Annotated in this window: 104 protein-coding genes, 2 tRNA genes and 1 pseudogene (2 of these 107 running past the window's edge); 37 read left to right on the top strand and 70 right to left on the bottom strand. The window is 68.1% G+C overall.

Annotation, left to right across the window (positions count from 1 at the left end):
- Both B7P44_RS07560 and B7P44_RS07555 read left to right on the top strand, forming a co-directional pair.
- Positions 1-957, top strand: the 3' portion of a protein-coding gene (locus B7P44_RS07560) for an HlyD family secretion protein (protein WP_084902422.1). Its footprint begins 267 nt before the window's first position; the window shows 957 of its 1,224 coding nt (coding positions 268-1,224); the start codon falls outside the window, past its left edge; its stop codon occupies positions 955-957.
- 27 nt (positions 958-984) lie between these two features.
- Positions 985-2,544 (top strand): DHA2 family efflux MFS transporter permease subunit, encoded by a 1,560-nt coding sequence (locus B7P44_RS07555; protein ID WP_084902420.1) that lies wholly within the window; start codon positions 985-987, stop codon positions 2,542-2,544.
- A gap of 93 nt (positions 2,545-2,637) precedes the next feature.
- On the opposite strand, the gene truB is transcribed toward B7P44_RS07555, so the two are convergent.
- The 9 genes from truB to B7P44_RS07510 all read right to left on the bottom strand — a co-directional run bounded on the left by truB (position 2,638) and on the right by B7P44_RS07510 (position 13,538).
- Entirely contained in the window at positions 2,638-3,570 is a 933-nt protein-coding gene (gene truB, locus B7P44_RS07550) for a tRNA pseudouridine(55) synthase TruB (protein ID WP_084902418.1), read from the bottom strand.
- 13 nt (positions 3,571-3,583) lie between these two features.
- The gene (gene rbfA, locus B7P44_RS07545; protein ID WP_084902416.1) at positions 3,584-3,985 is read right to left on the bottom strand and encodes a 30S ribosome-binding factor RbfA; all 402 of its coding nucleotides are present in this window, start codon (positions 3,983-3,985) and stop codon (positions 3,584-3,586) included.
- A gap of 114 nt (positions 3,986-4,099) precedes the next feature.
- Positions 4,100-7,009, bottom strand: coding sequence for a translation initiation factor IF-2 (gene infB / locus B7P44_RS07540; protein ID WP_084902412.1), 2,910 nt, complete (start codon positions 7,007-7,009; stop codon positions 4,100-4,102).
- A 91-nt stretch (positions 7,010-7,100) separates the two neighbouring features.
- Entirely contained in the window at positions 7,101-8,576 is a 1,476-nt protein-coding gene (gene nusA, locus B7P44_RS07535; RefSeq protein ID WP_084902410.1) for a transcription termination factor NusA, read from the bottom strand.
- Positions 8,576-9,034, bottom strand: coding sequence for a ribosome maturation factor RimP (gene rimP, locus B7P44_RS07530; RefSeq protein WP_011884583.1), 459 nt, complete (start codon positions 9,032-9,034; stop codon positions 8,576-8,578). The genes nusA and rimP overlap by 1 nt, the downstream gene beginning before the upstream one ends.
- A gap of 291 nt (positions 9,035-9,325) precedes the next feature.
- Positions 9,326-11,023 carry a 23S rRNA pseudouridine(2605) synthase RluB gene (gene rluB / locus B7P44_RS07525; RefSeq protein ID WP_084902407.1) on the bottom strand — a complete coding sequence of 566 codons (1,698 nt, stop codon included), beginning with the start codon at positions 11,021-11,023 and terminating at the stop codon, positions 9,326-9,328.
- A gap of 60 nt (positions 11,024-11,083) precedes the next feature.
- On the bottom strand, positions 11,084-12,109 hold the full coding sequence (scpB, locus tag B7P44_RS07520; protein WP_084902405.1) for an SMC-Scp complex subunit ScpB: 1,026 nt from the start codon (positions 12,107-12,109) through the stop codon (positions 11,084-11,086).
- A 195-nt stretch (positions 12,110-12,304) separates the two neighbouring features.
- Complete coding sequence (locus tag B7P44_RS07515) at positions 12,305-12,553, bottom strand: hypothetical protein (protein WP_193834359.1); 249 nt, start codon at positions 12,551-12,553, stop codon at positions 12,305-12,307.
- Between the two features lie 82 nt (positions 12,554-12,635).
- Complete coding sequence (locus tag B7P44_RS07510) at positions 12,636-13,538, bottom strand: LysR family transcriptional regulator (RefSeq protein ID WP_084902402.1); 903 nt, start codon at positions 13,536-13,538, stop codon at positions 12,636-12,638.
- A 410-nt stretch (positions 13,539-13,948) separates the two neighbouring features.
- Here B7P44_RS07510 and B7P44_RS07505 point away from each other — a divergent pair.
- Positions 13,949-14,344 (top strand): annotated as a pseudogene (locus tag B7P44_RS07505) (transposase); the annotation flags it as partial.
- 201 nt (positions 14,345-14,545) lie between these two features.
- Entirely contained in the window at positions 14,546-14,794 is a 249-nt protein-coding gene (locus tag B7P44_RS07500; RefSeq protein WP_084902400.1) for a hypothetical protein, read from the top strand.
- A gap of 177 nt (positions 14,795-14,971) precedes the next feature.
- Here the strand turns inward: B7P44_RS07500 and B7P44_RS07495 are convergent, their stop codons facing one another.
- Entirely contained in the window at positions 14,972-15,289 is a 318-nt protein-coding gene (locus tag B7P44_RS07495) for a hypothetical protein (RefSeq protein ID WP_084902397.1), read from the bottom strand.
- Positions 15,290-15,447: 158 nt separating this feature from the next.
- Here B7P44_RS07495 and B7P44_RS07490 point away from each other — a divergent pair, with 158 nt between their 5' ends.
- The 3 genes from B7P44_RS07490 to B7P44_RS07480 all read left to right on the top strand — a co-directional run bounded on the left by B7P44_RS07490 (position 15,448) and on the right by B7P44_RS07480 (position 17,044).
- Positions 15,448-16,164, top strand: a complete 717-nt coding sequence (locus tag B7P44_RS07490; RefSeq protein ID WP_084902395.1) for a YdcF family protein — start codon at positions 15,448-15,450, stop codon at positions 16,162-16,164.
- 214 nt (positions 16,165-16,378) lie between these two features.
- On the top strand, positions 16,379-16,648 hold the full coding sequence (locus B7P44_RS07485; RefSeq protein ID WP_084902392.1) for a hypothetical protein: 270 nt from the start codon (positions 16,379-16,381) through the stop codon (positions 16,646-16,648).
- Between the two features lie 138 nt (positions 16,649-16,786).
- Complete coding sequence (locus B7P44_RS07480) at positions 16,787-17,044, top strand: hypothetical protein (protein ID WP_059608571.1); 258 nt, start codon at positions 16,787-16,789, stop codon at positions 17,042-17,044.
- 42 nt (positions 17,045-17,086) lie between these two features.
- Here B7P44_RS07480 and B7P44_RS07475 read toward each other — a convergent pair whose 3' ends face one another.
- The 3 genes from B7P44_RS07475 to B7P44_RS07465 all read right to left on the bottom strand — a co-directional run bounded on the left by B7P44_RS07475 (position 17,087) and on the right by B7P44_RS07465 (position 19,554).
- The gene (locus B7P44_RS07475; protein ID WP_084902390.1) at positions 17,087-17,377 is read right to left on the bottom strand and encodes a putative quinol monooxygenase; all 291 of its coding nucleotides are present in this window, start codon (positions 17,375-17,377) and stop codon (positions 17,087-17,089) included.
- Between the two features lie 545 nt (positions 17,378-17,922).
- On the bottom strand, positions 17,923-19,134 hold the full coding sequence (bamC, locus tag B7P44_RS07470; RefSeq protein ID WP_084902387.1) for an NlpB/DapX family lipoprotein: 1,212 nt from the start codon (positions 19,132-19,134) through the stop codon (positions 17,923-17,925).
- Between the two features lie 343 nt (positions 19,135-19,477).
- Positions 19,478-19,554: transfer RNA gene (locus B7P44_RS07465), tRNA-Pro, on the bottom strand.
- Between the two features lie 312 nt (positions 19,555-19,866).
- On the opposite strand from B7P44_RS07465, the gene B7P44_RS07460 reads away from it, so the two are divergent.
- On the top strand, positions 19,867-22,023 hold the full coding sequence (locus B7P44_RS07460; RefSeq protein WP_084902385.1) for a hypothetical protein: 2,157 nt from the start codon (positions 19,867-19,869) through the stop codon (positions 22,021-22,023).
- An 87-nt stretch (positions 22,024-22,110) separates the two neighbouring features.
- On the opposite strand, the gene B7P44_RS07455 is transcribed toward B7P44_RS07460, so the two are convergent.
- From B7P44_RS07455 to B7P44_RS07390, 13 genes are all read right to left on the bottom strand, one after another.
- Positions 22,111-22,533: a MerR family transcriptional regulator gene (locus B7P44_RS07455; protein WP_084902382.1), complete on the bottom strand. Its 423-nt coding sequence runs from the start codon at positions 22,531-22,533 to the stop codon at positions 22,111-22,113.
- Positions 22,534-22,580: 47 nt separating this feature from the next.
- The gene (locus tag B7P44_RS07450; protein ID WP_010092556.1) at positions 22,581-22,982 is read right to left on the bottom strand and encodes an integration host factor subunit alpha; all 402 of its coding nucleotides are present in this window, start codon (positions 22,980-22,982) and stop codon (positions 22,581-22,583) included.
- 84 nt (positions 22,983-23,066) lie between these two features.
- Positions 23,067-25,496 carry a phenylalanine--tRNA ligase subunit beta gene (pheT, locus tag B7P44_RS07445; RefSeq protein WP_084902379.1) on the bottom strand — a complete coding sequence of 810 codons (2,430 nt, stop codon included), beginning with the start codon at positions 25,494-25,496 and terminating at the stop codon, positions 23,067-23,069.
- Between the two features lie 84 nt (positions 25,497-25,580).
- Positions 25,581-26,594, bottom strand: a complete 1,014-nt coding sequence (pheS, locus tag B7P44_RS07440; protein ID WP_084902377.1) for a phenylalanine--tRNA ligase subunit alpha — start codon at positions 26,592-26,594, stop codon at positions 25,581-25,583.
- A 149-nt stretch (positions 26,595-26,743) separates the two neighbouring features.
- Positions 26,744-27,103, bottom strand: coding sequence for a 50S ribosomal protein L20 (rplT, locus tag B7P44_RS07435; RefSeq protein ID WP_004192938.1), 360 nt, complete (start codon positions 27,101-27,103; stop codon positions 26,744-26,746).
- Between the two features lie 30 nt (positions 27,104-27,133).
- A complete protein-coding gene (rpmI, locus tag B7P44_RS07430) occupies positions 27,134-27,331 on the bottom strand; it encodes a 50S ribosomal protein L35 (RefSeq protein WP_004191477.1) in 198 nt (65 codons plus the stop codon).
- Positions 27,332-27,521: 190 nt separating this feature from the next.
- Positions 27,522-28,046 (bottom strand): translation initiation factor IF-3, encoded by a 525-nt coding sequence (gene infC / locus B7P44_RS07425; RefSeq protein ID WP_071734130.1) that lies wholly within the window; start codon positions 28,044-28,046, stop codon positions 27,522-27,524.
- Between the two features lie 49 nt (positions 28,047-28,095).
- A complete protein-coding gene (gene thrS, locus B7P44_RS07420) occupies positions 28,096-30,003 on the bottom strand; it encodes a threonine--tRNA ligase (RefSeq protein ID WP_084902375.1) in 1,908 nt (635 codons plus the stop codon).
- 267 nt (positions 30,004-30,270) lie between these two features.
- A tRNA-Val gene (locus tag B7P44_RS07410) sits at positions 30,271-30,347 on the bottom strand.
- 88 nt (positions 30,348-30,435) lie between these two features.
- Complete coding sequence (locus B7P44_RS07405) at positions 30,436-32,673, bottom strand: RelA/SpoT family protein (protein WP_084906500.1); 2,238 nt, start codon at positions 32,671-32,673, stop codon at positions 30,436-30,438.
- A 43-nt stretch (positions 32,674-32,716) separates the two neighbouring features.
- Complete coding sequence (locus B7P44_RS07400; RefSeq protein ID WP_042583797.1) at positions 32,717-33,070, bottom strand: RidA family protein; 354 nt, start codon at positions 33,068-33,070, stop codon at positions 32,717-32,719.
- A 66-nt stretch (positions 33,071-33,136) separates the two neighbouring features.
- Entirely contained in the window at positions 33,137-34,042 is a 906-nt protein-coding gene (locus tag B7P44_RS07395) for an alpha/beta fold hydrolase (RefSeq protein ID WP_084902372.1), read from the bottom strand.
- A 160-nt stretch (positions 34,043-34,202) separates the two neighbouring features.
- Entirely contained in the window at positions 34,203-35,111 is a 909-nt protein-coding gene (locus tag B7P44_RS07390) for a LysR family transcriptional regulator (protein WP_088511475.1), read from the bottom strand.
- Positions 35,112-35,248: 137 nt separating this feature from the next.
- Between B7P44_RS07390 and B7P44_RS07385 the strand changes: the two genes are divergently transcribed.
- Genes B7P44_RS07385 through B7P44_RS07375 form a run of 3 tightly spaced genes read left to right on the top strand, consistent with a single transcriptional unit; the run spans position 35,249 to position 37,581 of the window.
- On the top strand, positions 35,249-35,806 hold the full coding sequence (locus B7P44_RS07385) for an ester cyclase (RefSeq protein ID WP_084902367.1): 558 nt from the start codon (positions 35,249-35,251) through the stop codon (positions 35,804-35,806).
- Entirely contained in the window at positions 35,790-36,830 is a 1,041-nt protein-coding gene (locus B7P44_RS07380; protein WP_407924008.1) for a polysaccharide deacetylase family protein, read from the top strand. The genes B7P44_RS07385 and B7P44_RS07380 overlap by 17 nt, the downstream gene beginning before the upstream one ends.
- A 34-nt stretch (positions 36,831-36,864) precedes the next feature.
- Positions 36,865-37,581 (top strand): SDR family oxidoreductase, encoded by a 717-nt coding sequence (locus B7P44_RS07375; protein WP_084902362.1) that lies wholly within the window; start codon positions 36,865-36,867, stop codon positions 37,579-37,581.
- Between the two features lie 96 nt (positions 37,582-37,677).
- On the opposite strand, the gene B7P44_RS07370 is transcribed toward B7P44_RS07375, so the two are convergent.
- Positions 37,678-38,319: a CoA transferase subunit B gene (locus tag B7P44_RS07370; protein ID WP_084902359.1), complete on the bottom strand. Its 642-nt coding sequence runs from the start codon at positions 38,317-38,319 to the stop codon at positions 37,678-37,680.
- Between the two features lies 1 nt (position 38,320).
- Entirely contained in the window at positions 38,321-39,025 is a 705-nt protein-coding gene (locus B7P44_RS07365) for a CoA transferase subunit A (RefSeq protein ID WP_084902356.1), read from the bottom strand.
- A 227-nt stretch (positions 39,026-39,252) separates the two neighbouring features.
- On the opposite strand from B7P44_RS07365, the gene B7P44_RS07360 reads away from it, so the two are divergent.
- Positions 39,253-39,798: a PAS and helix-turn-helix domain-containing protein gene (locus tag B7P44_RS07360; protein ID WP_084902353.1), complete on the top strand. Its 546-nt coding sequence runs from the start codon at positions 39,253-39,255 to the stop codon at positions 39,796-39,798.
- A 33-nt stretch (positions 39,799-39,831) separates the two neighbouring features.
- Here the strand turns inward: B7P44_RS07360 and B7P44_RS07355 are convergent, their stop codons facing one another.
- Positions 39,832-40,263 (bottom strand): acyl-CoA thioesterase, encoded by a 432-nt coding sequence (locus B7P44_RS07355; RefSeq protein ID WP_084902351.1) that lies wholly within the window; start codon positions 40,261-40,263, stop codon positions 39,832-39,834.
- Positions 40,264-40,304: 41 nt separating this feature from the next.
- Positions 40,305-41,081, bottom strand: coding sequence for an SDR family oxidoreductase (locus B7P44_RS07350; RefSeq protein WP_084902348.1), 777 nt, complete (start codon positions 41,079-41,081; stop codon positions 40,305-40,307).
- Positions 41,082-41,257: 176 nt separating this feature from the next.
- Here B7P44_RS07350 and B7P44_RS07345 point away from each other — a divergent pair, with 176 nt between their 5' ends.
- The gene (locus B7P44_RS07345) at positions 41,258-42,931 is read left to right on the top strand and encodes an electron transfer flavoprotein-ubiquinone oxidoreductase (RefSeq protein WP_084902346.1); all 1,674 of its coding nucleotides are present in this window, start codon (positions 41,258-41,260) and stop codon (positions 42,929-42,931) included.
- A gap of 130 nt (positions 42,932-43,061) precedes the next feature.
- On the opposite strand, the gene aroC is transcribed toward B7P44_RS07345, so the two are convergent.
- The 3 genes from aroC to B7P44_RS07330 all read right to left on the bottom strand — a co-directional run bounded on the left by aroC (position 43,062) and on the right by B7P44_RS07330 (position 46,861).
- Positions 43,062-44,162, bottom strand: a complete 1,101-nt coding sequence (gene aroC, locus B7P44_RS07340) for a chorismate synthase (RefSeq protein WP_084902343.1) — start codon at positions 44,160-44,162, stop codon at positions 43,062-43,064.
- 156 nt (positions 44,163-44,318) lie between these two features.
- Entirely contained in the window at positions 44,319-46,253 is a 1,935-nt protein-coding gene (locus B7P44_RS07335; RefSeq protein WP_084902341.1) for an MFS transporter, read from the bottom strand.
- 143 nt (positions 46,254-46,396) lie between these two features.
- The gene (locus tag B7P44_RS07330) at positions 46,397-46,861 is read right to left on the bottom strand and encodes a CBS domain-containing protein (protein ID WP_084902338.1); all 465 of its coding nucleotides are present in this window, start codon (positions 46,859-46,861) and stop codon (positions 46,397-46,399) included.
- Positions 46,862-47,083: 222 nt separating this feature from the next.
- Between B7P44_RS07330 and B7P44_RS07325 the strand changes: the two genes are divergently transcribed.
- Positions 47,084-47,401, top strand: coding sequence for an Mpo1-like protein (locus B7P44_RS07325; protein ID WP_084902335.1), 318 nt, complete (start codon positions 47,084-47,086; stop codon positions 47,399-47,401).
- 7 nt (positions 47,402-47,408) lie between these two features.
- Here B7P44_RS07325 and B7P44_RS07320 read toward each other — a convergent pair whose 3' ends face one another.
- Entirely contained in the window at positions 47,409-48,737 is a 1,329-nt protein-coding gene (locus tag B7P44_RS07320) for a YihY family inner membrane protein (protein WP_084902333.1), read from the bottom strand.
- 149 nt (positions 48,738-48,886) lie between these two features.
- Between B7P44_RS07320 and wrbA the strand changes: the two genes are divergently transcribed.
- The 4 genes from wrbA to B7P44_RS07300 are packed head-to-tail and all read left to right on the top strand — an operon-like array spanning position 48,887 to position 52,236.
- Positions 48,887-49,501, top strand: a complete 615-nt coding sequence (wrbA, locus tag B7P44_RS07315; protein WP_084902330.1) for an NAD(P)H:quinone oxidoreductase — start codon at positions 48,887-48,889, stop codon at positions 49,499-49,501.
- Entirely contained in the window at positions 49,498-49,896 is a 399-nt protein-coding gene (locus B7P44_RS07310) for a DUF2069 domain-containing protein (protein WP_084902327.1), read from the top strand. Before wrbA ends, B7P44_RS07310 begins: the two co-directional genes overlap by 4 nt.
- 20 nt (positions 49,897-49,916) lie before the next feature.
- Entirely contained in the window at positions 49,917-51,338 is a 1,422-nt protein-coding gene (locus tag B7P44_RS07305) for an FAD-binding oxidoreductase (RefSeq protein ID WP_084902325.1), read from the top strand.
- Between the two features lie 25 nt (positions 51,339-51,363).
- Positions 51,364-52,236, top strand: coding sequence for a metallophosphoesterase (locus B7P44_RS07300; RefSeq protein WP_084902322.1), 873 nt, complete (start codon positions 51,364-51,366; stop codon positions 52,234-52,236).
- Positions 52,237-52,258: 22 nt separating this feature from the next.
- Here B7P44_RS07300 and B7P44_RS37100 read toward each other — a convergent pair whose 3' ends face one another.
- Together B7P44_RS37100 and B7P44_RS07295 are read right to left on the bottom strand one after the other, a co-directional pair.
- Positions 52,259-52,414 (bottom strand): hypothetical protein, encoded by a 156-nt coding sequence (locus B7P44_RS37100; protein ID WP_010092586.1) that lies wholly within the window; start codon positions 52,412-52,414, stop codon positions 52,259-52,261.
- A 119-nt stretch (positions 52,415-52,533) separates the two neighbouring features.
- Positions 52,534-53,475 carry a LysR family transcriptional regulator gene (locus tag B7P44_RS07295; RefSeq protein WP_084902319.1) on the bottom strand — a complete coding sequence of 314 codons (942 nt, stop codon included), beginning with the start codon at positions 53,473-53,475 and terminating at the stop codon, positions 52,534-52,536.
- Positions 53,476-53,632: 157 nt separating this feature from the next.
- Between B7P44_RS07295 and B7P44_RS07290 the strand changes: the two genes are divergently transcribed.
- The 4 genes from B7P44_RS07290 to B7P44_RS07275 are packed head-to-tail and all read left to right on the top strand — an operon-like array spanning position 53,633 to position 58,526.
- A complete protein-coding gene (locus B7P44_RS07290; RefSeq protein WP_084902317.1) occupies positions 53,633-55,219 on the top strand; it encodes an efflux transporter outer membrane subunit in 1,587 nt (528 codons plus the stop codon).
- A 15-nt stretch (positions 55,220-55,234) separates the two neighbouring features.
- A complete protein-coding gene (locus tag B7P44_RS07285; protein WP_084902314.1) occupies positions 55,235-57,436 on the top strand; it encodes an FUSC family protein in 2,202 nt (733 codons plus the stop codon).
- Positions 57,433-57,636, top strand: coding sequence for a DUF1656 domain-containing protein (locus tag B7P44_RS07280; protein ID WP_010092591.1), 204 nt, complete (start codon positions 57,433-57,435; stop codon positions 57,634-57,636). The genes B7P44_RS07285 and B7P44_RS07280 overlap by 4 nt, the downstream gene beginning before the upstream one ends.
- Positions 57,637-57,647: 11 nt before the next feature.
- A complete protein-coding gene (locus tag B7P44_RS07275; RefSeq protein WP_059483608.1) occupies positions 57,648-58,526 on the top strand; it encodes an efflux RND transporter periplasmic adaptor subunit in 879 nt (292 codons plus the stop codon).
- A gap of 54 nt (positions 58,527-58,580) precedes the next feature.
- Here the strand turns inward: B7P44_RS07275 and B7P44_RS07270 are convergent, their stop codons facing one another.
- Positions 58,581-60,248, bottom strand: a complete 1,668-nt coding sequence (locus B7P44_RS07270) for a methyl-accepting chemotaxis protein (RefSeq protein WP_084902310.1) — start codon at positions 60,246-60,248, stop codon at positions 58,581-58,583.
- Between the two features lie 400 nt (positions 60,249-60,648).
- Between B7P44_RS07270 and B7P44_RS07265 the strand changes: the two genes are divergently transcribed.
- Complete coding sequence (locus tag B7P44_RS07265; protein WP_084902307.1) at positions 60,649-61,899, top strand: MFS transporter; 1,251 nt, start codon at positions 60,649-60,651, stop codon at positions 61,897-61,899.
- A 72-nt stretch (positions 61,900-61,971) separates the two neighbouring features.
- Here the strand turns inward: B7P44_RS07265 and B7P44_RS07260 are convergent, their stop codons facing one another.
- The 4 genes from B7P44_RS07260 to B7P44_RS07245 form a co-directional block, all read right to left on the bottom strand.
- The gene (locus B7P44_RS07260; RefSeq protein ID WP_088511422.1) at positions 61,972-62,760 is read right to left on the bottom strand and encodes a 5'-methylthioadenosine/adenosylhomocysteine nucleosidase; all 789 of its coding nucleotides are present in this window, start codon (positions 62,758-62,760) and stop codon (positions 61,972-61,974) included.
- A gap of 2 nt (positions 62,761-62,762) precedes the next feature.
- The gene (locus B7P44_RS07255; RefSeq protein ID WP_084902303.1) at positions 62,763-65,126 is read right to left on the bottom strand and encodes a UvrD-helicase domain-containing protein; all 2,364 of its coding nucleotides are present in this window, start codon (positions 65,124-65,126) and stop codon (positions 62,763-62,765) included.
- Positions 65,127-65,296: 170 nt separating this feature from the next.
- Positions 65,297-65,740, bottom strand: a complete 444-nt coding sequence (locus B7P44_RS07250; RefSeq protein WP_231716666.1) for a type VI secretion system amidase immunity protein Tai4 — start codon at positions 65,738-65,740, stop codon at positions 65,297-65,299.
- Positions 65,719-66,057: a T6SS effector amidase Tae4 family protein gene (locus B7P44_RS07245; protein ID WP_231716665.1), complete on the bottom strand. Its 339-nt coding sequence runs from the start codon at positions 66,055-66,057 to the stop codon at positions 65,719-65,721. Before B7P44_RS07245 ends, B7P44_RS07250 begins: the two co-directional genes overlap by 22 nt.
- A 462-nt stretch (positions 66,058-66,519) precedes the next feature.
- On the opposite strand from B7P44_RS07245, the gene B7P44_RS07240 reads away from it, so the two are divergent.
- Together B7P44_RS07240 and galU are read left to right on the top strand one after the other, a co-directional pair.
- Complete coding sequence (locus B7P44_RS07240; RefSeq protein WP_084902295.1) at positions 66,520-69,387, top strand: valine--tRNA ligase; 2,868 nt, start codon at positions 66,520-66,522, stop codon at positions 69,385-69,387.
- Positions 69,388-69,470: 83 nt separating this feature from the next.
- Positions 69,471-70,352 carry a UTP--glucose-1-phosphate uridylyltransferase GalU gene (gene galU / locus B7P44_RS07235; RefSeq protein WP_084902293.1) on the top strand — a complete coding sequence of 294 codons (882 nt, stop codon included), beginning with the start codon at positions 69,471-69,473 and terminating at the stop codon, positions 70,350-70,352.
- Positions 70,353-70,395: 43 nt separating this feature from the next.
- Here galU and B7P44_RS07230 read toward each other — a convergent pair whose 3' ends face one another.
- The 9 genes from B7P44_RS07230 to B7P44_RS07190 all read right to left on the bottom strand — a co-directional run bounded on the left by B7P44_RS07230 (position 70,396) and on the right by B7P44_RS07190 (position 79,699).
- Complete coding sequence (locus B7P44_RS07230; RefSeq protein WP_084906499.1) at positions 70,396-71,016, bottom strand: DUF4136 domain-containing protein; 621 nt, start codon at positions 71,014-71,016, stop codon at positions 70,396-70,398.
- Between the two features lie 36 nt (positions 71,017-71,052).
- Positions 71,053-73,440, bottom strand: coding sequence for a CHASE2 domain-containing protein (locus B7P44_RS07225; RefSeq protein WP_084902291.1), 2,388 nt, complete (start codon positions 73,438-73,440; stop codon positions 71,053-71,055).
- Between the two features lie 10 nt (positions 73,441-73,450).
- Entirely contained in the window at positions 73,451-74,833 is a 1,383-nt protein-coding gene (locus tag B7P44_RS07220) for a FecR domain-containing protein (RefSeq protein ID WP_084902288.1), read from the bottom strand.
- Positions 74,834-74,835: 2 nt separating this feature from the next.
- Positions 74,836-75,540, bottom strand: coding sequence for a response regulator transcription factor (locus B7P44_RS07215; protein ID WP_084902263.1), 705 nt, complete (start codon positions 75,538-75,540; stop codon positions 74,836-74,838).
- A 265-nt stretch (positions 75,541-75,805) separates the two neighbouring features.
- On the bottom strand, positions 75,806-76,234 hold the full coding sequence (locus B7P44_RS07210) for a hypothetical protein (RefSeq protein WP_084902260.1): 429 nt from the start codon (positions 76,232-76,234) through the stop codon (positions 75,806-75,808).
- Between the two features lie 178 nt (positions 76,235-76,412).
- Positions 76,413-76,640 carry a sulfurtransferase TusA family protein gene (locus B7P44_RS07205; RefSeq protein WP_006402122.1) on the bottom strand — a complete coding sequence of 76 codons (228 nt, stop codon included), beginning with the start codon at positions 76,638-76,640 and terminating at the stop codon, positions 76,413-76,415.
- A 103-nt stretch (positions 76,641-76,743) separates the two neighbouring features.
- On the bottom strand, positions 76,744-77,781 hold the full coding sequence (locus B7P44_RS07200; protein WP_084902257.1) for a Gfo/Idh/MocA family oxidoreductase: 1,038 nt from the start codon (positions 77,779-77,781) through the stop codon (positions 76,744-76,746).
- Positions 77,782-77,799: 18 nt separating this feature from the next.
- A complete protein-coding gene (iolG, locus tag B7P44_RS07195) occupies positions 77,800-78,816 on the bottom strand; it encodes an inositol 2-dehydrogenase (RefSeq protein WP_084902255.1) in 1,017 nt (338 codons plus the stop codon).
- On the bottom strand, positions 78,809-79,699 hold the full coding sequence (locus tag B7P44_RS07190; protein ID WP_084902252.1) for a MurR/RpiR family transcriptional regulator: 891 nt from the start codon (positions 79,697-79,699) through the stop codon (positions 78,809-78,811). The genes iolG and B7P44_RS07190 overlap by 8 nt, the downstream gene beginning before the upstream one ends.
- Before the next feature lie 235 nt (positions 79,700-79,934).
- Between B7P44_RS07190 and B7P44_RS07185 the strand changes: the two genes are divergently transcribed.
- The 7 genes from B7P44_RS07185 (at position 79,935) to iolB (ending at position 88,713) form a co-directional block, all read left to right on the top strand.
- Positions 79,935-80,990: a sugar ABC transporter substrate-binding protein gene (locus tag B7P44_RS07185; RefSeq protein WP_084902250.1), complete on the top strand. Its 1,056-nt coding sequence runs from the start codon at positions 79,935-79,937 to the stop codon at positions 80,988-80,990.
- 99 nt (positions 80,991-81,089) lie between these two features.
- Positions 81,090-82,226 carry an ABC transporter permease gene (locus B7P44_RS07180; protein ID WP_084902247.1) on the top strand — a complete coding sequence of 379 codons (1,137 nt, stop codon included), beginning with the start codon at positions 81,090-81,092 and terminating at the stop codon, positions 82,224-82,226.
- 13 nt (positions 82,227-82,239) lie between these two features.
- A complete protein-coding gene (locus tag B7P44_RS07175) occupies positions 82,240-83,043 on the top strand; it encodes an ATP-binding cassette domain-containing protein (protein ID WP_084902245.1) in 804 nt (267 codons plus the stop codon).
- A 17-nt stretch (positions 83,044-83,060) separates the two neighbouring features.
- Positions 83,061-85,037 (top strand): bifunctional 5-dehydro-2-deoxygluconokinase/5-dehydro-2-deoxyphosphogluconate aldolase, encoded by a 1,977-nt coding sequence (locus tag B7P44_RS07170; RefSeq protein WP_084902243.1) that lies wholly within the window; start codon positions 83,061-83,063, stop codon positions 85,035-85,037.
- Positions 85,038-85,046: 9 nt separating this feature from the next.
- The gene (gene iolD / locus B7P44_RS07165) at positions 85,047-87,005 is read left to right on the top strand and encodes a 3D-(3,5/4)-trihydroxycyclohexane-1,2-dione acylhydrolase (decyclizing) (RefSeq protein WP_084902241.1); all 1,959 of its coding nucleotides are present in this window, start codon (positions 85,047-85,049) and stop codon (positions 87,003-87,005) included.
- Positions 87,002-87,916, top strand: coding sequence for a myo-inosose-2 dehydratase (iolE, locus tag B7P44_RS07160; protein ID WP_084902237.1), 915 nt, complete (start codon positions 87,002-87,004; stop codon positions 87,914-87,916). Before iolD ends, iolE begins: the two co-directional genes overlap by 4 nt.
- Positions 87,913-88,713, top strand: a complete 801-nt coding sequence (gene iolB, locus B7P44_RS07155) for a 5-deoxy-glucuronate isomerase (protein WP_084902234.1) — start codon at positions 87,913-87,915, stop codon at positions 88,711-88,713. Before iolE ends, iolB begins: the two co-directional genes overlap by 4 nt.
- Positions 88,714-88,786: 73 nt before the next feature.
- Here the strand turns inward: iolB and B7P44_RS07150 are convergent, their stop codons facing one another.
- The 8 genes from B7P44_RS07150 to B7P44_RS07115 form a co-directional block, all read right to left on the bottom strand.
- Positions 88,787-89,533 (bottom strand): glucose 1-dehydrogenase, encoded by a 747-nt coding sequence (locus B7P44_RS07150; protein ID WP_084902232.1) that lies wholly within the window; start codon positions 89,531-89,533, stop codon positions 88,787-88,789.
- Positions 89,534-89,724: 191 nt separating this feature from the next.
- Positions 89,725-90,429: an ABC transporter ATP-binding protein gene (locus B7P44_RS07145; RefSeq protein WP_084902229.1), complete on the bottom strand. Its 705-nt coding sequence runs from the start codon at positions 90,427-90,429 to the stop codon at positions 89,725-89,727.
- Complete coding sequence (locus B7P44_RS07140; protein WP_084902228.1) at positions 90,426-91,178, bottom strand: ABC transporter ATP-binding protein; 753 nt, start codon at positions 91,176-91,178, stop codon at positions 90,426-90,428. Before B7P44_RS07140 ends, B7P44_RS07145 begins: the two co-directional genes overlap by 4 nt.
- Positions 91,175-92,401, bottom strand: a complete 1,227-nt coding sequence (locus B7P44_RS07135; protein ID WP_084902225.1) for a branched-chain amino acid ABC transporter permease — start codon at positions 92,399-92,401, stop codon at positions 91,175-91,177. Before B7P44_RS07135 ends, B7P44_RS07140 begins: the two co-directional genes overlap by 4 nt.
- Positions 92,394-93,329, bottom strand: a complete 936-nt coding sequence (locus B7P44_RS07130; RefSeq protein WP_084902223.1) for a branched-chain amino acid ABC transporter permease — start codon at positions 93,327-93,329, stop codon at positions 92,394-92,396. Before B7P44_RS07130 ends, B7P44_RS07135 begins: the two co-directional genes overlap by 8 nt.
- A 9-nt stretch (positions 93,330-93,338) precedes the next feature.
- On the bottom strand, positions 93,339-93,776 hold the full coding sequence (locus B7P44_RS07125) for an acyl-CoA thioesterase (protein ID WP_084906497.1): 438 nt from the start codon (positions 93,774-93,776) through the stop codon (positions 93,339-93,341).
- 94 nt (positions 93,777-93,870) lie between these two features.
- Entirely contained in the window at positions 93,871-94,407 is a 537-nt protein-coding gene (locus B7P44_RS07120) for an NUDIX domain-containing protein (protein ID WP_084902221.1), read from the bottom strand.
- Between the two features lie 122 nt (positions 94,408-94,529).
- Positions 94,530-95,837 (bottom strand): YbfB/YjiJ family MFS transporter, encoded by a 1,308-nt coding sequence (locus tag B7P44_RS07115; RefSeq protein ID WP_084902219.1) that lies wholly within the window; start codon positions 95,835-95,837, stop codon positions 94,530-94,532.
- Between the two features lie 126 nt (positions 95,838-95,963).
- On the opposite strand from B7P44_RS07115, the gene B7P44_RS07110 reads away from it, so the two are divergent.
- Positions 95,964-96,878, top strand: a complete 915-nt coding sequence (locus tag B7P44_RS07110) for a LysR family transcriptional regulator (RefSeq protein ID WP_084902216.1) — start codon at positions 95,964-95,966, stop codon at positions 96,876-96,878.
- 140 nt (positions 96,879-97,018) lie between these two features.
- Here the strand turns inward: B7P44_RS07110 and alaS are convergent, their stop codons facing one another.
- Positions 97,019-99,643 carry an alanine--tRNA ligase gene (gene alaS, locus B7P44_RS07105; protein WP_084902214.1) on the bottom strand — a complete coding sequence of 875 codons (2,625 nt, stop codon included), beginning with the start codon at positions 99,641-99,643 and terminating at the stop codon, positions 97,019-97,021.
- A 300-nt stretch (positions 99,644-99,943) separates the two neighbouring features.
- On the opposite strand from alaS, the gene B7P44_RS07100 reads away from it, so the two are divergent.
- Positions 99,944-101,164 carry a CaiB/BaiF CoA transferase family protein gene (locus tag B7P44_RS07100; RefSeq protein ID WP_084902212.1) on the top strand — a complete coding sequence of 407 codons (1,221 nt, stop codon included), beginning with the start codon at positions 99,944-99,946 and terminating at the stop codon, positions 101,162-101,164.
- Between the two features lie 42 nt (positions 101,165-101,206).
- On the opposite strand, the gene B7P44_RS07095 is transcribed toward B7P44_RS07100, so the two are convergent.
- The 3 genes from B7P44_RS07095 to B7P44_RS07085 form a co-directional block, all read right to left on the bottom strand.
- Positions 101,207-101,788 (bottom strand): hypothetical protein, encoded by a 582-nt coding sequence (locus B7P44_RS07095; RefSeq protein WP_231716664.1) that lies wholly within the window; start codon positions 101,786-101,788, stop codon positions 101,207-101,209.
- Complete coding sequence (locus B7P44_RS37450) at positions 101,785-102,123, bottom strand: L,D-transpeptidase (protein WP_231716663.1); 339 nt, start codon at positions 102,121-102,123, stop codon at positions 101,785-101,787. The genes B7P44_RS07095 and B7P44_RS37450 overlap by 4 nt, the downstream gene beginning before the upstream one ends.
- A 282-nt stretch (positions 102,124-102,405) precedes the next feature.
- Positions 102,406-102,960 carry an RBBP9/YdeN family alpha/beta hydrolase gene (locus B7P44_RS07085; RefSeq protein WP_084902203.1) on the bottom strand — a complete coding sequence of 185 codons (555 nt, stop codon included), beginning with the start codon at positions 102,958-102,960 and terminating at the stop codon, positions 102,406-102,408.
- A gap of 189 nt (positions 102,961-103,149) precedes the next feature.
- Between B7P44_RS07085 and B7P44_RS07080 the strand changes: the two genes are divergently transcribed.
- The gene (locus tag B7P44_RS07080) at positions 103,150-103,962 is read left to right on the top strand and encodes a hypothetical protein (RefSeq protein ID WP_084902200.1); all 813 of its coding nucleotides are present in this window, start codon (positions 103,150-103,152) and stop codon (positions 103,960-103,962) included.
- Between the two features lie 191 nt (positions 103,963-104,153).
- On the opposite strand, the gene B7P44_RS07075 is transcribed toward B7P44_RS07080, so the two are convergent.
- A complete protein-coding gene (locus tag B7P44_RS07075; RefSeq protein ID WP_084902198.1) occupies positions 104,154-104,363 on the bottom strand; it encodes an ornithine acetyltransferase in 210 nt (69 codons plus the stop codon).
- 262 nt (positions 104,364-104,625) lie between these two features.
- On the opposite strand from B7P44_RS07075, the gene B7P44_RS07070 reads away from it, so the two are divergent.
- On the top strand, positions 104,626-106,335 hold the full coding sequence (locus B7P44_RS07070) for a glutamine--tRNA ligase/YqeY domain fusion protein (protein WP_084902196.1): 1,710 nt from the start codon (positions 104,626-104,628) through the stop codon (positions 106,333-106,335).
- 99 nt (positions 106,336-106,434) lie between these two features.
- On the opposite strand, the gene B7P44_RS07065 is transcribed toward B7P44_RS07070, so the two are convergent.
- From B7P44_RS07065 to B7P44_RS07055, 3 genes are all read right to left on the bottom strand, one after another.
- Positions 106,435-106,905 (bottom strand): NUDIX hydrolase, encoded by a 471-nt coding sequence (locus tag B7P44_RS07065; RefSeq protein WP_084902194.1) that lies wholly within the window; start codon positions 106,903-106,905, stop codon positions 106,435-106,437.
- Positions 106,906-106,916: 11 nt separating this feature from the next.
- Positions 106,917-107,303 carry an RT0821/Lpp0805 family surface protein gene (locus B7P44_RS07060; protein ID WP_084902190.1) on the bottom strand — a complete coding sequence of 129 codons (387 nt, stop codon included), beginning with the start codon at positions 107,301-107,303 and terminating at the stop codon, positions 106,917-106,919.
- Positions 107,304-107,404: 101 nt separating this feature from the next.
- Positions 107,405-108,754 (bottom strand): cytochrome-c peroxidase, encoded by a 1,350-nt coding sequence (locus B7P44_RS07055; RefSeq protein WP_084902187.1) that lies wholly within the window; start codon positions 108,752-108,754, stop codon positions 107,405-107,407.
- Between the two features lie 217 nt (positions 108,755-108,971).
- Between B7P44_RS07055 and B7P44_RS07050 the strand changes: the two genes are divergently transcribed.
- Positions 108,972-110,558, top strand: a complete 1,587-nt coding sequence (locus B7P44_RS07050; RefSeq protein WP_084902184.1) for an acid phosphatase — start codon at positions 108,972-108,974, stop codon at positions 110,556-110,558.
- Positions 110,559-110,647: 89 nt separating this feature from the next.
- Here the strand turns inward: B7P44_RS07050 and B7P44_RS07045 are convergent, their stop codons facing one another.
- The 4 genes in view from B7P44_RS07045 to bcsA are tightly spaced (at most 25 nt apart) and all read right to left on the bottom strand, a layout consistent with a single transcriptional unit that may run on beyond the window.
- Positions 110,648-111,004 carry a hypothetical protein gene (locus B7P44_RS07045; protein ID WP_133118104.1) on the bottom strand — a complete coding sequence of 119 codons (357 nt, stop codon included), beginning with the start codon at positions 111,002-111,004 and terminating at the stop codon, positions 110,648-110,650.
- Positions 110,965-111,159, bottom strand: coding sequence for a hypothetical protein (locus B7P44_RS07040; protein WP_084902178.1), 195 nt, complete (start codon positions 111,157-111,159; stop codon positions 110,965-110,967). Before B7P44_RS07040 ends, B7P44_RS07045 begins: the two co-directional genes overlap by 40 nt.
- On the bottom strand, positions 111,141-112,703 hold the full coding sequence (bcsG, locus tag B7P44_RS07035) for a cellulose biosynthesis protein BcsG (RefSeq protein WP_084902176.1): 1,563 nt from the start codon (positions 112,701-112,703) through the stop codon (positions 111,141-111,143). Before bcsG ends, B7P44_RS07040 begins: the two co-directional genes overlap by 19 nt.
- Positions 112,704-112,728: 25 nt before the next feature.
- Positions 112,729-113,612, bottom strand: the final stretch of a protein-coding gene (gene bcsA / locus B7P44_RS07030; protein WP_084906495.1) for a UDP-forming cellulose synthase catalytic subunit. It continues 1,672 nt past the right edge of the window; 884 of the gene's 2,556 nt are visible here — the last part of the coding sequence; its start codon lies beyond the right edge, outside the window; it ends in the stop codon at positions 112,729-112,731.

The raw sequence follows: 113,612 nt of genomic DNA, 5'->3' as shown, positions 1-113,612 counted from the left end.
GTGCTCGATCCGGCCGATTCGCAGGTCGCGCTGCAGCAGGCCGAGGCGAACCTCGCGCAGACGGTGCGCCAGGTGCGCGGCCTGTTCGTCAACGACGACCAGTACCGTGCGCAGGTTGCGCTGCGCCAGTCGGACCTGTCGCGCGCCGAAGACGACCTGCGCCGCCGCCTCGCGGTCGCGCAGACCGGCGCCGTGTCGCAGGAAGAAATCTCGCACGCGCGTGACGCGGTAAAGGGCGCGCAGGCGTCGCTCGACACCGCGCAGCAGCAGCTCGCGTCAAACCGTGCGCTGACCGCGAACACGACGATCGCATCGCACCCGAACGTGCTCGCCGCGGCCGCGAAAGTCCGCGACGCGTATCTCGCCAACGCGCGCAACACGCTGCCCGCGCCTGTCACCGGCTACGTCGCGAAGCGCTCGGTGCAGGTCGGCCAGCGCGTGTCGCCGGGTACGCCGCTGATGTCGGTCGTGCCGCTGAACGCGGTGTGGGTCGACGCGAACTTCAAGGAAGTCCAGCTCAACCACATGCGCATCGGCCAGCCGGTCGAGCTGACCGCCGACATCTACGGCTCGTCGGTCGTCTATCACGGCAAGGTCATCGGCTTCTCGGCCGGCACCGGCTCCGCGTTCTCGCTGCTGCCCGCGCAGAACGCGACCGGCAACTGGATCAAGGTCGTGCAGCGCCTGCCGGTGCGGATCGAACTCGATCCGAAGGATCTCGAAAAGCATCCGCTGCGCATCGGCCTGTCGATGCAGGTCGACGTCAACATCAAGGACGAAAGCGGCAACCAGCTCGGCAACGTGCAGAACACGGTCTACCAGACCGACGTGTTCGCGAAGTACGGCGACGAAGCCAACGCCGAAATCGCGCGCATCGTCGCGGAGAACGCGGGCGGCAACGCGTCGGCTCCGGCGCCGGCCGCGGCGAAGCAAGGCAGCATCGCGAAGATGATGTAATCGTTCCGTTCCCGGAAAACCACCGACATGGCACAGCCTCCTGTCTCTCACCCGCCCTTGCAAGGCGGGCAACTCTTGATCGGGACGATCGCGGTGTCGCTCGCCGTGTTCATGAACGTGCTCGACACGTCGATCGCGAACGTCGCGATCCCGACGATCTCGGGCGATCTCGGCGTGTCGGCCGACCAGGGCACATGGGTCATCACGTCGTTCGCGGTGGCGAACGCGATCTCCGTGCCGCTGACGGGCTGGCTCACCGATCGCTTCGGACAGGTTCGCCTGTTCCTCACGTCGATCATCCTGTTCGTCATTTCATCGTGGATGTGCGGGCTCTCGCCGACGCTGCCGTTCCTGCTCGTGTCGCGCGTGATCCAGGGCGCCGTCGCGGGCCCGATGATTCCGCTATCGCAGGCGCTGCTGCTCGCGAGCTACCCGCGCGCGAAGGCGCCGATGGCGCTCGCGCTCTGGGCAATGACGACGCTGATCGCCCCCGTCGCCGGCCCGATTCTCGGCGGATGGATTTCGGACAACTACTCGTGGCCCTGGATCTTCTACGTCAACATCCCGGTCGGCATCGCCGCCGCGATCGCGACGTGGATGATCTACCGCCAGCGCGAGTCGGTCGTGCGCCGCGCGCCGATCGACGGCGTGGGCCTCGCGCTGCTGGTCGTCTGGGTCGGCTCGCTGCAGATCATGCTCGACAAGGGCAAGGATCTCGACTGGTTCGCGTCGACGACCATCATCGTGCTCGCGCTGACCGCCGTCATCGCGTTCGCGTTCTTCGTCATCTGGGAACTCACCGCCGAGCATCCGGTGGTCGACCTGTCGCTGTTCCGCATGCGGAACTTCACCGGCGGCACGGTCGCGCTGTCGATCGGGTACGGCCTGTACTTCGGCAACCTCGTGCTGTTGCCGCTGTGGCTGCAGACGCAGATCGGCTACACCGCGACCGACGCCGGTCTTGTGATGGCGCCTGTCGGATTGTTCGCGATCCTGCTGTCGCCGCTCACCGGCAAGTATCTGCCGCGCACGGATCCACGCTATATCTCGACGGCGTCGTTCCTGACCTTTGCGCTGTGCTTCTGGATGCGTTCCCGCTACACGACCGGCGTCGACGAATGGTCGCTGACGCTGCCGACGCTCGTGCAGGGCATCGCGATGGCAGGCTTCTTCATCCCGCTCGTGTCGATCACGCTGTCCGGCCTGCCCGGCCACCGCATTCCCGCGGCCTCGGGCCTGTCGAACTTCGTGCGGATCATGTGCGGCGGCATCGGCACGTCGATCTTCCAGACCGCGTGGGATCACCGGAACAATTTCCATCACGCGCAACTGGTGGAGCAAACGAACGTCTACAACCCGACGTTCAACCAGGCCGTCACGCAGATGGGCAATCTCGGCCTGACCCAGCAGCAGGCGCATGGCCTCATCAACAACATGGCCACGCAGCAGGCGGCGCAGCTCGGCGTGAACGACCTGTTCTACATCTCGGCCGCGATCTTCGTGCTGCTGGTCGCGCTGATCTGGATCACGAAACCCGAACGCGCGGGTGGCGGCGATGCCGGCGCGGCGGCGTCGGCGGCGCACTGAGCGCGGCGCCTGACGGTGCACAAGACAAAAGGCCCGGTCGCAACGACCGGGCCTTTTGTCATGCCGCCGGCAATGCCGGCGCGCCACGCGACTTCACGCCGCCGTCACGACGAGCCGCTCGGGCGCCAGCACGCCGTTCGCCGCGCGGGCCACGCCGAGCAACCGCGTCGCGTCGTAGACCCGCACCCGCTCGCCTTCGCTCGCGTCGATACGCGCGAGCTCCGACAGCTTCAGCCGCTGGCCGTGCAGGAAGCGCTTCGCGCACGCGTCGTCGAGCGTCACCATCGGAAACGTCGACAGCAGCGCGTCGACCGGCTGAAGCCACGCATCGCGCGCGGCATCGTCGGCGTCGGACAGCGTATCGAGCGTCACCGCGTGGTCGAGCGTCAGCGCACCGACGCCGGTGCGGCGCAGCATCGTCAGGTGCGCGCCGCAGCCGAGCGCCTCGCCGATATCTTCCGCCAGCGTGCGCACGTACGTGCCCTTGCTGCAGGTCACGCGGAACGTCACGTCGGGCAGGTCGCACGCGAGCAGTTCGAGCCGGTGGATCGTGACGTTGCGCCCTTCGCGCTCGACCGTCTGGCCGGCGCGCGCATATTCGTAGAGCGGCTTGCCGTCGCGCTTGAGCGCGGAGTACATCGGCGGCACCTGCACGATCTCGCCGGTGAAGCGCACAAGCGCCCCTTCCACGGCCGCCCGGTCGCATTCGACCGGCCGCGTGTCGAGCACCTCGCCTTCCGCGTCGCCCGTCGTGGTGCGCACGCCGAGACGCATCGTCGCCTCGTAGGTCTTGTCGGCTTCGAGCAGGTCTTGCGAGAACTTCGTCGCTTCGCCGAAGCACAGCGGCAACAGCCCCGAGGCCAGCGGATCGAGCGTGCCGGTGTGGCCGGCCTTCTTCGCGAGGTAGAGGCGCTTCGCGCGAATCAGGGCATCGTTGCTCGACAGGCCGACCGGCTTGTCGAGCAGAAGGACGCCGTCCAGCGCGCGCCTCGGCACGCGCGGACGTTGGGATGCTGCATTCGTCATAGGCCGGGGGAACTCAATCGTCCTTCGCGGGCGTCGCGTCGGCTTCGTCGTCGTCCTTCGCGCGCGTCGAGTTGGCCTCTTTGATCAGGAGCGACATCGCCACGGCCTTCTCGATCGTCTGGTCGTAATGGAAATGCAGCGTCGGCACCGTGTGAATGTGCAGGCGCTTGAACAGCAGGTTGTGCAGGTGACCCGACGCATGGTTCAGCGCCTCCTGCGTGGCGGTCGGATCGCCGGTGAGCGTCGTGAAATACACCTTCGCGTGCGCGTAGTCCGGCGTGAGCTCCACGCTCTGGATGGTCACGATGCCGATGCGCGGGTCCTTGACCTCGCGCATGATGAGTTCGGACAGGTCGCGCTGAATCTGGTCGGCGATCTGCACGTTGCGATTGGGAGAAGTACGTTTCCTGGACATGATCGATCCCTGATGTGTTTATCAGGACAAAGCGGCGGCCCTTGGCGCGCCGCCATGAAAATGGGCGGGACAGGCCCACGCCTGCCCCGCCCACGAGCCGATGCGCGATGCTTATTACAGCGTACGCGCGACTTCGGTTACTTCGAAGACTTCGAACTGGTCGCCTTCGATGACGTCGTTGAAGTTCTTCACCGACATACCGCACTCGAAGCCTTGCTTGACTTCCTTCACGTCGTCCTTGAAGCGCTTCAGCGACTCGAGTTCGCCGGTGAAGATCACGACGTTGTTGCGCAGCACGCGCACCGACGACGAGCGCTTGACGATACCGTCCGTGACCATACAGCCTGCGACCGTACCGACCTTCGGTACCTTGAACACCTGGCGCACGTCGACCATGCCGGTCACGACTTCGCGCTTCTCCGGTGCCAGCATGCCCGACATCGCCGCCTTCACCTCATCCACTGCGTCGTAGATGATGTTGTAGTAGCGGATATCGACGCCATTGGCTTCCGCGAGCTTGCGCGCCTGCGCATCCGCACGCGTGTTGAAGCCGATGATGACCGCCTTCGATGCCGTCGCGAGGTTGACGTCGCTTTCGCTGATGCCGCCCACCGCGCTGTGCACGATCTGCACGCGCACTTCGCTGGTCGACAGCTTGAGCAGCGACTGCACGAGCGCTTCCTGCGAACCCTGCACGTCGGCCTTGATGATGAGCGGCAGGTTCTGCACTTCGCCTTCGCCCATCTGCTCGAGCATGCTTTCCAGCTTCGCCGCCTGCTGCTTCGCCAGCTTGACGTCGCGGAACTTGCCCTGACGGAACAGCGCGATTTCTCGCGCCTTGCGCTCGTCCGGCAGCACGATCACTTCCTCGCCTGCGCCCGGCACTTCCGACAGACCCTGAATCTCGACCGGGATCGACGGGCCGGCTTCCTTCGTCGGCTTGCCGTTCTCGTCGAGCATCGCACGCACGCGGCCGTAGGCGGTGCCCGCGAGCACGATGTCGCCGCGATTCAGCGTACCGGACTGCACCAGCATCGTCGCGACCGGGCCCTTGCCCTTGTCGAGCTTCGCTTCGATCACGATACCCTTGGCCGGCGCCTCGACCGGTGCCTTCAGTTCCAGCACTTCGGCCTGCAGCAGCACGTTCTCGAGCAGGTCGTCGATGCCCACGCCCGTTTTCGCCGACACCGGCACGAACGGCGAATCGCCACCGTATTCTTCCGGCACGACGCCTTCGGCGACCAGTTCCTGCTTCACGCGGTCCGGGTTCGCTTCCGGCTTGTCGATCTTGTTGATCGCGACGACGATCGGCACCCCGCCCGCCTTCGCGTGCGAGATCGCTTCCTTCGTCTGCGGCATCACGCCGTCGTCGGCCGCCACCACCAGAACGACGATGTCGGTCGCCTTCGCACCGCGCGCACGCATTGCCGTGAACGCCTCGTGACCCGGGGTATCCAGGAACGTGACGACACCGCGCGGCGTTTCGACGTGATACGCGCCGATGTGCTGCGTAATGCCACCCGCTTCGCCCGCTGCAACCTTCGCGCGGCGAATGTAGTCGAGCAGCGAGGTCTTGCCGTGGTCGACGTGACCCATTACGGTGACGACCGGCGGACGCGGCAGCTGCTCTGCATCGGTACCGGTCTCGCCTTCGACGAGCAGCGCTTCCGGATCGTCCAGCTTCGCCGCAACCGCGCGGTGGCCCAGTTCCTCGACGACGATCATCGCGGTTTCCTGGTCCAGCACCTGGTTGATCGTGACCATCTGGCCCATCTTCATCATCACCTTGATGACTTCGGAGGCCTTGATTGCCATCTTGTGCGCAAGGTCGGCCACCGAGATGGTTTCCGGCACATGCACTTCACGGACGATCGGCTCGGTCGGCGCCTGGAACGACGATGCGCTGTCCTGGTGACGGCCGCGCCCCTTCGGGCCGCCGCGCCAGCCGCGGTCGACGCCGCCGCTCGAGTCGCCGCGCGTCTTGATGCCGCGGCGCTTCGCGGCGTCGTCCTGCCAGCCGCCCTTGCCGGCGCCCGGCTTCTTGTTGCGGTCGCCCGCGCCAGCCGGCGCCTGCGTCGTCGCCGGTGCTGCGCCGGCCGGCTTCTTCGCCGCCGGACGCGCCTGCGCGCCTTCCGGCTTCGCCGGCTTGTGCAGCGTGCCCTTCGCTTCGGCCGGCTTGGCCGGTTCCACCGGCTTCGGCGGCTCGACAGCCTTGACCACGGCCTTGCGCGGCGTGTTCATCATCTCGCGAATCGCACGCGCTTCCGCCTCCGCGGCCGCGCGGCGCTTGCTGATCTCTTCCTGCTCGGCGCGCGCCTTGTCCGCCGCTTCGCGAGCAGCGTCCTCGGCCTTCTTCGCCGCTTCGCGCTGCGCCGCACGTTCGGCGGCCGCACGCTCTTCGTCCTGCGAAGACTGCGAGCGCGCTTCCTGTTCGGCTGCTGCCGCCTGCTGGGCGGCAGCAGCCTGCTTCGCCGCCGCTTCGGCCGCGGCGCGCTTCGCTGCTTCGTCCTCGGCGCGGCGACGCTCCGCTTCGGCCGCTTCCTCGCGGGCGCGGCGTTCCGCTTCCTCGCGCTCGAGGCGCTCCTGGCGCTCGCGCAGCTCCTGAGCCTGCTTCTCGAGCAGCTCCGCTTCGCGGCGCGCCTCTTCCTCGCGGCGCTTCAGTTCCGCGTCGTCATCCGCTTCGGCGGCCTGTGCCTGACCCTGATCCGCGACATCGCTCACGTCGTCGCGCTTGACGAACGTGCGCTTCTTGCGGACCTCGACCTGAATGGTGCGAGCCTTGCCCGTCGCGTCGGACTGCTTGATCTCCGACGTATGCTTGCGGGTCAGCGTGATCTTGCGCTTGTCGCCGTCGGTCGCGCCGTGCGACTTGCGCAAATGATCGAGCAGACGCGCCTTGTCCGCCTCGGACAGCGCATCGTCTTCACTCGCTTTCTGGACGCCCGCTGCCTGCAGCTGTTCGAGCAGCACACCAGCAGGCATTTTCAGTTCCGCGGCAAATTGGGCTACGTTGTTACTCGCCATTCATTCCTCTTAGTGCAAGGACCAATTCCTTGCGGTTAGCATCGGGTCAGGCCATACGGCCGCCATCAAATCAGTGCGCCATGGTCATTTCTCACTGGAACCAATGTTCACGTGCTTTCATGATCAACGCCTTAGCGGCATCCTCTTCCACCCCGGTCATGTCGACCAGTTCATCCACTGCCAGCTCGGCGAGATCGTCGCGCGTGGCCACACCGTGTTCAGCCAGCTTCGAGAGCAGCTCCGGCGTGATGCCGTCGAGGCTCTTCAGATCCAGCGCTGCGTTTTCGACCTTTTCTTCATTCGCGATCGCCATCGTCAGCAGCGCGTCGCGTGCGCGGTTGCGCAGCTCGTGCACGGTATCCTCGTCGAACGCCTCGATCTCGAGCATTTCGTTGAGCGGCACGTAAGCGATCTCTTCGAGGCTCGTGAAGCCTTCGTCGATCAGGATGTCGGCAACTTCTTCGTCGACGTCGAGACGCGCCATGAACAGGGCACGCAGCCGGTCGCGCTCTTCGCCCTGCTTCTGGGCGGACTCGTCCGGCGTCATGATGTTGATCTGCCAGCCAGTCAGCTCGCCGGCAAGGCGAACGTTCTGACCGCTGCGGCCGATCGCGACGGCCAGTTCGTTCTCGTCGACGACGACGTCCATCGAGTGCTTTTCTTCATCGACGACGATCGACTGGACGGCTGCCGGCGCGAGCGCGCCGATCACGAATTGGGCGGGATCCTCCGACCATAGCACGATGTCGATGTTTTCGCCACCGAGCTCGTTGCGCACCGCCTGCACGCGCGAACCGCGAATGCCGACGCAGGTGCCGATCGGATCGATCCGCTTGTCGTACGCGATGACGCCGATCTTCGCGCGCACGCCCGGGTCGCGGGCAGCCGCCTTGATCTCGAGCAGGCCCTGCTCGATCTCCGGCACTTCCATCTCGAACAGCTTCATCAGGAATTCCGGCGCGGTGCGCGACAGCTCGATCTGCGGGCCGCGCGCGGTGCGGTCGACCTTCGCGATGTAAGCGCGCACGCGGTCGCCCACGCGCAGGTTTTCCTTCGGGATCAGTTGGTCGCGACGCAGCAGCGCTTCGACGCGGCCCGATTCGACGATGAAGTTGCCCTTGTCGAGGCGCTTCACCGTGCCGGTCATGATCTTTTCGCCGCGCTCGAGGTAGTCGTTCAGGATCTGCTCGCGCTCCGCGTCGCGCACCTTCTGCAGGATCACCTGCTTGGCGGCCTGCGCGCCGATGCGGCCGAACTCGATCGACGGCACCGACTCCTCGATGTAGTCGCCGACTTCGACGTCGCCCTTCTGCTCACGCGCCTCGAACAGCAGGATCTCGCGATCCGGCTCCTGCAGGCCCGCCTCGTCGGGCACGACGAGCCAGCGACGGAAGGTTTCGTGCTCGCCGCTTTCGCGATCGATATGGACGCGGATCTCGGCGCCTTCGTCGAACAGCTTCTTGGAAGCCGATGCGAGTGCCGCCTCGAGGGCGCCCAGCACGACATCCTTGTCGACGTTTTTCTCGCGCGCCAGCGCATCCACCAGCATCAACACTTCGCGACTCATTATTTGCGGCTCCTAAAGTCAACTTGCGGAATCAGGCGGGCTTTGTCGATATCGGCCAGCGTGAAATCCAGCATGGCTGCCTCGCCCTTGTTCCTCTCAAATTCCAAACCGATCGTTTCGCCATTCGGCGCGTGCAGAATGCCCCGGTACGTCTTGCGCCCGTCCAGCGGCTTTTTCAAGGTCACGGAGACTTCGCTGCCGGCGAAACGCTCGAAGTCGGCCAGCTTCTTCAACGGGCGGTCGAGCCCCGGGGACGAGACTTCGAGCCGTTCGTAATCGATGTTTTCGACCGTCAGGACGTGCTGGAGCTGACGCGTGACCTTTTCGCAGTCGTCGAGCGAAATGCCGGCAGGCTGGTCGATATAGATGCAAAGCATGCCGCGCCCGGTGCGCTCGAGATCCACCAGCTCGTAGCCGAGTCCGGTGACCGTGGTTTCTATCAGTTCCGTCAGTTGCACAGTGCCCTCTCAGGTGTTCGCGCCCGCCGCTCGCGATTCACCCGCGGGCGCGCGCCTTAGCCGGCGCAGGAAGCGCTACCCGAGATGCCTAACCGTTTCAGCAAAAAAAAATGGGCGGAACGCCCATCTTCTTACCGGTGGTCGCACCTGAGCCGCACATCGAATCCGTACGCCCAGCGACTTTGCGATTATAGCGATTTCCGGCGCAAACGCCAAGCGCTCGCCGGCAAAACCGGCACTTCAAACCGATTTCGCCAGCGAGACGCGGCAGGTTGCGCCGCGATCCGCAGTTCAGCGGCCGCGCGAGCGATTCCGCTGCGGACGCTGACCGCTGCGCGCGCCACCGCCGTTGCCGGCGCCTTCCGCGCGATTGCCGTTCGGGTTGCGATTGCCGCCGCCCTTACCGGCGCCGCCGCCACGTTTGCTGCCGCCCGAGCCATACGACGCGCGGTTGCCGTCGACGTCGCGCCCGCCGCCGGCACGCTGGCCGCCGTAGCCGCCCGACATGCCCGGCATGCCGCCGCCGAAGCCGCTCGGACCGGCGAAGCCGCCCGGCGCACCGCGCCGCGGGCCGCGTCGCGGCTGCTCGAGGTTGCCGTGCGTCGTCAGCACCGGCTCGCGGCCGATGAAGCCCATCGACGTCTGCATCGGGTCGGGCTGGCGGCGCTCGGCCGGGCCACCGCTACCGCGCTTGCCCTTCTCTTCCGACGGCGCCTTCAGGCCGACCGTCGCCATCAGCTTGCGCACCTGCGCTTCGTCGAGCTCTTCCCAGCGGCCGCGCTTCAAGCCGCGCGGCAGCGGGATCGGACCATGGCGCGTGCGGATCAGGCGACTCACCATCAGACCGGCCGCCTCGAACATCCGGCGCACTTCGCGATTGCGGCCTTCGGCCAGCGCAACGTGATACCAGTGATTCGTACCTTCGCCGCCGCCATCGCGGATGCGCAGGAAGTTGGCCGGGCCGTCGTCGAGCTCGACGCCATGCAGCAGTTTCTGCCGGTTGCCTTCGGAAAGCTCGCCGACCACCCGCACCGCGTACTCGCGCTCGACGCTGTAGCGCGGATGCATGAAGCGGTTCGCGAGGTCGCCCGACGTCGTCAGCATCAGCAGGCCTTCGGTATTGAAGTCGAGCCGGCCGACCGCGAGCCATTTGGCCGTCTTCATCGGCGGCAGGCGGTCGAACACCGACGGACGGCCTTCCGGATCCGCATGGCTGACGATCTCGCCCGTCGGCTTGTGATACAGCAGCACGCGCGGCGGCTTGTTCGGCAGCTTGCGCTTGACAGGCTTGCCGTTGATCCGCACCTGGTCGGTCGGCATGATGCGCTGGCCGATGTGCGCCGGCTCGCCGTTCACCGACACGCGGCCGGCGACGATCAGCTCTTCCATTTCCCGGCGCGAGCCCATGCCGGCTTCCGCCAGCACCTTGTGGAGCTTCGGCGCGTCGTCGTCCGGCGACAGCACGCGCTTGTTGGCCGGCTGGGCGCGGCCACGCCGCAGCATCGGCGCACGCACGCCGCTGCCCGCCGCGGAATTGTCCGCGTCGAACGCAGGCGACGTAACGTACGCGAACAGGTCGTCCTGGGCCGCTTCGCCAACCGCGCCAGCCGCGCCGGCAGCACTGGCCGCCGCGCCACCGCGCTTGCCCTGGCCGCCCTGGCCGCCCTGGCGCGCCGCGCCTTCGCGCTTGGCCGCCGGCTTGCGCCCGCCCTTCGGCGCGCCTTCCTTGCGCGGCGCCCGCGCCGGCGGCTGCGCTTCCGCTGCCGCGGCAGGCGCTTCCGCGCCTTCCTCGCCCTGCGGCGCACCCTCGGCGCCCTTCGACTTCGCTGCCGCGCGACGGCGCGCAATCAGGCTGCGCGGGCCGCGCCGCAGGCCGCGGCGGGGACGCTCGTCACCGCCCTCGGCCGAGCCGCCCTGCTCGGGCGCATCGTCGGCGCGCGCCGCCTGCACGGCAGGCGCGGACGATTCAATATCGTGGATATCAGTCAAAACAACCTCAAAATGTCAGGTCTCGCGCCCGACGAGGGCGCGGCATGGAATCGGCCGCGATCAGGCGCGACGCTGTTCAGGTTCTGCTTCGTCGTCCGGCAGCTCGTCCACCCCGATGGGTGCGCTGGCGCTGCGTACGGCATCCGCGAGACTGTCGGACGTGTCGTCCGTCATCTCGTCGTCCGCAGGACGGGAACGGGGTGCGTCGGCATGGCCGGCCACGCCGGACATGTCGTCGACCGCTTCCGCTCCGTCGCCGGCAGCCGCTTCGGCGGCCGGCTTGCGATCTTCCTCGTTCAACTCCGCGTACAGCGGCACGGGCTGCACGCCGGCCGGCGCTGCTTCGTCGCCGGCTTCTTCTGTTCCTGCATGCTCAACCGCGAGCGTATCGCGGTCGGGCGATTCGTGCGCCGAAGCGCCGCCGGCCTCGACGTCGACAGGCTGCGCAAGCGCCCGCACCGATCCGGACGCATCCGCCGTCGCGTCGTTCGCGGCTGCCGCATCCTCCGCGACCGGCGCGCCGTCCTCGAAATCCATCGCATGCTGCGCGAGCAGCGCGGCCTCGATGTTCGCCGCCGGCTCCTCGAGCGCGGGCAAGTCGTCCAGCGCTTTCAGGCCGAGATCGTCGAGGAACTGCTTGGTCGTCGCATACAGCGCCGGACGCCCCGGCACGTCGCGATGCCCGATCACCTCGATCCAGCCACGATCCTCGAGCTGCTTGACCACCTGCGTGTTGACCGTGACACCGCGGATTTCCTCGATGTCCCCACGCGTGACCGGCTGCCGGTACGCAATGATCGCCAGCGTCTCGAGCACCGCGCGCGAATACTTCGGCGGCTTCTCCGGATGCAGTCGGTCGAGAAAGCTGCGCATCGCCGGCTTGCTCTGAAAGCGCCAGCCGCTCGCCAGCGCCACCAGCTCGACACCACGACCGGACCATTCCTGTTTCAGATCTTCGAGCAACGTGCGGACCGTGTCAGCCGACACGCTGTCGGCAAATAGCTTGCGCAGATCGCCGAGCTTCAGCGGCTCCTGCGCACAGATCAAAGCAGTCTCGAGGACGATCTTCGCCTCTTGGGTATTCATGCAGCTAGGCCAGACCCTGTGGTCAAACGAACCGGATCAACAAACAGACGAAAGGAACGGAAGACGCGCTCGCCCGATTCTGATCGGTCATATTGATGGGAGCACGAACCGGGGGCGGCGAAACAACTTCAGGCCAGGCCCTAACCGGACGGAACAGCACGATTCAACGAGGGAACCGCGTGACTGAGCGCCATCTTACGCAAAATTGCCGAGTGCGTAAAGATGAGTCGGGCCGGCCCGCTCTCGTCCCGCCGGAACGGTCCAGCCCCGCTTCTGTGCGACTTCGCCCGCGGCCTGGACGAAGCTCGGCGCGTACGACGCGCTGTCTTCGCCGAGCTTCGCGAGTTCGCCCATGACCGACGCCGGCGCAGCCCGCCAGCCGGTCATCGCCCGCGCCTTCGAGGACGCGCTCACGACGACGACCCGCTCGTCGCCGGACGGCAACCAGAGGAAGTCGTCATCGGATCTCGCTGCAAAGGAACATGATCCGCAGCATAACGGCGCACGCAGGCCGGCGGGCGCACCGTCAGTCGAGATCCTCGGCCCGGGCGGGCATCTGGTGCACGAGCTCCCAGATCGCCTGCGCGGCGGGCGACAGCGAGCGGTCGCGGCGGCGCACCAGTTCGACAGTGCGCTCCGTGCGCGGCGTGAGCGGGCGCGCGACGAGCGTCGAGCCGGCCGGCAGCGGCAGCGACAGCCACGGCTGCACGCTCACGCCGACGCCGGCTTCGACGAGCCCGAACACCGTCGCCGAATGCCCGAGCTCCTGCATGACCGTCGCACTCACCCGATGCGCGGCCAGCGCTGCGTCGATCAGGGGCCGGCTGCCCGACGCGTGGTCGAGCAGCACGAGGCGCTCGCCGTTCAGCGCCGACCACGGCACCTCCGCCCGCGACGCGAGCGGATGATCCGCGCGCGCCACGAGGCAGAACGAATCGGTCATCAGCGCTTCGCTCACGAGGTCGGCGACGCTGAGCGGCCCGATCACGACGCCGAAATCCACTTCGCCCGACTTCACCTTGCGCAGCACGTCGCTCTGCACGTCGTCGCGCAGGCCGAGCGTGACGAACGGGAACTGCCGCTCGCAGGCCGCCACGACGCGCGGCATCAGCCGGCACGCGATCGTCGGGCTGGCGGCGACGATCACGCGCCCGCGGCGCTGTTCGCCGATTTCGCGAATCTCGCGCAGCGTGTCGTCGAGATCGCCGATCAGGCGCGACACGCTCGCGACCAGGTTCCCGCCGACGTCGGTCAACTGCACGTCGCGCGTGGTGCGATCGATCAGCTTCAGCCCCAGCTCCGCCTCCAGCTCCCGCACGCAGCGGCTCACCGCGGACTGAGTGAGCCCGATCTCGTCGCCGGCGCGGCTGAAGCTCTTGAGCCGCGCGACCTCGATGAATACGCGAAGCTGGCGCAGCGTGATGTTCATGTCCTGTCCTCATCAATCTCTGGCATCGATGCGCGATTCTAGTGCGCGAATCCGGCACCTGTCGCACATGTTTCGCTGCGGTGCAATATGCGCGCAAACGCACGCGGTGCGGGCGAATTGCACAAGATTGGTGATTGTCCCGATTTGCTGGCGGGTTATTTTGGCGTCTTATACGCCCCTAGCTGACGCAGCCGTCAGCTCGCTGCCAAGCGGCTTTCGAGGGATATGCCTCCCACGTGGCACGCTTCGTGCTTTTACCTGACGCACAGGGCGCGGTTTCGTCCGATGGAATGCCTGAAGTCCATCGCTGGCGGACCGGACGCCCCCACCCGGCACTCGGTGACCGAGTGCTTGAAGAGTGCGCGGCGCAGGCAGCGCACCGGAGTTAGCTTCGCTGAGGTGAGGACATGATGCTGTTCGACGATTTGAGAGATAACGAGTGGGCGCTGGTCGAGGGTCTGTTTTGTTCGGAACCCGCACGGAGTGAGCGCCGCGGCCGTCCCCGCGTGGAAGCCCGTTCGGTGGTGAATGCCGTGCTGTGGGTACTGTCGACCGGCGAAGGCTGGTCGAAGCTGCCGGGGCGCTATCCGTCACCGCCAACCTGCCGCCGCCGCTTCGACGAGTGGCAAGCCGACGGTACGCTCGCCGAAATCGTCAAGCGACTCGGCACGAGCGGCCGGCAGATTTCGCTGCGCGGCCGAATCGGCGCGAGCGCGGCCAAGCCGCCCGCACCGCCGAGCCGCGACCGCCTGCGCGGCGCCTTCTGGACCAATCCGGAATCCTGGCGCGCACCGGTCAAGATGGCGTAAAGGACAGGACACCGAACCGGGCGGCTACGGCCGCCCGGTCTCGTTTCGGCAACGGTTGCGCGGAACGGGCCGCGCCGCCGGGTACCGCTGTCGCGCGGCGATACATCTATTTACCAATATTTACAGCAAGCCTGCACTCCCACGCTTACCTTAGCGTCATATCAGCGAGCCGCATCGACGGCTTGAAGGGAGCCCGCCATGAAACCAATGTCACTGCTCGCGGCATGCGGCATTGTCGTTTCACTGGCGCTTGCATTGCCGGCGCGCGCGGACGACCACGCCAGGCAGCCGCACCGTCAGCAGGAACACAAGGGCAATCTGCATGCGCCGCCCGGCGCAGAACAGTCCAACCAGACGGTACCGCGGGGCGACCTGCGCGGCGACATCGCCAGCAACGCACGCGCACGTGTCGGCATGCCGCCACAGGATTCGCGCCGCCATCCGTAACCCGGCGCATCGCTCGTCTTCCTCAAAGAATTTGCCTGCGCCCGGGAACTGCGCGATGCGCGACGAGTCAACATCGTTGCCATGAGCACTGCGTGGCAGCAGCAAAAAGTATCCGGTACGCCCGTATCCTCGCGATACGGGCTTTTTTTTCGCCGAGTTGCCGGCGGGCCTGACGCGCTACAGCCGACTTTCGAGGATCGCGACGGCGCTCGCTTCGCTCAGCGCGTAATCCTCGATCCTGCGATCGGTCCAGGCGGACAGTTTCTCGTCGCGTTCGAGGCGCGCGAATTCGGCACGACCGCTGTCGGTCAGCACGGCGATGTCGACCGGCGCGTGAAATCCCGGTGCGGGCGCAACGGTCTTCTGCCTGACCGTATCCATCAGCCCAAGCGACCGCAGATACTCGAATACGCCCGGGCGACGCGCCCACGGCACCTGGCGATACTGCACCCGCCTCAGCGCGTCGAGCACCGCTTCGTTGGAATACGTGGCCATCTCGATTCTTTCTTAAAGTGCAGCGACAATGCCAGGCAGCGCGCCGGGCGGGGTCTCCGCCCGCCGGCGCCGCCACCGGTTCAGGAGGCTGGACGCTCGGCGTCGAGTCGGGGCCAGATCATCAGCCATCCATAAAAAGACACCATACCCCAATCAAATTGATTCTGTTCGATTCATTTGCACTTCTCTTTGTCGCTTTCATGCTGTGCCGCAAGTGGCGGCGCACGATCGCGGCCGTCGCCTTCGCGCTGTTCTGGCTGCTTGCGACGGGCTGGCTCGCGGCGCCGCTGATCGCATGGTCGCAGGCGGGCGTGACACCCGTAGAACACCCAGACATGCACGGGCAGACCGTGCTGATCCTGCTCGGCACGGGAACGCGACGCATCGACGGACGGCTCGAGCCGCGCACGGACGGCTTCCCCCGCATTCGCAAGACCGCTGCGCTGTACCGCGATTGCCGACAGCGCGCCGAACGTTGCACGGTCATCATGTCCGGCGGCGATCCCGAGCGGCACGGCGCGACCGAAGCCGCGACCTATGCGCCATATCTCGTCGCCCAAGGCGTCGACCCGCGCGACCTCGTGCTCGAAGCAAACAGCCGCACGACCTACGAAAACGCGAAGTTCACGACGCCTATACTACGCTCACGGCATATCGATGCGACGATCCTCGTCACATCGTCGTATCAGATGCGGCGCGCGCTGCTCGACTTCCGGCATTTCGGCATCGACGCGCAGCCGGTCTACGCCAATCGCCGCGACGCGCGAACGGGCTGGCTGCCGCGCCGGCAGAACCTGGTCAACGCCGAGCATGCACTGCACGAATTGATCGGCATCGCGCAATTTCACGTGTACAGCCGGCTCGGGTGGTTCTGAGGACACCTTCGGACATGCCCGCGGCAACGCAGCGCCGAATGGCACGCGCGTGACGATGCGTGGCAAGTGTTGCGCGACTTCAACGCGGCCACGCGCCGCGCTGCGTTCAAATGCATTGATCCGTCACTTTTGTTACACTCGACACGCACTCGATTGCGGTCGCCAGACTGAACGGCAACACTCGGGTTCATCACCACTTAGCGGAGGTAAAGCAATGAAGAAGACGTCCCTGGCTATCCTGGTTGCGATGTCGGCGCTGGCTGGCGCAGCGTATGCGCAAGAGAGCACGGAAATCAAGACCATCACCGATCCGGCCAAGATCTCCGAGATCGAGCAGCGCGCGCAGGCCCTGCAGCAGCAGCAAGCTGCCCAGGCAGCCGAGCCGGCAATGCACGAAGAACACCACGGCAAGAAGGCAGCTCACCACAAGGCGGCGAAGAAGGCCGTCAAGAAGGCTGCTCCGGCTGACGCTGCAAGCCAGTAACTTCTGCGGCACCGTATAAGCAAAAAAGCCGAATCCGGGCAACCGGGTTCGGCTTTTTTGGTTGCGGCGCCGGTACGCTGTGCTACAGTCGCGCACCGAACTTTTCCACCCCGTACGCACCTTGGTGCGGAGGACAGCATGAGCAACATTCAACTCGACATCGAGTGGACGGAAGCCGCCACTCGCAAGATCAAGCAACTGATGCCGCGCGGCTCGGAAGACGCCTTTCTCGCGCTCCCGCCGATCGAGTGCCTGCCGATGGAGGGCGACGTGCTCTTTCTCGGCCCGCAAGGCAAGCAGCAGCCGTTCATCGTCGCCGAACGCCAGTACCATCATGACGGCGACGCGGACTGGACGATCATCCTGATCCTCGACGTGCCCGACACATCGCACTGACGCCCGCCGGACGGGCGGTTCGGTCGCTCGACTGCCCGCCCGTCAGACGAGCTTCGACAACACGCGGATCTCCGAGCTCGCGATCCAGTCCGCGGCCGCCTCGCGGTAGGCGAGAATGTGCGCGGAGCCCGCATGTGCGGCCAACGCCGCCTCGCTCGCCCAGCGCTCGACGAACACGAACCGGGCAGGCTCCTTCAGATCGCGATGCAGGTCGTATTGCAGCGCGCCCGGCTCGTTGCGGGTCGGCTCGACAATCCCCTCGAGCGCGACACGCAGCTTTTCCTCCGCACCCGGTTTCGCCACGATCAGCGCGACAACTGCGATTTCCGTCATTCCAGCCCCCTCAGTCTCGAAAGAGACCGAGCATACGCGAATCCCGCGGCAGCCGTACCGGCACCCCGACGCATGACCGACGCCCCAAAAAATTGCCCGCGCTTCACGGGAAGCGCGGGCGAAACCGTCGCCCTACGAGGATAGGCGACGGGGCCATCGAGATCCGCGCACGCGCACGGATCGTCATCGATTGCGCCAGCGCGGATTGCGCCGGCATGTGAAGCGTCGATACCGTTTGTCACGCGCTCTCAGCGCGTGTCCGGCATCTGGCGCCCTCCTCCCTGTCTTGACGATCAGACTATAAAGAGCAGGTTCCATGCCAGAGACATAAAAATCGCCATCACATTGATTTAAAAGGAAAACCTGCGACGTTACGCGGCGCGAAACGTGCCCTGTCGCCCGTAACACGCGGATGTTACGTAACGTCACGTCGGGGGGAGCGATCTTGAAACGACACATAAGCGACAGCACGCAGCGAGTGCCGGAACGAAAAAAAGCCCGCCGGATGGCGGGCTTTCTCGAATGCAGCAGAGCGGGCGTTGCGATCAGCGCAGCTGGTTCCCCAGCAACGCCATGATCTGACGTGCCGCCTGCGACGAATCGATCGCGCCCGACTCGTCGACGACCGCGACGCGCGTCTGATCCGGCGTGAGCGCCTTCACGTTGACCCGGTACTGCTTCGCCTGCTTTTCCTTCTTGCCGTGGAACAACTGGCTCCAGAAGCCCTGCTCGGCAGCACTCAGATCCTTCGGATCGACGTATCGCACGAAATACAGGCCCTTCTGTCGATCGCGATCGTCGACCGTGAAGTTGGCGCGATCGAGCGCAAGGCCGACGCGCAGCCACGAGCGGTCATACGGCTCGCCGAGCGTGACTTCGGACGGCACCGCATCGCTCGCATCGGCAGTTCCCTGCGACGACGCACGCGCGACGTTCTCCGTCGCAATGGCCGCTGCCGCAGCCTTCGACGATGCGTCCGCCGCGCCCTTCTTGTCCTTCGCGGGCGGGGTGTCGCTGATATTGGCGATCGGCGGCTCGCCGTTCTTCGCGCGCAGGTCGTTCTGCGCGAGGACGGCCATCAGCCGCTTCAGGTATTCCGTCTCGAGCGCCGGATCGTTCGGCTTCGGCTCCCACTTGCTCGAATCGTTGTTCGGGCCGGTCAGCGCCTCGCGCATCCCCTTCTGGCTGATGAACACGTAGGTGCCGCCGCTCGGCGCTACGTCGAGACGCGTGCGGTACTTGTTGCGCTCGGCGGTCACGTACGAATTGCCCATCGCCTTCGAGATCACGCTGCGGATCAGGCCGTCGTTGATCTGTGGGTGGGTTTCGTTCCAGTCGGTTTCCATCACGCCCTTGTCGCGCTGGTCGACGACGAGCAGAAAGCCCTGTTCCTGCCAGAAGCGGCGCACCTGCGGCCAGATGTCGGCCGGCTTCTTGCCGTCGATGACGAGCCAGCTCTCCGTGCCGTCACGCTGGATATGTATGCCGGTCACGGGCGGCACGACGGCATCGGTCTGCGGCGCGGCCTGCTGGACCTGCTGGAGCGCCGACAGGGAAGTTGCGCCGCCCTGCGGCGGCAACGAACGCTGATCGGCCGTCTCCTCGAGCATGTTGGGCGGAACTGCGAGCGAAACCTCCTTCGATTTCGAATCGCTCTTGTAGTCCACTTTCGTGGGCGACGGCGAACTACAACCGGCAACGAGCGCGCCGGTGGCGAGCACTGCAGCGAACCGCTTGGTAAGACGAAGATCAGTCATGTTCTGGGAATCCTCTTCCGCTAAATCACGGCGCTTTCCGTGGATCAACCTTGTATTTTACCGGTGTGGCGGCTGGCTGTGCAAAAAGCGGTCATGTGCTGTGCCAACCGGGAATCGCCCGACGAGCGGCAAGCGCCGTCAGCAACAGGAAAAACCGGCGACATCCCTTCCTGATGCGGGTTCTTGCTGGGGCGGGAGGATTCGAACGTCGTGGCACCGGCACGCCATGCAGGAGAATGGTTGTCCGGAGCGCCCCGGTATGAGGACGAGAAATGACCACGGGCCGATACGCGGCCGGAAAATGAAAAACCCGCGACAGCTTTCGCTATCGCGGGTTTTGATCTGGTCGGGGCGAGAGGATTTGAACCTCCGACCACCTGCACCCCATGCAGGTACGCTACCAGGCTGCGCTACGCCCCGAAAGAGGGAAAGTATAACAGACACTTTCCCGGTTTAGAACGGGTCGCATGCATTTTCTGAATACGAATCTTGCCCGCGCCCATTCGCCCGCATCCGGACGACTCGCAAACGGCGTTCATACGGTCGTTTGATCCTGCCGGCGCGCCGCCTCGCATCCTTTGCCTCATCGCCTCTCCACCCCGCTCGTCCCCGCCCTTGCTGTTTGGTGACGCCGCTCTAGCGAGCTATGCCACACTGCCCCGCATCGACGCAGGATGCCGCGCCCGGCGCGCGCATGCGGCGGACGATCACGACAAGATACGGAGACAGACGATGCGGAATGCGGTCCGGCGCGGCCATCGCACGCCTTTGGCAACACCCCGATTGATTTCCGGCGTGCTCGCGCTCGGCCTGCTCGGCGCGGGCTGCGCAGAGCAGGCCGCGCAGCGCGACGACAACGCGAGCGCCGCACCGACGACGATCGAGCGCGCGAAAACCGACCGCCTCGCCCGCGAACAGCAGATCGCGCGCACGGTGCCGTCGCTCGCATCGATCCGGCTCGCGCAGCCGCGCCCGTTCACGCTGCGCGACTCCGGCCAGAACGGCGCAATGACCTTCCTGCGCGATGTCGACTTCCGCATCGTCAACAATCTCGGCTTCTTCATTCACCAGCTGTCGGCGACGCTCGTGCCGACGCAGGCCGGCGCGCCGATCGTGTTCGACGACCCGACGAGTTTCGAGATCGACGTGCATCAGGGCGCCGTCACGCTCGACAGCGCGAAACTGACGGCGCTCTTCAATACCTACATCTTCGGTTATCGCAACGCGCCGCTGCGCAAGCTGGTCGTATCGACCGGCGACGACGTGATCCATCTGCAGGGCGAGATGCTGCGCGACGGCTGGGTGCCGTTCTCGCTGACCGGCACGCTCGCGATCCGCGACGGCAGCCAGCTCGTGTTCCATCCGACCGGCGTGCGCGTTTCGGGCCTCGACGCGCAACCGGTGATGCGCGCCGCCAACGTGAAGATGGCCGACCTGCTCAAGGTCGACACGCCGGTCGCGCGGCTTTCCGGCGACGACCTCGTGATGTCGGTCGACAGGCTGATGCCGCCGCCGCGCCTGAAGATCACGATCACGGCGCTGCGCGTGACGCCCGCGGGGCTCGACCTGACGCTCGACGACGGCACGCGCGCGGGCTTCGCGATGCCGGCGAACGCGCCGCAGCAGGCGATGTACATTCGCGGCGGCGACGTGAAGTTCATGCGCTCGATGCCGATGAATGCCGACATCCTGATCAGCCCGGTCGAACCCGCCAAGACCGGCCGGAATTTCGTCTTCGACCTGTACCACTACCGCGAGCAGGTCTCGGCGGGCTATTTCAATTTCGACGAGCGCGGCGCGATGGCAATCCGGATGCCGTCGTACGCGGGCCCCGCAAGCGGCGCTGCGCTCGGCAATCCCGCTGCGCGCCTGAACGACAGCTTCCTTGCCGCACAGCAGAGCACGCTGCGCGACGTGCGCCAGCATTGGGAAGCCAATGCGCTCGTGGCCGACGACGCGGCGCGGCCGGGCATGCAGAAGGTCGCGATGCGCCGCAGCGCGAACGTGCCGTTCGACGAGCGGCACGTGTCGAACCGCAGTCCGACGATCCACCTGCGCAACGTCGATTTCAACCTGTCCGGCGACATCGGCTTTCATGTCGAGGCGCTCGACGTGCAGCTCGTCGCGAAGCGCCACGGCGAGCCCGTCGACCTCGACGACCCGAACCAGTACGACATCCGCATTCTCGGCGGCACGGTCGTGGAATCGTGGAAGGCGATGTCGGCACTCTTCAACGACTATCTGCTCGACTACTCGCCGCGCTCGCTCGACCACCTGCAATTGAGCGCCGACGGCCGAAACCTGCGCGTGCAAGGCGGCATCAAGCTGTGGAACCACGTGCCGGGCGTCTGGCTGCCGACCGACATGAAGGGCTCGCTCGCGGTGCTCGACGACCGCCATCTGGCATTCTCGCCGACCGAGGTGTCGGTGCTCGGCATCCCCCAGGCGAAACTGCTGCACTCGCTCGGCGTCGAGCTCGCGTCGCTGACGCCGCTGCGGCGGCGCGGCGCGGAACTGCGCGGCGACTCGCTCGTGCTCGACCAGTACACCGTGTTCCCGCCGCCGGTGCTGAACGGCAAGCTCGCTACGGCCACGGTCGAGCGCGACGGCCTGCGCCTCACGTTCCGGCGCGTAGCGGACGCGCCCGCGCCGAAGCGCCCGCCGATCTCCGCGCCCAGCTACATGTGGATGGAAGGCGGCGACATGAAGATGTTCAACGTGCTTGAACTGAACGTGCGCGCGCTGATCCAGAATTCGGCCGACGCCGGCCCGATGCGTTTCGACCTGTACGGCTACCGCAGCCAGGTCGCGCAAGGCTCGGTGCGGATGCTGCCGGACGGCACGCTGGTCGTCGACATCGGACGGCCGAACCCGCTCGCCGCGCGCTGAATCGCCCCGAATCGTCCAGGCAAGCGCCGATAAAAAAGCCCGGAAGGCTGGACGCCTTCCGGGCTTCGTCGTAACCGCAAGCGGCCCTCAGCCGCGCTTCAATCCGTCGATGACATCGAGCAGCGCCTGCCGCAGCGCGGCGACGTCGACCGTCGCGCTCGGCCGGCTCGACGCCGCCGTACGCACTTCCGCACCCGGCGCGTCGGGCTCGAGCTCCGGCGCCGGGCCGCGCTCGCCGCCCCCCGGCGAATCGAGCCGGTTGCGCGCACCGTTGATCGTAAAACCCTGCTCGTACAGCAATTCGCGGATCCGCCGGATCAGCAGCACCTCGTGATGCTGGTAATACCGCCGGTTGCCGCGCCGCTTCACCGGCCGCAACTGCGTGAATTCCTGTTCCCAGTAGCGCAGCACATGCGGCTTCACGCCGCACAGTTCGCTGACTTCACCGATCGTGAAGTAGCGCTTCGCGGGAATCGGAGGCAAGACGACTTTCTCAACCGTCGTGGTCATCGTCAGTCAACCATCGGTAAAGGTGCGCGGCGGCCGCGCGGGAGACGTCAGCGCGCGGGGCTTGGCTCCGCGCCGTTTTCGACCAGCGCCTTCAGCTTCTGGCTCGCGTGGAACGTGACCACTCGACGCGCGGCGATCGGAATCGCCTCGCCCGTCTTCGGGTTGCGGCCGGGACGCTGCGGCTTGTCGCGCAGCTGGAAGTTGCCGAACCCCGACAGCTTGACGCTTTCGCCGTTCTCGAGCGCATCGCGGATCACTTCGAAGAACGCCTCGACCATGTCCTTCGCTTCACGCTTGTTCAGCCCGACGCTGTCGAACAGCAGCTCCGCCAGCTCCGCCTTCGTCAGGGTCGGCGTCTCCGTGGACGCCGGCGCCGAAACGTCGCGGTTCATGGCGCTGCGTTGCGCCGTCAGGAGGGCTTCGAATTCACTCGAGGTCATGTCGTTCATATCTGCCATACAGCGCGTTAAACCAAAACTCACGATGGGGAACCGGCCGCCCGGGCGGCATCGCACCCGGGCAACACCGGCTCCTTAGCCGCGCAAGCGCGCGCCCACACGAGCCATCCGCTCGACAAGCGTCTGGATCGCCTGATCGACGACCTCGTCCTGTAGCGTGCCGGCCGCGTCCTGCAGCGTCACGCGGAAGGCAAGGCTCTTCTCGTGCGCGGCAAGTCCACCGGAAGTATTTGATTTTGCACGAAATTCGTCGAAGAGTACAACCTTCTGAACGAATCGGCAGGCGTCGTCGGCCAGCGCCTTCTTCATCTCGTCGAACAGTGCCTGGACTTCGACCGACTGATCGACCACGACCGCGATGTCGCGGCGCACCGGCGGGAATTTCGACACGTCGGTCGGCGCCGGCAGCGCGCGCGCAATCAGCGCGTCGGCGTCGATCTCGAACAGCACCGGTGCGTGCGGCAGCTCGTACTTCTGCATCAGGCGCGGGTGCAGCTCGCCGATCCAGCCGACCGCGCGGCCGTCGACTTCGATACTCGCGCTGCGGCCCGGATGGAGCGCCGGATGCTCGGCCTTCACGAAACGGGCGGACGCCGGCGCGAGCAGCGCCTCGAGGTCGCCCTTCACGTCGAAGAAATCGACCGCGCGGGTCGCCGCGCCCCACTGCTCGTCGAGCGCCGGGCCGTAGGCCAGCGCACCGACGCGCTTCGGCTGCGCGTAGCCCGCGACCGCCAGTTCGCCCGCCGTGACCGACGAGTCGGACAGGAACACGCGGCCCGTCTCGAACACGCGCACGCGGTCCGCGCGGCGGTTCAGGTTGTGACGCAGCACGGCGATCAGGCTGCCGAACAACGTCGTGCGCATCACCGACAGCTGGCTCGCGATCGGATTCAGCAAACGGATCGGGTTGTCGTTGCCCGCGAAATCGCGCTCCCACTCCGCGTCGACGAAGCTGAAGTTGACCGTTTCCGCGTAGTCGCGCGCGGCAAGCGCGTGACGAATCGTGTGGATCGAGCGCTGCGTCTCGTTGGTCGCGCGCATTTCGCTCGTCGCGACCGGTGGACGCGCCGGAATCTTCTCGAAACCGTAGATGCGCGCCACTTCCTCGATCAGGTCTTCCTCGATCTCGATGTCAAAGCGGTGCGAAGGCGGCGCGACCGAGAACACGTCTTCATCGCGCTCGAACGGCAGGCCGAGTCGCGTGAAGATGCTCGCGATCTCGTCGGCGTCGATCTTCACGCCGATGATGCGGTTCGCGCGCGACACGCGCATCAACACCCGCGCGCGCTGCGGCAGGTTGACGGCCTGGTCGTCGACCGGGCCGGCCTTGCCGCCGCAGATCTCGAGAATCAGCTGCGTGATGCGCTCGACGTGCTCGACCGTCGTCGCGTAGTCGACGCCGCGCTCGAAGCGATGCGCCGCATCGGTCGAGAAGTTGTACTTGCGCGCACGGCCGCGAATGCTGTCCGGCCACCAGAACGCCGCTTCGAGATAGATGTTGGTCGTGTCGAGCGTGACGGCCGTGCTGTCGCCGCCCATGATGCCCGCGAGGCTCTCGACCTGGGCGTCGTCGGCGATCACGCCGACCGTCTCGTCGAGCTCGACCGTATTTCCGTTCAGGAGCTTCAGCGACTCGCCGCGCTTGCCCCAGCGCACCTCGATGCCGCCGTGGATCTTGTCCAGGTCGAACACGTGCGACGGGCGGCCAAGCTCGAACATCACGTAGTTCGAGATGTCGACGAGCGCCGACACGCTGCGCTGGCCGGCGCGCTCGAGGCGCTCGACCATCCATTGCGGCGTCTTCGCACGTGCGTTCACGCCACGGATCACGCGGCCCGAGAAGCGGCCGCACAGGTCCGGCGCGGCGATCCGGACGGGCAGCGTCTCGTCGAGTTCGACGTGCACCGGGCGGATGTCGACCGGCGTGAGCGGCGCGCCGGTAATCGCGGCCGTCTCGCGCGCGATGCCGAACACCGACAGGCAGTCGGCCTTGTTCGGCGTCAGCTTGATTTCGAAGATCGTATCGTCGAGGTTCAGCGTGTCTCGGATGTCCTGCCCGACCGGCGTGTCTTCCGGCAGGATCAGGAGGCCGCTGTGGTCCTCGGACAGCTTCAGCTCGCGCGCCGAACACAGCATCCCCTGGCTCTCGACGCCGCGCAGCTTCGACAGCTTGATCGCGAACGGCTTGCCGCCTTCCTCGGCGGGCGGCAGCTCCGCGCCGACCAGCGCGACCGGCACCTTGATGCCCGGCGCCACGTTCGGTGCGCCGCAGACGATGTTCAGCGTCGCGCCCGTGCCGGCGTCGACCTGGCAGACATTGAGCTTGTCCGCATCCGGATGCTTGGCGACTTCGAGCACCCGCCCGACGACGATCTTCGACGTCGGCGGCGCGGCCTTGCTCAGCGACTCGACTTCGAGCCCCGCCATCGTCAATGCGTGCGACAGCTCGTCGGTCGTCAGCTGCGGATCGACAAAGGTTCTCAACCAGGATTCAGGGAATTGCATGGGTGTCTACGTTCGAAACGGGTTGGATCGACGCCCGGCTCGCTGCGAAGCGCGCACGGGCACAAGTCGGCGCTGCGGCTCGCGTTACGCGAACTGGCGCAGGAAACGCAGGTCGTTCTCGAAGAACAGACGCAGGTCCTGCACGCCGTAGCGCAGCATCGTCAGGCGCTCGAGGCCGCTGCCGAATGCGAAGCCGATGTAGCGCTCGGGATCGAGGCCCATGTTGCGGATCACGGTCGGATGCACCTGCCCCGAGCCGGAGATCTCGAGCCACTTGCCGGCGTTCTTGCCGTGCTCGAACATCATGTCGATCTCGGCCGACGGTTCCGTGAACGGGAAGTACGACGGACGGAAGCGCACGAGGATGTCGTCGCGCTCGAAGAATTTCTTCAGGAAATCGGTATAGACGCCCTTGAGGTCGGCGAAGCTGATGTTTTCGTCGATCCAGAGCCCCTCGACCTGATTGAACATCGGCGAGTGGGTCGCATCGCTGTCGACGCGATACGTGCGGCCCGGTGCGATCACCTTGATCGGCGGGCGGTTCATGCGTGCGTAACGCACCTGCATCGGGCTCGTGTGCGTGCGCAGCAGCAGCGGACGGCCGTCGGCATCCTTGCCGTCGACGTAGAAGGTGTCCTGCATCGAACGCGCCGGATGGTTCTCCGGGCTGTTCAGCGACGTGAAGTTGAACCAGTCGGTCTCGATTTCGGGACCGTCGGCCACGTCGAAGCCGATCGTGCGGAAAATCTGTTCGACACGCTCCCACGTGCGCATCACGGGGTGCAGGCTGCCTGCACCGGCGCCGCGGCCCGGCAGCGTGACGTCGATCGCCTCGGCGGCGAGGCGCTGGTTCAGCAGCGCGTCGGCCAGTGCCTGGCGGCGCGCGGTCAGCGCGGCTTCGACCTGCTGCTTCGCGACGTTGATGCGTGCGCCTTCGGTCTTGCGTGCTTCGGGATCGAGCTTGCCGAGGCCCTTCAGCAACTCGGTCAGCGCACCCGACTTGCCGAGGAAGCGGGCTTTCTCGTTTTCGAGCGTGGTGATGTCGGCAGCCTGTTCGAAGGACTGCTGCGCGTCGGCGACAATCTGGTCCAGATCCATAGATCCCATCATTTCCAACGTCATTCGGTCTTGGCGAGCGAAATCGCCCGGCCAAACAAAAAAGGGGCTCGGAAGAGCCCCGTTTTCGCTGCAGCGGCCGAAACTACCGGAACATCGCTGCAACTAACCACGCAGTGCTAATTTCGCAATTAGGCTGCAACGGCGGCTTTCACCTGCTTGACGATCGCAGCAAAAGCAGCCTTGTCGAACACCGCCATGTCGGCCAGCACCTTACGGTCGAGTTCGATCGACGCCTTCTTCAGGCCGTTGATGAACACGCTGTAGGTCATGTCGTGCTGGCGGACTGCCGCGTTGATACGCGTGATCCACAGTGCGCGGAACACACGCTTCTTGTTGCGGCGATCGCGGTACGCGTACTGACCAGCGCGCATCACCGCCTGCTTGGCGATGCGATAGACGTTATTGCGGCGACCGCGATAACCCTTGGCCAGGTTGATGATCTTCTTGTGACGGGCCCGTGCGGTTACCCCACGTTTGACTCGAGGCATGTTTCTCTCCTTTGAGTATCGATTGAGGGGTTACGCGAACGGCAGCATCGCGCGGACGGAGTTCAGATCGGAATCATGAACTGCCGTTGCGCCGCGCAGGTGACGCTTGTTCTTCGTGGTTTTCTTGGTCAGGATGTGGCGCTTGAAGGCTTGACCGCGCTTGACGGTACCGCCCGGACGCACCACGAAGCGCTTTGCAGCGCTCTTCTTGGTCTTCATCTTAGGCATGACGAACAACTCCAGTTTATTAGATGGCGATGGGTGTGCGGTTGGCTTGCGCCCTTGACCCGCCCTTCGAAACCCAGTCCACTTGTGTACGGCGAACCGCTTGCGCAGCCGCCGTCATTGTTGGCGCGCCGCCCTGACCGGGCAACGCGCCGAACCACTTTCGAACCTGCGCGAGACGCGCGCGGGCCCGTTACTTCTTTTTCTTCGGCGAGAGCACCATGATCATCTGGCGCCCTTCCATCTTCGGCATCTGCTCGACCTGGCCGACTTCCTCGAGATCCGTGCGCAGACGCTCGAGCATCCGCATGCCGATCTCCTGGTGAGCCATTTCGCGGCCGCGGAAACGCAACGTGATCTTCGTCTTGTCGCCCTCTTCGAGGAAGCGCACGAGATTGCGGAGCTTGACGTTGTAATCCCCGTCATCGGTACCCGGGCGGAACTTGACTTCCTTGACCTGGATGACCTTCTGCTTCAGCTTCGCTTCGTGCTGCTTCTTCGATTCCTGGTACTTGAACTTGCCGTAATCCATCAGACGGCAAACCGGGGGAACCGCTTGCGGCGCGATTTCCACCAGGTCAACATCCAGTTCTTCCGATTTACGGAAAGCATCAGCGAGTTTTACGATACCGAGCGGTTCGTTCTCGATCCCGACCAGACGCACTTCCGGCGCAGTGATTTCACCGTTGATGCGATGCGACGACTTATCAGTAGCGATGTTACGTTTCCTCTAAAAATTAAAAAAACGAGCCGCGCTGCCAGGGCGGTTACTTGAACGAACGCAGGTCTTCCTGCAGACGCTCAACGAAGGCTTCGACCGGCATCACGCCAAGATCGACGCCGCCACGGGCACGCACGGCTACCGTTTGTGCATCACGCTCCTTGTCGCCCACGACGAGCAGATAAGGCACCTTTTCCAGCGTGTGCTCGCGTATTTTATAGCTAATCTTCTCGTTGCGCAAATCCGCCGTCACTCTAACCCCTTGTTTTTGCAACGTTTGGGCCAGAGATTGCGCATATTCGGCCTGACTTTCGGCGATATTGAGCACAACTGCCTGGAACGGCGCGAGCCAGACCGGCATTGCACCAGCGTGGTGCTCGATCAAAATGCCGAGGAAACGCTCCATCGAACCGACGATTGCCCGGTGCAGCATCACCGGCCGGCGGCGGCTGTTGTCTTCCGCGACGTACTCGGCGCCGAGGCGCTCCGGCAGCACCATGTCGAGCTGCAGCGTGCCGCACTGCCACGAACGGCCGAGCGCATCCTTGATGTGGTACTCGATCTTCGGACCGTAGAACGCACCTTCGCCCGGCAGTTCTTCCCACGTGAGTCCGCAGGCCGTCAGCGCGTCGCGCAGGCCCTGCTCGGCGCGATCCCACGTCTCGTCCGTGCCCGCCCGCTGGTCGGGGCGCAGCGACAGCTTGATGTCGATGTGATCGAAGCCGAAATCCTTGTACACGCTCATCGCGAGCGTGTTGAACGCGATCGATTCCGAGATGAACTGATCTTCCGTGCAGAAGATGTGCGCATCGTCCTGCACGAAGCCGCGCACGCGCATCAGGCCGTGCAGCGCGCCCGACGCCTCGTTGCGGTGGCACGAGCCGAATTCGGCGTAGCGCAGCGGCAGGTCGCGGTACGAGCGCAGGCCGTGCTTGAACACCTGGACGTGCCCCGGACAGTTCATCGGCTTGATCGCGTAATCGCGCTTCTCCGACTCCGTCGTGAACATGTTCTCGCGATAGTTCTGCCAGTGGCCGGACGCCTCCCACAGCGAGCGGTCCATGATCATCGGCGTCTTGATCTCGAGGTAGCCGGCGTCGTTCACGCGGCGGCGCATGTACTGCTCGACCTGCTGCCACAGCGCCCAGCCCTTCGGGTGCCAGAACACCATGCCCGGCGACTCTTCCTGCATGTGGAACAGGTCGAGCTGCTTGCCAAGCTTGCGGTGGTCGCGCTTTTCCGCTTCCTCGAGCATGTGCAGGTACTGGTCCTGGTCTTCCTTCTTCGTCCAGGCCGTGCCGTAGATGCGCTGCAGCTGCTCGTTCTTCGAGTCGCCGCGCCAGTACGCGCCCGCGACCTTCATCAGCTTGAAGACCTTCAACTTGCCCGTCGACGGCACGTGCGGGCCGCGACACAGGTCCGTGAAGCCGCCGTGCGAGTACAGCTTGATCTCGTCGCTTTGCGGAATCGACTCGATGATCTCGGCCTTGTACTTCTCGCCGATGCTGCGGAAGTACAAGGCCGCCTCGTCGCGCGACACGACGCGGCGCGTCACGGGCTCATCCTTCTTCGCGATCTCCTGCATGCGCCTTTCGATCTTTTCCAGATCTTCCGGCGTAAACGGACGGTGGTACGAGAAGTCGTAGTAGAAGCCGTTGTCGATCACCGGCCCGATCGTCACCTGCGCGTCCGGATACAGTTCCTTGACCGCGTACGCGAGCAAGTGCGCCGTCGAGTGGCGGATGATGTCGAGACCGTCGGCGTCCTTGTCCGTGACGATCGCGAGCGACGCGTCGCGGTCGATCACCGCGGACGTATCCACGAGTTCGCCGTCGAGCTTGCCGCCGAGCGCAGCCTTTGCGAGACCGGGACCAATCGAGGCCGCCACTTCGGCGACCGTCACCGGATGCTCGTATTGTCGAACTGAGCCGTCAGGCAAGCGTATCGAAACCATAGCAATCTCCGTGATGCCGCCAGTGGGCGGCAGACCAAGCACGCGATGAAAGTCACGCGCGAAATATTCGCGACAAAAAAAATGCGGCCCCGCTTTCGAGGGGCCGCATTCGATACTTCACTCAAACCGCAAGGGCGAAAACGTTCCTCGACTAGCGTCGCTCCGAAGTGGTTTCGGTCAACGTTCGCGGTGCCATAACCGTATTCGCCTTATACGCGTTGAGTTTTTACTGCTTCGAACACCCGGAAACCGGATGCTCCTGTTCGTTGGTAGGCTCGATTGGACTCGAACCAACGACCCCCACCATGTCAAGGTGGTGCTCTAACCAGCTGAGCTACGAGCCTGAAGAAGCTGAAATTATATGGAGCTGTAATTCACTTGGCAAGTGTTTTATGCAGTCGCAGCAAAATAATGTCGATCCGGCCCCTGGCGTCACGCCTTCCGGCCGGCCCGGACGACGCCCTGCACCTCGCCGAGCAGCGTGCAGGCGCGCTGCACCTGCGCCGAATTCGAGATCTCCACCGTGAACTGCATGAATGCCGCATTGCGGCGGCTCTGCGTCTTCACGCCGACGACGTTGAGCTTCTCGCGCGCGAAGACTTCCGAAATATCGCGCAGCAGCCCCTGCCGGTCGGTCGCCTCGATCATCAGGTCGACCGGATAGACCGACGCGCCGCGGCCGCCCAGCACATCGGCGGACCAGGTGGTCTGCAGCACGCGCTCGGGCGCGCGCTCCGCCATCCGGCGGAACGTCGCGCAATCGCTGCGATGGATCGACATCCCCTTGCCGCGCGTGACGAAGCCGCTGATCGGATCGGGCGGCGCGGGCCGGCAGCAGCGTGCGAGCTGCGTCAGCAGCGCATCGACGCCGACCACCAGCACGCCGGTCGACGCGCCGTGCGCGACGCTCGCGCCGCTGCTGCGCTTCTCGAAATCGGCGGGCGCCTCGGGCGCGGGTTCGGGCGGCGGCGCATCGGACAGCGCGTGCTCGACGTTGCGCAGGCTGAACTCTTCCTTGCCGACCACCGAGAACAGCTCTTCGGGCGTCTTGAAGCCGAGCTTCGCCGCCAGGTTGTCGAGATTGACCGACGTCCTGCCTTCGCGCTGCAGCGTCTTTTCGACGAGCGCGCGGCCGTGCGCGATGTTCTCTTCGTGCTCGATCGCGTTGAACCACGCGCGCACCTTCTGCCGCGCGCGCGGGCTCTTCATGTAGCCGAGCTGCGAATTCAGCCAGTCGCGCGACGGCCCGCCCTCCTTCACCGCGACGATCTCGACCGTCTGGCCGTTCGCGAGCGGCGTGTTGAGCGGCACCATCGCGCCGTCGACGCGCGCGCCGCGGCAGCGGTGGCCCAGTTCGCTGTGCAGGTGATACGCGAAATCCACCGGCGTCGCGCCCTGCGGCAGCGCGATCACGCGCGCCTGAGGCGTCAGCACGTAGATGTGGTCGTCGTCGAGCGTCGTCTCGCGCAGCTGCGCCCATGCCTTGCCGCCGGCCGCGCCCCCGCCGTCCTCGACGTCGTCCTTCCACGCGAGCAGTTGGCGCAGCCAGGCGATCTTCTCGTCGTATTTGTCGCTCGCGGAGAACTGGCCGCCATAGCCGCGCGCGCCGGCCTCCTTGTAGCGCCAGTGCGCGGCGACGCCGTATTCCGCGAAGTTGTGCATCTCGTGCGTGCGGATCTGCACTTCGAACGCGCGTCCGTCATCGCCGATCACGACCGTGTGCAGCGACTTGTAGCCGTTCGGCTTCGGACGCGAGATGTAGTCGTCGAACTCCTTCGGCACCGGCTGCCACAGGTGATGCACGATGCCGAGCACCGTGTAGCAATCCTTGATGTCCGGCACGATCACGCGGAATGCGCGCACGTCGTACAGCTCGGAGAAGTCGAGCTCCTTGCCGCGCATCTTGCGCCAGATGCTGTAGATGTGCTTCGGCCGGCCGCTCACCTCCGCCTGGATGTGCGCGGCCGCCAGCTCGCGCTGCAGGCTCTCGATCGCCTCCGAGACATACGCCTCGCGCTCGACGCGCTTCTCGTCGAGCAGCTTCGCGATCCGCTTGTACGTGACCGGATCCTCGAAGCGGAACGCCAGGTCCTCCAGCTCCCATTTCAGTTGCCAGATGCCGAGGCGGTTCGCGAGCGGCGCATAGATCTCGAGCGTTTCGCGCGCGACGTCCGGCGGCGGCGCGACCTTCGCCGCCGCGTAGTAGCGCAGCGACTGCAGCCGCGACGCGAGCCGGATCAGCACCACGCGGATGTCCTGCGCAAACGCGAGCAGCATCTTGCGCAGCGCCTCGATCTGCGCGCGGCGCTCGGCCGCGGCGTCGCGCCCGGCTTCCGGCGCCGCGTTCTGCGCGACGCGCAGGCTGACCGTGCCCAGCCGCAGCAGCTTGCGCACGTCGGACACCAGGCGCGCGACTTCGTCGCCGAACCGCGCGGCAAGCTCGCGCTCGGGATCGTTCAGGTGCGGCGTCAGCGCAAACAGCGCCGCCGCCTGCACCGCGGGCGGATCGACATTCAGCGTGCGCATGATCGACGCGGTGCCGGCCGCGTGGTCGGCGAGCAGTTCGCCCGACGACAGGCGCGCGTCGCCCGCATGCTCGCGCACGAACGCGAGCACGTCGTCGAACGACGGCGACGCGGTGGAGGAAGCGGAAACGGTATCGGCAGTCATCATGCAGCCCGGTGAAGCACGGTCGTCAGGTGCGACGCTCGGTTCAGCTCCGTTGCGCGGCGACGACGACGATTTCGACGAGCAGCGCGGGATCCGCGAGCTTCGCCTCGACGGTGGCGCGCGGCGGCGTGTTGCCCGGTGCGACCCATGCGTCCCATTCTTCGTTCATGCCCGCGAAGTTCGCCAGATCGGAAATATAGATCTGCACCGACAGCAGGTGCGCCTTGTCGCTGTTCGCCTCCGCGAGCAGGCGATCGATGTGGCCGAGCACTTCGCGCGTCTGGCCCTTGATGTCCTGGGTCGTGTCTTCGGCGATCTGGCCGGCGAGGTACACGGTGCCGTTGTGGATCGCGATTTCGGAAAGACGGGCGCCGACGTGGTGACGAGTAACTGCCATGGAATGTTCCGCTTGAATGAATGGATGAATCGCTCGGCGGCGCGGCCCGCGCCGCCTAACCGCATATTATGACGCGGATGCGCCGTCTCCGAGGAAAAACCCGCGCGCGAGCGCGATCTGATCCGCGCTCATGAACGTCGGCGCGTGGCCGACGCCGGCGATTTCCGCCTGCGACACATTGCGCCCGCGCCGCGTCATTTCGGTGACCGTCTCCCGCGACAGCAGGTCGGACGCCGCGCCGCGCACGACGAGCAGCGTCGCGTCCGTCGTTTCGATCGCGCGCCACAGCGCAGCCTCGCCGAGCGCGGCCAGCTCGGGCGTCGTCGCCTTGAACGGCTCGGCGATCCGCGGATCGTAGCGGATCGTCCAGCCGCCTTCGGGCAGCTCGCGCAGCAGCGGCGCGTTGATCTCGCGCCAGTCGTCGCCGGTGAGCGCACCGAACGGCAGCGACAGCGACGTCAGGTAATCGATGCCTTCCTGCTCGGTCGCGAAGCGCGGCTGCACGCCGAGGTATTCGCCGATGCGCGCGAGCGAATCCGGCTCGATCCGCGGGCCGACGTCGTTGACGATCATCCGCCGCACCGGCGAGCCCGGCAGCCCCGCGAGCGCGAGACCAATCAGGCCGCCCATCGACGTGCCGAACCAGTCGACCGATTCGACGTCGAGGCGCGCGATCAGCGTGACCATGTCGGCCACGTATTGCGGAATCGCATAGAGACGTGGATCCGCGAGCCAGTCGGAGCGGCCGCGCCCGACGATATCCGGGCACACGACGCGATACGTATCGGCAAGCGCCGCGGCGAGCCGGTCGAAATCGCGTCCCGAGCGGGTCAGCCCGTGCACGCACACCAGCACGCGCGGATTGGCGGGATCGCCCCATTCGGTATATGCGACGTGGTGAAGGCCGGCAGCACTCGCGCACTGCACGCGCCGCTGGCGCGGTACCAGAGGGTTCGCTGAGATCGTTGGCATCGTTGGCATCCTGTCGAACGGGCGCTGCGCGGCGGCGCAAACCGCGCGCCGCACGATGCGATCGATTGTAAACCGCTTCCGCTCACGGGGCCGTCCCGACGCCGTGCCGGGGGGCTGCGCGGCGCGCGTGGACGTGAGTCACGTGCGCCCGGACAACGCATCAGCCTTCGCCCCAGCACCACTCGGCCTGTAACCGCTCCCGCACGAAATCGACGAACGCGCGCACGCGCAACGCAAGATGCCGCCCGCCCGGATACACGGCGTGCAACGGCGCGGCCGGCGCCGCGTACGCAGGCAGTATCCGGACGAGCCGGCCCGCCTCGAGATCGGGACCGACGTCCCAGATCGACTTCAGCGCGATGCCGGCCCCCGCCAGTGCCAGCGTGCGCGCCGCGCCGCCGTCGTTCGTCAGCAGCGCCGCCGTCACCTCGACCCCGACCGCGCCGCCGTCGCCATTGAACCGCCACTCGGCGCGCGCCTGCTCGCCCATCACGATGCAGCGATGCCGGCACAGTTCGCCCGGATGCGCCGGCTCACCGTGCTCGGCAATGTACGCAGGCGCTGCGCACAGCACGCGGCGGTTCGGCGCGAGCTCGCGCGCGATCATCGACGAATCAGCCAGGCTGCCGATCCGCACGGCGACGTCGATCTCATGCGCGAGCAGGTCGATGACCGAATCGGTCAGCATCAGCTGCACCGTCACCTGCGGATGCTGCCGTTGAAATTCGGCGACGAGCGGCGCAAGCCGCAGGCGGCCGAGCTCGCCCGGCGCCGTCACGCGCAGCAGGCCGCTCACCGTGCCGCGCCGATCCCGCATCAGCGCTTCGGCCTGGTCGATTTCGGCCAGGATGCGCAGCACCTGCACATGGAACTGCGCGCCTTCGTCGGTCAGCGTCTGCTGCCGCGTCGTCCGGTGCAGCAGTCGCACGCCGAGCCGCGACTCGAGGTGCGCGAGCCGCTTGCTGACCACCGACAGCGACAGGTCGAGTTCCCGCGCGGCAGCCGACAGGCTGCCCGCCGACACGATGCGCGCGAAGGTTTCGAGCGCCGGCAGGTCGTCGATCAGCACCACGGCCCCCGCGCGGCACTCGCCTTTCCAATTTTCGAATAATCCATTCGCGATCAGCCCGTATTTCCATCCAAAACGGAAACCTACCATGCATATCACGCGTTGACCCGACGCCTCTTCACGAACAGGAGAATCCGATGTCCGCCCATTTCCGCCCGGCCGCCCGCCTGACCACCCGCCTGCTCGCCGCCGCGCTGGTCGCGGCCGCGCTGCCGCCCACGGCTGCGCAAGCCGACGATCTCGTCACGCCGCGCGACCTGACGGTCGCCGCCGGCCTGCCCGACGCGCAGGCACGGGCGCAGGTCCTCGCCGCGCGCCGCTACGGCACGTTCTGGGACACCGGCGACGCGGCGCTCGCCCGCGCGGCGCTCGCGCCCAATTTCACCGACCGCACGCTGCCCGCCGGACGCGCCCAGGGGCTGCCGGGCCCGCTCGCCGCCTCCCGCACGATGCGCGCGGCGGTGCCGGACCTGCGCTGCGAGATCGAGCAGATGATCGTGGCCGGCGATCGCGTCGTCGTTCACCTGCGCTTCCGCGGGCACTTCACGGGGACCTTCAACGGCACCGCCGGGCGCGGCCAGCCGGTCGACTTCATCGCGACCGACATCTACCGGATCGCGGACGGCCGTATCGCCGACAACTGGCACATCGAGGACAACCTGACGCTGATGCGCCAGCTTGGCCTCGCCAACTGAGGATGCCGCGATGACGCCCATCGACCCTTCCACGCGCCCCGGGCGCCGTACATTTCTCGCCCAGGCGGGCGCCGGCGCCGGACTGGCCGCCGGCCTCGCGCTCGGCGCGGCCGCCACGCCGGCCGGCGCTGCGACCGCCGGCGCCGCCCGTGCCGCGCCGCACGGCGCGGGACCGTTCTGGCCCGACGGCATCCGCCTCGTGATCTCGATCTCGATGCAGTTCGAAGCGGGCGGCCAGCCGCCCAAGGGCGCGGACAGCCCGTTTCCGCCCGTCGCGTTCCCGCCGTCCGTGCCCGCCGATCTCGCGTCGGGCACCTGGTTCGCGTATGGCTACCGCGAAGGCATCCCGCGCCTGCTCGACCTGTGGGAGCGGCACGACGTCAAGGTCACGTCGCACATGATCGGCGAAGCGGTCCGGCATCGGCCCGAACTGGCGCGCGAGATCGTCGCGCGCGGCCACGAGGCAGCGGCGCACGGACCGAGCTGGCGCTCGCAATTCGCGATGAGCCGCGACGACGAGCGGCGCTTCCTGCTCGACGCCCGCGACATGGTGGAAGCCGCGACCGGCCAACGGCCGATCGGCTACAACTGCAACTGGCTGCGACGCGGCCCGAATACGCTGTCGCTGCTGCAGGAACTGGGCTACGTCTATCACATCGACGACGTCAGCCGCGACGAGCCGTTCATCGAGGCGGTCAACGGACGCGATTTCATGGTCGTGCCTTACACGCTGCGCAACAACGACATCCTGCTGATCGAGGGCCGCAATTATTCGCCGTCGATGTTTCTCGAACAGATCAAGCTCGATTTCGACCAGCTCTACGCGGAAGCCGGGCAACGGCGCAGGCTGATGTCGATCAGCGCGCACGACCGGATCAGCGGCACGCCGCAGATGGTGCGCGCGTGGGACGCGTTCCTGCGTTACGCCCGATCGCATCCCGGCGTGGCCTTCATGCGCAAGGACGACATCGCACGCTACGCGCTGAGCAGCCCGTCGACGCTGCGCGAAACCGAGACGATCTGAACGAACGCACCCACGCTCATCCGAACCGACCATCATGAACGATTCACTCAATGGCAGGAAAGTCCTTGTCGTCGGCGGCAGCTCCGGCATCGGCGCCGCCGCCGCGCAGGCCTTCGCGCAACGCTGCGCGACCGTGACGATCGCGTCGCGCGACCCGCACAAGGCGGCGGCCGCCACAGCTTCACCCGACAGCCCGGTGCGTCGCGAAACGCTGGACGTCACCGATACCGCGGCCGTCGACGCGTTCTGCGCGCGGGCCGGCCAGTTCGACCATGTCGTGATCTCCGCCGCCCGGACGGCCGCCGGCCCGGTCCGCTCGCTGCCGTTCGACGACGCGCAGGCCGCGATGAACAGCAAGTTCTGGGGCGCGTATCGCATCGCACGCGCGATCGATATCGCGCCGGGCGGCTCGCTGACGTTCGTGTCGGGTTTTCTCAGCGCGAGGCCGAGCGCGTCGTCCGTGCTGCAGGGCGCGATCAACGCGGCGCTCGAGGCGCTCGCCCGGGGCCTCGCGCTCGAGCTGGCGCCGGTGCGCGTGAATACCGTGTCGCCGGGCCTGATCGCGACGCCGATGTGGGACAAGCTCGCCCCCGACGCGCGCGACGCGCTGTATGCGAATGCCGCGCAACGGCTGCCCGCCCGCCGCGTCGGCCAGCCCGAGGACGTCGCGAACGCGATCGTCTATCTGGCGACGACGCCCTACGCGACCGGCTCGACCGTGCTGGTCGACGGCGGCGGCACGATCGCGTGACGCGTGCGGCGACCGCGGTAGTTCTTCGGTACACCCGAATGACAAACGCCCCGCATTCCGTCGGGAATGCGGGGCGCCGAATGGTGCGCGACGCGCTTACGCGACCGCGCTCACGTCGAGCGGTGCACCGGTCTTCGCCTGGATCTCGTCAACGCTGACGCCGTCGGCAAGTTCGATCACCTTGAGGCCAGCCGGCGTCACTTCGATCACGCCGAGATCGGTGACGATCAGGTCGACCACGCCGACGCCGGTCAGCGGCAGGTTGCATTCCTCGAGGATCTTGTGCTGGTCGCCCTTCGCGACGTGCTCCATCAGCACGACGACGCGCTTCACGCCGGCGACGAGATCCATCGCGCCGCCCATTCCCTTGATCATCTTGCCCGGGATCATCCAGTTCGCGAGGTCGCCCTGCTTGCTGACCTGCATCGCGCCGAGGATCGCGAGGTTGATGTGGCCGCCGCGAATCATCGCGAACGAATCGGCGGACGAGAAGATCGACGAGCCCGGCAGCGTCGTGACGGTCTGCTTGCCCGCGTTGATCAGGTCGGCGTCGACTTCGTCCTCGGTCGGCGACGGGCCGATGCCGAGCAGGCCGTTCTCCGACTGCAGCCACACTTCGACGCCTTCCGGCACGTGGTTCGCGACGAGCGTCGGCAAGCCGATGCCGAGGTTCACATAGAAGCCGTCCTGCAATTCCTTCGCCGCGCGCGCGGCCATCTGGTCACGATTCCAAGCCATGTCAGTCTCCTTTCGCGCGCACGACGCGTTGTTCGATGCGTTTCTCGGGCGTCGCGTTCAGCACCAGCCGCTGCACGAAAATCCCCGGCGTGTGGACCTGGTCCGGATCGAGCTCGCCGTTCTCGACGATCTCCTCGACCTCGGCGACCGTGATCCGGCCCGCCATCGCGCACATCGGATTAAAGTTGCGCGCCGTGCGGCGAAAGATCAGGTTGCCCGACTTGTCGGCCTTCCACGCCTTCACGAGCGCGACGTCGGCCGTCAGCGACGGCTCGAGCACGTAGTGGCGATCGCCGAACTGGCGCGTTTCCTTGCCTTCCGCGATCACGGTGCCGTAGCCGGTATTGGTGAAGAACGCGGGGATGCCCGCGCCGCCCGCGCGCAGCTTCTCGGCGAGCGTGCCCTGCGGCGTGAATTCCAGCTCCAGCTCGCCCGCCAGGTACTGGCGCTCGAACTCCTTGTTCTCGCCGACATACGACGAGATCATCTTCCTGATCTGGCGCGTTTCGAGCAGCAGGCCGAGACCGAAGCCGTCGACGCCCGCGTTGTTGCTGATGCAGGTGATGCCCTTGACGCCCGAATCGCGCAACGCGCCGATCAGCGCCTCGGGGATGCCGCACAGGCCGAAGCCGCCCACCGCGAAGGTCTGTCCGTCCTGGACGATCCCCTCCAGCGCGGCCGCCGCGCTTGGATAGACTTTGTTCATCTGTATGTCCCTTCCTCTATGGAAACCAGCAAAACTGGGTTCGCGCGCCGGCGTGGCTCACGAGCCCGCCGCATCATTCTATGCATGCGCGGCAATGCCTGCCGTGACGACGCGCTTCTTCTTATGCCGCGGCAAGCGCCGCGAGATGCCCGAAAGGGTACGATGCGGCGCGGATGCGGCACAATACGCAAAAATACATAAGCATTTGCCATCGTTCGCCCGCTTCCATGCCCGCTCTCGACTACCAGACCGCCTTCCATCTCGCGCCGATCGGCCTCGTCATGTCGCGCGACCGCGTGATCGAGGATTGCAACGACGCGGTCGCGGCGATCTTCCGCTGTACGCGCGCCGACCTGATCGGGAAATCGTACGAGGTGCTCTACCCGTCGCCGGATGAATTCCACCGGATCGGCGAGCGCATTTCGCGGGTGATGGTCGTGGACGGCAGCTATGCGGACGACCGGATCATGAGGCGCGCGGACGGCGAGCTGTTCTGGTGCCACGTGACGGGCCGCGCGCTGGACCGCACCGCGCCGCTCGCGGCCGGCGTCTGGACGTTCGAGGACCTGAGCGCGACCCGCCTGGTCGCCGTCGCGCTGACGCCGCGCGAGCGCGAGATCGCCGCGCAGCTCGCGACCGGCAAGACGAGCAAGCAGATCGGCCGGGTGCTCGACATCAGCTCGCGCACGGTCGACATCTATCGCGCGCGGCTGATGCGCAAGTACGGGACGGGGAACACCGCCGAGCTGCTGCAGCGTCTGCTCGGCCATTGAGCGGCGCGGCGCGACGTCCGTCGCGCCCGGACTTCAGTCGATCCTGGCGGCGAGCGCGCGCTCGATCGTATCGCGCAGCAGTTGCGGCAACGGCACCGACTTGCCGAGCGTGTAGTCGACCCACACGCAGCGCGCACTGCCGCGCGCATAGACATGGTGCGGATCGTCCGCGCGGGTCAGCTCGAAGCCGGTATCGAAGCTGCTGCGCCCCGGCTTCGCGGCCGACATCTTCGCGATCACGTCGCCCGGGTAGTGCAGCTGCTTGAGGAACTCCATCGATGCGGTCACGATGACCGGCCCCTGCCCTTCGCCGTTGCCGCCGGCGATGCCGAGCGTCTCGAACCAGGAAATCCGCACCTGCTCCATGTAACGGAAATAGACCGTGTTGTTCACGTGTCCGAACGCGTCCATGTCGCCCCAGCGGATCGGCATCGACATCTCAAAAACAGGGGAGTAATCGCTCATTGCTTCATCTTTGTTGCTGAGTGTTGCTGTAAATCGTCCGGTCACGCGAGGCCGAAGCCGTCGTCCGCGGAGATGATCGAGCCGTTGACGAACTGCGACTCGTCGGCCGCGAGCAGCAGCAGCAGCCCGTCGAGATCCTGCGGCTTGCCGACGCGCCGGCGCGGCAGCATCGACTGCAGCTTCTGGCCCTGCTCGGTTTCCCACAGGTAGTGATTGATTTCCGTGTCGATATAGCCGGGGCAGATCGCGTTGACGTTGATGCCGTGACGCCCCCATTCGAGCGCCATCGCGCGCGTCATGTGCACGACCGCGGCCTTGCTCATCGCGTACAGGCCGATCTGCGGGAACACGCGCAGCCCGGCCACCGATGCGATGTTGATGATCCGGTAAGGCGGCTTGCCGTTGCCATTGGTGCGCATCATCATCCGCTTCGCGACTTCCTGTGCGACGAAAAACGCGCCGCGCGTATTCGTGTCGAACACGAACTCGAAATCGCTGGGCGTCACGTCGACGAGCTTCTGCATCGTCGACACGCCCGAATTATTGACGAGGATGTCGATGGTGCCGGCTTCCGTTTCGGCATGCGCGACGGCCGCCTTGATGCTCTGGACATCGGTGACATCGAGCGACACCACGTGCGCGGCGCCGCCCGCCGCCTCGATCTCCGCGCGCAGCTCCTTGAGCCGCTCGACGCGCCGGCTCGCAAGCACGACCTTCGCGCCCGCCTGCGACAGCACCTGCGCAAAGCGCTGGCCGAGCCCGCTCGAAGCGCCCGTGACCAGCGCGACCTTGCCTTCCAGATTGATCGACCGACCCATTGCACACCCCTTTCGATGTCGTTTCTCCGCCGCGGACGGCCCGGCTTACGCGGCGTAACCCTAGCACAAAAATAGAACGATCGTGCTAATCTATCCGCATGCTGTTGCGGCAAGCGTTTCGTTTCGCGGACAATACGCTCCCGAATAAAAGCATTCTAACGGTTAGAGGAACGCCAATGACCCCCGCAAGCCTCATCGAGCAATACGGCCCGCGCGAATCGATGGAATACGACGTCGTGATCGTCGGCGGCGGCCCTGCCGGGCTGTCCGCGGCGATCCGGCTCAAGCAGCTCGCCGCTGAAAAAGGCGCCGAGATCGGCGTCTGCGTGCTCGAGAAGGGCTCGGAAATCGGCGCGCACATCCTGTCGGGCGCGGTGATGGATCCGCGCGCGATCGGCGAGCTGTTCCCCGACTGGAAGGAACAGGGCGCGCCGCTCACCGTCGAGGTGACCGAAGACCGCTTCCTGTTCCTGTCCGAGAAGAGCGCGATGCAGACGCCGAACTGGGCGCTGCCGGACAACTTCAAGAACCACGGCAACTACGTGATCTCGCTGGGCAACGTCACGCGCTGGCTCGGGGCGCAGGCGGAAGCGCTGGGCGTCGAGATCTTCCCGGGCTTCCCGGCCGCCGAGATCCTCTACAACGACGACGGCTCCGTGAAGGGCGTCGCGACCGGCAACATGGGCATCGGCAAGGACGGCGAGCCGACCGAGAACTTCCAGCTCGGCATGGAACTGCACGCGAAGTACACGCTGTTCGCCGAAGGCTGCCGCGGCCACCTCGGCCGCCAGCTGATCTCGAAGTTCAAGCTGGACGCGAACGCCGATCCGCAGGCGTACGGGATCGGCATCAAGGAGCTGTGGGAAATCGATCCGGCCAAGCACAAGCCGGGCCTCGTGATCCACACCGCCGGCTGGCCGCTGAAGTCGGACACCTACGGCGGCTCGTTCCTGTACCACATGGACAACAACCAGGTCGTGGTCGGCTTCGTGGTCGGCCTTGGCTATACGAACCCGTACCTGTCGCCGTTCGAGGAGTTCCAGCGCTACAAGACGCACCCGTCGATCCGCGCGTTCCTCGAAGGCGGCAAGCGCGTGTCGTACGGCGCGCGCGCGATCACCGCGGGCGGGCTGCTGTCGCTGCCGAAGACGGTGTTCCCGGGCGGCGCGCTGATCGGCGACGATGCGGGCTTCCTGAACGCGTCGCGGATCAAGGGCAGCCACGCGGCGATCAAGACCGGCATGCTGGCGGCGGACGCCGCGTTCGACGCGGTGCAGGCCGGCCGCCAGAGCGACGAGCTCAACGCGTATCCGGATGCGTTCAAGCAGTCGTGGCTGTACACCGAGCTGTACCGTGCGCGCAACTTCAAGCAGTGGATGGCGAAGGGGCTGTATCTCGGCACGCTGATGGTCGGCCTCGAACAGAAGGTGATGGGCGGCAACGTGCCGTGGACGCTGCATCACAAGCACGCGGACCACGAGATGCTGAAGCCGGCGTCGCAGTGCGAGCCGATCGAGTATCCGAAGCCGGACGGCAAGCTGACGTTCGACCGGCTGTCGTCGGTGTTCATCTCGAACACGAACCACGAGGAGAACCAGCCGGCGCACCTGACGCTGAAGGATGCGAACGTGCCGGTGAACGTGAACCTGCGCACGTACGCGGGGCCGGAAGGCCGGTTCTGCCCGGCGGCGGTGTATGAGTTCGTGAAGAACGACGACGGCAGCGATCGCCTCGTGATCAACGCGCAGAACTGCGTGCACTGCAAGACCTGCGACATCAAGGACCCGACGCAGAACATCGTGTGGGTCACGCCGGAAGGCGGCGGCGGGCCGAACTACCCGAACATGTGACGTGCCGGAAAGCGCCGCCTCGAGCGGCGCTTTTTTTGCCGCTCAAACGAAACGGGGTGCCGCTCGATGCAGCACCCCGTTTTACATGGATTCGACGGCCTGCCGTCTACGCGGCGGCATTCAGGTCGGATCAGGTCGCGCTGCCGGCGATCTTCGGCGTATGCGTTTCGACGTCGCCGCATTGCGCACGATGGCGCAGCGCGTGATCGATCAGCACCAGCGCGAGCATCGATTCCGCGATCGGCGTCGCGCGGATGCCGACGCACGGATCATGACGCCCGAACGTTTCCACCGTCGCGGGCTCGCCCGCCTTCGTGATCGAGCGGCGCGGCGTGCGGATGCTCGACGTCGGCTTGATCGCGATCGACACCGTGATGTCCTGCCCGGTCGAGATGCCGCCGAGCACGCCGCCCGCCTGATTGCCGACGAAACCGGCCGGCGTCAGCTCGTCGCCGTGTACCGAACCACGCTGCGCGACGCTCGCGAAGCCCGCGCCGATCTCGACGCCCTTCACCGCGTTGATGCTCATCATCGCCTTCGCGATGTCCGCGTCGAGGCGGTCGAACACCGGCTCGCCCCAGCCGACCGGCACGCCGGATGCGACGACGTCGATGCGCGCGCCGATGGAGTCGCCGTCCTTGCGCAGCGCGTCCATGTACGCCTCGAGCTGCGGCACGATGTCGGCGTTCGGCGAGAAGAACGGATTCTCGCTCACGTGCGACCAGTCGACGAACGGCACGTCGATCTCGCCGAGCGCGCTCATGCAGCCGCGCACTTCGACGCCGAACCGCTCGCGCAGCCACTTCTTCGCGACCGCGCCCGCGCCGACGATCGGCGCGGTCAGGCGCGCGGACGAGCGGCCGCCGCCGCGATAGTCGCGGATCCCGTATTTCTGCCAGTACGTGTAGTCGGCGTGCCCAGGCCGGAACGTCTCGACGATGTTGCCGTAGTCCTTGCTGCGCTGGTCGGTGTTGCGGATCAGGAGCGCGATCGGCGCGCCGGTCGTGAGCCCTTCGAACACGCCCGACAGGATCTCGACCTCGTCGGCCTCCTGCCGCTGCGTGACATGCCGCGACGTGCCGGGCTTGCGGCGGTCGAGCTCCTGCTGGATGTCGGCCTCGGTCAGCCCCATGCCCGGCGGGCAGCCGTCGATCACGCAGCCGATCGCGGGACCGTGCGATTCGCCGAAGGTCGTGACAGTGAAAAGCGTGCCGAGGGTATTGCCGGACATGGTGGAACCGCCCAAAGAGAGATAGGCAAACCGATGCGCCGCCCCCGAAACGCGGGCCGATCGATCGTTCGCCGGTCGAAAAGTTTAGCTGAGCCGCTATTATGCCAGCCGTCCCGGCGGCGCGGGCCGCGCGATGCGACCCCGCCCTGCCCGCCGCTACTTGCGCGCGCCGCGCAATTCGGCCACCGCGGCCTGCAGCGCCTCCGGCGTCGCGAGCGCCGCCGGCAACGGCTCGCCGACCGCAAGCGTCAGCCGGCTCATCACGCCGCGCTTCACGGGCCGCGGCCAGCGCGCGTCCGCGTGCCGCGAGAACACGCTGCCCCACAGGCCGCGCAGCGCCATCGGAATCACCGGCGCCGGCGTACGGCGCAGGATCTCCGTCACGCCGTGATGGAACGTGTTGATGTCGCCGGTCTTCGTCAGCTTGCCCTCGGGGAAGATGCAGACCAGTTCCCCTTCCCGCAGCGCGTCCTCGCACGCGTCGTATGCGCGCGCGAGCATCTCGGGGTTCTCATGGCGCGGCGCGATCGGGATCGCCTTCGCGTGCCGGAACACCCAGCTTGCGAACGGCGTCTTGAAGATCCGGTGATCCATCACGAAGCGGATCGGACGCGGGCTCGCGGCCGCGAGCACCAGCGCGTCGACATAGCTGACGTGATTGCAGACGAGCACCGCCGCCCCTTCTTCCGGAATCCGCTCCGCGTGCACGAGCCGAATCCGGTAGAACGTATGCACGAGCACCCACGCGACGAAGCGCAGCAGGAATTCGGGCACGAGCAGGTAGATGTAGGTCGCGACCACGACGTTGAGCAGCGCGGTGACGAGGAAGATGCCCGGAATGCTGACGCCCGCCTTGGTCAGCGCCATCGCCATCACCGCCGACACGATCATGAACAGCGCGTTGAGGATGTTGTTCGCGGCGATGATCCGCGCGCGGTGCGTCGGCGCGCTGCGGCTCTGGATCAGCGCGTACAGCGGCACGCTGTAGAAGCCGCCGAACATCGCGAGCAGGAACAGGTCGGCGAGGATGCGCCAGTGGCGTGCGCCGGCCAGGAACTCGCCGACCGACAGCAGGTGCCCCGGCGCAGGCAGCGCATGGCTTGCGAAATACAGCTCGATCGCGAACGCGCTGATGCCGATCGAGCCGAGCGGCACGAGGCCGATCTCGACGCGCCGCTGCGACAGCCGCTCGCACAGCAGCGAGCCGATGCCGATGCCGACCGAGAACGTCGCGAGCAGGATCGTGACGACGTCGGGGCTCGCGGACAGTACGTCCTTCGCGAAATTGAAGAACGACGTGAGGAACGTCGCGCCGACGAACCACAGCCACGAGATGCCGAGCAGGCTCAGGAACACGGTGCGGTTCTGGCGCGCGAGCCCGAGGTTGCGCCACGTTTCGCTGACCGGGTTCCAGTTGATCACGAGATCGGGCTGCGGCGCGGGCGTCGGCGGCACGCGCTGCGCGGCGATGCGCCCCGCGAGCGCGATCGCGACGCAACTCACCGCGAGCACGAGCTCGCCGCGGCCGGCCAGCCCCGCGGCCGCGCCGCCGATGATCGTGCCGATCAGGATCGCGATGAAGGTGCCCATCTCGACGAGGCCGTTGCCGCCGACCAACTCGTGCTCGCCCAGGTGCTGCGGCAGGTATGAATACTTGACCGGCCCGAACAGCGTCGAGTGCATCCCCATCATGAACGTGCACAGGTACAGCAGCGCCGCGCTGTGCGTGACGAAGCCGGCGGCGCCGACGAGCATCAGCACGATCTCGAAGGACTTCACGAAGCGCGTGAGGCGCGCCTTGTCGTACTTGTCGGCAATCTGCCCGGACGTCGCCGAGAACAGCACGAACGGCAGGATGAAGATCGCGGAAATCATGAACGCGGCGGTCTTCGCATCGACGCCGGAAAACCGCGCGGTGTGGTAAGTGACGAGCGACGTGAAGCCGATCTTGAAGACGTTGTCGTTCAGCGCGCCGAGAAACTGGGTCGTGAAGAACGGCGCGAAGCGGCGTTCGCGCAGCAGGTCGAACTGGGAGGCGTGCGCGCGCCGTTCGCTGCGGCGCTCTGACGAGACTGACGTGTGATCGCTCATGCGGAATACGCGCGCGTCGTCTCGGCGAAGCTGCGCGGGCCCTGGTTATCGGAGGAAAGGCAGCGCCGGGGGCGCAGGCCTGGCCCGCGCCGCTGCGCTGGACGGAGGCACCCGCGCCGGATGGGACGGCGCGGGCACGGCGTTCAGCCGGCGACCGGCTTGTGGGCTTCGGATTCCGGCTCCGGCCAGTCGCGGATGTACGCCTTCAGCATCCGGTTCTCGAAGCTCTGCGCCTCGACGACCGTCTTCGCGACGTCGTAGAACGAAATGACGCCCATCAGCACCTTCTTGTCGAGCACCGGCATGTAGCGCGCGTGACGCTCGAGCATCATCCGGCGCACTTCGTTGACGTCCGTTTCGGGCGTGCACGTCAGCGGCTCGTCCATCACCTTGCGGACCTGGGCCTCACCGATCGCGCCGCCGTTTTCGCGCAGGCGCAGAATGATCTCGCGGAACGTCAGCATCCCGACGAGATCGCCGTACTCCATCACGACGAGCGAGCCGATGTCGTGCTCGGCCATCGTATCAACCGCTTCGCGCAGCGGCGTATCGGGCGTCACCGTGAACAGCGTGTTGCCCTTGACTTTCAGAATATCGCTGACGCGCATCGTAGTCCCCTCATGCATATATGCAAAACCGGCTTTCGATCCTATCGGAAAGCCTGTCAAAAGGAAAGCGGAGGCCGGCCGGGCGGGCCGCCGGTCATGCCGCGGCAACAGCCTCGGGCATTCGGCCCGCGGACGTCGAGAATCCGCTCCAGCCGGCCCGCTTGCGGCCGCCCGCCGCTCGCCGCACAATGGCTTCATGGACAGCGGCCCGAGGAGACGGCCATGGCGCATTCGCATACGGAGCATTTCGCCAGCTTCGCTGACTTCTACCCGTACTACCTGAACGAACACCAGAACCTGACGTCCCGGCGGCTGCACTTCATCGGCTCGCTAGGCGTGATCGGCTGCGTCGCGATGGCGATCGCGACCGGCGACTGGCTTTGGCTGCCGACCGCCGTCGTGTGCGGCTACGCGTTCGCGTGGGTCGGACACTTCTTCTTCGAGAAGAACCGCCCCGCCACCTTCCGCCACCCGATCTACAGCCTGATGGGCGACTGGGTGATGTTCAGGGACATCTGCGTCGGCAAGATCCCGCTGTAACGGCGGCTCACGCGGTGCGGGGCGGCCGCGCGTGCGGGTCCGCACTCCCCGGCGCGGGCACGATCGCCGCGGGGGCCGGATGCGCGCCCGCGTGCCGGTGCGTGGCGATCAGCGACGCGAGCGACACGTCGAAGCGATCGCTCGACAGCACCGCGAGCAAGGCCGCGCCGTCGACATGGGTGCGGCGGCGCTGCAGCTGGTAGGTCAGTTCGGTCCGGTCGATCACCAGCACGTCGAACAGCTGCGCGAGCGTCAGCTGCTCGGGGTTCGCGAGCAGCACGTAGCGCTGCGCTCCGTTGCCGCCATCCAGGCGCGCGACCCACTCGTGCTCCTCCATCAGCGCCAGCAACCGCTGCGCAGATTCCATGTCGCAGCGCAGCATCGCCGCGAGCCGTGGCGCCGAATAGCCGGACTTGCCGGCCGCGCGCGCTTCGGCGAGCCGCGCGAGCAGTTCCAGCCCGTCGAGCAGATCGCTGCCCGGATAGTGGACGCGATGGAACTGGCCGACACGGATCGCCGGCAACGCCGACGTCACCATCCCGCCGAGCAGCGCAATGAACCAGCTCAGGTACACCCACAGCAGGAACACCGGCAGCGCGGCGAACGCGCCATACACCGCGGTGTAGGTCGGGATCCGCCGCACGTAGTAACCGAAGCCGCGCTTCGCGAGCTCGAACGCGACCGCCGCGAACAGGCCGCCGATCACCGCGTCGCGCCACGCGACCGTGCAATTGGGCAGATAAACGTAAAGGAGCGTGAATGCGAGCACCGTCAGCGGCAGCGACGCGACCGTCAGCATCCATTCGAGGATCGGCGACGACGACTGGGCGCCCGTGATCGCGAGCGACTGGGTGAACAGGTACGACGAGATCGACAGGCTCACGCCGAACAGCAGCGGCCCGAGCGTGATCAGCGCCCAGTACGCGAGCACACGCTGCGCGAACGGCCGCGGCTTGCGCACCCGCCAGATCAGGTTGAACGCGGACTCGATCGTCATCATCGTCATCACGGACGTGACGACGAGCACGATCAGGCCCGCCGTCGTCAGGCCCTTCGCCTTCGACGCGAACTGGTTCAGGTACTTGAAGATCTGGGTGTTGAACTGCGCCGGCATCAGGTGATCGGCGAGGAACCCCTGCAGCGAGATCTGGAACGACGCGAACATCGGGAACGCGGTAAACAGCGCGAACGCGACCGTCACGAGCGGCACGAGCGCCAGCATCGTCGTGAACGTGAGACTGCCCGCCACCTGCGGGATGCGGTCCTCGGCGCTGCGCTTCGCGGCGAAGCGCGCGAGGCGCTTGATGGTGTCGAGATCGACGCTCAACTTCGGCAAACGGTTTCCTCCTTCGACGTCCGCTGCGCCACACGGCGCGCACCGTCGCTTCGCGCGACGGCTTCAGCCCCTATAATAGCCGCTCAATCCGGCAGGGGCGGTTCGCGCACGGCGCGCGCATGCGCTGCCGCGAGAACGCCCCTTTGCCCATGAAAGACATCCTCGTGCTTTATTACAGCCGTCACGGCGCGACGCGCGATCTCGCGCTCGCGATCGCGCACGGCATCGACAGCGTGCCGGGCATGCAGGCGCGCATCCGCACCGTGCCGCCCGTGTCCGCCGTGTGCGAGGCGACCGCGCCCGAGATTCCCGACGACGGCCCGCCGTACGCCGAACTGCGCGATCTCGAGGAGTGCGCGGGCCTCGCGCTCGGCTCGCCGACCCGCTTCGGCAACATGGCCGCGTCGCTCAAGTATTTCCTCGACGGCACGACGCCGCAATGGCTGTCCGGCGCGCTGACCGGCAAGCCCGCGTGCGTGTTCACGTCCACCGGCAGCCTGCACGGCGGCCAGGAATCGACGCTGCTGTCGATGATGCTGCCGCTGCTCCATCACGGGATGATGATCGTCGGCATCCCGTATACCGAATCCGCGCTCAGCACGACGCAGACGGGCGGCACGCCGTACGGCGCGTCGCACGTGTCGCGGCACGAGCGCGCCGCGCCCGGCGGGCTGTCCGCCGACGAAAAGGCGCTCGCCGCCGCGCTCGGCGCCCGGCTGGCCCGCACGGCCGCCGCCCTCGCCGACGCGCAGGTCGCCGCATGAACCAGCCCGAGCCCGCCCGCCCCGCTCCGGCCGCCCGGCCGCGCCATGCGCTGGCCGCCGCCGCGTGCCTCGTCGCGCTGATCGCGCTGTCGCTCGCGTGGGAGCTTTGGCTCGCGCCGCTGCGGCCCGGCGGGTCCGCGCTGATGCTCAAGGCGGTGCCGCTCGCGCTCGCGCTGCCCGGCGTCTGGCGGCGTAACATCTACACGATGCAATGGGCGAGCATGCTGATCCTCGTCTATTTCGCCGAAGGCGTCGTGCGCGGCATGTCGGATCGCGGCCTGTCCGCGACGCTCGGCTGGTGCGAGACCGCGCTTGCCGTCGGCTTCTTCGCGGCGGCGCTTGCGTACGTCGCGCCGTTCAAACGCGCGGCGAAAAAAACACGCGCCGCGCCCTGATCCTTACGCGACCGACCGCCATGAATTCTTCCGAAGCTTTCGTTTCCGCCTGCCGCGACGCGATCGGCGCGGACTACGTGCTGACCGACGCGCACGACACCGAGCCGTTCCTGACCGACTGGCGCCGCCGCTACAAAGGTACCGCGTGCGCGGTGCTGAAACCGGCGAACACCGCCGAAGTCGCGGCGCTCGTGAAGCTCGCGAATCTGTACGGCATCGCGCTCGTGCCGCAAGGCGGCAATACGGGCCTCGCCGGCGGCGCGACGCCCGATGCGAGCGGCGGCCAGGCGGTGCTGAGCCTCGCGCGCCTCAATCGCGTGCGCGCGCTCGATCCGCACAACAACACGATCACCGTCGAGGCCGGCGTGATCCTCGCCGACGTGCAGGCCCGCGCGCGCGACGCCGGCCGCCTGTTCGCGCTGAGCCTCGCGGCCGAGGGCAGCTGCACGATCGGCGGCAACCTCGCGACCAACGCCGGCGGCACCGCGGTGCTGCGCTACGGCAACGCGCGCGAGCTGTGCCTCGGGCTCGAGGTCGTGACGCCGCAGGGCGAGATCTGGGAGGGCCTGCGCGGACTGCGCAAGGACAACACCGGCTACGACCTGCGCGACCTGTTCATCGGCGCCGAAGGCACGCTCGGCATCATCACCGCCGCCGTGATGAAGCTGCACCCGCAGCCGGCCGCGCAGGTCACGGCGCTCGCGGCGCTCGAATCGCCGCATGCGGCGCTTGACTTCCTCGCGCTCGCGCAGCGCGCGGCCGGGCCGCTGCTGACGGGCTTCGAGCTGATGTCGGATTTCTGCATGCAGCTCGTCGGCAAGCACTATCCGCAGCTGCGCTACCCGTTCGCGCAAGCGCATCCGCAGACGGTGCTGCTCGAACTGTCGGACAACGAGAGCGAAGCGCACGCGCGCGCGCTGTTCGAGAAGCTGATGGAGGACGCGTTCGAGGCCGGCATCGTCGTCGATGCGGTGGTGGCGGAGAACCTCGCGCAATCGCGCGCGTTCTGGGACCTGCGCGAACACATCCCGCTCGCGCAGGCCGACGAAGGGCTCAACATCAAGCACGACATCGCGGTGCCGATCTCGTCGATCGCGCGCTTCATCGACGAGACCGATGCGGCGATCCAGCAGGCGGCGCCGGGGGCGCGGATGGTAACGTTCGGCCATCTCGGCGACGGCAACCTCCACTACAACGTGCAGACGCCCGCAGGCGGCGACCCGAAGGCGTTCCTCGCCGAATACCAGGCGCCGGTCAACCGGATCGTCTACGACAACGTGCACCGTCACCACGGCACGATCAGCGCGGAACACGGGATCGGCCAGCTGAAGATCGACGATGCGCAGCGCTACAAGTCGCCGGTCGAGATCGGGCTGATGCGCGCGCTGAAGGCCGCGCTCGATCCGCGCGGCCTGATGAACCCCGGCAAAGTGCTACGCTGAAGCCATCTCTTTCGGAGCGACGTTCGTGAAGATCCGCGTGCTGTCCGACCTGCATCTCGAAAGCAACCTGCCCGACGTGATTCCCCATGCCGACGCGGATCTCGTCGTGCTGGCCGGCGACATCCACAACCACGCGGAGGGCCTGCGCTGGGCCGCCGAGACGTTCGACCCCGAAGTGCCGGTGATCTACGTGCCGGGCAACCACGAGTACTACGACGGCGAGTTCGGCGCGCTCGAGGCGGCGATGCGCGACGCGGCGCGCGCGCTCGACAACGTGCATTACCTGAACAACGACGTCTACGTCGATCCGGCCGCGCGCTTCCGGGTGCTCGGCACGACGCTGTGGACCGACTTCGCGCTGTTCGGCGCGGACGACGCGAGCATCGCGCACGCGATCGATGCGGCGTCGCGCGTGATGCTCGATTTCAAGGGACTGATTCAGGTGACGTGGCCGCACGACGCAGCGGTACACGCGGGTGGCGACGCGCCGGCACGCGGCGCGGAGCGCGATTTCACGCCGGCCGATGCGCTCGCGCTGCACCGCCGCTCGCGGGCGTGGCTCGAAGCGCAGCTGGCTGCGCCGTTTGCGGGCAAGACGATCGTGGTGACCCATCACGCGCCGCACCGGCGCTCGCTGGCCGAGCGCTATGCGCAGGATCCGGTCTCGGCCGGGTTCGTCAGCGATCTGGCGGGGCTGGTGCGCGCACCGGTCGCCCTCTGGGCGCACGGTCACACGCATACGTCATTCGATTACCTGACGGAGGACGGCACGCGCGTCGTCTGCAATCCGCGCGGCTACATTCGCCGGCGCACCGGCGAGCTGGAAAACACCGCGTTCGCGTGGGACAAGGTCGTGGTGCTTGACGGGGTGGCCAACCGCGGGGCGGCCACCTGCTAGACGGCCCCGCTGCCCCGGCGCTTCAGCGCCCGAGGCGGCGCGCGGCTTCCGACGCCGAGCGCACCCGGACCGGCGCCGGCTGCAGCCGCGCCTTCATCGCGCGCAGCAGGTCGCGCGACGCGACGGCGCCAATCACGCCGAACAGGATTCCAAGGCCGATCATCAGGTGCGTATCCATTGCTTCTCCGTATTGCTGCAGTTCACTCTGATCCAGACACTATCAAACTGTCCGCCGGACGACCGTAAAAAAGTGTTGCGCGAACGACAAATCTCGTCAGATTTCGTGATCCCGCGACGTCATGTCGCGCGCGTGAACTGCTCCAGCGCGGCCTCGTCGGCGTCGAGCGTCGCCGGCAACTCGTCGCGCAGGAAATCGACCCAGGTCCGGATTTTCGCGTCGAGATACTGACGGGACGGGTACAACGCGTAGATGTTCATCGCGTGCGACCGGTATTCGGGCATCACGCGCACGAAATGGCCGTTGCGCAGGCCGGCGATCGCCGAGTAGATCGGCAGCACGCCGATGCCCATCCCTTCCCGCACGGCCACCGCGAGCGCCTCGGCGACGTTCACGCGAAACGGCGGCGCCGCCAGCACGACATGCTCGTCGCCGTTCGGCCCGGACAGCGTCCAGTCGTCGTAGTGAAAGCCCGGCGCGACCATGCCGAGACAGGTGTGGCGCGCGAGATCCTGCGGCTGTTGCGGCACGCCGTGCTGCTCGAGGTAGCGCGGCGACGCGCAGACAACGCTGTAGGATTCGCCGAGCCGCTGCGACACGAGCCCCGAATCCGGCAGGTCGCGGCCGACGACGATCGCGACGTCGTAGCCCTCGTCGAGCAAGTCCGGCATCCGCTGCGCGAGCGTCAGGTCGACGTGCACGTCCGGATAGCGCTCGCGATAGCGCGACACGGCCGGCACCGTGTAGTGCTGGCCGAGGCTCGTGAAGCAGTGCACCTTGAGCTTGCCCGACGGACGCGCGTGCGCGTCGCTCGCTTCCGCTTCCGCCTGGTCGACATACGCGAGGATCTGTTCGCAGCGCTGCAGATAGCGTTCACCGGCCTCGGTCAGCGCGATGCGGCGCGTGGTCCGGTTCAGGAGCCGGGTGCGCAGGTGCGCCTCCAGGTCCGAGACGGCGCGCGACGTATAGGCGGTCGTCGAATTCATCTGCTGCGCGGCCGCGGTGAAACTGCCCGCGTCGACCACGCGCATGAATACCCGCATGTTCTGTAACGTATCCATGCCATTACCCGTGAGAATCGGGGAGGATTGTTACACGCTCACCAACAAATATTATCTCAGCTTTTGTAAAAATGACTTGCACCGTTGTCCGTATATTCAGCAATTGCCTAAAAATATAATCCCTGTCGGCTCATCTATATCCGAAAGGGAGAAAATCGTGCAGTCTCCGGCAAAAAAAGGGACGCTCGCACTCGCGGTTCTTGCAGTCTCATTAATAATGGCCGGATGCGCGAGCATGGGCGACAACAAGCCGCAGTCCACGCAGATCGACCCGGGCGCGCTCGACGCCGGGGCCGCCATCCGCGCGGCCGACCGCGACGCGGGCTGGCCCGCGGCCGACTGGTGGCGGGCGTACCGCGATCCGCAGCTCGACGCGTGGATCGCCGCCGCGCAGGCCGGCAACCCGACGCTCGCCGCCGCGCAGGCGCGCGTGCGCGAGGCGCAGGCGATGGCCCGCGTCGCCCGCTCGGCCGAACTGCCGCAGATCAACGGCAACCTGTCGCTGATGCGCCAGCACTGGCCGGACAACGTGTTCTACGGCCCGGGACCGCTCGCGAACGCCGACACCTGGAACAACACCGGCACGCTCGGCCTGTCGTACCACCTCGACCTGTGGGGCAAGGACAAGAACGCGACCGAGCGCGCGCTCGACGTCGCGCACGCGAGCGCGGCCGACGCCCGCGCGGCGCGGCTCGAGCTCGAGGTCAACGTGGTGCGCGCCTACGTCGGGCTGTCGATGAACTACGCGCTGCTCGACCTCGCGCACGACACGTTCGAGCGCCAGCATGCGCTCGCGGAGCTCGCGCGCAAGCGGCTGCAGGCCGGCCTCGGCACGCAGCTCGAGGTCAGCCAGGCGGAATCGACGCTGCCCGACTACGAACGCCAGATCGATACGTACGAGGAAGCGATCCAGCTCGCCCGCCACCAGCTTGCCGCCCTCGCCGGCAAGGGGCCAGGCGCGGGCGATGCGATCGCGCGGCCGAAGCTCGCGCTCGACGCGCCGGCCGGCCTGCCGTCCGCGCTGCCGGCCGACCTGCTCGGCCGCCGGCCGGACGTCGTCGCGGCGCGCTGGACGGTCGACGCGCAGGCGCGCGGCATCGACGTCGCAAAGGCCGCGTTCTATCCGAACATCGACCTGCTCGCGACCGTCGGCGGCTTCGGCGTGACCGCGCCGTTCGCCGACTTCCTGCGCGCGATGAACGGCGGCTGGACCGCCGGCCCGGCGGTGTCGCTGCCGATCTTCGAAGGCGGCCGGCTGCGCGCGCAGCTCGGCGCGGCGTCGGCCGGCTACGACCAGGCGGTCGAGCGCTACAACCAGACGATCGTCGGCGCGCTCAAGGACATCGCCGACCAGGTCGTGCGGATCCGCTCGCTCGATACGCAGAAGAAGGATGCCGCCCGCTCGGTGGCCGCGAACGACCGCAGCTATCAGCTGTCGCGCGAAGGCTTCCGCCGCGGCCTGACCGATTACGTGAACGTGCTGGTCGCTCAGCAGCAGCTGTTGCGTGCGCAGGAAACGGCCGCGCGGATCGACGCGGAGCGCCTGTCCGCGCACGCGGCGCTGATGGCCGCGCTCGGCGGCGGCGTCGAGACGGGTGAGGATGTGCCGGGCGTCGCTACGCCGGGCGTCGGTGCGTCGGGCGCCAAGGCATCGGCGCCGGCTGCCGCCGCGTCGAATCCGAAAGCCGCCGGCGCATCGCCGCTCGCGAGCACCGACGCGGCCCACGCGCCGGCAGCCCGGTAACGCGGAGCGCTCATCATGCCAGCCACCTCTTCCGCCTCTCCGTCCGCCGGCAATCCGCCGTCGGCGTGGCTCGCCGCGCTCGGCGACTGGGCCCGCACCGACGGCGTCGCCTGGCTCTATCTCGTCAAGGCGCTGCTCGCGGCGTTCATCGCGCTCGGCGTGTCGATGCGCCTCGACCTGCCGGCGCCGAAGACCGCGATGACGACCGTGTTCATCGTGATGCAGCCGCAAAGCGGCGCGGTGTTCGCGAAGAGCTTCTACCGGGTCGCCGGCACGATCTTCGGACTCGTCGCGACGCTCACGTTCGTCTCGCTGTTTCCGCAGCAGCCGCAGCTGTTCCTGCTGTCCATCGCGCTGTGGATCGCGCTGTGCACGGCCGGCGCCGCGCGCAACCGCAACTTCCGCAGCTACGGTTTCCTGCTCGCCGGTTATACGACCGCGCTGATCGGCCTGCCCGCCTCGCAACACCCGGACGGCGCCTTCATGAGCGCGCTGACGCGCGTCTCCGAGGTGATCGTCGGGATCGTGTCGGCCGGCGTCGTCAGTGCGCTCGTGTTTCCGCAGTACACGGGCGAGCAGATGCGCACGACGGTCCGCAAGCGCTTCGGGAGTTTCGTCGACTACGTCGCGTCGGCGCTGTCCGGTCAGCTCGACCGCGCGCACATCGAAGCCATCCATACCCGCTTCGTCGCCGACGTGGTCGGTTTCGAAGCCGCGCGCAGCATGGCCGTGTTCGAGGATCCCGACACGCGCATGCGCAGCGGCCGCCTCGCGCGGCTGAACAGCGAGTTCATGAGCGCATCGAGCCGCTTTCACGCGCTGCACCAGCTGATGAACCGGCTGCACGCGGCCGGCGCGCAGGCCGCGATCGCGGCGATCGAACCGTATTTCCGCGAGATCGCGCCGCTGCTCACGCGCAACGGCGAACCCGTGCGCACGTCGGCCGACGCCGCGCACACAGCCGAACAGCTGCTCGCGTGGCGCGACGCGCTGCCGCGCCGCATCCGCGCGACGCGCGCGGAACTCGAAACGCAGCCCGACTGCCCGTTGCTCGACTTCGACACGGCCGCCGAGCTGCTGTACCGCTTCATCACCGACTTGCAGGAATATGCGGCGACCTACGCGTCGCTCGCGACCGCGACGCACGAGCGCGAACGCTGGATCGAACGCTACGAGCCGCGCACCAACCTGACGGCCTCGGTGATCGCGGGCATCCGCACCGCGACGGTGATCCTGGCGCTCGGCTGGTTCTGGATCGAGAGCGCCTGGCCGAATGGCGTCACGCTGGTGCTGACGGCAGCGGCAACCTGCGCACTCGCGTCGTCGACGCCGCGCCCGACCGCGATGTCCGCGCAAATGGCTATCGGCACGGCCCTCGCGGTCTGCACGGGTTTTCTGCTGACGTTCGGGATCTACCCGCGGATCGACGGCTTCGTGCTGCTGTGCGCGGCGCTCGCCCCACTGCTCGCGATCGGCATCTACATGACGCTGAAACCGAAGCTCGCGGGCTACGGCATGGGCTACCTGATCTTCTTCTGCTTCCTTGCCGGCCCGGACAGCATCACGCATTACGACCCGTCGAGCTTCATGAACGACGCGCTCGCGCTCGTGCTGTCGATGCTCGTATCGGCGATCGCGTTCGCGGTGCTGTTCCCGCCGACCGCGCCGTGGCTCAAGAAGCGCCTGTTCGCGGACCTGCGCCACCAGGCGGTCGCGGCCTGCCATGCTCGGCTCGCGGGCCTGCGCACCCGCTTCGAGAGCGGCGCGCGCGACCTGATGTACCAGGCGCACACGATCTCGGCCGATCAGCCCGACGTGCAGCGCGACGCGCTGCGCTGGATGTTCACGGTGCTCGAGACCGGCAACGCGACGATCGACCTGCGCGACGAACTCGCGACGCTGCCGCCCGACCCGCGCTATGCGCCGGCGACGCCGTGGCGGCGCGCAATCGAGACGATGCGCGCCGCGCTGTCCGCCCTGTTCACGCAGCCGAGCGCCGAGCGCTTCGATGCGACGCTCGCCGCGGCGAACGACGCGATCGACGCGACCCGTCAGACGCTCGACGCGTTCACGCCGTCGCGCGAGGAGCGCCACCGGCTGCAGCGCATCCTGAGCCATCTGCATTTCGTGCGCACCGCGCTGCTCGATCCGGAATCGCCGCTCGCGCCGCTCAATCGCAACCGCCCCGCGCGCGCCCAACAAGGAACCCCGTCATGATGCCGCGTGAACTCGCCATCCTCGATGCCTACATGCCCACGGTCGTGCTGATGTTCGTCATCGGCGCGCTGGCGACGTGGGCCGTCGACCGGCTGCTCGCCTACACCGGGCTCTACCGTCTCGTCTGGCACCCGTCGCTGTTCCGGGCCTGCCTTCTCGTCTGCATCTGCGGCGGGCTGAGCCTCGCCGTTTACCGTTGAACCACACCATCATGATCCTGCGAAAACTCTTCGGCTTCGTCGCGACGGCCGTCATCCTCATCGTCGCGATACTGATCGGGCGCTCATTGTGGGTGCACTACATGGATGATCCGTGGACGCGCGACGGGCGCGTGCGCGCCGAGATCGTCAACGTCGCGCCAGACGTGTCGGGCGCGATCGTCGAGCTGCCGGTGCACGACAACCAGCTCGTGAAGAAAGGCGACCTGATCATGCAGATCGACCCGTCGCACTACCAGATCGCGGTCGAGCAGGCGCAGGCGGCCGTTGCCGCCCGCCGTGCGGAACTGCAGATGCGCCGCGACGACGCGGCCCGCCGCGCGGACCTCGACGCGCTCGTCGTGTCGAAGGAAAACCGCGAGAACGCCGCGCACAGCGCGACGAGCGCCGATGCGCAGTACCAGCAGGCGCTCGCCGCGCTCGACGCCGCGAAGCTCAACCTCGAGCGCACGCGCGTCGTCGCGCCGGTCGACGGCTACATCACGAACCTGCAGACGTTCAAGGGCAACTACGCGGTGGCCGGCCAGGCCAAGCTCGCGATCGTCGACAGCCAGTCGTTCTGGGTCTACGGCTATTTCGAGGAAACCAAGCTGCCGCGCGTGACCGTCGGCGCGCCGGCCGAAATGCGACTGATGAGCGGCGGCGTGCTGAAGGGCCACGTCGAGAGCATCTCGCGCGGCATCTTCGATCGCGACAACCCGCAAAGCCGCGACCTCGTCGCCGACGTGAACCCGACCTTCAACTGGGTGCGCCTCGCGCAGCGCGTGCCGGTGCGGATCAAGATCGACGAAGTGCCCGACGGCGTGCTGCTGTCGGCCGGCACGACCTGCACGGTCATCATCGATCCGGACAAGCAGAAGAAGAAGTCGTAACGCGCGGCGGCCCGCCGGGCCGCCGCAATACCCTGCCGGCGCCTGCCGCGCGCGTCAGGCGCCAACAGGCGCCGTGAACCGGAAGCGCCCGACCAGCGCCTTCAGCGCCTGCGCCTGCTCGTCGAGCGCGCTCGCCGCGGCAGCCGCCTGCTCGACGAGCGCCGCGTTCTGCTGGGTGCCGGCGTCCATCTGCGTGACCGCGCGGCCGATCTCGTCGATGCCCGCGCTCTGCTCGCTCGACGCGGCCGAGATCTCGCCGATGATGTCGGTCACGCGCTTCACCGCGCGCACCACGTCGCCCATCGTGCGGCCCGCATCGTGCGCGAGCGCCGCGCCGTTCGCGACGCGCTCGACCGACGCGCCGATCAGCGCCCGGATTTCCTTCGCCGCGGTCGCCGCGCGCTGCGCGAGCAGGCGCACCTCGCCCGCCACCACCGAGAAGCCGCGCCCCTGCTCGCCGGCACGCGCCGCCTCGACCGCCGCGTTGAGCGCGAGGATATTGGTCTGGAACGCGATGCCCTCGATCACGCCGATGATGTCGCGGATGCTCTTCGCGCTCTCGTCGATCTCGCTCATCGTCGCGACGACCCGGTTGACCACCTCGCCGCCCGCCTCCGCGACCGTCGACGCGTTCTCCGCGAGGGCGCTCGCCTGCCGCGCGTTCTCGGCGTTCTGGCGCACCGTCGACGTCAGCTGCTCCATGCTGGCCGCGGTCTTCTCGAGCGCGACCGCCTGCTGCTCGGTGCGCTGCGACAGGTCGAGGTTGCCCACCGAGATCTCGCCGGACGCGGCCGCGATCGCCTCGGCGCTGACGGCGATCTCGGAGACCGTCGTCGCGAGCCCGGCCTGCATGTCGGACAGCGCGCGGACCATGCTGTCGCGGTCGCGCCGGCCGAGTGCGATCGGCTGCGTCAGGTCGCCCCGCGCGATGTCGGCGGCAATCGCCTTCGCGTACGCGGGCTCGCCGCCGAGCTGCGCGACGAGGCGGCGCACGACCCGCTCGGCGATCACCATCGCGAGCACGATCAGCGCGGCGGTCGACGCCGCGATCATCGCGAACGACGACGAGAAGATCGTCGACGACGCATCGAGCGTCGCCTTCGATTTCGCGCCGCGCGTCTTCACGAGTTCGCCGACGAGCCTTTCGAGCTTGCCCGTCTCGACGAGCAGCGACACGTCCTGCGTGCCGACCTGCCAGTTCATCTGCGACAGGTCGAGCGGCTGCGCGCGCACCAGCGTGACGAAATCACGGAGATGGCCGCTCCAGCCGCCGACCGCCGATGCGAACGCGCGCAGCCGCGCCGAATCGTCCGCGTCCGCAGAATCCGCATAGCGCTGCAGCGTGCCGAGCGCCTTGCCGATCGACGCGAGCCCCGCATCGATCTCGGCGCCGAGCTCGTCGCGCTCCTTCGCGGTCGTCGCGGTCAGCAGCATCTTCTGCGCGCGGCTCGCGCGCAGCACTTCGGCCCGCACTTCCTGCGCCGCGCGGCTCGCGACGTGCCCCTGCTCGTAGACCGACGCGATCGAGCCGTTCAGGCGGCTGATCTGCGCGAGCGAAAACACCCCGATCGCGAGCGTGCCGGCCAGCAGCACCGCGAACGCGGCGCGCAGCGTCGCCTTGACGCTCCAGGGTTGGCGCGCACGCCGGGCGGCACGCTTGGCGCCGTCGCCCGGCGCGTCGACAGGAGCGCCCGCCTGCGGACGCAGTGAAGCTGCATTCATCGATAGAGTCCCCATATTGATCACGCTGCCGGAAAGGTCGGTTCCGGCGGCCGGCGCGATGGCTGTCGCGCCCGCGCGTCCGCCCCGGCGCGGCTCGTGGCCGGCGTCCGGGGCGGCGCGCTCGTCTGGTTATTTCGTCGGTTCTACGGCAGCCGGCGGCATTCCTTGAGTCCGGTAAAACGCGCATCCGGTGCAACGCAGCCCGACACGGCGCACACCGCCAGCGTTATACCCGGCCAAAAAGGCGCGCGACCGGCGATGTGCCCCTCAATGTCTGATTTGCGACAAAACTTGGCCGGACATTCACAATGCGCCACATTACACTTGCTTGACGCTGCAACGATCCAAACGCGCCGTCCCGCACCCAGCGCGCCCCGCCACCCCAACCCGCTCAGCTCACATGGAAACCAGCCTCGACACGCGCGCCGCCGGCCAGGCCGCGCCGGCCGCCCCCTTGCCGCACGCGGCGCCTGCCGCCCCCGCGGCCCGCACCGTCTATCCGGTGCTCGGCGCGATCAGCTTCTCGCACCTGCTCAACGACATGATCCAGTCGCTGATCCTCGCGATCTATCCGATGCTCAAGAGCCAGTTCGCGCTGTCGTTCGCGCAGATCGGCCTGATCACGCTGACCTACCAGATCACCGCGTCGCTGCTGCAGCCGCTCATCGGGCTCTATACCGACAAGCGCCCGCAGCCGTACTCGCTGCCGGTCGGCATGGGCTTCACGCTGGCGGGGCTGCTGCTGATGTCGGTCGCGCCGAGCTTCGGCGTGCTGCTGGTCGCCGCGGCGCTCGTCGGCTGCGGGTCGTCGGTGTTCCATCCGGAATCGTCGCGCGTCGCGCGGATGGCGTCGGGCGGCCGTCACGGGCTCGCGCAGTCGGTGTTCCAGGTCGGCGGCAACGCGGGCTCGGCGCTCGGGCCGCTGCTCGCCGCGCTGGTCGTGATTCCGCACGGCCAGCCGAGCATCGCGTGGTTCTCGGCCGCCGCGCTCGTCGCGATGGTCGTGCTCACGCGCATCGGCCACTGGTACAAGCAGCATCCGTCGATGCGCAAGAAAGGCGCGCCTGCCGCGCACGCGACGCTGCCGCGCAACCGCGTGATGCTCGCCACAGGCGTGCTGGTGCTGCTCGTGTTCTCGAAGTACTTCTATCTCGCGAGCATCAACAGCTATTTCACGTTCTACCTGATCGACAAGTTCCACCTGTCGGTGCAGGCCGCGCAGTTCCACCTGTTCGTGTTCCTCGCGGCCGTGGCCGCCGGCACGCTGATCGGCGGGCCCGTCGGCGACCGCATCGGCCGCAAGTACGTGATCTGGGCGTCGATCCTCGGCGTCACGCCGTTCACGCTGCTGCTGCCGTACGCGAACCTGTTCTGGACGAGCGTGCTGTCGGTGATCATCGGGGTCGTGCTCGCGTCCGCGTTCGCCGCGATCATCGTCTACGCGACGGAGCTGATGCCCGGCAAGGTCGGCATGGTCGCGGGGCTGTTCTTCGGCCTCGCGTTCGGGCTCGGCGGCGTGGGCGCGGCGGTGCTCGGCCAGCTCGCCGACGCGACGAGCATCGCGTTCGTCTACAAGGTGTGCTCGTTCCTGCCGCTCATCGGCGTGCTGACGGTGTTCCTGCCGAACCTCGAAGGCAGCCGGCGCGCGTAGCGCGGGCAAGGCGGCGGGGCCGGCGCGCGGCGACGCGCGACGGCCCCGCCAAGGACCGGACGACGGTGGCGCTCAGGCCGCCGTCGCCGCATGCAGCGTCAGGAAACGCTTGAGGATGCCGGACGAATAGGTGCTCGCGATTTCCGACAGGAAATGCGAGAACGACTGGGTCGCGTGATCGTCGGCGGTGTCGGAGATCGTGCGCACGAGCGCGAACGGCACGCCGTGCTCGACGCACACCTGCGCGATCGCCGCGCCTTCCATCTCGACCGCGAGCGCGTCCGGCAGCGCGTCGCGCAGCGCGACGACCTCGCGCTCGCTCGACACGAAGCGGTCGCCGCTGATCACGAGCCCGTTGCGCAACTGCGCGCCGGCCAGCCGGAAGCGTTCGGCGAGCGCGCCGCCCTCTTCCGCGATGAACTGCGCACACGCGGCCTTCAGGCGCGCGGACAACTCGGCGTCGGTGTCGAAATGCGTGGTGCCGAGCAGCGGCACCTCGTAGCGCGGAAACAGCGGCGACGCGTCGAGATCGTGCTGCAGCAGCGTATCCGCGACGACGACGTCGCCGACCCGCACCGCGCGCGCGACGCCGCCCGCGACGCCCGTAAACACGACGCCCGCGACGCCGAACACGTGGATCAGCGCACTGACCGTCGCGGCGGCCGCGACCTTGCCGATCCGCGCGAGCGTGACGACGCACGCCGCGCCGTGCACGGTGCCGACGTGATAGTCACGGCGGCCGAGCGTGACCGTCTCGACCGCGCCCTCGGCGCGCATCGCGGCGATCAGGTCGCCGAGTTCCTCGGGCAGCGCGGCGAGAATGCCGAGCGGCTTGCCCGGCGAAGAAGACGTGATAGCCATGCTCATTCGACCGCCTGCAGTTTCGCGACCGCGAGCGCGAGCCATTTCTCGCCGTGCCGCTTGAATTTCACCTGGGCCTTCGCATCCGCGCCGTTGCCTTCGAGCGCGGTGACGGTGCCTTCGCCGAACTTGGTGTGGAACACCTGCTGGCCGACCCGGAAGCCGGTGTCGGCCGCGCGCTGCTGATTCGCGAACGCGGGCAACGGCGCCGACACGGCCGCGTCGACGACCTGCTCGCGCCCGGCGCCCGGCCGCGCGAACCAGTCGCGGCCCCAGCCCGCGTTGTCGCTGCGACCGCCGCCCCAGCGCGCGCCCGCCTCGACCTTCGGCGTCAGCCACTTCAGCACATGCTGCGGCAACTCGTCGAAAAAGCGCGAGCGCACGTTGTAGCGCGTCTGCCCATGCAGCATCCGGCTCTGCGCGAACGACAGGTAGAGCCGCTCCTTCGCGCGCGTGATCGCGACATACATCAGGCGGCGCTCCTCCTCGAGGCCGTCGGATTCGAGCACGCTGTTCTCGTGCGGGAACAGCCCCTCCTCGAGGCCGGTGATGAACACCGCCGCGAATTCGAGGCCCTTCGCCGCATGCACCGTCATCAGCTGCACCGCGTCCTGCCCGGCCTGCGCCTGGTTGTCGCCTGCCTCGAGCGACGCATGGGACAGGAAGCCCGCGAGCGGCGTCATCGTGTCGGGGTTCTGCGCGGGGTCGCCCGGGGACGCCGGGTCGAGCACGTCGACCAACGCGCCGTCCGGCTGGGCGCCAAGTTCCGGCGCCGCGATCGCGCCCGCGCGCAGCGGGATCGAGCGGGCCGGCGTGTCGAGCCCGTAGCCTTCCTCGCTAACGAACGCGGTCGCCGCGTTGACGAGTTCCTGCAAGTTCTCGAGACGGTCCTGGCCTTCGCGCTCGCCCTGGTAGAAATCGGCGAGGCCGCTCGCGCGCACCACGTATTCGACCGTCTCCGGCAGGCTCATCTGCTGCGTATCGGCGCGCATCTTCGCGACCACGTTCGCGAACGCGCCGAGGCTCGTGCCGGCCTTGCCGGTCACGTACGGGATCGCGGCGGCCATCGCGCAGCCGTACAGGCGCGCCGCGTCGGCGAGCTGCTCGATCGAGCGCGCGCCGATGCCGCGCGCCGGAAAGTTCACGACGCGCGCGAACGCGGTGTCGTCGTTCGGGTTGTCGATCAGGCGCAGGTACGCGAGCGCGTGCTTGACTTCCTGCCGCTCGAAGAAGCGCAGGCCGCCGTACACGCGGTACGGGATGCCGGCCGTCATCAGCGTGTGCTCGATCGCGCGCGACTGCGCGTTGCTGCGGTACAGGATCGCGACCTCGCTGCGCGCCATCCCGGTATTGATCAGCGAGCGGACCTCCTCGACGATCCAGCCGGCTTCCTGCGAATCGGTCGTCGCCTCGTACACGCGCACGGGCTCGCCGTGGCCGGCATCGGTGCGCAGGTTCTTGCCGAGGCGATGCGCGTTGTTCGAGATCAGGTGGTTCGCGGCGTCGAGGATGTTGCCGTGCGACCGGTAGTTCTGCTCGAGCTTGATCAGGTTGCGCACCCGGAACTCGTCCTCGAAGTCGCGCATGTTGCCGACGTTCGCGCCGCGGAACGCGTAGATCGACTGGTCGTCGTCGCCGACCGCGAAGATCGCGTTCTGGCCGCCCGCGAGCAGCTTGAGCCACGCGTACTGCAGCTTGTTCGTATCCTGGAACTCGTCGACGAGGATGTGCTTGAAGCGCGCCTGGTAATGCGCGCGCAGCGGCGGGTTGTGCGCGAGCAGCTCGTAGCAGCGCAGCAGCAGCTCGGGGAAGTCGACGACACCTTCGCGCTGGCACTGCTGGTCGTACGCCTGGTAGATCTCGACGAACTTGCGGTTGAAGCTGTCGGTCGCGTCGACCTTGTCCGGCCGCAGCCCCTGCTCCTTCGCGTTGTTGATGAAGTACTGGACGTTCTTCGGCGGGTATTTCTCGTCGTCGATGTTCGCGCCTTTCATCAGCCGCTTGATCGCGGACAGCTGGTCGGACGTGTCGAGGATCTGGAAGGTCTGCGGCAGGCCCGCGTCGCGGTAGTGCGCGCGCAGCATCCGGTTGCACAGGCCGTGGAACGTGCCGATCCACATCCCGCGCGTATCGATCGGCATCATCGCCGACAGGCGCGCCATCATCTCGCGCGCGGCCTTGTTCGTGAAGGTGACGGCGAGCACGGTCGCGGGCGACGCGTAGCCCTGCCGGATCAGCCACGCGATCCGCGTGATCAGCACCCGCGTCTTGCCGCTGCCCGCCCCCGCGAGGATCAGCGCCGGTTCGTTCGGCAACGTGACGGCGGCGTATTGTTCAGGGTTGAGATTCGCGAGCAGATCGGGCATAAAGGGCGACGCGGAAAGCGATGATGGGATGCAAAACGCACATTATAAGTCGCGTGCGCTCGCTCGCCGCTCAACGCGTCACCTTCCCTGCCGTCTTGCGTGGCGGCACCGCTCGCGCAACCGACGGCGCCAGTCCTTCGTGACACTCCGCGGCACTCGAGTGACCCGCGTCATTTCCCGCGCCGCCCGGCGGGTTTGTCCCCAATCCAGGCGGGATGCGGCACGTACCGGCGCACTTGCTCGTCGAGTTCAGGGCTGTGGTACAGGCCCAGGCATTTCAGCAGATCGAATGTGGCGCCGGCGTAGCCTTCCACGGGATTGGTGTAATCGCGGCGCAAAAAGCGTTCCACCAGTTGATCGACCGCCCGATCGCCCTTGCCCTCATCGTAATAAGTCCATTCCAGGAACGCGCTCTTGGTGATATTGGCATCCTTGCCCGCCGGAGAACCTTGATAAGCGACCGACAGGCATGCCGCCAATGCCCTGTCTTTATAGTTTTCCGCATTGGTGCGATGCACGGCCATGACGGAATCGGCAGCTTCAGCCGACAGTGCGGAACACAGCGCGATGGCAACGACTGCATGAAAAACACTCATTTGAGCGACCAGAAACATGCGTTGCGAGTGCGATAGGTTGCCCCCGGCTCGTTGAAATAACAGGCGTCGTAGCAATGACTTCCGTTGTAAAGCGTCGCATGACCGCTGGCGTCGCTCCAGCCATGCACCTCGAAAAGGATAAGGCCACACTTTTCCGACAGCGCGCCCCCTCCGCTCGGCGGACAGGCGATGGTCTGCGGCGCACCCCAGACAGTTTTCAGAAAGGAAGCGACATCCTTGACTCGATAGAAATAGTTCCGGTGATCGCCCCCCTTTCTGGTCTTGCCCGACATAGATGGAATAATCACGCCGGCCTCATTCAGGATATAGCTCATACGAACCGCACACGTGTTCCTCCACGGATTTCTCTTATCCCGGATATGAGCGGCGACGTCTCCCCCGACCACCCGTGCCACTCTCTCGCCGGAATTGGCCGGATCGTAGATTTTCCCTGATGCTGCCCACGCGGCAGCAAACGTCGGTCGTGTCATCTCTCATCCTCCCATGGCAGAGGTTGGCATCGCTGTCGGCGCTTCGCTCCAAATCAACACTGCAACACTGCGAGTGGACATACTCGCTTGCTTCGTACATCCAGCTCCCGGAAATCACACCGGCACGACAAGAATCCGCGCGCTCAAGCCGCGGACAGAAATCGCAATTTAGTCGGTCCAGCACGCGACGGCGATAGGATGAGTTCGAATTTGCTGCGAGCCGCGCACGGCCCGGCCCGGCGCGCGTCGATTTATAATGCGACGTTTACGTATCCAATTCACGCAATTTTCAGCAGATTTCCGACCATGAGCGACAGCACGCTGGCGAAGAGTTTCGAACCCCACACCATCGAGTCCCAATGGGGGCCGGAGTGGGAAAAACGCGGCTATGCCGCCCCGGCGTTCGATCCGAGCCGGCCCGATTTCGCGATCCAGCTGCCGCCGCCGAACGTCACGGGCACGCTGCACATGGGGCACGCGTTCAACCAGACGATCATGGACGGCCTCGCCCGCTACCACCGGATGCTCGGCGAGAACACACTGTGGGTGCCGGGCACCGACCACGCGGGGATCGCGACCCAGATCGTCGTCGAGCGCCAGCTCGACGCGCAAGGCGTGTCGCGCCACGACCTCGGCCGCGAGAAGTTCGTCGAGCGCGTGTGGGAATGGAAGCAGGAGTCCGGCTCGACGATCACGCGCCAGGTGCGCCGCCTCGGCGCATCGACCGACTGGTCGCGCGAGTACTTCACGATGGACGACAAGATGTCGGCCGCCGTGCGCGACGTGTTCGTCACGCTCTTTGAACAGGGCCTGATCTACCGCGGCAAGCGCCTCGTCAACTGGGATCCGGTGCTGCTGACCGCGGTGTCCGACCTCGAAGTCGCGAGCGAGGAAGAGAACGGCCACCTGTGGCACATCCGCTACCCGCTCGTCGACGGCTCGGGCACGCTGACCGTCGCCACCACCCGCCCCGAGACGATGCTCGGCGACGTCGCGCTGATGGTCCATCCGGAAGACGAGCGCTACAAGCACCTGATCGGCCAGCTCGTGAAGCTGCCGCTGACCGACCGCGAGATCCCGGTGATCGCCGACGACTACGTCGATCGCGAATTCGGCACCGGCGTCGTGAAGGTCACGCCCGCGCACGACTTCAACGACTACCAGGTCGGCCTGCGCCACAACCTCGCGCCGATCGAGATCCTGACGCTCGACGCGAAGATCAACGACAACGGCCCCGAGCAATACCGCGGCCTCGACCGCTTCGACGCGCGCAAGGCGATCGTCGCCGACCTCGACGCGCAGGGCTTCCTCGAATCCGTGAAGCCGCACAAGCTGATGGTGCCGCGCGGCGACCGCACGGGCGTCGTGATCGAGCCGATGCTGACCGACCAGTGGTTCGTCGCGATGACGAAGCCGGCGCCGGAAGGCACGTTCAATCCGGGCAAGTCGATCACCGAAACGTCGCTCGACGTGGTGCGCAACGGCCAGATCAAGTTCGTCCCGGAAAACTGGACGACCACCTACTACCAGTGGCTCGAGAACATCCAGGACTGGTGCATCTCGCGCCAGCTGTGGTGGGGCCACCAGATCCCCGCGTGGTACGGCGAGAACGGCGAGGTGTTCGTCGCGCGCAGCGAGGAAGACGCGCGCGCGCAGGCCGCCGCGAAGGGCTACACGGGCGCGCTGAAGCGCGACGCCGACGTGCTCGACACGTGGTTCTCGTCGGCGCTCGTGCCGTTCTCGTCGCTCGGCTGGCCGAACGAAACGCCTGAGCTTTCGCACTTCCTGCCGTCGTCGGTGCTCGTCACCGGCTTCGACATCATCTTCTTCTGGGTCGCCCGGATGGTGATGATGACGACCCACTTCACCGGCAAGGTGCCGTTCCACACCGTCTACGTGCACGGCCTCGTGCGCGACGCGGAAGGCCAGAAGATGTCGAAGAGCAAGGGCAACACGCTCGACCCGATCGACATCGTCGACGGCATCGACCTCGAGACGCTGGTCGCGAAGCGCACGACGGGCCTGATGAACCCGAAGCAGGCCGCGACGATCGAGAAGAAGACGCGCAAGGAATTCCCGGACGGCATCGCCGCGTTCGGCACCGATGCGCTGCGCTTCACGATGGCGTCGATGGCGACGCTCGGCCGCAACGTGAACTTCGACCTCGCGCGCTGCGAAGGCTACCGCAACTTCTGCAACAAGCTGTGGAACGCGACGCGCTTCGTGCTGATGAACTGCGAAGGCCACGACTGCGGGCGCGACAAGCCGGAACTCTGCGGCGCGGGCGACTGCGGCCCGGGCGGCTATCTCGACTTCTCAGCGGCCGACCGCTGGATCGTGTCGCTCCTGCAGCGCACCGAGGCCGACATCGCGAAGGGCTTCGCGGACTACCGCTTCGACAACATCGCGAACAGCATCTACAAGTTCGTCTGGGACGAGTACTGCGACTGGTATCTCGAACTCGCGAAGGTGCAGATCCAGAACGGCACGCCCGAGCAGCAGCGCGCGACGCGCCGCACGCTGCTGCGCGTGCTGGAAACGGTGCTGCGCCTCGCGCATCCGATCATCCCGTTCATCACCGAGGCGCTCTGGCAGAAGGTCGCGCCGCTCGCGGGCCGTTATCCGCAGGGCAAGGCCGAGGGCGAAGCGTCGCTGATGACGCAGGCGTACCCGGTCGCGGATCTCAAGAAGATCGACGAGGCGTCCGAACAATGGGCGGCCGACCTGAAGGCGATCATCGACGCGTGCCGCAACCTGCGCGGCGAGATGAACCTGTCGCCGGCAACCAAGGTGCCGCTGCTCGCGGCGGGCGAAGCCGAGCGCCTGCGCGCGTTCGCGCCGTACGTGCAGGCCCTCGCCCGCCTGTCCGACGTGCAGATCCTCGCGGACGAAGCCTCGCTCGACCGGCAAGCGCACGGCGCGCCGATCGCGATCGTCGGCCAGAACAAGCTGGTGCTGAAGGTGGAGATCGACGTCGCGGCGGAACGCGAGCGCCTGTCGAAGGAAGTCGCACGCCTGACGGGCGAGATCACGAAGTGCAACGCGAAGCTCGGCAACGAGGCGTTCGTCGCGAAAGCGCCGCCCGCGGTCGTCGAGCAGGAGCAGAAGCGCCTCGCCGAATTCCAGAGCACGCTCGCGAAACTCAGCGCGCAGCTCGAGCGTCTGCCGGCGTAACAATCCGTAAGGCTGTTTGCGCCCACTGTAATGCGGGCGCGAACATAACCCGCAGTGTCGATTACAGGAACAAAGGTCCGATCATGTTGAAAGTCACCAAGGCAGTATTTCCGGTCGCCGGCCTCGGAACGCGCTTCCTGCCCGCGACGAAGGCCAGCCCGAAGGAGATGCTGCCCGTCGTCGACAAGCCGCTGATCCAGTACGCGGTCGAGGAAGCGATCGCCGCCGGCATCACGGAAATGATCTTCGTCACCGGCCGCAGCAAGCGCGCGATCGAGGACCATTTCGACAAGTCGTACGAAATCGAAGCGGAACTCGAGGCGCGCGGCAAGGAAAAGCTGCTGGAACTGGTGCGCAGCATCAAGCCGAGCCACGTCGACTGCTTCTACGTGCGCCAGCCTGAAGCGCTCGGCCTCGGCCATGCGGTACTGTGCGCGGAGAAGCTGGTCGCGGACAACCCGTTCGCGGTGATCCTCGCCGACGACCTGCTCGACGGCAACCCGCCCGTGATGAAGCAGATGGTCGACGTGTTCGACCACTACCACAGCTCGGTGATCGGCGTCGAAGAGATCCCGCCGTCGGAGACGAGGTCGTACGGCATCGTCGACGGCAAGGAATGGGAAGAGTCGATCATCAAGATGTCGGCGATCGTCGAGAAGCCGGCGCCGGAAGTCGCGCCGTCGAACCTCGGCGTGGTTGGCCGCTACATCCTGAAGCCGCGGATCTTCGAGCACCTGCGCGCGCTGAAGCCGGGCGCGGGCGGCGAACTGCAGCTGACCGACGCGATCGAGGCGCTGCTCGCCGACGAGCAGGTGCTGGCGTACAAGTACCAGGGCACCCGCTACGACTGCGGCAGCAAGCTCGGCTACCTGAAGGCGACCGTCGAATTCGCGCTGCGCCACCCGGAAGTCGGCACGGAGTTCGACGAGTATCTGCGCACGCGCGGCGTGCGACCGGCCGCCTGAGTGCGGCACGGGCCCGCCGCGGCGGGCCCTGACCGGCCGGCGCTCAGCGCGCGGCGGCCGGCTTCACCGAGACGACGCCCGGCATTGCGCCCGCGTCGTCTTTTTGCGTTTTCGTCTCGACGAGCCAACCTGCGCCCGCCTCGAACGGCAGCTTCGCGAGCGCGCTCTTCACGAGCGCCGGCGCGGCGTGCTGCGTGCCCGGCTCGCGATCGCGCAGCGCGGCCGACACGCGATAGACGTCCGCACCCGACTTCGCATCGACGAACCGCAGCGTCAGCACGTGGCGATAGACCTTGCCGGCGAACGGCAGCCCGAACGGCGCCGGCCCGTCGACCGCGACGCAGGCACTGCTCGCGCCGCCGCACCGCTCGGCCGTGGCCGCGACCGCCGCGAGCTGTGTCGCGTACGCGATCGACAGCCGGTAGCGCGCATCCTTGAGCGGCTGCACATCGAACCCGCGCCGCGCGAGCTCGTCGTGCACGAGCGCCTCGATCTGCCGGTATTGCTCGTCGCCCGCCTGCGCGTCGGTGCGCACGAAACCATAGTCGTGCGTGCCCGACGCGAATGCGTCCGGCTGCCCGACCGCGCTCACGCCGGTGGTCACGCCGGCGCAACCCGTCAACAGCGCCGCCGCCAGCGCGGCCGCCGCCCATTCGTGTTTCATGACTTTCCCCATTGCTTGCCGCCGCGCCCGGCCCTGTCAGGCGAACGGCTCGTCGATCGTGGGCAGCGCCACCGTCACCGCGGTGCCGACGCCCACTTCGCTTTCGACCGTCACGCTGCCGCCGTGGCGCGTGACGACCGTCTTCACGAATGCCATGCCGAGCCCGGAACCCGAAATCTCGGGCCGCTCGCCGGCATGGAACCGCTTGAAACGTTCGAACAGATGCCGCTGGTCTTCCGGCGCAATGCCGTACCCCTGATCGCGAATCGTACAGAACATCCGCTTCGACCCGTGCTCGATCGACAGCGTACACGCGATCACGGTGTCCGTCGGACTGTACTTGACCGCGTTGTTCAGCAGGTTCACGAACGCGCGCGTGATCAGCGAACGGTCCGCGCGCACCCAGCACATCTCGCCGCCGATGTCCGTGTCGACGCGGATGCGCTTGGCCTGCGCCTGCGGCCACACCTCGTCGCTCGCATCGATCAGCACGTCGACGAAGCTCGTCGCCTCGAGCTGGTACACCTGCGATTCCGCGCGCGCGAGCTGCACGAACTCGTCGGCGAGCGACAGCGCGCGATACGCATAACGCTCGATCCGCGCGAGCAGCCCGCGCACGTCATCGGACTCGATGCGCTGCCGCTCGATCTCGACGAGCGCAAGGATCGACGACTGCGGCGAGCGCATGTCGTGCGACAGCAGGTGCAGCGCTTCCTCGCGCTGGCGCTCGGCCGCATGCAGCTCGGTCACGTCGACGAGGCCGGCGATCCAGCCGGTCACCCGCCCCTGCGCGTTCGTGCACGGCGCGTAGCGTAGCAGATGATCGAGGCCGTCGCGATCGCGCACCTCGATGCCCCGCTCCATCGCCGCATGGTCCGACTCGAGCGTCGGGTCGAGCACGGCCGGCCAGCGCTGGCTGATCGCGGCGTCGTGTTCGGCGTTGCCGTCGACCGTCTTCACGAACGCCAGCTCGCCGAGCGCGGCGCGCAGCGGCAGCCCCTCCGGCAGCGGCAGCGCGAGCCGCGCCCCGTACCGCTTCGCCGCGTGATTCGCGATCAGCACGGTGCCGGCCAGGTCGGTGACGAAGATCGGCTCGGGCATGCTGTCGAGGCTGTCCCACACGAAGCGCTTCATGTCCTGCACGCGCTGCGCGGCCTGCGCCATCAGCGCCATCTGCCGCTCCAGCACGTCGCCGCCGACGCTTTGCGTGCGCGGCGCCTCCGGCAGCAGGTGCGGTTCGTCGGCCAGCCGCTGCAGCTCGCGGCGCAGGTACGACATCGTCATCTCGAGCCGCCGCCAGTTCCAGATCGGATACACGGCGATCAGCCCGAAGATCGCCGGCGCGGGCGACAGCCAGAGCCGCCCTTCGTACAGCAGCGCCGCGCTCGCGATGACGGCCAGCCCCGCGAGACTCAGCGTCAGCAGCAGCGCGCGCCACGGCGACAGCATCAGGAAGCCGGCCAGCAGCACGGCGAGCGGCAGCAGCGACGCGACGAACAGCCCCACGCGCGACACCGGCGAGATCGTCCGGCCGGTCGTCAGCATGTCGAGCACGCCGGCATGGATGTAGACCCCCGCGAGCGGCCCGAAGTCGCCGGACACGGGCGTCGCGAAACGGTCGTACAGCCCCGACGCGGTCACGCCGACGACGACGATCTTGCCGCGCAGCGTGTCCGCCGGCACGCGTCCGTCGAGCACGTCGTCGAACGACAGCGTCGGATACGCGGGCGTGTTGCGGCTGAACGGGATCAGGTAGCGGCCCTCGCCGCGCGCGTCGCGCGACAGGTCGTGCGCGCGCGCGAGCGGCGCGCCGCTCGCCGGATGCAGCTTGCCGGCCGCGATCGCGTCGAACACGGGCACCATCAGCTGCGGCCAGCGCATGCGGCCGTCGCTTTCGAACAGCGCGACGCTGCGCACGATGCCGTCGGGATCGACCTCGAGATTGATGTGGCCGAGGCCTGCGGCGCGCGCCGCGAGCGCCGGCACCGGCGGATCGACGGTGCGCGTGCCGTCCTGGCGCTCGGGGCTCAGCAGGATCGGCAGGAAGGTCGGCACCCGGCCGAGCCCGTCCGCGAACGCGCGATCGTCCGCCGACGGCTCCGTGAACAGCACGTCGTAGACCACGGCGGCCGGCTTCACGCGCGCGAGCGCGGCGAGCAGCCGCGCGTGCACGTCGCGCGGCCACGGCCAGCGGCCGAGCGCCGCGACGCTCTGGTTGTCGATGTCGACGACCACGATGTCAGGCGACAGCGGCAGGCTGCGCAACATCAGCAGGCGGTCGTAGATCAGGCCGTCGACGCTCGTCGACGCGCGCCCGAGCGCGCACGCGAGGATCACCACGATCCCGAGGCAGCCGATCGCGATCCATTCGATGAGGAAGCGGCGGCCGAGCCGCCGCCGCGGGGAAACGGAGTCGGGTTTCATGCGCCGCGGGTCAGCGCGACAGCGTGAACGCGCCGACCGGACTCATCTTCTCGTAGAAGCGGCCGCCGTCGAATTCCTCGACGATCACCGCCCAGAAATACTCGCCGGGCGGCAAGTGCGCGACGGTGATCTGCCGCGCCTGCAAGCCGACCTCGTCGACGACCGGCGCGCTCAGGTCCTTCGACCTCGACAGCAGGAACCGGTAGCGCGCGTTCGCGGCCGCGCCGTTCGACGACCAGCGGAACGCGTAGCCGCCGGGGCCGGGCGTCGCGGTCGCGTCGAGCCCCATCAGCCGCCGCTCGAACGCGTAGGTGCGCGGCCGCCCTTCGAGACCGTTGTCGTCGATCGCCGAGATTCGCACGAAATACGTGCCGTTCGGCACGTTGCGGAACACCGCGCGCGGCGTATCCGTGCGGGTCTGGCTGAACAGGTCGATCAGCCCGGCATCGTGCGCCAGCTGCACGTGATACGCGCGGGCGCGAGCGAGCGGCGCGAGTTCGAACGCGACGTCGGGCTCGTCCTGCACCTTTCCGGGCGCGGCGAGCGCCGGCGCGGGCAGCAGCTCGACCGGGGCGCCGATCGCGCCGGACGACGTGGCGACGCTGCCGTAGTTCGCGGGCACGAGCGTCGCGCCCGCCGGACGCTGGCTGCGCGCGACGCCCACTGCGCCGTCGAGCACCTCGACACGCGTCGTCGCGTTGCCGGCGGCGTCGTAGTTGACCCGGAAGTGCGTGCCGCGCACGCCGGCCACGACCGACGGCGAGCGGATCTGGAAGCGGTCGTCGCGCTTCTTCAGGTGGGTGACCTCGCTGTCGACGGCACCGCGCGTCAGCTCGAACTCGCGGTCGAGGGTGCCCGTCAGCACGGTGCGGCGCAGCGTCTTCAGGTCGAGCTGGCTGTCGGGCGGCAGGCTCATGTGCGTGCCGTCGGCGAGCTCGAGCGTGACGAAGCCGTTCGCGCCGGTGCGCACGCGGTCGCCTTCGGTCAGCGTCGCATCGACCGCAAGCGGCGCGAAAGCTTCGCCGGACGCGCGCTCGGCAGCCCCCTGCACCGCGACGACACGGACGGACAGCTGTTCCTTGCGCAGCCGCGCGACCGGCAGCTTCAGCGCGAGGCCGGGCTGCAGGCGCTTCGGCGCGGGCACGCCGTTCATCTGCGCGAGCACCTGCCAGTCGTCCGGGCCCTGCAGGTAGCGCTCGGCGACGTCGTACAGCGTGTCGCCGGCGCGCGTCGTATAAACGACCGTCTTGCCGGCCGCGCGGGCCCGCGACTGCGCGGCTGCCGGCTGGGCCGCGACGGCGGCCGCGAGCAGGCACGCCGCGCCGAGGGCCGCGGCGCGCAGACGCGCCGCGCGCAGGCTCGGCACGCCTGACGTGCGTTGGGCGCTCCCCATGATCACTCCGGTTCCCCTTGGCCGACCCGCTCGAGCCGGTAGCCGTAGCCGTAGATCGGCGCGAGGCGGTAGCCGTTTTCCGGCCGCAGGCCGAGCTTCGTGCGCAGCATCGAGATGTGCGTGTCCATCGTGCGCGACGGGATGTCGGTCGCCTGCTTCCAGACGAGGTCGAGAATGTGCGCGCGCGACAGCGGCCGGTCCAGATGCTGGAACAGCAGCAGCGCAAGCTCGAATTCCTTCTGCGTGAGGCTCACCGGCTTGTCGCCGACGTAGGCCTGCTTCAGGTTCACGTCGAAGCGGAACTGGTCGAATTCGCGCACCGCCGCCTCGACGTTGACCGGATACGCGCGGCGCAGCAGCGAGCCGATGCGCGCGCGCAGGATCGGCCCGGACACCGGCTTGACGACGTAATCGTCCGCGCCGGCGTTGAGAATCTGCGTGATTCCCGCCTCGTCGTCGCGGCTCGTCATGAAGATGATCGGCAGGCTGTGCTCGGTCTGATTGGCGCGCACCCACTTCAGCACTTCCTCGCCGGACATGTCGGGCACGTTCCAGTCGAGCACGAGCAGATCGAAGGTTTCGCGCTGCAAGCGCTTCTTCAGCGCCTTGCCTTCCTTGAAGGCATAGCAGGTATGACCCGCGGCCGTCAGCGTTTGACTGACGAAGTCCGTCTGGGCCGGGTCGTCATCCAGTACAGCAATTCTCATAGCACCCCGCAAAACGAAATCCAGTTCGGCCCCTCGCGCTCACCGCGGCGCCGCCGGTGGCTGGCGCGCTGGCGCCGGGCCCGGCGACGGGCCGCGTTCCCGTTCTCGCGCGCCACGCGCACGAGCGGATGAACCCGGCCTATATCTCAAAAACGGGGCGCGGACGAACCGGCGATTCCACCATAGTAGTATGAAAATCGCCAAGGATTCGCGCGGCTGGCAGTCCTTTCTTCGAATAATCCTTCCCGAAACGCAATCGGCGCGCCTATTCGACCGGTGCGGCGCAGTCGTCCGACTCATCGGCCGGCTCGTCGGCCTGCGCGCGCGGCTGCAGTTCAGGCTGCCGCAGCAACGGCTGCCGCAGCAACCCCAGCAACTGCCCGCGCACCCGCTCCCACGCCGCCGCGGCGTAATCGGGCTGACTCGCCGCCCACGCATGGGCCAGGTCGAATACGCGTTCGACGGTCGCCGCGCACTGCGTGACGCCGGCTTCCCCGTCGGGCAGCGCGTCGCGCAGCCATTCGGCCAGCCACGGCATCTCCGCCGCGACCGAATCCGCATAGGCTTCCAGCGCGGCGCGCGCGTGACGGTCGTGTTGCGGGTCGAGCTCGACTCGGCACAACCCGGTTGCGCACGCTGGCGCGGTGTGTTTCGCTTCGGACGGACTTCGACTGGTCCCCGGTCTGAAGGGCATGTCCTCTCCCCGTGTACGACGGCAGCGTCAGGCATGGCCCCCGTGCCCGCCTCGAATCGACGTACCGCAGCCAGCGCATCCTTTGAGTGCGGACGACCGGCCGGGTCAGTATACGCAGCGCGCGGAACAGCGAGGTTTAAGAATTGTCAGAAACACGGCCGCGCCAGGATGGCGCCTGTCAACGGCGGCGCATCAGGAACACGAAGGTCTTGTCCTGGGTCGTCGATTCGACGATCTCGTTGCCCGTCTGTTTCGCGAATGCGGCGAAATCGCGCTGCGAGCCGGGATCGGTCGCGAGCACCTTGAGGATCTGCCCGCTTTCCATGTCCGCGAGTGCTTTCTTCGCGCGCAGGATCGGCAGCGGGCAATTGAGCCCGCGCGCATCCACTTCCTTGTGAATCTGCATCGGCTTTCGACCTTCGAATGGCGCGCCTCGTGCGGCGCTGGAGGAAGCGGCAATTTTACCGCAGCGCCGCCACGACTGCCGACTCTCCGGTCCGCACGCCCCGCTACAGGTCGACCGCCCGCCCGGTCTCGAGCGCCGTGCGCAGCGCATGGCCGATCCGCGTCGCCTCGAGCGCGTCGGCGAGCGTCGCCGCGCCGGTGTCATGCGCGCCGTTGACCGCCGCGACGAACGCCTGCGCCTCGAGCAGGAACGCCTCCTCGAAGCGGTCGAAGAAGGTCGGCGTGCACGTATTGCGGATGCCGAACCTGTCGTAGATCTCGACGCGGTTCGCGCGCGGATTCGCGCCGATCGTCAGCCCACCGGCCGTGCCGATCACTTCCGAGTGCGTGTCGTTGCCGTGCGCCATCGTCCGCGACGCGTAGAACATCGCAAGACGCCCGTCGTCGAATTCGCAGATCGCGACGCCGTTGTCGACGTCGCCGCACGCGCGCAGCCCCTCGTGCAGCGCGATCGTGCCCGCCGCGAACACGCGTTTCGCACGCGGCCCGCCGAGCAGCCAGCGCGCGACGTCGATGTCGTGCACGGTGCAGTCGAGAAAGATCCCGCCGGACGTCGGCGCGAAACGCACGAAGAAGCCGTCGGGGTCGTTCCGGTCGCAGGTCTGCGAGCGCACGAGGAACGGCCGGCCGATCTGCCCGGCCGCGACGCGCGCGTACGCATCGCGGTAGCTCGGATCGAAGCGGCGCATGAAGCCGATCGTCGCCTGCAGGTGCGGCCGCGCGGCGGCTTCCGCGAGCACCCGTTCGCATTCGGCGAGATCGAGCGACAGCGGCTTTTCGCAGAACACGTGCTTGCCCGCGGCGAGCGCGGCGACGATCTGGTCCGCGTGCAGCGCCGACGGCGTGACGAGCCACACCGCATCCAGCTCGGGATCGGCGACGAACGACGCGAAATCTTCATGCACGCGCGGCACGCCGAGCGCGTCGCGCGCCCACGCGCACTCGTCGGCGACGGGGCTGCACGCGGCCGCGAGCACCGCGCCCGGCACGCGGCGCGCGAGGTTTTCCGCATGGCGGCGGCCGAGCCGGCCGAGGCCGGCGATGCCGATGCGCACCGGCGCGGGTCGGGTCGATGAAGTCATCTGCTCGCCCTCCCCGGCTCAGTCGGCGGCGCCGAGCCGGATCGCGCGCCCTTCGCGCCACGAACGGGTCGCGGCCTCGGCGAGCTCGAGCGCCTTCACGCCGTCGGCGACCGTCGTGCGCACCGGCTCGCCGCGCGCGACCGCCGCGAAGAAGTGCTCGATCTCGCGCGCGTAGGCCACCCGATAGCGTTCGAGGAAGAACGCCTCCGGCAGGTCGGTCGACACCGCGCGCGCCGAATAGCCGGTCACTTCCGTCGGCCGCACGTTGCCGGCCTGCAGCATCCCGTCGCTGCCGAGCACCTCGAAGCGCTGGTCGTAGCCGTATGCGGCGCGCCGCGCGGTGTTGATCTGGCACAGCCGGCCGCGCTTCGTGCGGATCGTCACCGCGGTGGAATCGATGTCGCCCGCGTCGGCGATCGCGGGATCGGACAGGCAGCTGCCGGTCGCGTGGATCGTGTCGGCGTCGTCGTCGAGGATCCAGCGGAAGATGTCGAAGTCGTGGATCAGCATGTCCTTGAAGATGCCGCCCGAATGCCGGATGTAGTCGACGGGCGGTGCGCCCGGATCGCGACTCGTGACCACCAGCATCTCCGGCGTGCCGATCTCGCCCGCGTCGACGCGCGCCTTGAGCGCCTCGAAGGTCGGATCGAAGCGGCGCTGGAAGCCGATCATGCAGACGACGCCCGCCTGCGCGACCGCTTGCTCGCACGCGCGGGCCCGCTCGACGCTCAGGTCGACCGGCTTCTCGCAGAACACGTGCTTGCCGGCCGCGGCCGACTGCAGGATCAGGTCCGCGTGCGTGTCGGTGCTCGAGCAGACGACGCTCGCGCCGACCGCCGGATCGCCGAGCGCCGCGTCGCGATCGACCGCGCGCGCGCCGTGCTGCGCGGCGAGCGCCTCGGCCGCCTCCCCGTTCACGTCGACGACGTACTTGAGCCGCACGCCCGGCTGGCGCGCGAGGTTGCCTGCGTGAATGCGGCCGATCCGGCCCGCGCCGAACACGGCGACGTCGAGGGTCGCCCGTTGGTCAGTCATCGTATCCTCCAGTCTCTTTCGCTTCTTCGACGTTCAATTCCAGCCGGTACGCGAGCGCGATGAACAGCGCCTGGCACAGGCAGATCGTGCTGGTCAGCGAACGGAACGCGAACGCGCTCCCCTCCTTCACCAGCAAATGGGCGCTCGCATCGCGCACGAGCGGCGACAGGCGGCTGTCGGTGATCACCAGCGTTTCCGCATGGTTGTGGCGCGCCGCCCGCAGGCAGTACTGGGTTTCCTTGCCGTAAGGCGCGAAGCTGATCGCGATCACGACGTCGCCCTTGCGCACGCTGCGGATCTGCTCGCGATACATCCCGCCGAGGCCGGACACCAGATGCACGCGCTTGGCCGTGTGCTGCAGCGCGTACACGATGTAGCTCGCCACCGGAAACGAGCGGCGCACGCCGATCACGTAGATGTTCTCGGCCCGCTCGAGCATCGTCACCGCCGCGTCGAACTGGCTGTCGTCGAGGCCGGCCGCGAGCTCGTCGAGCCCCGCGCGCGACGCATCGATGAACTCGCGCGCGACCGAGCCGCCCGACAGCGGGCCGGCCGTCTCGTCGATGATCCGGCGGATGCGCTGCTGGTAGCTCTGCGCGCTCGGGTTCTGGCCCGTGTACGCGTCCCTGAATACCGCCTGCAGGTCGGAAAAGCCGGAAAAGCCGAAGCGCTGCGCGAAGCGCACGACCGCGGACGGATGCACGCCGCAGCGCTCGGCGATGTCGCTCGTGCGGTCCATCATCACGCTCGCCCGGTGCTCGTCGATGTACGACGCGATGCTTTTCAGCTGCCGCGGCAGCGAATCGTACGCATCGGTGATGCGCCGCAGCAGCGCGTCGACGCCGGGCACGTCGGCCGCGTCGGGAGTGGAATCGTCTTGCATGGGATGGTCGGCTCGCAAGGCGCGGCGGGGCCGCCCGCGCCGGGTTGTCTCGTCTCCTTCGTGAACCGAGTATAGACACGCGCCCGTCGAAATGGAACAAATTTTCCACCAACTCAGAAAATAAAATTTTCTTTGCATTCGTTCCCGACTTGACCTACGCTTGCTCGTGAACGCGGCGGCTTTGCATCACCGCGCCGCGTCGATCCAAGAACGACAGACAGAGAAAGGTGGAGACATGAGACTTTGCTTGGGCAAGGCTGCCGTCCGGGCCATCGCTGCAACGTTCGCCGTCGTGGCGGCGGCCGGGCTCGCCGTGCCGGCGGCGCACGCCGACGGCCCCAACGGCCATTTCGTGCTGGTGAGCCACGCGCCCGATTCCGATTCGTGGTGGAACACGATCAAGAACGCGATCAAGCAGGCCGACGAGGACTTCGACGTGAAGACCGACTACCGCAATCCGCCGAACGGCGACATCGCGGACATGGCGCGCCTGATCGAGCAGTCGGCGGCGCGCGACTACGACGGCGTGATCACGACGATCGCCGACTACGACGTGCTGAAGAATTCGCTCGGCAAGGTCACCGCGAAGAAGATCCCGCTCGTCACGATCAACTCCGGCACCGAAGAGCAGAGCGCGCAGCTCGGCGCGATCATGCACGTCGGCCAGCCCGAATACTTCGCGGGCCACGCGGCCGGCGAAAAGGCGAAGGCCGCGGGCGTGAAGTCGTTCCTGTGCGTGAACCACCTCGCGACCAACAGCGTGTCGTTCGACCGCTGCCGCGGCTTCGCGGACGCGATCGGCGCCGACTACCGGTCCTCGACGATCGATTCGGGCCAGGACCCGACCGAGATCCAGTCGAAGGTCAGCGCGTACCTGCGCAAGCACCCGAACACGCAGGCGATCCTCACGCTCGGCCCGGTGCCGGCCGCGGCATCGCTGAAGGCGGTCCAGCAGATGGGGCTCGGCGGCAAGCTCTATTTCGCGACGTTCGATTTCTCGGACGACATCGCGAAGGCGATCCGCGCGGGCACGATCCAGTTCGCGATCGACCAGCAGCCGTACCTGCAGGGCTACATCCCGGTCGCCGTGCTCGCGATCGTGAAGAAGAACAAGACGACCGACCCCGCGAAGATCCGCCAGCTCCTCGAGGCGAACCCGCGGTTCCAGGCGCGCATGTCGACCTACGGCCTGCAGCCGTCCTACGGCCCGAAGAACATCCGCTCGGGCCCCGGCTTCATCACGAAGGACAACCTCGACAAGGTCGTGAAGTACGCGGGCCAGTATCGCTGACGCCAGGGCCTGTTCCGTTCGTCGCGCGGCCGAGCGCCGCGCGCTTCACCGGCGACGCGGGGTTCCCCCGCCCCGCCCGCCGGGCATCAAGGAGACATCATGGGTGTAGCCGGTAAGCCTCTGCCTGCGCATGCGCGAGAGCCGCAGGCGCGCGCCGACGAGCGCGTGCGCAACGAAGCGTGGTTCCAGCGCTTCCTCAACCGTCCCGAATTCGCCGCGATTTCCGGCACCGTGCTCGTGTTCGCGGTGTTCGCGCTCGGCGCGGGCGGGTCGGGCATGTTCAACCTCGACGGCATCATGAACTGGTCGCAGGTCGCGGCCTATCTCGGCATCCTCGCGGTCGGCGCGTGCCTGCTGATGGTCGCGGGCGAATTCGACCTGTCGATCGGCTCGATGATCGGCTTCGCGGGCATGATGGTCGCGATCCCGACCGCGTACTTCCACTGGCCGATCTGGGCGTCGGTGATCTTCGCGTTCGCGGGCTCGATGGCGCTCGGCGCGCTGAACGGCTACCTCGTGATGCGCACGCGGCTGCCGTCGTTCATCGTCACGCTCGCGTTCCTGTTCATCCTGCGCGGCCTCACGCTCGCGCTGTCGATCATGTTCGCGGACCGCACGATCATCTCCGGGCTCGGCGACATCGCGCGCGAGGACTGGCTCACGCACACGCTGTTCCAGGGCGTCGCGTTCCATGACCTGTTCCGCTGGCTCGCGCAGCACGGCCTCGGCCGCACGCTCGACACCGGCGAGCCGCTGGTGCCGGGCGTGCCGAAGGTGATCCTGTGGTGGTTCGCCGTCACCGCGATCGGCGCGTTCGTGCTCGCGAAGACGCGCTACGGCAACTGGATCCTCGCGGTCGGCGGCGACGCGAACGCCGCGAAGAACGTCGGCGTGCCGGTGCGCCGCGTGAAGATCTCGCTGTTCGTGCTGACCGCGTTCTGCGCGTGCCTGTTCGCGGTGCTGCAGGTCGCCGACATCGGCTCGGCCGCCGCGGACCGCGGGCTGCAGAAGGAGTTCGAGGCGATCATCGCGGCCGTGATCGGCGGCACGCTGCTCACGGGCGGCTACGGCTCGGTCGTCGGCGCCGCGTTCGGCGCGCTGATCTTCGGCGTCGTGCAGATCGGCATCACGTACACCAGCATCAGCTCCGACTGGTTCCGGGTGTTCCTCGGCGTGATGCTGCTGATCGCGGTGCTGTTCAACCACTACGTGCGCCGGCGCGTGTCGCAATCGTAACGGGAGGCTTGCCATGTCCACTGTACAGACCGGCGACGACACGATCCTCGCGCTCGAGAACGTCAGCAAGTATTTCGGCAAGGTGATCGCGCTGTCGGACGTGACGCTGCGCCTGAAGCGCGGCGAGGTGCACTGCCTGCTCGGCGACAACGGCGCCGGCAAGTCGACGCTGATCAAGACGCTCGCGGGCGTGCATGCGCCGTCGGAGGGCCAGTACCTGGTCGACGGCCGGCCCGTGCATTTCGAATCGCCGAAGGACGCGCTCGACCTCGGCATCGCGACCGTCTACCAGGATCTCGCGCTCGTGCCGCTGCTGTCCGTCGCGCGCAATTTCTTCATGGGCCGCGAGCCGCAGAAGAAGCTGTTCGGCTTCCTCAACGTGATGGACCTCGATGCGAGCGCCGAGATTGCCCGCGCGAAGCTCGCCGAGATGGGCATCCACGTGCGCGACCCGCACCAGCCGATCGGCACGATGTCGGGCGGCGAGCGGCAATGCCTCGCGATCGCCCGCGCGATCCACTTCGGCGCGCGCGTGCTGATCCTCGACGAGCCGACCGCCGCGCTCGGCGTCAAGCAGAGCTTCAACGTGCTGAAGCTGATCCACACCGCGCGCGCGAAAGGCATCTCGGTGATCTTCATCACGCACAACGTGCATCACGCGTACCCGATCGGCGATTCGTTCACGCTGCTCAACCGCGGCCGCTCGCTCGGCACGTTCACCAAGGACACCATCAGCAAGGACGAAGTGCTCGACATGATGGCCGGCGGCGCCGAAATGCAGAAGATGATCAGCGAGCTCGACGGCGCAGTGATCTAACCCAGGATTTTGTTCTCATGGCACTCACTTCCCACACCTTTGCGCAGAACCGGCCGCTCGACGTGATCTGCATCGGGCGCGTCGCGGTCGACCTCTACGCGCAGCAGATCGGCGCGCGCCTCGAGGACGTGTCGAGCTTCGCGAAATACCTCGGCGGCTCGTCGGGCAACATCGCGTTCGGCTGCGCGCGGCTCGGCCTGAAAGCGTCGATGCTGTCGCGCGTCGGCCACGACCACATGGGGCGCTTCCTGATCGAGACGCTGGAACGCGAAGGCTGCGACACGAGCCACCTGCGCACCGACCCGGACCGTCTGACCGCGCTGGTGCTGCTGGGTCTCAAGGATCGCGACACGTTCCCGCTGATCTTCCATCGCGAGAACTGCGCGGACATGGCGCTCGACGAAGGCGACTTCGACGAGGCGTTCATCGCGTCCGCGAAGGCGCTGCTGATCACCGGCACCCACTTCTCGACCGAACAGGTGAACCGCGCGAGCCGCCGCGCGCTCGACTACGCGCGCCGCAACCAGGTGCGCACGGTGCTCGACATCGACTACCGGCCCGTGCTGTGGGGGCTGACCGGCAAGGCCGACGGCGAGACCCGCTTCATCGCGAACGAAGGCGTGACCGCGCACCTGCAGCGCATCCTGCCCCTCTTCGACCTGATCATCGGCACCGAGGAGGAATTCCGCATCGCCGGCGGCAAGGACACACTGCTCGATGCGCTCGCGATGGTGCGCGCGGTCACGAGCGCGACGCTCGTCGTCAAGCGCGGCCCGCTCGGCTGCTCGATCGTCGAAGGCCAGGTGCCGGCGTCGCTCGACGCGCTGGCGATCGTCGGCGGCGTCGAGGTCGACGTGATGAACGTGCTCGGCGCGGGCGACGCGTTCGCGTCCGGCTTCCTGTCGCAATGGCTGCGCGGCCGCTCGCTCGAGGACGCCGCGCGCACCGCGAACGCGTGCGGCGCGCTGGTCGTGTCGCGCCACGGCTGCTCGCCGGCGATGCCGACGCCGGCCGAACTCACGTACTTCCTGGACGAGGCGCGGCGCGATCCCGTGAAGATGCGCCGTCCAGATCTCGACAAGACGCTCGCGCGCCTGCATCGCGTGAGCCCGCCGCGCGTGCCGCGCGACGAGGTGCTCGGTTTCGCGTTCGACCATCGCAACCAGTTCTTCGAGCTCGCGCAGCAGACCGGCGCGCCGCTCGCACGGATCGATGCGCTGAAGCGCCTGTTCGTCGACGCGGTCGCGCAGACCGAAGCGCAGCTCGGCCTCGCGGGACGGATCGGCGTGCTGATCGACGACCGCTACGGCCAGGACGCGCTGAACGCCGCCACCGGGCGCGGCTGGTGGATCGGCCGGCCGGTCGAGCTGCCCGGCTCGGTGCCGCTCGAATTCGACCACGGCCGCTCGGTCGGCACGACGCTCGCGGGCTGGCCGCAGGAGCACGTCGCGAAATGCCTCGTGCAGTTCCACCCGGACGAGCCGATCGAGCAGCGCATCGAGCAGGAAACGCAACTGCGCACGCTGTACGACGCGGTGCAGGCGAGCGGCCACGAACTGCTGCTCGAAGTGATCCCGCCGCGCCGCGCCGACCTGCCGCAAGGGCCCGACGTCGTCTACCGCGCGCTGAAGCGCCTGTACAACCTCGGCATCTACCCCGAATGGTGGAAGCTCGCGCCGCTCGACGCCGCGCAATGGCACGCGATCGACGCGCTGATCGCCGAGCGCGACCCGCACTGCCGCGGCGTCGTGCTGCTCGGGCTGTCGGCGAGCGTCGACGAGCTGACGCGCGGCTTTCCGGCCGCCGCGGCGTCGGCGAGCTGCCGCGGCTTCACGGTCGGCCGCACGATCTTCCACGAGCCGAGCCGCGCGTGGCTCGCCGGCGAGATCGACGATGCGGCGCTGGTCACCCGCGTGCGCGCAACGTTCGAAACGCTGATCGGCGCATGGCGCGCCGCGCGTCACGGCATGCCGGCCGCGCGCCGCGTCGCGTAAGGAGGCCCGATGCATCATCCCGCGCCCTCCGGCGCCTCCCTTCAGGAGCCTATCGTGAATGCATCCTCCAACGGCACGATCCGCCTGACCGCCGCGCAAGCGCTCGTGCGCTATCTCGCCGCGCAGCGGGTCGAGACCGGCGACCGCAGCGGCGCCACCGAACCGCTGTTCGGCGGCGTGTTCGCGATCTTCGGCCACGGCAACGTCGCCGCGCTCGGCGAGGCGCTGTACCAGCACCGCGACGTGCTGCCGACCTACCGCGCGCACAACGAGCAGGCGATGGCGCACAGCGCGATCGCGTACGCGAAGGCGCACTTCCGCCGCCGGATGATGGCCGTGACGACGTCGATCGGCCCCGGCGCGACCAACCTCGTGACGGCTGCCGCGCTCGCGCACGTGAACCGCCTGCCGCTGTTGCTGCTGCCCGGCGACGTGTTCGTGTCGCGCGCGCCGGACCCCGTGCTGCAACAGGTCGAGGACGGCCACGACGGCGGCGTGTCGGCGAACGACACGCTCAAGCCGGTGTCGCGCTACTTCGACCGCATCATCCATCCCGCGCAATTGCTGACCGCGCTGCCGCGCGCGCTGCGCGTGCTGACCGACGCCGCGCAGTGCGGCCCCGTCACACTCGCGCTGCCGCAGGACGTGCAGGCGATGGCCTACGACTATCCGGCCGCGTTCTTCGCGCCGCGCACGGTGTCGTTCCATGCGCCCGCGCCCGTGCCCGCCGAACTCGAAGCCGCGCTCGCGACGCTGCGCGCCGCGCGCCGGCCGTTCATCGTCGCCGGCGGCGGCGTGCTGTACAGCGAAGGCGCCACGCACGCGCTGGCCGCGTTCGCGAAACAGCGCGGCATCCCGGTCGGCGAGACGCAGGCCGGCAAGGGCGCGCTGCGCTGGGACCATCCGCTCAACGCGGGCGCGCTCGGCGTGACCGGCTCGCCCGCCGCGAACGCGCTCGCGGCCGACGCCGACTGCGTGCTCGCGATCGGCACGCGGCTGCAGGATTTCACGACCGGCTCGAACACGCTGTTCGGCAAGGACGCGACGGTGGTCGGCATCAACGCGAATGCATTCGACGCGCTCAAGCATCACGCGTGCGCGGTCGAAGCCGACGCGTGCGCGGCGCTCGACGCGCTCGATGCGCTGCTCGACGACTGGTGCGCCGAACGCGCGTGGACCGCGCGCGCACACGAGCTCGCCGCCGGGTGGCGCGACGCGGTGTCGCGCATCACGCATGCGCCGCCGCGCGCGGGCGCGCTGCCGTACGACGCCGACGTGATCGGCGCGGTGCAGCGCTCGCATCGCGCGTCGCCGGATGCCGACGTCGTCGTGTGCGCGGCCGGCACGCTGCCCGCCGAGCTGCACAAGCTGTGGCGCGCGGGGCGGCCGGGCGCGTACCACGTCGAGTACGGCTACTCGTGCATGGGCTACGAGATCGCCGGCGGCCTCGGCGCGAAGCTCGCACGGCCCGAGCGCGACGTGATCGTGATGGTCGGCGACGGCAGCTACCTGATGATGAACAGCGAGATCGCGACGTCGGTGATGCTCGGCGCGAAGCTGATCGTCGTCGTGCTCGACAACCGCGGCTACGGCTGCATCAACCGGCTGCAGCAGGCGTGCGGCAGCGCGCCGTTCAACAACCTGCTCGACGATTGCCTGCAAGGTCCGCTCGGCGCGCCGGCGATCGACTTCGCCGCGCATGCGCGCGCGCTCGGCGCGCAAGCGGAGCACGTCGCCGACGTTGCCGCGCTCGACGCCGCGCTGCAACGCGCGCGCGCCGCGGACCGCACCTATGTGATCTGCATCGACACCGATCCCGCGCGCACCACGGCCGAAGGCGGCTGGTGGTGGGAAGTCGCGGTGCCCGAAGTGTCGTCGCGCGACGCGGTGCGCGACGCACGCAGAGCGTATGACAAGCAGGTCACCGCCCGCGCGGGCGCCCTCTCCCGTTCAGGATCTCCAGCATGAGTCAATTCGAATTCCGCATCGGCATCAATCCGCTGTCGTGGATGAACGACGACCTGCCGTCGCTCGGCGGCGAGACGCCGCTTTCCGTCGCGCTGACCGAAGGCCGCGACATCGGCTATGAAGGCTTCGAGCTCGGCAACAAGTTCCCGCGCGAGCCGCAGGCGCTGAAGGCGCTGCTCGGCGAGTACAGGCTGTCGCTCGTGTCCGGCTGGTACTCGGGCCGGCTCGCGCAGCGCAGCGTCGACGACGAAATCGCGGCGGTCGGCCCGCATCTCGACCTGCTCGCACAGAATGGCGCAACCGTGATGGTCTACGGCGAAGTCGCCGACACGATCCAAGGCGCGCCCGTGCCGTTGTACCAGCGGCCGCGCTTCACGACCGACGCGCAATGGGACAGGTATGCGGAGCGTCTCGACGCGTTCGCGCGCTACACGCTGAGCCGCGGCGTGCGCATCGCGTATCACCATCACATAGGCGCGTATGTCGAGACGCCCGCCGACGTCGACCGGCTGATGGCCGCGACGAGCGACGCGGTCGGCCTGCTGTTCGACGCGGGCCACATCACGTTCGCGGGCGGCGATCCGGCCGAGGTGCTGAAGCGCCACATCGCGCGCGTGTGCCACGTGCACTGCAAGGACGTGCGGCCGGCCGTGATCCGGCTCGCACGCAACCGCAACTGGAGCTTTCTCGACGCGGTGATCAACGGCGCGTTCACGGTGCCGGGCGACGGCGCGGTCGATTTCGCGACGCTGATCGACCTGCTGAAGCGGCACGGCTATCGCGGCTGGCTCGTCGTCGAGGCGGAACAGGACCCGGTCGTCGCGCCGAGCTACGCGTACGCGCAAAAGGGCTACCGCACGCTGCGCGCGCTCGTCGACGCGCCGCTCGATTCGCACCGGGAGGCGGCATGAGTTTGCTCGTCAAAGGCGCGCAGGACGGACCGACGATCGCGCGCGTCACGCCCGAATCCGCGCACTGGCGGCATGTCGGCTTCGCCGCGTACCGGCTTGCCGCCGGCGAGACGGTCGAGCTGCACGAGACCGTGCGCGAGACCTGCATCGTCGTGCTGACCGGCAGCGTCGACGTCACCGCGGACGACGGCACGCGCTGGACCGAGCTCGGCTCGCGCGACAGCGTGTTCGACGGCGTCGCGCCATACGCGCTGTATCTGCCGCCGGGCGTGCGCGTCACGGTCGCGGCGTCGCGCGCGGCCGAGCTCGGCGTCGCGACTGCGCCCGCGACCGGGAAATATCCGCCGCGCGTGATCAAGCCGTCGCAGATGAAGCGCTCGGTGCGCGGCGCGGGCGCGAACACGCGCTACGTGTGCGACATCCTTCCGCAGACGGAGCCCGCCGAGTCGCTGCTCGTCGTCGAGGTGCGCACGCCGTCCGGGCATTCGTCGAGCTATCCGCCGCACAAGCACGATACCGACAACGTGCCGTTCGAAAGCTCGCTCGAGGAGACGTACTACCATCGCGTGCATCCGCCGCAGGGCTTCGTGTTCCAGCGCGTGTACACGGACGAGCGCGACCTCGACGAATCGATGGCCGCGTGCGATCACGACGTCGTGCTGGTGCCGCGCGGCTATCACCCGGTCGTCGTGCCTTACGGGTACGAATCGTATTACCTGAACGTGATGGCCGGACCGACGCGCACGTGGCACTTCAGGAACGATCCCGCGCACGAGTGGATGCTCGAGCGGAAATAGCGGAAATAGCGGAAGCAGCGGAAAGCGGCCTGGGGGCGCGCCGCGTTGATTCGCGGGCGCGCCCCCTTTCTGCTCAGCGCACGCCGCCGCTCACGACGATGCGTTCGCCGGTCAGCCAGCTTGCGTCATCCGATGCCAGGAAGACGACGGCGGACGCGATGTCGTCCGGTTGCCCGAGGCGGCCCAGCGGCGTCCGGGCGAGCGTCTGCGATTCGAGGTCGGAACCGATGATCCCCGCGCTGTGCGTGCCCTCGGTCACCACCATGCCCGGATTGATCGCATTCACGCGAATCTTCCTCGGGCCGAGTTCGAGCGCGAGCACGCCGGTGATCGCATCGACCGCGCCTTTCGTGCCGCTGTAGACGGCGCTGGCCGGCGGCGTGATGCTGGTCACCACCGAGCTGATGTTGATGATGCTCGCGCCCTCCCCGAGATGCTTCGCGGCCGCCTGCGTCGCGAGCAGCACGCCGAGCACGTTCGTATCGAACTGTCTGCGGTAATGCTCTTCGGTGATCGCTTCGATCGGCGCGAATTCGTAGACGCCGGAGTTGTTGACGAGAATGTCGAGGCGGCCGTACGTGTCGATCGCCGTGTCGACGATGCGCTGCACGTCGGCCGCCTTCGACACGTCGCCGCCGACGGCGACCGCGCGGCCGTCGGCGGCGGTGATCGCGCTCACCACCGCGTCGGCGCCCGCCTTGCTGCTCGCATAATTGACGACGACGGATGCGCCTTCGGCGGCCAGCGCCTTGGCGATCGCCGCGCCGATGCCCTTCGAACCGCCCGTCACGATCGCTACCTTGCCTGCAAGCTTGCTCATGATTGCTTTCCTCAGTCCAGAGTCACACCAGGGACCGGCCATCGTCGCGAAGCGCGCGGCCGGCGATTGAGGAAATTTAGGCGTTCGGGCAGCGCCGATAAAGCGGCACGAGACGAATTGAGTGGCGGGCGCAGCCGAACAATCGCGGCGCACGCGTCCCGCCCCCGGTTTCGGCGCGGCGCAAGCGCCCGTCACCCGGCGCTCAGCCACGCCTCGGCGACCGCGCCGCCGAGGCCGTCGAGCGCCCCGTCGTAGACGATCGTCCCCCGCCCCATCACCGCCGCGCGCCGCGTCAGGCGCGGCGCGAGTTGCAATCGCTGCTCGATCAGCACGATCGCGACACCGTCCGCCTGCAGCCCGGCAAGACACGCGCCGACCTCGTCGACGGCGAGCGGTGCGAGGCCTTCCGCGGGCTCGTCGACGATCAGCACGCGCGGCTTGCCGGCAAGTGCGCGCGCGAGCGCGAGCACCTGCTGCTCGCCGCCCGACAGCCGCCCGGCCTTCACGTCCGCGCGCGCGGCCAGCAGCGGAAAGCGCTCGAACAGCGCGTCGAGCGCCGCGCGCCCGGCCGCGCCGCCGCTGCCGCGCAGCCCGAGGCGCAGGTTGTCGCGCACGCTCAGCAGCGCAAACACGTCGCGCTGCTCGGCGACATACGCAACGCCGCGCCGCGCGATCTCGAAGGTCCGCGCGTCCGCGCATTCGACGCCCGCGATCCTTACCGATCCGGCGGTCCGCACGAGCCCCATCACCGCTTTCGCGAGCGTCGAGCGCCCCGAGCCGTTGCGCCCAAGCAGCGCGAGCGTCTCGCCCGGCGCAAGCGCGAGATCGACGCCGTCGAGCACGGGCTGCATCCCGTACCACGCGCGCAAGCCGCGGATGTCGACCAGCGCGCTCATGCGAACCCCTCGCCGAGATAGGCCGCGCGCACCGCGGAATCCGCGCGGATCGAATCCGGCGCGCCCGTGGCGACCACCGCGCCGCGCACCAGCACCGTGATCCGCTCCGCGAAACCGAACACCGTATCCATGTCGTGCTCGATCATCAGCACCGTACGGCCTCGCGTCGTCGCGCGGATCAGCTCGATCATCCGCGCCGCCTGCGCGCGGTTCATGCCGGCCGTCGGCTCGTCGAGCAGCAGCGTGCGCGCCCCGCTCGCGAGCGCGATGCCGAGATCGAGCGCGCGCTGCTCCGCATAGCCGAGCGCGGCGGCCGGCGCATCGCGGTACGCGACGAGGCCGATGTCGTGCAGCACCTGCTCGGCGGCCCGGTCGACCGACGCCGATTCGCGCAGCCGGTTCCACCAGCGCCGCCGTTCGGCCGGCGCATGCAGCGCCGCGCAGCGCAGGTTGTCGAACACCGTCAGCCGCGCAAACGCGCTCGTCTGCTGGAAACTGCGGCCGATGCCGAGGCGGCTCGCCGCGACCGGGCCGCGATCGCGCAGTTCGACGCCGTGCAGCACCACGCGCCCGCGCGTCGGCCGCACGGCGCCCGCGATCACGTTGAAAAGCGTCGACTTGCCCGCGCCGTTCGGCCCGATCAGCGCATGCCGCTCGCCCGCCGCGACGGCCAGCTCGACGCCGTCGAGCACCGTCTGCGCGCCGAAGCGCTGCGTGATGTCGTGCAGGGCGACCGCGGTGCCGTTCATCGCGACGCTCCGTGGCCTTCGTACATTCCGCGCGCGATCCGGCCGCGCCGCCGCCACAGCAGCGCGCCGAGCCCCGCCGCCGCGAGCGCGACCGCCCAGCCGAGCGGCGCGCCTGCATCGACCCGCCACGCGCCGAACGCGGCCGGCGCGCCGCCGTCCTGCGCGAAGCGCCACGCATAGCCGAGCTCCGCCGCGCAGACGACGGCGACGCCCCCACACAGGCTCGCGGCGACGCCATACAGCAGCGCCGCGCGTTCGCCCTTGCGCGCGCCGGGCCGCAGCGCGTGCGCGACGTCCGCCGCAACACCCGCGAGCCCGCGCGGCGCGACGATCACGACGACGACGAACAGCAGCCCGAGATACAGCGCCCACGCGCGCGACACGCCCGCGACCGCGACGCTCAGCCCGGTCAGCACGGCCGCGCCCGCCGCCGGCCCGAAGAACGAGCCGGCGCCGCCGATCACCGCGGCGATCAGCACCGTTGCCGAGCGGGTCATCGCGACGCTGTCGGGCGTCGCGAGCTCGATGTCGATCAGCGTCAGCGTGCCGGCCACGCCCGCGAAGAACGACGCGCACGCGACCATCGCGAGCCGCACGCGGCGCGGATCGGTGCCGAGCGCGGCGACCCGCGCCGGGTTGTCGCGCACCGCGTTCGCGAGGCGGGCGAGCGGCGTGCGCGTCAGCGCGCGCATCGCGAGCGCCGACCCGAAGCACCACGCGGCGATCAGCGCATACGCGTGCGCCGGCGCGCCGAACTGCCAGCCGCCGAACGACGGGCCGCTCGCGCGATCGATCGGCACGCCGCCGACCCCGCCGAACCATGCGGGCACGCTCCACGCGGCCGCCGCGACGCATTCGCCGAGACCGAGCGTGATCATCGCGAACGCGGTGCCCGCGCGGCGCGTCGCGAGCACGCCGAACAGCAGGCCGAAGGCCGCGCCCGCCGCGCCGCCGACGAGCGGCAACAGCGGCAGCGGGCCGCCGAAGCGGTTGAACCAGTGCGCGGCCGCGAACGCGCCGAGGCCGGCGAACGCCGCATGGCCGAACGACAGCAGGCCGGTGGCACCGAGCTGCAGGTTGTACGACAGCGCGAGCACGACGAGCGCGGCGGTCTGCGCGAGATAGCCGAGCATCCAGCCGTGCGGCCACAGCCACGCGGGCAGCACGAGCAAGCCGGCGAACAGCGCCCAGCGCAGGAGGCCCGCCGACACGCGGCTACGCATCGTCGCGCTCGCCGAACAGCCCGCTCGGACGGGCGACCAGCACCGCGACGAGCAGCAGGTACGGCACGAGCGGCGCGAGTTGCGCGATCGATACCGAGGCCACGCGGTCAGGCAGCACGACGCCGGTCCACTGCGCGACATCGCGCAGCGACGTGTCGCTTGCCGCCGCGAAGGTCTGCGCGAAGCCGACCGCGAGCGACGCGGCGAACGCGCCGCCGAGCGAGCCGAGCCCGCCGATCACGACGACCGCGAACACGATCGAGCCGACCGTCTCGGCCAGCGCGGGCTCGATCACCGCGAGCGGCGCGCCGATCACGCCGGCCAGCGCCGCCAGCGCGGTGCCGGCCCCGAACAGGCCCGTCATCAGGCGCGGCACGTCGTAGCCGAGCGCCTCGACCGCGCAGCGATGCGTGAGCGCCGCGCGCACGACGAGCCCGACGCGCGACGCGTGCAGCAGGCCCGCGAGCGCGACCAGCATCGCCGCCGACATCGCCATCATGAACAGCCGGTAGCGCGGCAGCGCGACGCCGAGCAGCGTAACCGGCGCGCCGTCGAACAGCGGCGGCACCGGCGCAGGCAGCGGCGCGAGGCCCCAGACGAGCTTCGCGCCCTCGCCGATCAGGTATGCGAGCCCGAACGTCAGCAACAGCTCGCTCGTGTGCCCGCGCGCCTGCACGCGCCGCAGCAGCCAGCGCTCGCAGCCCGCGCCCAGCAGCCCGACCGCGAGCGGCGCGAGCACGAGCGCCGGCCAGAAGCCCGCGCGCGCGGCAATGCTGAAGCCGACGTAGGCGCCGAGCATGTAGAAGCTCGCATGCGCGAAATTGAGCACGCCCTGCACGCTGAAGATCAGCGTGAGGCCAGCCGACAGCATGAACAGCAGCAAGCCGTAGCTGAGGCCGTTGAAGGCCTGGAGCGCGAACGCCTGCACCGCGCGTCGTCAGGCGGCGAGCGGGTCGAGCGCCGCGCGCAGCGCGGCGGGCAGCGGCACGGGCCGGCGCGTGTCGCGGTCGACGTACACGTGCACGAAATGCCCCTGCGCGGCGGGCGACAGGTCGCCTGCCGCGAACAGCCCGATCTCGTAGCGCACGCTCGACGTGCCGAGCCGTGCGACCCGCAGCCCCGCGTCGACCGCCTGCGGGAACACGAGCGGCGCGAAGTAGTTGCACTGCGTCTCGACGACGAGCCCGATGGTCGGCGCGCGTTCGATGTCGAGCACGCCGGCGCGGATCAGGTATTCGTTCACGACCGTGTCGAAGTAGCTGTAGTAGACGACGTTGTTCACGTGTCCGTAGACGTCGTTGTCCATCCAGCGGGTCGTGATCGGCAGGAAGTGGCGGTAGGCGTCGCGCGGACGCGGCTGCGGCTTGTCGGACATGGCGATGGCGCTCAGGGCGAGGAAGGCGGCGCGCGGCGGCGGTGCACCGCCGCGCCGGTCTGGGGAATCGGCGGACGGCGCGCGCAAGCGCGCGTCATTGTCCCGGCCGGTCGACGAACTCGAAATCGAGCCCGCGCGCGCGCATCCAGTCGGCGAGCGCGTAGCCGGTGCCCGCGCGCCACGGGCGCAGCCGCGGCGGATCGACGAGCCGGTACTCGAGCAGCTCCGGCGACAGCGTGATCGCGCCCGACGCGCGCACGTGGTACGCGATGATCAGCTCGTTCTTGCGGATGAATTCGTAGACACCGACGAGCGAGATCTGCTCGGCCTTCAGCGCCGTTTCCTCGAGCACCTCGCGCGCGATGCCGTCCTCGGGCGTCTCGCCGTGCTCGAGAAAGCCGGTGATCAGCGCGAACATCCCTTCCGGCCAGGCCGCGTTGCGCGCGAGCAGGACCTTGCCGTCGATCTCGACGATCGCGGCCACGACCGGCAGCGGGTTGTTCCAGTGCACATAGCCGCAGAGGTCGTCGGGACAAGCCTGGCGGATGCGGCCGCCCTCTTCGGCGGGATCGGCGCGCTCGATCAGCGGGCGCGCGCAGCGCGGGCAAAAGCGATAGTCGGCGAGAGTCATCGATGTGGACATGGCGGACGCCGGGGAGGCCGCCCGCAGGCGGCCCGCGCGCCCGCTCGGCGCGGGAAAGGCTTCATTCTAGCGAGTTTGCCCGCGCCGCAGAGGATCTGGCCCCAGCCGCGTCAGGGTTGTCCGCCGCGCCGGACCGTGCGGGTTCGCGCTTCGCGAACGTAGCGAGCCACGGGCGACGGCGGCGCGGCGCTCAGGCCCGCCGCGCGAAATGCGCGCATCGCAAACCCGGCGGCGCCGACCATGAGCGCGCCCGCTGCGATCCACAGCACCGGCGTGAACGACCCGCTCTGCGCGACCAGCGGCGCCGCCACGAGCGGCCCCGCGATCTGCCCGACCCCGTACGACGCGGTCGTGTAGCCCATCAGCCCCGCCGCGCGCTCGCCGCGCAGGCGCCTCGCCTCGCGCATCGCGAACAGCGTGATCGCGGTAAACGGCAGGCCGAGCAGCACGCTGCCGAGCGAGAAGCCCGCCGCGTTCGGCCAGACGATCCCGGCGGCGATGCCGAGCGCCTGCGTCACGCAACCGCCGGCGAGCAGCAGCCGGTTGTCCCAGTGCGCGGGCAGCCGCGCGGCGGCGATCACGCCGACGATCAGCGCGCCGCCGAACATCGGCCAGAACAGGTCCGGCCACGGCGAGCCGGCCGGCAGCGCCGCGCGCGCGATCACCGGCAGGAACGTCGCGGTGATGATGTAGCCGAAGCCCGGCATCGCGTACAGCGCGACGAGCCAGGCCGCGTCTGCGCGATGCGGCCCCGCGGCGGCCGGCGCGGGATGGGCCGGTGCATGCGGCGACGCGGCCGGCGGCATGGTCGGCGCGGCGCCGCCGAACGTGCGCCAGATCGCGGCCGACAGCACGGCCGACAGCGCCGCGAAGCCGAGCCAGCCCCACGCCGCGCGCTGGCCGGCCAACGCGCTGCCGATCAGCCCCGTCAGCACGATGCCGACGCCGGGGCCCGCGTAGATCACGCCGCTCCATTCCGGCGCGTGCAGCTCGGCGAGCCGCCGCAGCCCCCATTGCGACACGAACACGAACGTCCACGCGCTCACGGCGCCCGCGACGAACCGCACCACGAGCCACACCGGCAGCAGGTGGCCGACGCCCATCGCGGCGGTCAGCAGCACGGTCGCCGCGAGCCCGAAGCGGATCATGCGCGCCGGCGCGATGCGCAGCGCCGCGCAACTGACCGCGCCGACGAAATAGCCCGCGTAGTTCGCCGACGCGAGCCAGCCGCCCGCCTTCAGGCCGATCGAGCCGTCGGCGAGCATCAGCGGCAGCAGCGGCGTGAACGCGAAGCGGCCGACGCCGAGCGCGACGGCGAAGCCGATCATGCAGGCCAGCGCGGCGGCGCGGGCGCGGCGGTCGGCGTCGGGGGTCGGAAACGCCTGGGCGGCGGCGAGCGGAAGGTCGGAACGAGACATGGCGGCAAGGTGCGCCGGCGCACGATGCGCCGGCCGGAACGGGATTCAGGATGCATCGATCGTAGCTTGACCAATCCTTCTCGAAAAATGAATAATTCAGAATCAATCCATCGCACGGAGAGAATCATGGATCTGGCGGCGCTGGCGATTTTCCGGGCCGTCGTGCGCGAAAACGGCGTGACGCGCGCGGCGGCGAAGCTCAATCGCGTGCAGTCGAACGTCACGACGCGCATCAAGCAGCTCGAGGAAGAACTCGGCGCGGCGCTGTTCGTGCGGGACGGCCGGCGGCTCGTGCTGACGCCGGCCGGACAGACGCTGCTGCCATATGCGGAGCGCCTGCTCGCGCTCGCCGACGAGGCGCGTGACGCGGTGCGCGAGGACACGCCTCGCGGACGGCTGCGGCTTGGCACAATGGAAAGCACGGCCGCGAGCCGCCTGCCGACCGTGCTCGCCCGCTATCACCATGCGTGGCCCGACGTGTCGCTCGAGCTCGTGACGGGCACGACGGGCTGGCTGATCGGAAAAGTGCGCGACTTCGAGATCGATGCGGCGCTGTTCGCGCGCCCGCCCGCGCCGGATGTGCTGCCCGACACGTTCGAGGCGGTGCCCGTGTTCCGCGAGGATCTGGTGCTGCTGACGCCGCGCGGTCATCCGCCGGTGCGCACGCCGCGCGACGTGATCCTGCCGACGCTGATCGCGTTCGAGCGCGGCTGCACATACCGCAAATACGTCGAGCAATGGTATGCGGCGCACGGGATGAAGCCGGCACGCGTGCTCGAACTCGGCTCGTACCACGCGATCGTCGCGTGCGTCGCGGCCGGCGCGGGCATCGCGGTCGCGCCGCGTTCGGTGCTCGACCTGCAGCCCGAGACCGGCAACGTCGCCGCGCATGCGATTCCGGAGTTCGAAGGGATCGACACGCTGCTCGCGTGGCGGCAGGGTTATGCGTCGGCGGCGCTTGCCGCGCTGCGCGATGCGCTGGGCGCGGCGGCATGGCAGCCGGGCGACGCGAAAGAGCCGCGCGTGGCACTGCCGGCCTGACGCGATCCGCCCCGCCCGGCGTAAACGCAAAACGACCCGACCGGCACATCTGCCGATCGGGCCGCTTCATGCGATCCCTGAAGAACCGCGCCGCATCGGACCGCGCGCCGCCCTCACGAGCGCCGCGCCGCCCAGGCCGATCAGAGCCGCTCTTCGACCCAGCCCTTGACGCCCGCGAGCGCCGCCGGCAGGTTCGCCGGCTCGGTGCCGCCCGCCTGCGCCATGTCCGGACGGCCGCCGCCCTTGCCGCCGACCTGCTGCGCGACGAAGTTCACGAGCTCGCCGGCCTTGACCTTCTTGCTCGCGTCCGCCGTGACGCCCGCGATCAGGCTGACCTTGCCGCCTTCGACCGCCGCGAGCACGATCGCCGCGCTCTTCAGCTTGTCCTTCAGCTTGTCGACGGTCTCGCGCAGCGTCTTCGCGTCCGCGCCGTCCAGCGTCGCGGCCAGCACGTGCACGCCGCCGACTTCGACTGCCTGCAGCGCGAGCTCGTCGCCCTGGCTCGATGCGAGCTTCGACTTCAGCGCGCCCAGTTCCTTCTCGAGCGACTTCACTTGGTCCTGCACCTGCGCGATGCGCTGCGTCAGTTCCGACGGCTGCGCCTTCAGTGCCGCCGCCGCTTCGTTCACGCGCGCGTCGAGGTCCTGCACGTAGCGCACCGCGTTGTCGCCGGTGATCGCCTCGACGCGGCGGATGCCGGCCGCGACGCCGCCTTCGACGACGATCTTGAAGAAGCCGATGTCGCCCGTGCGGCTCACGTGCGTGCCGCCGCACAGTTCGCGCGAGAAGCCGAGGTCGAGCACGCGGACTTCATCGCCGTACTTCTCGCCGAACAGCGCCATCGCGCCGCCCTTCACCGCTTCGTCGTACGGCATCACGCGCACGATGCCCGGCGCGTTCGCGAGGATCTCGTCGTTGACGATCCGCTCGACGCGACGGATCTCGTCGTCGGTCAGCGGCGCGTTGTGCGCGAAGTCGAAGCGGGTCTTGTCCGCGTCGACGAGCGAACCCTTCTGCTGCACGTGCGCGCCGAGCACCTCGCGCAGCGCCTTGTGCATCAGGTGGGTGGCCGAGTGGTTGCGCTGGGTGCGCGCGCGGCGGTGCGCGTCGATCTCGGCGCGCAGCACGTCGCCGACCTTAAGCAGGCCCTGCTCCAGCGTGCCGTGGTGGCCGATCACGTCGGCCTGCACCTTCAGCGTATCGCCGACCGCGAAGCGCGTCGACGCATTCGCGAGCACGCCCTGGTCGCCGACCTGGCCGCCCGATTCCGCGTAGAACGGCGTGTGGTCGAGCACGACCACCGCATCCTGGCCGGTCTTCACTTCGGTCACCGACGAACCGTCGACGTACAGCGCGACGACCTTCGCGTCGTCGAACGCAATCTCTTCGTAGCCGTGGAAGGTCGTCTTCGCGCCCGCGTATTCGAGGCCCTGCGTGGCCTTGAACTTGCCGGCCGCACGCGCCTGCTCGCGCTGGCGCGCCATCGCGTCGTCGAACGCCGGCTCGTCGACCGTCATGCCGCGCTCGCGGCACACGTCGGCCGTGAGGTCGAGCGGGAAGCCATACGTGTCGTGCAGCTTGAACGCGAGTTCGCCGTCGAGCACCTTGCCGCCCTTCGCCTCGACTTCGGCCAGCGCGGCCTCGAGGATCGACATCCCGTGCTCGATCGTCTCGAAGAAGCGCTCCTCTTCCTGGCGCAGCACGTCGGTCACGCGCTGCTCGGCTTCCTTCAGCTCCGGATACGCGACACCCATCTCGGCGACGAGGTCGGCCACCAGCTTGTGGAAGAACGAACCCTTGCGGCCGAGCTTGTAGCCGTGGCGGATCGCGCGGCGCACGATGCGGCGCAGCACGTAGCCGCGGCCTTCGTTGCCGGGAATCACGCCGTCGACGATCAGGAACGAGCACGCGCGGATGTGATCGGCGATCACCTTCAGCGAGTTGTTGGTGAGATCGCTGATGTCGGTCACGCGCGCGGCGGCCTTGATCAGGTTCTGGAACAGGTCGATCTCGTAGTTGCTGTGCACGTGCTGCAGCACCGCGGCGAGGCGCTCGAGGCCCATGCCGGTGTCGACGGACTGCTTCGGCAGGCGCGTCATGTTGCCCTGCGCGTCGCGGTTGAACTGCATGAACACGAGGTTCCAGATCTCGATGTAGCGGTCGCCGTCTTCTTCGGCCGACCCCGGGGGGCCGCCCCACACGTCCGGGCCGTGATCGTAGAAGATCTCGGTGCACGGGCCGCACGGGCCCGTGTCGCCCATCGTCCAGAAGTTGTCCGACGCGTAGCGCGCGCCCTTGTTGTCGCCGATCCGGATGATGCGCTCGGTCGGCACGCCGACTTCCTTCGCCCAGATGTCGTACGCCTCGTCGTCTTCCTGGTAGACGGTGACCCACAGCTTTTCCTTCGGCAGCTGGTAGACCGTCGTCAGCAGCTCCCACGCGAACTTGATCGCGTCATGCTTGAAGTAGTCGCCGAACGAGAAGTTGCCGAGCATCTCGAAGAACGTGTGGTGGCGCGCCGTGTAGCCGACGTTCTCGAGGTCGTTGTGCTTGCCGCCCGCGCGCACGCTGCGCTGCGCCGTCGTGGCGCGCGAATACGGGCGCCGGTCCGTGCCGAGAAAGACGTCCTTGAACTGGACCATGCCCGAATTCGTGAACATCAGCGTGGGGTCGTTACCGGGCACGAGGCTCGACGAGCGGACGATCGTGTGGCCCTTCGATTCGAAGAATTTGAGGAATTTCTCGCGGATTTCGGCAGCTTTCATGGCGTGCGGGGACGGTCTGGCTAAGACGCTTCAAACGCCGTGCGGCCCTCGCGGGCGCACGGCGGCAGGTTTCTGAAACGATCGATTATACGGGATAGATCCGGGTGCGCGGCCGGCGGGCCAGGGCGGCGCCCGTTCCGTCAGACTTGAAGCCGGTTTCAGCCCGCTTTCGTCCCGTTTCCGCCCCGGCCGCGGGGCCGCCGCGCCACCCGCGCGCGATTCATCTTAAGATGCTCGCCATGCCGCTCGCCTTGCCCGCGCCGCGCGGCACGGCCAAGCCATAAAGGAGACGAATCGACGATGGGTGCCCTGAGCCATATCCGCGTGCTGGACCTGACCCGTGTGCTCGCGGGCCCGTGGTGCGCGCAGACGCTTGCCGACTTCGGCGCCGACGTGATCAAGGTCGAGCGCCCGGGCGCCGGCGACGACACGCGCCACTGGGGGCCGCCGTACCTGAAGGACGCGAACGGCGAGGACACCGCCGAGGCCGCCTACTACCTCGCCGCGAACCGCAACAAGCGCTCGGTCACGGTCGACATCGCGACGCCCGAAGGCCAGCGAATCGTCCGCGAGCTCGCCGCGCAGAGCGACGTCGTGCTGGAAAACTACAAGGTCGGCCAGTTGAAGAAATACGGGCTCGACTACGACTCGCTGCGCGCGGTGAAGCCCGACCTCGTCTACTGCTCGGTCACGGGCTTCGGCCAGACCGGCCCGTATGCGCACCGCGCGGGCTACGACTTCATCATCCAGGGGATCGGCGGGTTCATGAGCATCACCGGCGAGCGCGACAGCGAGCCCGGCGGCGGCCCGCAGAAGGCCGGCGTCGCGATCTCCGACCTCGCGACGGGCCTCTATTCGACGATCGCGGTGCTCGCCGCGCTCGCGCATCGCGACCGGACGGGCGAAGGCCAGTACATCGACATGGCGCTGCTCGACGTGCAGGTCGCGCTGCTCGCGAACATGAACACCAACTTCCTCGCGAGCGGCAAGCCGCCCGTGCGCTGGGGCAACGCGCATCCGAACATCGTGCCTTACCAGACGTTCCAGACGAGCGACGGCTGGATCATCGTCGCGGTCGGCAACGACGGGCAGTTCCGCAAGTTCGTCGAGTCCGGCGGCCGCCCCGAGCTCGCCGACGACGAGCGCTTCGCGACCAATCCCGCGCGGGTGCGCCACCGCGACACGCTGGTGCCGATCCTCGCGGACATGGTGAGGACGCTCGACAAGGACGCGTGGATCGCGGCGCTCGAGGCGGCCGGCGTGCCGTGCGGGCCGATCAACGATCTGGAGGAAGTGTTCGCCAACGAGCAGGTGGTCGCGCGCGGCATGCAGGTCGAGCTGCCGCACCCGTGCGGCGCGAACGTGAAGCTCGTGCGCAATCCGATCCGGATGAGCGCCACGCCGCCCGACGCGCGCTCGGCCCCGCCGCTGCTCGGCGCGCAGACCGACGCCGTGCTGCGCGAACTGCTCGGCTACGACGACGAACAGATCGCGGCGCTGAAGGCGAAGCAGGCGATTTGAGCGGCGCGGCTGCGGCCGGAACGGGGGGCGCCCGCCGTCCGGTCAGCGCCGGGCCAGCGTATCGCAGCCGCCGGCCAGCGTCGCAAGCGCCGCGCGCGATGGCGAACGCACGACTGCCGCGTAACCACCGTGCCCGGCCGACAGACTGTCGACGGTGACGGCGACCGCGTCCGAATCCGCCGCGGCCAGGAAGACGAGCGACGGCGGCGGCTCGGACGCAATGCGATCACGGATATCCAGCCGCCCGATCTGCCGTGGAAATCCGCGCGCGAGGTCGGCCGGATCGACCTGTCGTTGCGCGACGATCGTCGAAAAGGACTCAAGATGCGCGGCCAGATCCGCCAACGCCACGCATTGCCGGGGGGCACGGCCGTCCGCATAAGTCACCTGCACGGCGAACCGCGCCGCGGGCTGTGAGCGCTGCGCGGTCAGCGTCAGCGCGGCGGTCGTATAGGTCAGCGCCATCACCTCGTCGGGCAGCACGCCGAACAACTCGGTGCCGGGATCGATCCGTATGCGGCTGTCGGTCCAGTCGGCGACGCTGCGCCAGCCGAAGCCAGCGAGCACACCGACCAGCATCGCCAGACACGGGATCGCGAATCGCGTTGCCGATGCGATCTTCACGATACCTGCACCACGGTTCCCATCGGAGCCCACTCGTACAGTCGTTTCGCATCGGCCTCGGCCAGGCGTACGCAGCCGTGTGATCCGAACCAGTCGCTGACGGTATTGCGCGCCATTCTCACGAGCGAGAGCGGCATCGGCCCGTGGTACTGGTGAAGCGCTTTGCCGTCTCCCGTGAAGAACATCGCGTAATCCATTTGCACGTTATAGGCACGGCTGCGATAGGACGGGTATTTCCGCATGATGCGGAAGGCACCACGATCGGTCGGATGCTCACTGTCTCCAGTCACACAATCGAAGCGGAACACCCTCGCCGCCCCGTCGAACGCCTCCACTCTCTGACTTGAGAGGTCGACGACGATTCTTTTCCACCGACCTGTTGATTCCGCCTTGAGCCGCTCGACATGGCCCCCTCCTTCCGATCGAATTGAATAGGCCGTGACTTTACCGGCCCGGCCGATCACAAAGTTATGGGGTTCGTCACAAAGTGCAGTCGGTTGCGCGTCGCGCCCAAGACAATCGTACGGGCAGCAAGGCGCACGTCGCGCCGCGACGCATCGCATGAAATTCGCGCTTGGTTAAAAAAGGTGTCCGATTCGATGAACCACGACCGGCGGTCAGTCCGTCGTCCCCATCGCGTCGAGCCAGCCGCGCGCTTCCGGCCAGTCGCCGAGCCCACTGTCCGCGTTGATGTGGCCGCGCGGGCCGATGTCGTGAAAGTCGCTGCCCCACGCGTTCGCGCACGCACGCGCGAACGCCGGCGCGCCGTACGGATCGTCGCGACTCGCGACCACCCGGGTCGGAAACGGCAGCCGCTCGCGCGGCACCGGCCCGAAGCCGTGCGCGTCGGTCGGAAACGCCGGCCCGGCCGGATCGGGCAGCGCGACGAGCAGCGCGCCCCTGACCTTCGCGAGCGCGGCCGGACGCGCATAGCGCGTCGCCCACCACGCCGTCGTCAGCGTGCCGAGGCTGTGCGCGGCGATCAGCACCGGCGCGCGCGCCGCCTCGACCGCGCGATCGAGCGCGCGACACCATCCGTTGCGGAATGCGCGGTCCCAGTCGGGCATCGCGACGCGCACGAAGCGCGCGTCATCGCGCTCCCAGCGACTCTGCCAGTGCAGCGGGCCGGAATTGCCATAGCCCGGCAGCACGAATACGAGGGGTTGAGTCATGCGGGGGTCCTTTGACATGCGATGGGGCAGGTGAAATATCGGTCGAGTGTCGCACATCCGACTCGCCCGGAAGTGCCGGCCGACAGGACCGCCGGCGCGCGGCGTGCGAACCGGCGGTCCTGACACCGCCGCGTCATGCCGCAGCCCTATAAACAAGCCTCTCCCGCCCATTCCCTGTCGAGGTACCCGATGTCGTCGCGCCGCACGTTCCTTCTGTCCACGTCCACCGCCGCCGCGCTGCCGCTCGTCAGCGCCGCGCTGAGCGCGTGCGGGGACAGTTTCGCCGATTCCCCGACCTCAGTGTCGGACGCCGAACTGACACGCCAGATGGTCGGCAAGCTGACGGCCGAGCTCGGCGACGCGTCGACGGCGGGCACGGTCTCGCCCTATCTGATGGACATCGGCTTCACGTGGGATCTGCCGACGATCCCCGCAGCGCAGATCGACCGCATCGTCGCGTACAGCTTCGGCAACCGTGCGAACGCGGCGAGCGGCAACACGCCCGTCGGCGGCGGCAACCAGGTGGCGCTGCCCGACCCGGGCCCCGTCAACGAGGCGCTCGCCGACACCGTGTACCAGATTCGCCAGCTCAAGTCCGTGAAGGTCTACGCGCAGTGGGAAATCGCGCGCTTTCTCGCATCGAAGTACCAGATGACCAACGTGCAGTCGATCGAGCCTGTCGTCGCGAAGGACGGCACGATCACCTACCTCAGCACCGACGGCGTGGCGGCCGCGATCGTCTCGCTCGAAGGCAGCGCGGCGGCGATGGGGAACGTCGGCGTCGTCGGCCATCGCGACCACGCGAAACGCTGCATCCAGACGTCGCGGGCGCGCGGAATGACGGCTGCCGCCGTCGCCGAGGTGCCGCTGCCGCTGCAATACGACGCGCAGTCGGGACAGGCGTGGACACGCCGCCGCGACCTGTACCTCGTGCACGACATGTACGCGCAGTTCACGGCGCTGCGCGCCAAGCTGATCGCCGCCGCCTACCCGAACGGCTGACGCGACGGGCCGGCGTTGCCATGGCCGGCAGCACGAATACGAGGGGGGGTCGTTCAGGCGGAGGACCGTCGCTCACTGAAGCATGGTTGTGATGGGTCGACGGCGTGTCGCACATCCGTTCCTCCCTGAAGCTGCCCGTCAATATTCAGACCATCGGAAGGATGTGCGACGGCGGCGGCTCGCGCCGCCGGTCAGCGCACGTTGGCGCCGACGATGCCGCCCGCCGCGGCGCCCGCGACCGTGCCGATCGGGCCGCCGGTGATCAGGTAGCCAAGCGCGCCGCCCGCGGCCGCGCCGATGCCGGCATTGCGCTGCGTATGCGTCATCGCGCAAGCGCCGAGCTGGGACAGGGCCGCGACGATCACTGCGGTGCGAACGAGAAAGGTGGTTTTCTTCATGATTGTTCAGTTCCTCCCGCCGCGCAAAGAGCGCTACGGCGGCATTGAATCGGTGCTGCAATCATAGAAAACGCCGAATGCCGCGGGCAATCCGATTTACGTCGTGTTACAGCAGACACACTGTCGAGATAATGTGCGGCCGCGCCATCCGCGCGCGCCGGCCCCGCACAAGGTGCGCGGGCCGCACCCCGCTCAGGTAGAATTGCAAGATTAAGCAAGATTAAACCGGCGCGGCGCGCGCCGATCCAAACCTGACTCCATCCGCATGAGCACCGAACGCAACGACGCCCCCGCGGCTTCCAATTTCATCCGCAACATCATCGACGACGACAACCGCACCGGCAAATGGGGCAGCCGCGTCGAAACGCGCTTCCCGCCCGAGCCGAACGGCTACCTTCACATCGGTCACGCGAAGAGCATCTGCCTGAACTTCAGCGTCGCGCGCGACTACGGCGGCGTGTGCCACCTGCGCTTCGACGACACGAACCCGGAAAAGGAAAGCGTCGAATACGTCGACTCGATCGTCGACGCGGTGCGCTGGCTCGGCTTCGACTGGCGCAAGGACGCGGTCGACCACCAGTACTTCGCGAGCGACTACTACGACAAGCTCTATGAATTCGCCGAGCTGCTGATCAAGCGCGGCAAGGCCTACGTCGACAGCCAGAGCGCGGAAGAGATGCGCGCGAACCGCGGCTCGCTGACCGAAGGCGGCAAGCCGTCGCCGTATCGCGAGCGCACGCCCGACGAGAACCTCGACCTGTTCCGCCGGATGAAGGCCGGCGAGTTCCAGGAAGGCGAGCACGTGCTGCGCGCGAAGATCGACATGGCTTCGCCGAACATGAACATGCGCGACCCGGTGATCTACCGGATCCGCTATGCGCACCACTACCGCACCGGCGACGCGTGGTGCGTGTATCCGATGTACGACTACACGCACTGCATCTCGGACGCGCTCGAAGGCATCACGCATTCGCTGTGCACGCTCGAGTTCGAGGATCACCGCCCGCTGTACGACTGGGTGCTGAACGAACTGGCCGACGCCGGCGTGTTCACCCGCCCGCTGCCGCAGCAGATCGAATTCTCGCGGCTGAACCTCACGTACGCGATCACGAGCAAGCGCAAGCTGCTGCAGCTCGTCACCGAAGGCCACGTCGACGGCTGGGACGACCCGCGGATGCCGACGATCGTCGGCGTGCGCCGCCGCGGCTTCACGCCGGAGAGCATCCACCTGTTCTGCGAGCGGATCGGCGTGACCAAGGTCGATTCGTGGATCGACATGAGCGTGTTCGAAGGCGCGCTGCGCGACGACCTCGACGAGAAGGCGGCGCGCACGGTCGCGGTGCTCGACCCGCTGAAGCTCGTGATCGACAACTATCCGGAAGACCTGGAAGAAGCGTGCACGGCGCCCGTGCATCCGCACCATCCGGAACGCGGCCTGCGCACGTTCCCGATCTCGCGCGAGCTGTGGATCGAGCGCGAGGACTTCGTCGAGAATCCGCCGAAGGGCTATTTCCGCCTGTTCCCGGGCAACAAGGTGCGGCTGCGCTACGGCTACGTGATCGAGTGCACGGGCTTCGACAAGGATGCCGACGGCAACGTGACGGCCGTGCACTGCAACTACTTCCCGGACAGCAAGTCGGGCACCGAAGGCGCGAACAGCTACAAGGTGAAGGGCAACATCCACTGGGTCAGCGCGAAGCATGCGCAGCCGGCCGAAGTGCGGATCTACGATCGCCTGTTCAAGGAACCGCAGCCGGACGCGGGCGGCGCGAACTTCCTCGACGCGCTGAACCCGGATTCGAAGAAGATCGCGCACGCGTACGTCGAGCCGGGCGCCGGCGACGTCGCGCCGGAAACCCGCCTGCAGTTCGAGCGCCACGGCTACTTTGTTGCGGACCGCGTCGATTCGAAGCCGGGCAAGCCGGTGTTCAACCGGATCGTCGGGCTGCGCGACAGCTGGGGCAAGCCGGCCTGACGGCCCACCCGCCCCGCGAGGCGTGGCGCCACGCCGCCCTCGCGCGATCATGAAAAAACCCGGCTCGCGAGCCGGGTTTTTGTTTGTCCGCCGCCGCGCTTACGCGCGCGGCAGGCGCCGGTGCAGGTCCGCGAGCGACAGCGTCGTGCGGAACAGCCGCGCGAGGCTGCGGCTCGCATACGTGTCGACGTCGCCGGGCGCCGTCCAGCGATACGCATCCATCTCGGGGATCATCGTCCCGTCGCGCCGGCTCGGGAACAGCGACGTGCATACGCAGCGGGCCAGGTCCAGCTCGTCGTCGGCGACGCGCACCGCGAACAGGTGCAGGTCCTTTTCCTGGCGGTACGCGAAGCGGCCGAGCTCGACGAGCCGGTCCGGCGCGAGCGCGATCCCGGTTTCCTCGATCAGCTCGCGCAGCGCCGCCTGGATCGGCGCTTCACCGGGCTCGCCCTGCCCTTTCGGGATATCCCAGTGCGTCGTGTCCGTCGCGTGCGCGAGGAACACGCGCCCCACCCCGTCGAGAATCACGACGCCGCACGACACCGTGCGCGGCGCGTTGCCCGCTTTCATCGGCCCCGCGCTCAGCGCTTCTGCAGCTGCCACTTGCCCGCGGCGGTCTTGCAGTAGACGGGCTTGAGCGTCATCGTCTGGCCCTTCGCGGCGATCTCGGTCGCGATCTCGCGGCAGGTCTTGCCGTCCTTGTCGGACGTCGTGGGCGTGAGCTTCGCTTCGAGCTGCGTGCCGCCGCCGCTGTTCTGCCAGGTCGTGGTCTCGCCGTCCTTGCCTTCGTCGCGGGCCTGGTGCACGGCCTTCGCCAGCGATGCGGCGTCCGCCTTGCTGAAGTACGTGATCGGCGTGTCGTTCAGGAAACCGAGATTGCTTTGCGCCTGCGCCGGCAGCGCGGCGGCGACACACGCGGCGCCGGCCAGCAAGCGCGCGACGACGGAAAGGGATGCACGCATCGACATGTTGTTCTCCTTGGCTGATCGATCAAACCGCGCGGCGCAACGCTCGCCGCCCCGCGCGTCAGCCAGCGAGGATAGCATGCGCGCCCCGCCGGGCGCGCCGCTCAGCGTTTCGCCTGCGTCGCCGTGGCCTGATAGCCGTCGGTCAGCGTGTCCAGGAACGCGATCACGTCCTTGATCTCGGCCTCGTTCAGCGCCGGCTGGTCGCCCGGCTTGCGGTCGAACGGCGGCTCGTGGTTGATGTTGTCCCAGTAGCGCTTCGGCAGGTCGTCGAAGCGCTGCACCTTGCCGTGCACGACCGGGTAGAACTTCTCCGGATGGATGTCGCGCTCGACGTAGAACCGCATCACGTCCTCGAGCGAGTGGTAGACGCCGTTGTGGAAGAACGTCTTGCGCGTCGCGACGTTGCGCAGCGACGGCGTGCGGAACAGCCCGCAGAACTCGCCGCGCCCCTTCAGGTCGGTGCGCTCGGGCCCGCACGCGCCGAGGTCGTAGAAGCGCGGGTCGCGATTCACCGGCAGCGCGCGGTTGCGCGGCACGCCGATCGCGATCAGCCCGAAATCGCTGAACTGCGGCGGGCCGCCTTCGAGCGTGCGCTGGCTCAGGTGGCAGCTCGCGCAGTTGCCCTTCTTCTCGTCGTTGAACAGCTGCAGCCCGCGCAGCTCGGCGGGCGTGAGCTGCGCGCGGCCGGCCAAGTACGCGTCGTACTTGCTCGTGTACGGATCGAACAGCGCCGGCTGCTGCTGGAACGCGTCGAGCGCGCGCAGCACCGCGTCGAAGGTCGCGTGGTCGTCGGCGAGCACCTTGTCGCCGAACGCCTTGCGGAACGCGTCCGCATACGGCGCCGCGCGCACCGCCTTCGCGACCTTCGCGGGCGAGCTGCTCATCTCGAACGGCGACGTGAGCGGAATGCGCGCCTGCGCGTCGCGCGTGTCGACGCGGCCATCCCACGTCAGCCCGCCCGTCGGGCCCGCGTCGACGCTTTCGTCGCCCTCGTCGGGCGAATCGTGGAAGTGCTCGCTGAACGGCGGAATCCCGCGCAGATATTTAAGCGACGGCACCGCGCGGAACCCCGGGCGATGCATGTCGTCGCCGCCGAGCTGCACCGACAGCGCGTTCGGCGGCCCGAATGCATGCTCGGCGCTGTGGCACGACGCGCACGCGAGCTTGCCGGACCCCGACAGCGACGGGTCGACGAACAGCTGCTTGCCGAGCGCCGTCATCTGCTTCACGCCCTCGAACACCTGCGCGCGCGTCTGCGGCTGGCTGGCCGGCGCGACCGCGGGGGCCGCCGGCGCAGCCTGGGCGGCCGGCACGACGGACGCGACCGGCGCGCCCGCGCCGGGCCGCGCATCGCAGCCGGCGAGCGCCGCGAGCCCGGCGGCCAGCGCCAGCGCCGCCGCGGCATGGATCAACGATCGCGCGGACGCGAAGGATTTCGGATTGCTCTGCATCGTCGTTCTTCTTGTAGCGGTGGGAAATCGGCCGGAGCTTATGTCAGTTCCATGACCATTGCGTGACGTTCCACCGACAGTCAATTGAAAGCGCCCCTACACCCGCCTGTCAAATCGGTTCCAGATAATGCGCGCAGCCGGTCGGCGCCCGGAATTTCGCGCCGGCCCCCATACAACCCGGTTCCCACACGCGACAAACAACGAGAGAGAACACCGCATGAAGAAGCACGCCTGGATTCGCTACACGCCGATCGCCCTCGCGGCCGCGCTCAGCCTGACCGCCTGCGGCGGCGACGACGTCACGCAGCAGGGCCTGTCGGCCGTCAAGAACGTCGTCGTGATCTACGCGGAAAACCGCAGCTTCGACAACCTGTACGGCAACTTCCCGGGCGTGAACGGCCTGCAGAACGTGACGGCCGCGAACTCGGCGCAGAAGGATCGCGACGGCTCGACGATGGCGACGCTGCCGAAGGTCTGGGGCGGCCTGACCGCGACCGGCATCACGCCGGCGGTCACCGAGGCGATGACGGCGAACCTGCCGAACGCGCCGTTCGCGATCGACGATCCGAACGGCTTCAACCAGCCGATGAGCATCGCGACGCGCGACATCGTGCACCGCTTCTACCAGGACCAGATGCAGATCAACGGCGGCAAGAACGACATGTACGCCGCCTGGACCGACGCGGGCGGCCTGACGATGGGCCACTACACGCCGGACCCGTCGAAGCTGCCGCTGTGGAAGATCGCGCAGCAGTACGTGCTCGCCGACAACTTCTTCATGGGCGCGTTCGGCGGCTCGTTCCTGAACCACCAGTACCTGATCTGCGCCTGCGCGCCGCTCTACGCGAACGCGAACACGAGCCCGGCGGCCGGCAAGATCGCGGTCCTGAACGCGGACGGCAAGTCGCTGGCGGTCGCCGCGAACTCGCCCGCCTCCGCGCTGAGCGGCCCGCCGAAGTTCGTCAACGACGGCGCGATCACGCCGGACTTCTACGCGGTCAACACGATGCAGCCGCCGTACCAGCCGAGCGGCAACAAGGCGGCCACGGGCGGCGACCCGACGCTCGCCGACCCGGCCAACGCATCGACGATGCCGCCGCAGACGGCGACCAACATCGGCGACCTGCTGACCAACGCGAACGTGTCGTGGGCATGGTATGGCGGCGCGTGGGGCCAGGCGCTGCAGGCGAGCCAGAACGGCACGTCGAACGTGATCTACGGCGCCGACCTGTCGACGCCGAACTTCCAGCCGCACCACCAGCCGTTCAACTACTTCGCGAACCAGGCGCCGGGCACCGCGAGCCGCGCGCAGCACCTGCTCGACGGCGGCGCGAACGGCGCCGCGTTCATCCAGGCGATCGACGCGGGCACGCTGCCGGCGGTGACGTTCTACAAGCCGCAGGGCAACCTGAACGAGCACCCGGGCTATACGGACGTCACGTCGGGCGACCAGCACATCGCCGACATCATCTCGCACCTGCAGAAGAGCCCGCAGTGGAACAACATGGTCGTGGTCGTCACGTACGACGAGAACGGCGGCTTCTGGGATCACGCCGCGCCGCCGACCGGCGACCGCTGGGGCCCGGGCACGCGCATCCCGGCGCTGATCGTGTCGCCGTTCGCGAAGAAGGGCTTCGTCGACCACACGCAGTACGACACGGGCTCGATCCTGCGCTTCATCACGCGCCGCTACTCGCTGCCGCGCCTCGCCGGCCTGCAGCAGCGCGACGACGCGCTGAAGCAGAACGGCGCGCAGCCGATGGGCGACCTGACCAACGCGCTGCAACTGTCGCCGAACCTGTAACGGCGCAATCGGCCGGCGCAACGCCGGCCATCCCGATGTGGCAAGGGCGGCTTCGGCCGTCCTTTTTCATGTCGGGCGGACCGGCCCGCTCACGATCCGTCGCGGCATATCCTCTCCGGATAGATCTGGTTGCCATCCGGGTCGAAAATGATCCCCGCGCCGGCCGGCAACGCTCGTCCGGCGAAGTTCACGACGCCGTTTTCGTCGGCGACGTCGCGATACAGCAAGTCGCCATCGCGCGAGTAGATCGCAAACGGCTTGCCGGGCGCCGACATCACGATGGGCTGCCGAATGCACCGAACCGGCGGGCGCGCTTGCGCGGCCACCGGCAGCGCGAGCGCGGCGGCCGCCACGACGCGCAGCAGGCGAGCATGCAGGCGGTGCGGTACGTTCGGCATCGCCCGCGCTACCCCCGCAACCCCATCAGCTTCGCGAGCGCCGGCCACCGGTCGAGCGCGTCGAGATACGCGCGGCGCGCCTGCTCGTCGACGTAGCGGTCCGGATCGAGCGCCGGCAGATGGCGCGCCAGCCCGATCACGTCGTTGGGCTGCGACAGGCGATCGTCGTCGCCGTCGGGTGCGTTCACTTTTCGTCGATCCATACGCCATCCGGAGTCTTGACCGCGTAGCCCGCGGCCGTCTGCATCGTCACGGTGCCCTCGTTCTCGCCGATCATCCGCGTGCGCGGCAGGTCGGCCGCGTATTGCGCGAGCGTCACGCCCGGCTTGAACGGGCTGTTCGACACGAGGTTCGACAGCAGCTGCGCGAGCGCGAGGAAGCTCGCCGGCTGGTCGATCACGGTCGTCGTGCCGTGGTTGCCCGGGAAGCCAACGAGCCGCACGCCGACCGGGATGTGCACGATGCGCGGCGTCGGGATCTCGCGCAGGCCGGCCACCTGGTTCTTGTCGCCGCGCAGCGCCGCGCCGTGCTCCGGCACGAACACGATCACCGCGCGCCGGCCCGACGACGCGATCAGGTCGGCGAGCCGGTCGAAGTCGTTCATCAGCTTCGTCGCGCGCTGCGGATACGAGTCGATGCTGGTCAGCGAACTGCCGACCACGCGGTTGCCGTCGTGCATGCTGATCGTGTTGTAGTACAGCGCGACCGGCCCCGGCACCGACGCGCGCTGCGCGTACCAGCTCGCGAGCGTCGCGTAGTCGTCCTTGATCGCCGAGCCGTCGAACGCGTGCATCGCGACCGGCGCGTCGGCGTTCGACACCAGCGGCGCGTCGGGCACGCCGAGGTTGTCGTGGATCAAATCCAGGAAATTGTCGAAGTGGCCGTCGTGGTTCAGCAGCGACTGCGCGGTGTAGCCGGCGCGCGCGAGCTGCGCGAACAACTGGCACTGCCGCGGCGCGGGCTTGTACAGGTCCGCATGCGCCTCCTGCCCGCAGCTCGCGCGCAGCACGCGGATCGCCGCCGGGCCGCTGTAGCTCGCGGCCGAGCTGAAGTTCGTGAACAGGTAGTCGAAGCGGCTCAGCATCGGATGGTTGCGCACCTTCGCCGCGTCGAGGTCGTCCCACGCGAGCGAGCACACGTGCAGCACGATCACGTCGAACTGCGTGGCCGGATCGTTGCCGAGCTGGCCGAACGCGACCTGCCGCTGCGATTCCTGCGCACGGAACGCGGCGAGCGCCGCGTTGTGGTCCTCCGGCTGGCCGGCGCGCGCCGCGCCCGCCGACGACGCCTGCGCTTGCGCCTGCGCGTTCGACGCGATGCGCTCGACCAGAGCGTTGCCCGCCTGCCACAGCGGCAGCGCGACGAGCGCGATCAGCACGAAGGTCGCGACGCGCAGCCAGCGGTTGACGACGAAGTATGCGACGAGCGCGCCGGCCACGGCGATCAGCAGCATCGGCGGCAGCAGGCGCGGCAGCAGCTCCATCCAGTACTCGAGCCGGAACGTGCTCACCTCGCGCAGCGCGTCGGCGAGCCGCGCGAGCGGCGGCGCGTGCGCCTCGCGCGCGAGGAGCGGCACCGCGATCGCGAGCGCCGCGAGCTGCCGCGCGATGCGCCAGCCGCGCCGCCGCAGCGGCGCGCTCGCCGCGAGCGCCAGCGCGAACGCGAGGTTCGCGAGCCACAGCGGCTGCAGGCGGTCCGCCGCGAACAGCGCGAACTTCAGGATGAAATACAGGTTCCAGAACGTCATCGAGACAACTCCATCGTGGGCGGCGTCAGTCGCGCGCCCGGTCGAGCGCCAGCATCGCCTGCACGCTGCGCGACACGCCCTTCAACAGGCGCACGTAACCGTCGACGCCCACTCTCAGCACTTCCCTCAGCCCGCGCAGCGGCGTGTCGGGCCGTTCGCCCTGGTGCCAGTCGAGCCATGCGTCCGCGCGGCCGAACGTGCACTGCACGAGCTGCCGCTCCTGCTCGAGCGTCAGCGCATCGAAGCTCACGCCGATATGCGCCGGTGTCACGCGGCACACGCGCACCGGGAACGTGAACGGCCGGTCGCCGCGCGTCACGCACACGGTCAGCGTGTCGCCCGTCGCGAGCTTCAGGCCCGGCACCGCCTCGAGCCCGAGGCCGCCCGCCGAGTAGTCGCTGGTGAAGCACGCGGCCGTCGTGCCGTCGGCGAGCAGGAGCGTCGCCGGCACGCGCATCGCGATCCGGTGCGTGACCCGCACCTGCTTCGCCTCGCGCGCGACCGCGAGCGCGGCGCCGAGCATCGCGAGGTTGTAGACGGTCCAGCCCATCGTGATCAGGATCGTCGACGCCTCGTCGCCCTGGTCCACGATCAGGCGCGAGACGCCGGCGAAAATCGCGATCACGTTCACCGCGAACAGCACGAGGTACGGCTTCGACGTCGACCAGTCGACGTAGCCCTCGTCGATCTTGCCGCCCTTGTCGGTCACGTTGAACTTGCCGTGCTTCGGGCTCAGGAACGCGACGGTCGTCGGCAGCGCGATGTACCACGCGAGCACCGATTCGTAGACTTCCGCCCAGAACGAATGGCGGAAGCGCCCCTGCATCCGCGAGTTCGCGATGTTCGCGAGCACGAGGTACGGCACGACGTAGCTCGCGAGCGCGACCGCCGACGCGTTGATGAAGTACA

The sequence above is a fragment of the Burkholderia ubonensis subsp. mesacidophila genome (genome assembly GCF_002097715.1).
In the GTDB taxonomy this organism is placed as follows: domain Bacteria; phylum Pseudomonadota; class Gammaproteobacteria; order Burkholderiales; family Burkholderiaceae; genus Burkholderia; species Burkholderia mesacidophila.
Note: the sequence above shows the minus strand (reverse complement) of the source record. Positions and strands in the feature narration are given on the sequence as shown.

Excerpts from the sequence above, each read along its gene's own strand:
- B7P44_RS07185 (WP_084902250.1), top strand. The coding sequence starts at position 79,935 with ATGAGACTTTGCTTGGGCAAGGCTGCCGTCCGGGCCATCGCTGCAACG.
- B7P44_RS07305 (WP_084902325.1), top strand. The coding sequence starts at position 49,917 with ATGAATTCTTCCGAAGCTTTCGTTTCCGCCTGCCGCGACGCGATCGGC.
- B7P44_RS07250 (WP_231716666.1), bottom strand. The coding sequence starts at position 65,740 with ATGTTTCTGGTCGCTCAAATGAGTGTTTTTCATGCAGTCGTTGCCATC.
- B7P44_RS07255 (WP_084902303.1), bottom strand. The coding sequence starts at position 65,126 with ATGCCCGATCTGCTCGCGAATCTCAACCCTGAACAATACGCCGCCGTC.
- B7P44_RS07275 (WP_059483608.1), top strand. The coding sequence starts at position 57,648 with ATGATCCTGCGAAAACTCTTCGGCTTCGTCGCGACGGCCGTCATCCTC.
- B7P44_RS07150 (WP_084902232.1), bottom strand. The coding sequence starts at position 89,533 with ATGAGCAAGCTTGCAGGCAAGGTAGCGATCGTGACGGGCGGTTCGAAG.
- B7P44_RS07495 (WP_084902397.1), bottom strand. The coding sequence starts at position 15,289 with ATGGCCACGTATTCCAACGAAGCGGTGCTCGACGCGCTGAGGCGGGTG.
- B7P44_RS07475 (WP_084902390.1), bottom strand. The coding sequence starts at position 17,377 with ATGACGGAAATCGCAGTTGTCGCGCTGATCGTGGCGAAACCGGGTGCG.
- rpmI (WP_004191477.1), bottom strand. The coding sequence starts at position 27,331 with ATGCCTAAGATGAAGACCAAGAAGAGCGCTGCAAAGCGCTTCGTGGTG.
- thrS (WP_084902375.1), bottom strand. The coding sequence starts at position 30,003 with ATGGTTTCGATACGCTTGCCTGACGGCTCAGTTCGACAATACGAGCAT.
- B7P44_RS07270 (WP_084902310.1), bottom strand. The coding sequence starts at position 60,248 with ATGAATGCAGCTTCACTGCGTCCGCAGGCGGGCGCTCCTGTCGACGCG.
- B7P44_RS07175 (WP_084902245.1), top strand. The coding sequence starts at position 82,240 with ATGTCCACTGTACAGACCGGCGACGACACGATCCTCGCGCTCGAGAAC.
- B7P44_RS07140 (WP_084902228.1), bottom strand. The coding sequence starts at position 91,178 with ATGAACGGCACCGCGGTCGCCCTGCACGACATCACGCAGCGCTTCGGC.
- B7P44_RS07310 (WP_084902327.1), top strand. The coding sequence starts at position 49,498 with ATGAACCAGCCCGAGCCCGCCCGCCCCGCTCCGGCCGCCCGGCCGCGC.
- B7P44_RS07480 (WP_059608571.1), top strand. The coding sequence starts at position 16,787 with ATGAGCAACATTCAACTCGACATCGAGTGGACGGAAGCCGCCACTCGC.
- B7P44_RS07050 (WP_084902184.1), top strand. The coding sequence starts at position 108,972 with ATGAAGAAGCACGCCTGGATTCGCTACACGCCGATCGCCCTCGCGGCC.
- B7P44_RS07240 (WP_084902295.1), top strand. The coding sequence starts at position 66,520 with ATGAGCGACAGCACGCTGGCGAAGAGTTTCGAACCCCACACCATCGAG.
- B7P44_RS07070 (WP_084902196.1), top strand. The coding sequence starts at position 104,626 with ATGAGCACCGAACGCAACGACGCCCCCGCGGCTTCCAATTTCATCCGC.
- B7P44_RS07285 (WP_084902314.1), top strand. The coding sequence starts at position 55,235 with ATGCCAGCCACCTCTTCCGCCTCTCCGTCCGCCGGCAATCCGCCGTCG.
- B7P44_RS07450 (WP_010092556.1), bottom strand. The coding sequence starts at position 22,982 with ATGAACGACATGACCTCGAGTGAATTCGAAGCCCTCCTGACGGCGCAA.
- B7P44_RS07115 (WP_084902219.1), bottom strand. The coding sequence starts at position 95,837 with ATGTCTCGTTCCGACCTTCCGCTCGCCGCCGCCCAGGCGTTTCCGACC.
- B7P44_RS07055 (WP_084902187.1), bottom strand. The coding sequence starts at position 108,754 with ATGCAGAGCAATCCGAAATCCTTCGCGTCCGCGCGATCGTTGATCCAT.
- rplT (WP_004192938.1), bottom strand. The coding sequence starts at position 27,103 with ATGCCTCGAGTCAAACGTGGGGTAACCGCACGGGCCCGTCACAAGAAG.
- B7P44_RS37100 (WP_010092586.1), bottom strand. The coding sequence starts at position 52,414 with ATGGATACGCACCTGATGATCGGCCTTGGAATCCTGTTCGGCGTGATT.
- B7P44_RS07325 (WP_084902335.1), top strand. The coding sequence starts at position 47,084 with ATGGCGCATTCGCATACGGAGCATTTCGCCAGCTTCGCTGACTTCTAC.
- B7P44_RS07085 (WP_084902203.1), bottom strand. The coding sequence starts at position 102,960 with ATGACTCAACCCCTCGTATTCGTGCTGCCGGGCTATGGCAATTCCGGC.
- iolB (WP_084902234.1), top strand. The coding sequence starts at position 87,913 with ATGAGTTTGCTCGTCAAAGGCGCGCAGGACGGACCGACGATCGCGCGC.
- B7P44_RS07120 (WP_084902221.1), bottom strand. The coding sequence starts at position 94,407 with ATGACTCTCGCCGACTATCGCTTTTGCCCGCGCTGCGCGCGCCCGCTG.
- iolD (WP_084902241.1), top strand. The coding sequence starts at position 85,047 with ATGCATCATCCCGCGCCCTCCGGCGCCTCCCTTCAGGAGCCTATCGTG.
- B7P44_RS07220 (WP_084902288.1), bottom strand. The coding sequence starts at position 74,833 with ATGGGGAGCGCCCAACGCACGTCAGGCGTGCCGAGCCTGCGCGCGGCG.
- B7P44_RS07260 (WP_088511422.1), bottom strand. The coding sequence starts at position 62,760 with ATGGCTATCACGTCTTCTTCGCCGGGCAAGCCGCTCGGCATTCTCGCC.
- B7P44_RS07100 (WP_084902212.1), top strand. The coding sequence starts at position 99,944 with ATGGGTGCCCTGAGCCATATCCGCGTGCTGGACCTGACCCGTGTGCTC.
- B7P44_RS07335 (WP_084902341.1), bottom strand. The coding sequence starts at position 46,253 with ATGAGCGATCACACGTCAGTCTCGTCAGAGCGCCGCAGCGAACGGCGC.
- B7P44_RS07190 (WP_084902252.1), bottom strand. The coding sequence starts at position 79,699 with ATGCAAGACGATTCCACTCCCGACGCGGCCGACGTGCCCGGCGTCGAC.
- B7P44_RS07180 (WP_084902247.1), top strand. The coding sequence starts at position 81,090 with ATGGGTGTAGCCGGTAAGCCTCTGCCTGCGCATGCGCGAGAGCCGCAG.
- bcsG (WP_084902176.1), bottom strand. The coding sequence starts at position 112,703 with ATGACGTTCTGGAACCTGTATTTCATCCTGAAGTTCGCGCTGTTCGCG.
- B7P44_RS07455 (WP_084902382.1), bottom strand. The coding sequence starts at position 22,533 with ATGACCACGACGGTTGAGAAAGTCGTCTTGCCTCCGATTCCCGCGAAG.
- B7P44_RS07205 (WP_006402122.1), bottom strand. The coding sequence starts at position 76,640 with ATGCAGATTCACAAGGAAGTGGATGCGCGCGGGCTCAATTGCCCGCTG.
- B7P44_RS07135 (WP_084902225.1), bottom strand. The coding sequence starts at position 92,401 with ATGCGTAGCCGCGTGTCGGCGGGCCTCCTGCGCTGGGCGCTGTTCGCC.
- iolE (WP_084902237.1), top strand. The coding sequence starts at position 87,002 with ATGAGTCAATTCGAATTCCGCATCGGCATCAATCCGCTGTCGTGGATG.
- B7P44_RS07360 (WP_084902353.1), top strand. The coding sequence starts at position 39,253 with ATGCCCGCTCTCGACTACCAGACCGCCTTCCATCTCGCGCCGATCGGC.
- B7P44_RS07210 (WP_084902260.1), bottom strand. The coding sequence starts at position 76,234 with ATGCCCTTCAGACCGGGGACCAGTCGAAGTCCGTCCGAAGCGAAACAC.
- B7P44_RS07065 (WP_084902194.1), bottom strand. The coding sequence starts at position 106,905 with ATGAAAGCGGGCAACGCGCCGCGCACGGTGTCGTGCGGCGTCGTGATT.
- iolG (WP_084902255.1), bottom strand. The coding sequence starts at position 78,816 with ATGACTGACCAACGGGCGACCCTCGACGTCGCCGTGTTCGGCGCGGGC.
- B7P44_RS07060 (WP_084902190.1), bottom strand. The coding sequence starts at position 107,303 with ATGTCGATGCGTGCATCCCTTTCCGTCGTCGCGCGCTTGCTGGCCGGC.
- aroC (WP_084902343.1), bottom strand. The coding sequence starts at position 44,162 with ATGTCCGGCAATACCCTCGGCACGCTTTTCACTGTCACGACCTTCGGC.
- infB (WP_084902412.1), bottom strand. The coding sequence starts at position 7,009 with ATGGCGAGTAACAACGTAGCCCAATTTGCCGCGGAACTGAAAATGCCT.
- B7P44_RS07510 (WP_084902402.1), bottom strand. The coding sequence starts at position 13,538 with ATGAACATCACGCTGCGCCAGCTTCGCGTATTCATCGAGGTCGCGCGG.
- B7P44_RS07460 (WP_084902385.1), top strand. The coding sequence starts at position 19,867 with ATGCGGAATGCGGTCCGGCGCGGCCATCGCACGCCTTTGGCAACACCC.
- B7P44_RS07040 (WP_084902178.1), bottom strand. The coding sequence starts at position 111,159 with ATGGATCGACGAAAAGTGAACGCACCCGACGGCGACGACGATCGCCTG.
- B7P44_RS07280 (WP_010092591.1), top strand. The coding sequence starts at position 57,433 with ATGATGCCGCGTGAACTCGCCATCCTCGATGCCTACATGCCCACGGTC.
- B7P44_RS07485 (WP_084902392.1), top strand. The coding sequence starts at position 16,379 with ATGAAGAAGACGTCCCTGGCTATCCTGGTTGCGATGTCGGCGCTGGCT.
- B7P44_RS07370 (WP_084902359.1), bottom strand. The coding sequence starts at position 38,319 with ATGGCTTGGAATCGTGACCAGATGGCCGCGCGCGCGGCGAAGGAATTG.
- B7P44_RS07295 (WP_084902319.1), bottom strand. The coding sequence starts at position 53,475 with ATGGATACGTTACAGAACATGCGGGTATTCATGCGCGTGGTCGACGCG.
- alaS (WP_084902214.1), bottom strand. The coding sequence starts at position 99,643 with ATGAAAGCTGCCGAAATCCGCGAGAAATTCCTCAAATTCTTCGAATCG.
- B7P44_RS07265 (WP_084902307.1), top strand. The coding sequence starts at position 60,649 with ATGGAAACCAGCCTCGACACGCGCGCCGCCGGCCAGGCCGCGCCGGCC.
- rbfA (WP_084902416.1), bottom strand. The coding sequence starts at position 3,985 with ATGTCCAGGAAACGTACTTCTCCCAATCGCAACGTGCAGATCGCCGAC.
- B7P44_RS07555 (WP_084902420.1), top strand. The coding sequence starts at position 985 with ATGGCACAGCCTCCTGTCTCTCACCCGCCCTTGCAAGGCGGGCAACTC.
- B7P44_RS07110 (WP_084902216.1), top strand. The coding sequence starts at position 95,964 with ATGGATCTGGCGGCGCTGGCGATTTTCCGGGCCGTCGTGCGCGAAAAC.
- B7P44_RS07245 (WP_231716665.1), bottom strand. The coding sequence starts at position 66,057 with ATGAGCTATATCCTGAATGAGGCCGGCGTGATTATTCCATCTATGTCG.
- B7P44_RS07355 (WP_084902351.1), bottom strand. The coding sequence starts at position 40,263 with ATGAGCGATTACTCCCCTGTTTTTGAGATGTCGATGCCGATCCGCTGG.
- B7P44_RS07145 (WP_084902229.1), bottom strand. The coding sequence starts at position 90,429 with ATGAGCGCGCTGGTCGACATCCGCGGCTTGCGCGCGTGGTACGGGATG.
- B7P44_RS07225 (WP_084902291.1), bottom strand. The coding sequence starts at position 73,440 with ATGAAACCCGACTCCGTTTCCCCGCGGCGGCGGCTCGGCCGCCGCTTC.
- B7P44_RS07200 (WP_084902257.1), bottom strand. The coding sequence starts at position 77,781 with ATGACTTCATCGACCCGACCCGCGCCGGTGCGCATCGGCATCGCCGGC.
- B7P44_RS07500 (WP_084902400.1), top strand. The coding sequence starts at position 14,546 with ATGAAACCAATGTCACTGCTCGCGGCATGCGGCATTGTCGTTTCACTG.
- B7P44_RS07215 (WP_084902263.1), bottom strand. The coding sequence starts at position 75,540 with ATGAGAATTGCTGTACTGGATGACGACCCGGCCCAGACGGACTTCGTC.
- B7P44_RS07350 (WP_084902348.1), bottom strand. The coding sequence starts at position 41,081 with ATGGGTCGGTCGATCAATCTGGAAGGCAAGGTCGCGCTGGTCACGGGC.
- B7P44_RS07395 (WP_084902372.1), bottom strand. The coding sequence starts at position 34,042 with ATGCCAACGATCTCAGCGAACCCTCTGGTACCGCGCCAGCGGCGCGTG.
- B7P44_RS07230 (WP_084906499.1), bottom strand. The coding sequence starts at position 71,016 with ATGAAACACGAATGGGCGGCGGCCGCGCTGGCGGCGGCGCTGTTGACG.
- B7P44_RS07405 (WP_084906500.1), bottom strand. The coding sequence starts at position 32,673 with ATGACTGCCGATACCGTTTCCGCTTCCTCCACCGCGTCGCCGTCGTTC.
- B7P44_RS07345 (WP_084902346.1), top strand. The coding sequence starts at position 41,258 with ATGACCCCCGCAAGCCTCATCGAGCAATACGGCCCGCGCGAATCGATG.
- pheT (WP_084902379.1), bottom strand. The coding sequence starts at position 25,496 with ATGCAATTCCCTGAATCCTGGTTGAGAACCTTTGTCGATCCGCAGCTG.
- bamC (WP_084902387.1), bottom strand. The coding sequence starts at position 19,134 with ATGACTGATCTTCGTCTTACCAAGCGGTTCGCTGCAGTGCTCGCCACC.
- truB (WP_084902418.1), bottom strand. The coding sequence starts at position 3,570 with ATGACGAATGCAGCATCCCAACGTCCGCGCGTGCCGAGGCGCGCGCTG.
- pheS (WP_084902377.1), bottom strand. The coding sequence starts at position 26,594 with ATGGATCTGGACCAGATTGTCGCCGACGCGCAGCAGTCCTTCGAACAG.
- B7P44_RS07170 (WP_084902243.1), top strand. The coding sequence starts at position 83,061 with ATGGCACTCACTTCCCACACCTTTGCGCAGAACCGGCCGCTCGACGTG.
- B7P44_RS07400 (WP_042583797.1), bottom strand. The coding sequence starts at position 33,070 with ATGGCAGTTACTCGTCACCACGTCGGCGCCCGTCTTTCCGAAATCGCG.
- galU (WP_084902293.1), top strand. The coding sequence starts at position 69,471 with ATGTTGAAAGTCACCAAGGCAGTATTTCCGGTCGCCGGCCTCGGAACG.
- wrbA (WP_084902330.1), top strand. The coding sequence starts at position 48,887 with ATGAAAGACATCCTCGTGCTTTATTACAGCCGTCACGGCGCGACGCGC.
- B7P44_RS07080 (WP_084902200.1), top strand. The coding sequence starts at position 103,150 with ATGTCGTCGCGCCGCACGTTCCTTCTGTCCACGTCCACCGCCGCCGCG.
- scpB (WP_084902405.1), bottom strand. The coding sequence starts at position 12,109 with ATGAATACCCAAGAGGCGAAGATCGTCCTCGAGACTGCTTTGATCTGT.
- nusA (WP_084902410.1), bottom strand. The coding sequence starts at position 8,576 with ATGAGTCGCGAAGTGTTGATGCTGGTGGATGCGCTGGCGCGCGAGAAA.
- B7P44_RS07365 (WP_084902356.1), bottom strand. The coding sequence starts at position 39,025 with ATGAACAAAGTCTATCCAAGCGCGGCGGCCGCGCTGGAGGGGATCGTC.
- B7P44_RS07330 (WP_084902338.1), bottom strand. The coding sequence starts at position 46,861 with ATGCGCGTCAGCGATATTCTGAAAGTCAAGGGCAACACGCTGTTCACG.
- B7P44_RS07385 (WP_084902367.1), top strand. The coding sequence starts at position 35,249 with ATGTCCGCCCATTTCCGCCCGGCCGCCCGCCTGACCACCCGCCTGCTC.
- B7P44_RS07375 (WP_084902362.1), top strand. The coding sequence starts at position 36,865 with ATGAACGATTCACTCAATGGCAGGAAAGTCCTTGTCGTCGGCGGCAGC.
- B7P44_RS07125 (WP_084906497.1), bottom strand. The coding sequence starts at position 93,776 with ATGTCCGACAAGCCGCAGCCGCGTCCGCGCGACGCCTACCGCCACTTC.